We start from the raw sequence: 83,365 nt of genomic DNA, 5'->3' as shown, positions 1-83,365 counted from the left end.
AGCTAATTCTGTAATTTTATGACGTTGACAGCTGCTAATTTCATCATTCAACCCCCTTTATGTGGCCCTAGTGCTCTTTATTGAAGCACTGCTGCGTTTTTTTTGTGCAAAAAACCAATCACCCTAAGTCTAATTATCATTTTATAACTGAGGAGGCAACGAGCTCTTGCTGGTTTAAGTTATTGATTTTCATTAGCAGAGAATTGTCACCTCATTGAAATAAAACTGTCTTTAAGCTGTTACTTGTTGTTGGCATGGTTACTGCTCCATCTAGAGAGTGGGTCACTAAATTCAAGGAAGACAAGTATGGGGCTAGAGAAGTTACTGTATTTGCAAGGTGTCGGTGCCGAGTTTGTCAGTTGTAGTGGTGAGAATATCTATACTCCAGAACAAGATCGCATCGGGATTTTACGCTGCATGTTGGATGCTGGTATTACTGACAACCAACAACGCCTTAGCGATGATATGGTTGCGAGCAAAACCTTCGAGCTCGATGCACTGCCATGGACCCAACCATTGCCGAGTTTTCAGCACTGCAGTATCAATGCGCCTTTGCTCAGCCTTTATTTGCCAGAAAATACCAATGACTTGCTGAATATTCGTCTACAACTTGAAAGTGGTGACGTTTATCAATTCTCCCTTTATGCCGCTAAGCTGCACTGTCACATAGGCGGTTTGGTCAATGTAGTGGGTAATTATCAAATGGGTGCAGTGGCATACCTGCATTACCAATTGTCGATGACTCAAGCGCTGTTGCTGTCTGCTCTTGTGCGCACTGAGCCAATGTCCGGCGCTGAACTTCCTTATATTGGACTCGGTTATCATCGAGTAAGTATTGAGTTGGAAAACTCCACCATTAAAGGCGAGGCCGTTTCTGGTACTTGGTTAGTTGCGCCCGCAACGACCTATCAAGGCAGTCCTAGTCGCACAACGTTAAACGATAGATTGTGGGGCCTTAGCATTCAGTTGTTTAGCCTACGCAGTGATACCCAGTGGGGTATTGGTGATTTTGCTGATCTGTTATCTCTCATTGCCGTCGTCGCCAAAGAGGGCGCGAGTTTCATCCTACTTAACCCTTTGCATGCGCTTGATATTGCAAGCCCGCAAACTTGTAGTCCCTACAGTCCATCTGATCGACGCCGGTTAAACCCGCTCTACATTAATATTGAGATGGTGCCTGAATTTGAGTTGTTATTGCGACAAAAGGCTAAAGGGACAATTGACTCGGGTGATGTTGAATTTGAATCCGAGTTATTGGCAACTAAGGCGCTGGTTAACGCGACAGATTGGCTCGATTATCGTTTGGTCAGTAGCCACAAATACCGTATTTTTACTCAGTTATATCGGTTGTTTGTATCAGGTCATGTTGAGCCTATGAGTGCGCGGGCACGACGCTTTAACGCTTTTATCGCCGAAAAAGGCGAGGCGTTAATGCAGTTCTGTGATCAGCAGGTGGCTGACACACAAAGTTTAAACGAGTTTGAAGGCCTAGATAACCGCTTTTTTGCCTATCTACAGTTTGTTGCTGAGCAACAATTATCCCAATGCCAAGGACACGCTAAACAGCTTGGAATGTCGATTGGCTTAGTACGCGATCTCGCTGTTGGCGCCGCGGCAAACAGTGTTGAAGTCCAAGCGGGTAATAATCCCTTTTGCCAACAAGCCAGTATCGGCGCGCCGCCAGATCCATTTGCACCCCAAGGTCAAAACTGGGGGCTGACTCCGCTCGATCCTATTGCCCTTAAACACAGTGGCTATCAACATTTTATCTATCTGCTGCGCGCCAATATGCAGTCTTGTGGTGCGCTGCGGATCGATCATGTGATGTCGCTGTTGCGCCTATGGTGGTGGCCCGCATCTGCGGCACAGGGTAATGGCGCCTACGTTTATTATCCACTGGATGCGTTACTGGCCATTTTGTGCATTGAAAGTCAGCGAGCACGCTGCCGCGTCATTGGTGAAGATTTAGGGCTTATTCCGCCTGAGATAGTCAGCAAACTCTTTGATGCGGGTGTGCTGTCAAATGATCTGTTCTATTTCAGTAAGCAAGATGATGCTTTTACCTTGCCCGAAAACTATAAACCGCAAAGCTTGATGATGCTGGCTAATCACGATGTGCCGCCGTTATTGGCTTGGTGGCAAGCCGATGATCTTCATCTTAGACACAAGATTGGCCTTATCGACACTAACACTGATAAAGACAGTCATCTTCAACATGCGCTGTCACATCGTCAGCATGAAAAGCAGCAATTACTCACGCTGCTGTGTAATGCAGGCGCATTGAGCCATAGCGATATCAACACCACCGACTATTCAACATTATTGCCGGCTTGGATCTCCGTTTGCGCTGCGGGTACTGCCGCATTGTTTAGTGTGCAGTTGAGCGATCTAGTGCAAGACAATCAACCGGTAAATATCCCTGGTACTTGGCTTGAATACCCCAATTGGCAGCGACGTATGCCAGTTACGCTTGAAGTCTTAGCCGCTGCGACGAGTGTTAAGGCGCTGTTTAAACACCTTAGGCTGGCGCGAGCATCCGCGAGTGTAACCGATGCTCAAACTCCACCTTGCCCGACAACATTGTCACCACAATCTAATGGATTAAACCGCTATGACTAACAACGCTCCCGAATTTCAACATGGTTCCGCTGTCGCCTTGCTAAACGGTGAGTTTGTCGATGTGTTTTCGCTATTAGGGATGCATGCAAGTGACAACAGTAAATCACTTACGGTGCGTTGTTTTTTACGTGGTGCGGTGAGTGTTGAGGTGATTTGCATTAAAACGTCTCGCAAAGTGGCCAGTTTAACTAAAGAGAATGATGAAGGCCTGTTCAGCGGCAAAATGGGCCGCAGAGTTAAGCCATTTCTCTACAAATTGCGAGTTCAATATCCTTTATCAGAGGTTGATATTATCGACCCTTATCAATTTGACAGTTTACTCGCTGCTGATGACCTCTATCTTTTTGGCGCAGGAGCTCAGCAACAAGCTTATCGATTTATAGGGGCTAATTGGCGTGAATGCCAAGGCGTTGCTGGTGTGCTGTTTTGTGTTTGGGCACCTAACGCTAAACGGGTTTCTTTAATCGGTGATTTCAACCATTGGGACGGCGCTGTTAATGTGATGCGCCAGCATCTTGCTAACGGTGTTTGGGAGATTTTTGTGCCCAATGTGGCGGCTGGTGCTTACTACAAATTTGAGATCATCGATGCCAATGGCGCTTGCATCGAAAGAGCCGACCCATATGCCAAAGCGATGCAACCCGCCCCGGGTAATGCCTCGGTGGTGAGCAGTGCAAAGGCTCATGTTTGGCAAGATGAACAATGGCTTGCTGAGCGTAGCCAAAAGGTGTGGCATCAAGCGCCCATGTCCATCTATGAAGTGCACTTAGCCTCTTGGCGCAGGCAAGGTGATGATGGTGCTAAGTATCTTGATTATGCAGCACTAACGCTGCAGCTGATCCCCTACCTACTTGAGATGGGCTTTACGCATCTGCAGTTAATGCCAATCAGCGAGTATCCGTTCGACGGTTCTTGGGGCTATCAGCCCGTGGGGCTGTATGCGCCGACTTACCGTTTCGGAGATATGAATGGCTTAAAAGGCTTTATTGATGCTTGTCATCAAGCAGATATTGCGGTGCTGCTTGACTGGGTTCCGGCGCACTTTCCAAAAGATCCCCATGGATTATGTCAGTTTGATGGCACGAGCTTGTATGAGCATGCCGACCCGCGCCAAGGTGAACATCCTGATTGGGATACATTGATCTACAACTATGAACGCGGTGAGGTACAAAGTTATCTGTTGAGTAACGCTTGCTACTGGCTGGAAGAGTTTCACTTTGATGGGCTAAGGCTCGATGCCGTGTCTTCAATGCTGTATTTAGATTACAGCCGAGAAGCGGGGCAGTGGTTACCCAATGCTAATGGCGGGCGAGAAAATCTAGCCGCTATTAGCTTTCTACAAAATTTGAATCAACGCGTTTATAGCAGCTTTCCAGGGGTTTGCATGATAGCCGAGGAGTCGACAGCTTGGCCTGGGGTAAGCCATATTATCGACCAGCCGTTAGCAGAGTCGGCATCGATAGATAGCAACACGCAACATAATTTGGGCTTTGGCTTTAAGTGGAATATGGGCTGGATGAATGACAGCTTGGGTTATTTACAACGCGACCCTATCCATCGACAGCACCACCATCACGAGTTTAGCTTTAGCCTTGTGTACCAATATACCGAGCAGTTTATCTTAGCGTTAAGCCATGATGAAGTCGTCCATGGTAAAGGCTCATTACTGCATAAAATACCGGGAGATGATTGGCAGAAATTTGCCACGTTAAGGGCTTATTACGGTTTGATGTGGGGTCACCCGGGCAAGAAGTTGTTGTTTATGGGGGATGAGTTTGCTCAGCGAGATGAGTGGAACCACGATGTGAGTTTGGATTGGCACTTACTGCAGTACGCGCCTCATTCGGGAATGCAATCTTGGGTCAAAGATTTAAATCAGCTCTATAAAGCATCCTCTGCACTGTGGTTAAAAGATTGCGACCCCAGCGGTTTTAGCTGGTTAGATTGTGATAATGCTGAGTCGAGTATTTTCAGTTTTATCCGCTATGGGGCTGATGACACTGATCAAAGTGAGGGGAGTCATAATAGCCCGCTGGTGTTTATCGTTAATATGACGCCAGAGGTGCATTACGGATTTAGAATTGGGCTTGCTGACAATAGCGATGTTGTTGAGAAGCTTAACAGTGATAGCGCATTTTATGGTGGCAGTGACGTTGGTAATCAAGGTGTTATTAGCGCAGAAGCTAGCCCTTACCAAGGGATGTCTTATAGCGCGCTGGTGACGGTTCCGCCGCTGTCGTGCTTAGTCATAGGGAAGGCGTAAGTGATGCAAACCACAGTAGGGCGGCCTTACCCACTCGGTGCCACGGTAGATGAGCATGGCGTTAACTTTGCCCTGTTCTCAGCCCACGCCACAGCGGTAACCCTGTGTGTGTTTGATAGTGCAGGCGAGAATGAACTTGCACGTTATCCGTTGACGCAAAAAAGCCAGCAAGTGTGGCACCTGCATATTGAATGTTCGGACAAGGCGTTGGTTTATGGTTATCGAGTCGATGGTCCTTTCGAACCCCATTCTGGTCACCGCTTTAATGCCAATAAATTACTGCTCGACCCATACGCCAAACAATGGCTGGGTCAATTTATTGAACATCAAAGTCACTATGGATATTGCGCTGATCATGCCTTAGAAGATCTCTCTTTTGACGAGTGTGATAACGCGGCTTATATGCCTAAATGCAAAGTGGTTGATACCTCCTTGCTATCTGCTATCTCTCCTTTATGCGCGTCAGCAACGCCTATTACTAATGATCTCAACGGCCACATTATTTACGAGCTACATGTTAAGGGCTTTACCCAGCTTTGCGGTGAGATAGAGGAGTCAATTCGAGGCACATATTTGGGGTTGGCGGAGCCTAATGTGCTGCGTTACTTAACGGAATTAGGGGTTACCTGTGTTGAGCTATTGCCGGTACACAGTTTTATAAGTGAAGCATTTCTACAAGATAAACAACTGACTAACTATTGGGGCTATAACAGCTTAAGTTTTTTTGTGCCTCAGCATCAATATCAAAGTGACTCTCTCACTGCCCCAACATCTATTGAACAGTTCAGAAACATGGTGAGTGCACTGCATGGCGCTGGTATCGAAGTGATTTTAGATGTGGTTTATAACCACACCGCCGAGGGCAACCGTCTTGGACCTACCTTGTGTTTTAAAGGTATCGATAATCTGAGTTATTACGGGCTCCTCCCGAGTGATAAACGGTTTTATATCAACGATACCGGCTGTGGTAATACGCTCAACATTAGTCACCCCAAAGTCTTGCAGTTGGTCATGGACTCGCTGCGTTACTGGGTCGAGATTATGGGTGTTGATGGTTTTAGGTTTGATTTAGCCAGTTGCCTAGGTCGAGAAAGCCATGGTTTTGATAAAGGCGCCGGATTTTTCGATGCGATAGCGCAAGATCCTGTACTGAATAAAGTCAAACTGATCGCCGAGCCTTGGGACATTGGGCCTGGAGGTTATCAGTTAGGGGGGTATCCGCAGGGCTGGAGTGAATGGAACGATCGTTATCGCGATACCGTGCGCCGCTTTTGGCGCGGTGACTTTGGCATGCTACCTGAATTGGCTCGCAGGCTACACGGTTCGAGCGACTTGTTTGAACATGCTGATAGAGGGGCAAGTTCGAGTATCAACTTTATCACCAGTCATGACGGTTTTAGTCTGCACGATCTGGTGAGTTACTGCCAAAGGCATAATGATCCTAATGGTGAACAAAGCCGCGACGGACATCAAGAAAATCACAGCCATAATTATGGTGAAGAGGGAGAAAGTAACAGCGCTGATGTTAACGCACAGCGCCAGCGCCAGGTGAGAAACATGCTCACCACATTAGTCTTGTCGCAGGGCGTGCCGATGCTGCTAGCGGGAGATGAAATAGGCCACAGTTTAAACGGTAACAACAATGCTTATTGCCAAGATAACTCGACCAATTGGCGTGACTGGTCAAATACTGCCGAGCAGCGCAGTTTACTGCATTTTGTAAAACGTCTGATTGCGATTAGAAAGCGTTTCTGTGGTTTATACCCTCAGCATTTTATTCACCAAAACGTATCGACAGACGGCGGTGGGCTAGGTTGGTTCTGTCGGCAAGGCGAACCGATGAATAAGCTGCAGTGGGGCGATGCTCACACGCGCAGCTTAAGCTTGGTACTTTGCGGTGAGGTTGCCGCTGAACATTCAATAGCGCCAGAGCAGCAGGCGTTACTGTTAATGCTTAATGCTGATGATCAAAGCTTGGTATTTAATGCCCCGAGTATTGAAGGTTACAGCGAGTGGCACTGCTTATTACACACCCAAACCGATGATGACATCACGTCGAGTACCGTCGCCATGGAGGGGACTGCTCCCTTTGTGCACCAGGTCTTTTCTCAGCCAGAGCTGGGCTTAACCAACACTGAATCAAAAATAGACACTTCACCTTCAGCTTTCACTCAGAGCTATCAGCTCAAAGAGCGAAGTGTGATGTTGTTTTATGCCCAACTTAAAGGAGCAACCGCATGACTGCACCTGTAAAGACGACTACCACTAAAGCCAAATCAACAGCAAAACTCACAAAAGCCAAAAAGACGAAGGTCACTTTGGTGAATGATAAGCCGACTGAAAATAGCCCATGTGAGCCTTGCGATGCATTTCATCTGGTGATGGCGCGGCATATTAATAATGGTTTAACGCGTGATGAGTATGAAAAACAGGACTTGTTTCAAGCGCTGGCGACCACGGTAAAAGAGCAGATGTTAGCCCCTTGGCGACAAACTCGAATTGATGATGTTGCGCAACAACGTAAGCAGGTGGCTTATTTGTCACTGGAGTTTTTGATGGGGCGCGCGCTGGGCAATGCGTTGCTTAATCTCGATATTGAGCAAACCACTCGTGATGCATTAAAGGATTACGCAGTAACGCTTGAAGAGGTTGAGCAACAAGAGCATGACGCTGGGCTAGGTAATGGTGGTTTAGGGCGCTTAGCGGCCTGCTTTTTGGATAGCTGCGCCAGTATGAACTTGGCGGTGACAGGCTATGGCATTCGTTATGAATATGGCATGTTTGCCCAAAAGCTGGTGGACGGTTTTCAAGTAGAGCGTCCGGATCGCTGGCTTAGAGAGGGGAATCCTTGGGAAGTCAGAGCCGCACAACATAATGTTAAAGTGCCTTTCTTTGGCCGAACCAGCAGTTATATCGACCCCAATGGACGCTGTAATGTCACTTGGGTTGATAGGCAAGATGTGCTTGCTGTGGCTTTCGATATGCCTGTACCGGGTTATCAAAATGGTCGTATTAATACCTTAAGATTGTGGAAAGCGGAAGCGACCGATGATTTCGACCTCACTGAGTTTAACCAAGGGGATTACAGTGAAGCCGTGGCACGCAAAAACATGGCTGAGCAGATCACCATGGTGCTCTATCCAAATGATGCCAGTGAAAACGGCAAGGAGTTAAGGCTACGGCAGCAATATTTCCTGTCGTCTGCCAGCTTACAAGACATTCTTAACACTTGGGTTAGTCTGCATGGCAATGACTTTAGTGATTTTGCCACGTTCAATGTGATGCAACTTAATGATACGCATCCTGCTATCGCCATACCTGAGTTAATGCGTTTACTGGTTGATGAGTACTTCCTTGAATGGGATGACGCATGGCAGGTTACAACGCAGACCATGGCCTATACCAACCATACATTGTTACCTGAGGCGCTGGAGCGCTGGCCGGTAAAAATGATGCAGCATATGTTACCGCGGATCATGGAGATCATTTTTGAGATAAACGCGCGCTACTTAGAGGTTGTCGCTCATCAGTGGCCAGGCGATCCGGTAAAACTGGCTGATATGTCAATTATTGAAGAGGGCGATGAGCCGCATGTACGCATGGCGTATTTAGCCATTGTGGCCAGCTTCTCTATCAACGGTGTTGCCGGTTTACATACTCAGCTGCTGACCTCTGGTTTGTTCAGCAATTTTTATCAGCTTTGGCCTGAAAAGTTCAACAATCGAACCAATGGTGTGACCCCAAGGCGCTGGCTTGCACAGTGTAATCCTAAGTTAAGTAGATTGATCTGTAAGCGCTTAGGGGATGAATGGGTGACTGATTTAAGTCACCTAAATGCGCTTAACGCCTTTACCGATGATGTGGCGTTTATCAAAGAGTGGGCGGATGTTAAGCAAGCCAATAAAGTGGTGTTGCAACAGTTGATCCGCACCGAGTGCAATGTTGAATTTGATCCGGAGATGATGTTCGACGTGCAGGTTAAGCGTATTCATGAATATAAACGCCAACTGCTTAATATCTTGCACGTTATCCATCTCTATCAACAGATTAGGCTGGGTAATACTGACAACTTAGTGCCGCGTTGTGTGCTTATTGGGGGTAAAGCCGCGCCAGGTTATGCGATGGCTAAACTGCTGATTAAATTGGCCAACAACGTTGCACACATGGTTAATTCTGATGCGGTTGTTAGCCCATATCTGCGATTTGCCTTTTTGCCTAATTATAACGTCAGTGCAATGGAAAAAATTTGTCCGGCAACGGATCTGTCTGAACAGATCTCAACCGCAGGTAAGGAAGCTTCAGGTACTGGCAATATGAAATTTATGATGAACGGTGCGCTGACCATCGGCACCTTAGATGGCGCCAACGTTGAGATGTTGGAGGAGGTGGGCCATGACAACTTTTTCCTATTTGGGCTTGATGCCAGTGAAGTCACGCAATTGCGACAGGACGATCAATATCAACCACAGTCGTTTATCACCGCTTCTAGCGCCTTATCAGGGGTGATGGAGTTATTAGAAAGTGGTCACTTTAACCTGCAAGAACCCGATATTTTTACCTCTATTATCAATAGTATTAAAAACCCTGATGATCCCTGGATGACTGCGGCTGATTTTGAATCTTACCGTCTAGCGCAAGTCGAGGCGGCTAATAGCTATAAAGATCAATTGAGTTGGACACAAATGAGTATTAGAAATACCGCGGCCAGTGGTCGCTTCTCAAGTGATATGACTATCGCTGGATATCGCGATGAAATTTGGAGAGCGTGATGAGCATTCAGTTAATAAAGAATATCAATAACGTACGTTCAAGGAGTGAACCAGTATGAGCAATGATCCACGCTACATTAGTAATTTAACGCGCGATACCTATGCCATTATTCTTGCGGGTGGCAGGGGCTCTAGGCTACATGAACTCACCGAATGGCGTGCTAAGCCGTCACTGTATTTTGGAGGTAAGTTTAGGATCATTGATTTTCCATTATCGAACTGCGTTAACTCCGGGATCCGCCGTATTGGGGTGGTGACGCAATATAAGTCACACTCGCTTATCCGTCATGTTATGCGGGGCTGGGGTCATTTTAAGAAAGAGTTGGGCGAATCGGTTGAGATTTTACCGGCCTCACAGCGCTACTCTGAAAACTGGTATCAAGGCACTGCCGATGCTGTGTTTCAAAACATTGATATTATTCGCCACGAACTACCGAAATACGTGATGATTTTGTCGGGAGACCATGTTTACCGCATGGACTACGCGGGACTTTTAGCCACACATGCTGAGTCGGGGGCAGATATGACCGTCTCTTGCCTAGAAGTGCCCACGCCTGAAGCGGCTGGTGCATTCGGTGTTGTTGAGGTTGATGAGTCTGGACGGATCTTAGGATTTGAAGAGAAGCCTGAATTACCAAAACACCTACCTGAAGACCCTGAAAAGTGTTTAGCGTCCATGGGCAACTATGTATTTAACACCGAATTTTTATTCGAGCAGCTTAAACGTGATGCGCAAAACGAGAACTCTGAGCGCGACTTTGGTAAAGATATTATTCCGTCGATTATTGAAGATCACAAGGTCTTTGCCCATCGATTTAGAAGCGCATTTCCAAATGAAGAGGCTTATTGGCGCGATGTCGGTACGCTCGATTCATTCTGGTTATCGAATATGGAGCTATTGTCGCCCACGCCAGCGTTAAACTTATACGATGCTAAATGGCCTATTTGGACCTATCAAGAGCAGCTACCGCCAGCAAAATTTGTCTTTGATGATGACGACAGACGTGGCATGGCACTCGACTCGATTATTTCGGGTGGCTGCATTATCTCTGGCGCAACGGTGCGGCGCAGCGTGCTGTTTAATGAGGTGAGGGTTTGCTCATACTCATTGGTTGAAGACTCCGTGATCCTGCCTGACGTGGTGGTGCTTCGAAACTGCAAGATTAAAAATGCCATTATCGATCGCGGCTGCATCATTCCAGAAGGCAGTGTGATTGGTTATAACCTTGACCATGATCGCGCCAAAGGTTTTAGAGTTTCCGAGAAAGGTGTGGTGCTGGTCACGCGAGACATGTTGGGTCTGCCAGTGGGGTACGAGTAAACGATGGCAAATGAACAACCAGCAGTGAATGTTGCAAGCCATATCACTGGCAACAAAACACATCATCAATCTGAGCATAAGATCATGCCCAGAATATTGATGTTAGCGGCTGAAAACGCTGCTATCGAAGGCGGTAAAGTGGGCGGCATGGCGGACGTTATCAGGGATCTGCCACTCGCGCTAGCAAAGGTCAACGTTGCCGTTGATGTGGCTATGCCCAGTTATGGTTTTTTGGACCGTGCTGCTAATGCGCAGTGGCTTGCAGAGATCAAGGTTAATTTCTCTGGACGAGAAGAGCAGGTTACTGTCTATAAAGCGGCTCATCCGAGTCTGGATAATCGCTATTTCTATCTGTTCTCACATCCATTGTTTAACACTAATGGCGAGATCTATTCCCAAGGCGATGCAGCGCGTCCTTTTGCAGATGATGCGACTAAATTCGCCCTGTTTAGTTTATCTGTCGCCAAGGCATTGAATGATGATTTGTTAGCCATTGCAGCGGATAAGCCAAGTCAGGTGATATCGCCAGCGCCCGATGTGATTCATCTACATGATTGGCACTGTGGTGTTTTTGCACTGTTGCGGGCATTTGATAGCCATTTTCATTCACTTAAAACGCTACCTTGTGTGTTTACAATTCACAATTTGGCACTGCAAGGTATTCGACCACTTAGCAATGATAGCTCTTCACTTTCGGCTTGGTTGCCGACGCTAACGGATAGGCTAAGCGAGCAACAGTTTGCAGCGATTACCGACCCAAGGTATCCCAATTGTGTTAACCCGCTACGAGCCGCGATTGTCTTGAGCGATAAGGTGCATTTGGTGTCACCCAGTTATGCCGCAGAGGTGTTACAGCCTTCAGCACATAATCGAGGTTTTTTTGGGGGGGAAGGGCTGGAAGCTGACTTGCAAGCAAAGCTTGATCAGCAAAGCCTTATTGGTATTTTGAATGGTTGCATGTACCCCGCACTGCCGTTAAGTAAAGTCACAGACATGGGGGGCAACCTGTCTGCTCCGCGTGTATTCCCGCTTAACGATTGGCAAGCATTGTTAGCTCAAGCTGAATCAGCATTGCTGCGTTGGCAAATGGGGAGAGAGCATGTCAGCAGTCAGGATTTTATTGCGCTGTCTCGGTTGCATCAATGGCAGCAAGATTCAGCATTAACCAGTGAAGCTGATTTTCTAATGACCTCTGTTGGTCGACTCACCGACCAAAAAGTGATGATTTTACGCTATCGTTTTGCTGATGAGGTGGTTGAAGCGTGCTGGCGTGGCAAAACGGTGTTGCAAGTTTTACTTGAGCGCATGGCGTTGCTAGCGCCTGACGGCAAGTTTGTATTGCTGGGCAGCGGCGATCCTCAAATCGCACGTGAGTTTGCAGATGTTGCTGCTCGCAATGCTAATTTTATCTTTCTTGATGGTTATGATGAAGGGGTGTCTACGGCGCTTTACCAACACGGTTCACTGTTTCTGATGCCGAGCTCCTTTGAGCCTTGTGGCATTAGTCAAATGTTAGCCATGCGAGAAGGGCAGCTTTGTTTGGTCAATCACGTGGGTGGACTTAAAGATACGGTGCATCATTTAGAAACGGGATTTGTATTTGAAGGAAGCAATGTGTTTGAACAAGGCGCTGCGCTTGTTTCTACTTTTGAAGGTGCTATGGCGCTATATCAGAGTGACAAATGGTATTCGATGGAGCGATTAGCGAAACAGCAACGTTTTGATTGGCAAAGCCAAGCGCCTAAATATGTAGAACAGCTTTATCGAGTTTAAGAGGGGTTGCTCGGAATAGCCTTTAATGAAACCGTTAAAGGCTTTCTGCAGGTTTAGGTTTGCAGTAACGATGAAGCAGCATTGCGAGCGATATTCAACATCGGCTGTTCGCTACACTTTAGTCAGCTAACAAGATCGCAATTTAGAGTAACAAGCTATCATCAATTTCGTGGTATTGACCTGTAGAGTCGATCAAGGATTTTGCCGTTAAACCAGGGACGCCATACACTTGGGTTTCAACGCCATATTTTTGGTAGATTTTTAGCATCAACAGGTCGAAGTCGCCATCTCCTGACAGTAGAATCACACAATCAACGTCACTTGCGGCTTCCATAATGTCGATGGTGATCCCCACATCCCAGTCACCCTTAGCCGAACCGTCACTGCGTTGTATAAAAGGCTTGAGCTTGACCTCAAAACCTATGTGTTTCAGCGCATCTTGGAATTTTAACTGACCGTCATCGCCACGATGAATGGCGTAAGCTGTGGCATTGGTTATCTCGCCTTCATAGCCAAGGTGTTGCCAAAGTTTACGGTAATTGAATTGACGACCGTAGGCTTGTCGGCAGGTGTAGTAGATATTTTGTACATCAACAAACAGAGCAATTTTTTTCACGGGATGACCATTTTTAGAAAGTAGCGATCAAGACAATACATTAGGCTGGTAAAGGAGTGAAGCGTCGCGAGAGATTAAAAGCAGATAGTTAACGTTAGTGACAGCTGAGCATAAGCAGAGCTTATTCCCATCGCACCCAATATAGGGTTATTCGGTGGCAATACAAAGTGCAGTAAGTAAGTTGATATTAGACCCAAATGTCGATATTGGTGTATCTATGACTGCTATTTTTGCGTCTACGCTCATAGGCTTCGACTTGAGTATTGTCAGTCGTTTGCTCGCTGGATACAGCACGTCGGTCAGCAAAATACTTGCCATTAATATTAATAGTTTCAATTACTCGAGGGGGCACTTTAGACTTAATCATAAGCTTAACCGTCTTATCTGAGGTTAAAGACCACTTACTTTCAACCAGTTGAATATACTTTTAATTGTAGTAGGGTTTTACAAAACTGTGTATTAGAGGGGCTAAATTGTCCAACATTTGGTGTAGCTTTATGGGTAAGTTAATTTGTTCTATGGAGCGAAGGCATTTATTACAGCGTCTTCTAACATTACTCCATTTGTCCTAGCTTGAGATAGGCAGATTCTGCACCAGGTGACTGACACAGCAAAAGGGCTTGCGCTAGCAAGCCCTTTTAAGTGATGTAACCTTGATATTTATTGTAGTTTTAGCTCCTGCTCAGCAATGGCTTTATCGAGCTGAGCCTCTACATATCCTGGTGACTTAGTCGCCCCTGAGATCAATCGATACATGGCGGGGATCACCAGTAGTGTGACTAATGTGGCGAATGCCATGCCGAAGAACACGACTGTACCTACGGCAATACGACTTTCTGAGCCTGCACCCGTTGACATAATCAAAGGTATCGCACCAATCAGTGTGGTAAAAGCGGTCATTAGAATAGGGCGCAAACGCCTTGCCGATGCGTCAATAATTGCTTGTTCTATCTCCAAGCCTTTATCTCTAAGCTGGTTGGCAAATTCAACAATCAAAATGCCGTTTTTGGTCACCATACCGATAAGCATGATCATGCCAATTTGGCTATAAATGTTCAGCCCTTGACCCGTCAAATATAACCCTAAGAAGCCACCGAATATGCCCATAGGCACGGTAAACATCACCACTAACGGGTTGATAAAGCTTTCGAATTGCGCTGCAAGCACTAAATAGGCGACCAGTAGTGCTAAACCAAATACGATAAATATGCTGCTCTGGTTCTCTTTGAAGTCTTTTGACTCACCGGTATAAGCCACTGAAATATCGCTCGGCAGCATCTCAATCGCTTTTTGATCTAAAAAGTCTAACGCTTCACCTAAAGTGTAACCTTCGCCTAAGTTGGCTTTAAGGGTTATCGACTTCTGTTTATTATTGTGGCTTAGCTTTTGCGCTGAAGCGACCTCTTCAATATGGGTGATAGTGTCTAACGTAATGAGCTCTCCTTTTGCGGATCGCATATAAATCTGGCTGAGATCAGCAACGCTGTTAAAGCTATTTTCATCACCACGAAGATAGACGTCATACTCTTCACCACGCTCGACAAAGGTGGTTTCACTGCGGCCACCTAACATGACCTCTAGAGTTTCAGACACTTCTGCCACGCTAACGCCCAGTTCAGCTGCGCGTTCACGATCAACCGTGACCACCAGTTCCGGTGTGGTCTCTTTATAGTCAATTTCAGGACTTTCTAGGATTGGACTGTACAGAGCTTCCTCTTCCAGCGCGGACGCCCATTTAAATAATTCTTGGTAATCTGAGCCCCCTAAAACGAATTGTACTGGTTCGCTCGAACCGCCCCTATAGCCAGGCAACATTGGGCGCACCATTACATCGGGGATCCCTTTTAAAGCTTTGGCAATGACGCCTAGCGCTTGTTGGGCATTGATGTCACGTTCGTTCCAATCTTCTAGCTGAATAATCACAAAGCCAGTTTGATCACCAGCACGACCACCAAAAGCGGGAGCTTGAATGCTAAAGGACTTGACCACACCTTGGCCTAATAGCGGCATGAGTTTCTTTTCGGCTATCTCCATATTGGCGGCCATACGGTTGTAACTGGTACCTTCTGCACCCTTGATAAAGGCGAATATTACTCCTCTATCTTCCTGTGGGGAAAGCTGAGCGGGCACTTGATTCATCAAAAACCAACTGCCTAAAATACAAGCGATAATCACCAGTGGTGCCGCTAATCTTAATGACACCGCTTTGCTAACCATGCGTCGGTAGAACCGTTCTAGGCGCGCGAACATGGACTCTATCCAAATATTGAATCGATTCGGCTTAACATTTGCTTTTAGCAGTTTACTGGCCAGTACTGGCGTTAAAGTTAATGCGACAATCGAGGAAAAAATAACGGATACTGCCAACATCACCGAAAATTCGGTAAATAGCAGGCCAACCATGCCTTCCATAAATGAAATGGGTAGAAACACCATCACCAGTACAGCAGTGGTGGCGACAACCGCAAAACCAACCTCACGCGTGCCTTTGTAAGCAGCAAGGAGAGGGGGCTCCCCTTTTTCAATATGGTGGAAGATATTTTCAACCACCACAATGGCGTCATCGACCACTAAGCCAATGGATAAAATTAGCGCCATCAAGGTCAATAGGTTAATCGAAAAACCCAGAGTGTTAGCGGCGATAAAGGCTGAGATCAAAGACACTGGCACGGTAACGGCAGGAATAAGCGTTGCGCGTGCTTGGCCAATAAAAATGTACAGCACCAATATCACCAGTAAAGCCGTTACCGCTAAGGTATTAAACACTTCATCAATAGAGCGATCGATAAACACGGTGGAGTCATAGTCGACGATTAACTTTGTTCCTTCAGGAAGAAACTGCTGAATGCGGTCGACTTCTTTATGCACATCTTGAGCAACTTCAAGCGGGTTTGCATCGGATTGCGGTACCACGCCTAAACTGATATTGACGACGCCATCACTTTTAAACGTCGAGTTTTCGTTCTCTGCACCAATAAAGACATTAGCGACATCCTTTAAATAAACCGGTGTGCCATCACTCGATCTGCGCAGTACTAGGTAGTCAAAATCTTCAGGTTTTTGATATAGCCTTGCCGTTCTTACGGCCATCACAGTAGTGTCATTTCTGACTTCACCTCCTGGGGTTTCTACGTTTTCTTGATTGAGAACCTTAATAATGTCGCTGGCAGTCACTTGCCTGCCCGCCATGAGTTCTGGTTGGAGTTGAACGTACATGACTTTGTATAAGCCGCCAGAGATGTCGACACTACTCACGCCGCTGATGAGGCTGAATCGGTCTTCAAGTACGCGCTGGGCGTAGTCGGTAAGTTGAGTTCTATCCATTATTGAGGAACTCAAGTTAACGTATACCGAGGGCTCACCGGTGCCGTTATCTTTTGAAACGATAGGATCTTTTGCTTCATCTGGCAGCCGGCGTTGAGCGCGGGCGACAGCATCACGTACATCGCTGACCCCTTCAGTTAGGTTCCATCCTAAAAAGAAGGTCACTGTTATCCGACTCATGCCGTTACGGGTCACCGACTCAATTTGGTCTACGCCGCTAATACCGGTAAGTTCATCTTCTAATGCGGTGGTGATTTGACTCTCCATAATGGTCGCCGAGGCACCATCATAGGTGGTCATCACTGTGACGACTGGACTTTCAACGTCAGGCATTTCACGCACAGAGAGCTTACTAAACGAGACTGCGCCAAATACACACAGCAGTAAGCTTAAAACAATCGCCACCACAGGACGTTTGACGGATACATCTGATAACCACATTTAAATGCTACCTCGAGCTTGTTCTGTAAGCTGTTCAGCTTCTTTGGCGATCACTGAGGGAGTTGTTAAATCTTCGACACGTAAACCATCGCGCATATTGACCAGCCCTTGTACGACGACCTTATCGCCAATGGTTAAGCCATTAGTGATCAATACTTCATTATCGATGCGGGCACCCAAGGTCACTTTAGTGCGCTTAGCGATATTGTCTTCTCCAATGACATAAACAAATCGATTGGTACCGGAATACTCCAATGCTTGCACGGGAATAACCGGCTCAGAGACTGTCGGAAAAACCAGGGTGGCAGACATCATCATGCCAGGCTTTAGGTGATGATTAGGATTGGTGAATTGGACCCTAACGCGCAAATTTAAGGTGTCTTGGTTGACGCGAGAATCGATTGCAATGACTTCACCGGTAAAGTGGGTATCTGGCCAAGCACGGCTAGTAGCGACCACTGTCATTCCGGGACTTAGCAAGGCTAGGTAATGCTCTGGGACTTGAAGATCTAAGCGCATACTCGACAGGTCGTCGAGGGTGATGAGCTCCGTTCCGGCCGTCACCATCTTTCCTTGGCTAAAGTCGACTAAACCTGCAGTTCCCGAGAAGGGGGCGATTAAATAATGATAATCCAAGTCTGCTTGGGCAGCTGCGAGTCTGGCTGTTGCCATATCAACATTGGCTTTTTGTGCATCAATTTCAGTCTGGGTAATGGCATTGCGGCTAATCAGTTTTGAAAACTCTTTGAGTTTGCGCTTTTCATCCGCGAGGTATGAAGCGGTTTCTGCTAGTGCTGCTTGCGCTTTTGCATCATCAAGTTGAATGAGTAGTTGGCCTTTGCTTATCTCTTGGTCTGAGCTGATATTAATCGCACGTATTTTCCCCGCGATTTGCGGTGCAATAAACACTGACTGTTCAGCATCAAGTTTACCAACGAGCGATAGCGATTGTGCTAAATCATGTTGCTCAACAGTCCCGGTTATCACGGGGACTGTACGAACTGCTCGCTCTTTTGAAACCGGTTTTTTAGCCTCAGATAAACGGCTATACGTCAGCGTACCGGCCAGTATCAGCAAGATAGGAATGAGAAAATATGAGGTTTTCATGAGTGATTACTTAAGACAGCCGAAGTTGGGTGTATTTTAAGAAAAAAACAGCCTCAGTAGGGTAAAGCAATGTAAAGTAGAGAAAATTAGCGTTTAGTTATTTACAGTTTCAGTACAAAAAACCTGCTGGGTTAACATCTAGGTAGCATCTCTTGAGTTCGCGTATCATTTGTCGCGCTGTAAGTGGGATCTATTGAGTAATGAAGCGCAGATAAGCGTGTTGACTGACAGAGTGTGCTAAATGAATAATGGTTAGAGAGTCAACCAAAATGAATTAGGTGGCTGTCACTTATTGACCGCCACCATACTGCTTTGCTTACTATCTAGCTTAGAGGACTTTTTATTGATTACGGCTATTTGCCTGCAGTGTTTCACGTGTTCCGTCATATAACCCGCGTATAAGCTGGTTATTTTCCAGTAATAGCAGTTCACCAGATTTACCGACTTTTATGCTGCTATCAACGGCAATCACCTTGTTGTGAAATAGACCTAAAACCCGTTCTTGGGAGGTGTGTCCGACCACGATATGATTAACATTAAAGTGTTGCAAAATGGTATCTAGTTCAGCTTCGGTAAATGTTTCTGAAAAGTAGCCTCGATACCAAGTTGGCCCGTTTCCAAAAAAAAGGAAATTGAGTAAGTCATCTGCCTTTAGTGATTTTTTCGACGCATCCACATTAGCACGATACAGGGCATTCGCTTTGGCTAAGGTTAGCTCTCGACTGATCCATTCACTGCTGATCCCACCATGCATATACAGCACATCGTTGATCTTGATAATGGTGTTTTTACTTCTTAACCACTGACCTATTTCAGTATCTGCGCCGTAGAGCTTGTTATAGGGGCGATTAATGAGGGTTGCGGCTATATCATAACGCTGGTGTACATAGCGCAAGTCACCGCCGAGTACCATCTGTTCATGATTGCCCATTAATAGATGTACCATGCCGCCAGCATCTCTAGCTTGTTGGTCGAGCTGATACATAAACCACAGCACTTCATTGACTTGATGGCCGCGGTCAAAAATATCCCCCGTCATCACCATATGCCCCTCGCCGAAGGCCCAATTTCCCTCACTATCAATAATCTTTTGCTTTTTAAGCAGAGTCATCAGCACGTCATACTGGCCGTGTACATCACTTAACGCGACCACCTTTTTAATACCTACGTAAGTGTCAGGCATGAGCTGCTTAATCTCGCTTGAGATCTTAGCCTCGGGTAAATCCCCGCAATGCTCTGGTCGATTCACTTGCAGCTTGTCTATCGAGGTCGTTTTGAGTTTATTGTCACAGATCCAGTAAGCCGTGCTTTGGCCAGATATCGGGGTTATCACGTAAGGGCCATCAAACTCAGTTGCTGCATCGGCGCGTGCTAGTGGGCCCTGCAATGTCAGCCCCAGTAATGCAAGGCAATAAATTTTATTCATTTTCTACTTCTTATTATTTTGTACAAATGATTACCAACCAATAAGGTATCGGCTGCGTTTACTTAATAATTTTTTGATTAACACGGCGATCATATACGAGATGGCGACCACTATGAGCGTGACAATTAACGTAGTGAAGATGTTGCCTTTACCTGCGAGGCCGAATAAATCTGGGCTATCGTAGATCATCCACCAAGGCGTAGTAAGCCACGGGTGGATAAAGTAAATGGCAAAACTCACCTCCGCTAACTTTTGCAGTGGCGCGATTGAAATATGTTCAAACTTGTTCAAAATGGCCAAGATCACCAATGTCAGTAACAGTTTTTGCGGTAGCATCAGGTCTGGCACAGTCATTTCAAATGGCGCTTTATTAAGCACGCCAGCACCAAAAAATTGTGCTTGAATCAATGCCAATGCAATGGCTGAAATAAACATAGGGATCCAGTACTTATCAATAAATGGGAACAGCTTATCGCGATGTGCTGAGCCCCACACCCCCAGCAAATATACCGGGAGAAAGTAAACCAAGGATTGAATAGCATTAAGGTTGGAAATTGGCCGATGCACCATCACGGCAATAGCAAGCAGCGCAACAGCCCAATACATGACGTGTTGTTTTTTAATTAAGTACATTACCCACGGTGACAGGGCAAAAAGCATCATACCCATTGGGATATACCAGTAGGCGGTTAATGTACGGCCGGTGATGACATACCAACTGGCAGCCTCTGCAGGCGCTGTTATATCGGCATAAAGAACATGTAATGCAGGCTCGGTTCCAACGGTGAGATGCCAGACAATCCAAGGTAGCGACAGCAGTAAATAGGGCAGAAAAACAAACTTAGTTTTGCTCTTCATGTATTTTTTGTAATCCCAGCGGTTATAAAATACATGGTGAAACAGAAAGCCTGAAATAAACACAAAAAAGACCGTGCCATTCATCATTAAATTAAACCAAGCTTTGTCGGCAAAAGTTTCAATCTGCCACCCGGCAGGGCGGTAGCAGTGCGCCATAACAATAAAGATGATGGCGATGCCACGAAAATGATTAATGCTGTTTAAAAATTTCTTTGGTTTTATATCTTTAGGTGCACTAACAGTTTGAGGAGGCGTATTGTCTTGTGGCTGAGTAATTTTTTCATCCATGGTATTTACACTTATTGTTATTCCACTGATTTACAAACTAGCATCTCATAATTTGAGCTTATTTTGTTGTGAAATTGAAAATAAGCTGTGATGAGTTTTTGTTGTTGTTATTCAGCCTACTCGAACAGTGAGTGAGCTAAAGGCAAATGCGGTATTTGTATCGAGAAACTCTATGCCTTGCTTTTGGGATTAGAAGTTAGAAGATACACCAATGAAAAGTTGATAACTTTTACCTGCTTTCATATTTGAATAGCATCCGATGTCACCAGTATTTTTTGCGGCATTGAGGTGTATGCCTCTGAGATGTGGCAGAAAAATACGGAGTAGATTTAGATTGTAGAAATAAAAACAGAGACCTAGGTCTCTGTTTAACAGTGGATAATTGAAGTGTTACTTACTCATTCGTTTGTATTTTAAGCGATGAGGCTCAACAACGTCAGTGCCCATTTCTTCTTTTAACCAGGTTGAATACTCGGTGTAGTTACCTTCATAGAAGTTCACTTTACCTTCATCACGATAATCGAGAATATGCGTCGCGATACGGTCAAGGAACCAACGGTCATGCGAAATCACCATGGCGCAACCAGGAAACTCTAGTAGCGCTTCTTCAAGTGCTCGTAGTGTTTCAATATCGAGGTCGTTGGTAGGTTCATCGAGCAGTAGCACGTTGCCACCGGCTTGTAACAGTTTGGCTAAATGCACACGGTTACGTTCACCACCCGATAAGGTGCCAATGATCTTTTGCTGATCGCCACCACGGAAATTAAAGCGGCCAACATAGGCTCTGCTTGATATTTCAGTGTTGTTAATTCGCATAATATCTTGGCCGCCAGAGATCTCCTGCCAGACGGTGTTCTTGTCATTCATCGAATCACGGAACTGATCTACTGAAGCAATTTGTACCGACTCACCGACTTCAACGCTGCCGCTGTCTGGCTGTTCTTCGCCAGAGATCATTTTGAACAGTGTTGATTTACCTGCACCGTTGGCACCGATAATACCGACAATCGCCCCTTTAGGGACGGCAAAGCTCAAGTCATCAATTAACACCCGGTCGCCGTAGGATTTTGTCAGGTGATTGATTTCAATCACCTTGTCACCTAAGCGTGGTCCTGGTGGAATAAACAGCTCGTTGGTCTCGTTACGCTTTTGATAGTCATTGGTATTAAGCTCTTCAAAGCGAGCCATACGTGCTTTGCCTTTTGATTGACGTCCTTTAGCACCTTGGCGTACCCACTCCAATTCTTTAGCGATGGTCTTTTGACGAGCGCTTTGAGTTGCAGATTCTTGCTGTAAACGAGCATCCTTTTGCTCTAACCATGAAGAGTAGTTACCTTCCCATGGGATCCCTTCACCACGGTCGAGCTCTAAAATCCAACCCGCCGCATTGTCGAGGAAATATCTATCGTGGGTAATTGCCACGACAGTCCCCACATAGTCTTGCAGAAAACGCTCTAACCAAGCGACTGATTCAGCATCTAAGTGGTTGGTGGGTTCATCAAGCAGTAGCATGTCTGGTTTTTCAAGCAGCAGACGGCAAATAGCCACTCGGCGTCTTTCACCACCCGATAGCACTGCAATTTTTTCATCCCAATCAGGCAAGCGCAGTGCATTAGCAGCGCGCTCTAAAACGACATCAAGATTATGAGCATCTTGTGATTGGATGATGGCTTCGAGTTGGCCTTGCTCTTTAGCGAGTGCATCAAAGTCAGCATCTGGCTCTGCATAAAGCGCGTAAACCTCATCGAGTCTTACGAGGGCATTTTTGGCATCGGAAACCGCTTCTTCAACAGCTTCACGAACCGTCTGATTTAGATCAAGTTTTGGTTCTTGCGGTAAGTAACCAATCTTTAGGTCTTGCATTGGTCTTGCTTCGCCCTCAATTTCGGTATCGAGACCGGCCATGATGCGTAGCAGAGTTGATTTACCTGAACCATTGAGCCCTAACACACCAATTTTGGCACCAGGGAAAAAGCTTAAGGAGATATCTTTTAGAATTTGCTTTTTAGGCGGAACAATCTTGCCCACTCTAAGCATGCTGTATACAAACTGAGCCATTTTATTTCTCTTTGACTGGGAATGGCAGCAATTCTACTCGAATCACCGCCTAACTTAAATCTGATCTTTATCTTAGGCGCAGCTTAGTTAAATAAAAGTACTGTTCTACATTTGGGGATTGGCTAATATCTCCAAAAATAACCGTTACTGAGGGGCATACTAGATTGTATTTTATATATTGATACTGGACGGAGGAGTAATGAATAACAGAAAGACATCGCGTATCGGTGTTATTGCCATTATGGGCCATTAAATGATGTCAGGGCTGGAGTGTTTGCAGAACAGAGTTTTCTAGATTTACACCACAAAGTAATGAATCAATAGATTAAAGGCGTTTTTTCTATGTAATACAATCGTTGAGCAAGTTTACGGCGTCTATTTGCTATTGTTGAAATATCGCTCATGGGAAATTGCAAGTAATTTCATGTTTCTAATGCTGGGATTGTGATCAATTGCGCTGTATCATACCGCGCAACCCTACTATAAGAATTTACAGCTGGAGTAAATAATGCTGAAAAAAGACATGAATATCGCGGATTACGATCCACAATTGTTTGCAGCGATTGAAGATGAAACTCGCCGTCAAGAAGAGCACATCGAACTTATTGCTTCAGAAAACTATACGAGCCCACGCGTTTTTGAAGCTCAAGGTTCTCAGCTTACTAACAAGTATGCCGAAGGTTACCCTGGTAAGCGTTACTATGGTGGCTGTGAGCATGTTGATATTGTTGAAGAACTCGCAATATCTCGTGCTAAAGAGTTGTTCGGTGCAACGTATGCTAACGTTCAGCCGCATTCTGGTTCACAAGCTAACGCAGCCGTATTTATGGCCCTTCTTCAAGGTGGTGACACGGTTCTAGGTATGAGTCTTGCTCACGGTGGTCATTTGACTCACGGCTCACATGTCAGCTTCTCTGGTAAGCTCTATAATGCGGTTCAGTACGGCATTGACGAGTCAACGGGCAAGATTGATTACGCTGAAGTTGAGCGTCTAGCGGTTGAACATAATCCTAAGATGATTATTGCGGGTTTCAGTGCATACTCTGGCATTGTTGATTGGGGCAAGTTCCGCGAAATCGCCGATAAAGTAGGTGCTTACCTATTTGTTGATATGGCGCACGTTGCAGGTCTTGTTGCTGCGGGTATCTATCCAAACCCACTTCCACACGCACATGTTGTGACAACGACAACGCATAAGACATTAGCGGGCCCTCGTGGTGGTTTGATCCTTTCTGCTATCGATGATGAAGCTATTTATAAAAAGCTAAACTCAGCGGTCTTCCCTGGTGGTCAAGGCGGTCCTTTGATGCATGTTATCGCTGCTAAAGCAGTTGCATTCAAAGAAGCGCTCGAGCCAGAGTTCACGACATACCAAGAGCAAGTGGTGGTAAACGCAAAAGCAATGGCTCGCACGTTTATTGAACGTGGCTATGATGTTGTTTCTGGTGGTACTGATAACCACCTGTTCTTGCTTGATTTGATCAGCAAAGATATTACCGGTAAAGAAGCTGATGCAGCGCTCGGTAATGCCAACATTACTGTCAACAAAAACTCAGTACCTAATGACCCGCGCTCACCATTTGTGACATCTGGTCTGCGTATTGGCTCACCTGCGATTACTCGACGTGGTTTTGGTGAAGAAGAGTCTGTGCAGCTGACTCACTGGATGTGTGATGTACTTGATGATATTACAGATCTTGCTGTTAGCGAGCGTGTAAAAGCACAGGTTCTTGAATTGTGCGCTAAGTTCCCTGTTTACGGTTAACCTTAAGCGTTAAATCAGGTAAACTTTAATGGCCGCATTTATGCGGCCATTTTTGTTGGTAATTGATAATGATTTTTTATTAAATCGTTTATATAAGTCGTTTTAATACCTGACCGGAGGCTAGATGCATTGTCCATTTTGCAGCGCAACAGACACTAAAGTGATTGATTCGCGACTTGTCGCAGATGGCCATCAGGTACGTCGTCGTCGAGAGTGTGTGCAATGCCATGAGCGCTATACTACATTTGAAGGTGCTGAACTGGTGATGCCTCGTGTGGTTAAACAAGACGGTAGTCGTCAACCTTTCGATGAAGATAAACTGCGTGGTGGCATGCTTCGAGCGGTAGAGAAAAGACCGGTATCGATGGACCAAATCGAGCAGTCCTTAACTAAAATTAAGTCGATGCTGCGAGCGACAGGTGAGCGTGAAGTTAAATCAGAGATGATAGGTAACTTGATGATGGACCAATTGGTCAACTTAGACAAAGTGGCTTATATACGCTTTGCATCCGTTTACCGCGCGTTTGAAGACGTGTCGGAGTTCGGCGACGCTATCGCGAACTTACAGAAGTAGTTATACCCCCTTATTACCCAATTGATTAATCGGAACTCATTTCACTATGTGGTCAACTGAAGACAATCAAATGATGAGTCTTGCTATTGAATTAGCGCAAAAAGGACTCTATACCACCCGACCAAATCCTTGCGTTGGTAGTGTATTAGTTAAAGACGGCGTGATTGTGGGAGAAGGTTACCATATCCGTGCTGGTGGCCCCCATGCCGAAGTCTACGCACTTAACATGGCCGGTGATGATGCCATTGGTGCGACCGCGTACGTCACATTAGAACCGTGCAGCCATTATGGTCGAACTCCACCTTGTGCCAAGGCCTTGATCGAAAGCAAGGTTAGCCGCGTTGTTATTGCCGTTACGGACCCCAACCCACAAGTCTCTGGTCGTGGTATTACCATGCTCCGTGATGCAGGCATACAGGTTGACGTTGGTTTATTAACCGATGCAGCTAAACAGGTTAACCTCGGTTTTTTGAAGAGAATGGAGCAAGGGTTACCTTGGGTGACGGTAAAGCTTGCGGCGAGTCTTGATGGTAAAACGGCACTATCAAACGGTGAGTCTAAATGGATCACAGGGCCAGAAGCTCGCAGAGATGTGCAGCGGGTACGTGCAAGACATTGTGCACTCATTACTGGCGTTGAAACGGTTTTGGCCGATAACCCGAGTCTAAATGTACGACATAGTGAACTGGGTTCTTTATCAAATGAGATCGCGCCAGCAGAACTACATCAACCGATGCGTGTAGTATTAGACAGCCAAGCACGGCTAGGTACTGACCTTAAGATGTTTAGTATCAACAGCCCGATTTTACTTATTAGCACTTGTGACTACCCTGATAAGGTGAAGTCGGCATGGCCGGCCCATGTTAGTCACCAAATATTACCCGCCAAAGATAAGCGGGTAGACCTTAGTGCCTTGCTGGTATTTCTCGGTAAAAGCTGTAACTCGGTGTTAGTTGAGGCCGGTGCAACACTCGCTGGTGCATTTGTTAGCGCGCTATTAGCGGATGAAATTATTTTATACCAAGCAATGAAAATACTCGGTGCTCAGGGGCGAGACTTACTTGCTTTGCCTCCATTTGAGGCGATGTCCCAAATACCCAGTATTAATGTAATAGATGAACGAAAAGTGGGTAAAGATACTCGCTTGACGTTAAGAATGAGTAATTAACTTTATGTTTACCGGAATTATTGAATCTGTAGGTCATTTACGAAAAGTTGAACGTCGTGGCGATGATATTAGATTAACAGTTGCAAGCGCTAAGCTTGATTTGTCGGACGTTAAGCTCGGTGACAGCATTGCCACCAATGGTGTGTGCCTTACTGTTGTAGAGCGGCTAGCAGATGGTTATGTTGCGGACATTTCAGCCGAGACAGTCAGCCTTACCGGGTTTGCACATTACGCTGTCGGCACCTCGGTTAACTTAGAGAAAGCCGTGACGCCAACAACACGCTTGGGTGGCCATATGGTCAGTGGTCATGTAGATGGCATGGCGCGTATTGATGACCGTCAAGTTCGCGGTCAGGCAATTGAATTTTGGTTATCACCTCCCGTAGAGCTGGGTCGCTATATCGCCCATAAAGGGTCTATTACTATTGATGGTGTGAGTTTAACGGTTAATGAAGTGCAAGGGCATCGATTTAGACTGACCATAGTGCCGCATACAGCAGGTGAGACTACCTTAATAAATTTGAAGGCTGGCGATAGCGTTAATATTGAAGTTGACCTCATTGCTCGCCACTTAGAAAGATTGATGAACTATTCATCAGAGCATGAAAAACAGCAACCTAAGTCCGAAGTTACTATGGAACTGTTAGCTCGCTCAGGTTTTTTACGTTAAATACTGGCTTAAGGCTATTTTAAAGATAGAATTTATCTTTAGAAGCTCCAAAAAAATAATCATATAAATTTATATACTGTTTTGCCACGATAGGCATAAAGGTTAGCAACCTCACTTAATGCAGTAATACAAAATAAAGGTCTGAACATGTCGCTACATAGTATAGAAGAGATCATCGAAGATATTCGTCTAGGCAAGATGGTTATCTTGATGGATGATGAAGATAGAGAAAATGAAGGCGACCTTATTATGGCTGCTGACATGGTGACGCCAGAGGCGGTTAACTTTATGGCGATGTTCGGTCGCGGTCTTATTTGTCAAACCTTGACTAAAGAACGCTGCGAACAGCTAAACCTGCCTTTAATGGTCACCAACAATAATGCCCAGTTCTCAACCAACTTTACAATGTCTATTGAAGCGGCTGAAGGTGTCACAACGGGTATTTCAGCGCAAGATCGTGCCGTCACGGTAAAAGCTGCAGTTGCCAAAGATGCTAAGCCTAGTGATATTGTGCAACCTGGCCACATATTCCCATTGATGGCAAAAGAGGGTGGCGTGCTCATCCGTGCCGGTCATACTGAAGCGGGCTGTGACTTAGCAAGATTAGCAGGTTTTGAAGCTTCATCAGTCATCGTTGAAATTTTAAAGGACGATGGCACCATGGCGCGTCGTCCAGATCTTGAAATTTTTGCTGAAAAGCACGGATTAAAGATGGGCACTATTGCTGACCTAATTGAATACCGCAACACTAAAGAAACCAGTGTTGTACGTGAAGCGCAATGTAAGCTACCAACCCGTTTTGGTGAGTTTGATATGCTGACTTTCCGTGACACTATCGATAATCAATTACACTATGTATTAGTCAAAGGTCCGGTTACAGAGAACATACTTGTACGTGTTCACCTACAAAATACCTTTAACGACCTTTTACATTCCGAGCGCGATCAGCAACGCAGTTGGCCACTAGAAAAAGCAATGCAGCGCATTAGCGAAGACGGTGGCGTACTGGTACTGCTCGGTCATCAAGAGCATAGCAGTGATATTTTAGCCAAAGTTAAAGCATTTGAAGCTGAAGATAACGGCAGTGCACCTATTACAGCTAAGTGGCAAGGAACCTCACGTCAAGTGGGTGTTGGCTCGCAAATCCTAGCAAATGTAGGCGTGACATCAATGCGGTTACTTAGCTCACCAAAGCGTTATCATTCACTATCAGGCTTTGGTTTAGAAGTAACTGATTATATAGCAGAATAAAATACTATCTTGGGTTGGAAAATCATCCAAGGGGTAATTTAACACTTTTCTTATAAATTGCATGGGGATCAGCGTTAACGGCTGTGGTATCATACCGCCTCTTCCGCCCCCATGCTGGGTAATTAGCTAATTTTAGGTAAGATAAATGCACATAGTTCAAGGTAATATCGAATCGAAAAACGCAAAAATTGCGATCGTAGTTTCACGTTTTAATAGCTTTGTTGTAGATAGTTTACTTAGTGGTGCGGTAGACACTCTTAAGCGTTTTGGCCAAGTTTCAGATGATAATATCACTGTAATTAAAGTGCCTGGCGCTGTTGAACTGCCACTTGCTGCACGTCGTGTTGCGGCAAGCGGAAAATTTGACGGAATAATCTCACTTGGTGCGGTTATCCGTGGCGGTACACCTCATTTTGATTTTGTTGCAGGCGAATGTAATAAAGGTCTAGCTCAAGTTGCACTTGAATTTGATATTCCTGTTTCATTCGGCGTTTTAACCACTGATACTATTGAACAAGCAATTGAACGTTCAGGTACTAAAGCAGGCAACAAAGGCGGCGAAGCTGCTTTGGGTCTGTTAGAGATGGTTAACGTGCTGCAAGCACTTGAAGAACACCTGTAATCTAGGACAATTTAATGAAGCCTTCAGAGCGCCGAAAGGCACGTCGTTTAGCGGTTCAGGCCATTTACTCTTGGCAGCTAAGTGGCAACAATATTGCTGATGTTGAGCATGAGTTTCTAACTGAACAAAATGTTGATGGTGTCGATATAACTTACTTTCGTGAGTTATTAGCGGGCGTAGCAACTAAGAAAAGCCAATTGGATGAGCTAATCATTCCATTTTTGACTCGTCCTTTGAATGAAGTTGACCCTGTCGAAAAGGCGATTGTTCGTTTAGCAACTTATGAGCTGACTTTCCGCAAGGATGTTCCTTATAAAGTAGCAATTAACGAAGCTATCGAGCTTGCCAAAGCATTCGGCGCTGAAGATGGACATAAGTTCGTTAACGGTATTCTGGATAAGCTAGTCGCAAGAACGAAATAGTAAAAACGGCATCTTCGGATGCCGTTTTTGTATGCCTAAAAAGAGAATAACAGTTGCATGATCCGTGGCTGGCATTTAATAGCAGAACACATCTAACGTAACTAAAATCATAGCTAAGATCCTCTTACTATTAGCTCCTCTTTTTTCCTCAAACCACTTCTTAATTTGTGATTGGTATTGTGAAAGAATTTCAATTAATCGAAAGCTTTTTTACTGGGCGTGCCCAGTCTCGAAAAGACGTTGCACTTGGCATTGGTGATGATTGCGCCATTGTTGAACCCGCTGCAAATAAATCTGTTGTGATATCTTGTGACACCTTAGTGGAAAACGTGCATTTCTTTGCTGATATGCCTGCAAAAGATCTGGGGTATAAGTCGCTAGCGGTGAATTTATCCGATCTGGCTGCTATGGGCGCGGAGCCTGCATGGATGACATTGGCGCTAACCTTGCCAGAAGTCGACGAAAATTGGTTGGCAGATTATAGTGAAGGCTTGTTTGAAATTGCCGAATACTATGGCGTAGCACTTATTGGCGGTGATACTACTCGTGGTCCCCGCTCAATCACCATTACCATTAATGGCCAAGTGCCTAAGCATGCGGGTCTGACTCGTAGCGGCGCAAGAAATGGAGATTGGATCTACGCTACCGGCACATTAGGTGATTCAGCTTTAGGGCTAGATCTACTGCGTGGAAAAGCGGATTGTAATGAAGACGATAGAAACTATCTTATTAATCGTCATTACCGGCCAACTCCAAGGGTATTAGCGGGGCAAGCACTGCGCACGCTGGCATCGAGTGCCATTGATATTTCAGATGGTTTAGTCTCTGATATCCGACATGTACTGAAAGCCTCGAATATTGGCGCGACAATCAATGTCGATAAGCTGCCTTTATCTCCCCAGCTCAAAGCCAATGTCTCAGCTGAGATGGCGCTAAGCTATGCATTAACGGGTGGTGAGGATTATGAACTACTCTTTACTGTCTCTGAAGCCCAAAAAGGCGCACTAGAGATCGCATTGGCTGAGACGGGTGTGAAGTTTACTAAGATTGGTCAAATTTGCACGGGTGGCAAGTTGAAATTGTTGTTAGATAAACAGCCATTTGAGCCCATTAACCTCGGATTTGAGCACTTTAATTGATGAATTTACTTTCAAAAGATAAAGCACTAACCAAGCTGTCTCTTAAAAATCCTATTCATTTTTTGGCATTAGGATTTGGCTCAGGTTTAGCCGCAAAGGCGCCAGGTACATTTGGTACGCTTGCCGCCATACCGCTCTACTTATTAATGGCACCATTGAGCTTACCTTGGTATATCGGCTTGACGCTTTTTACCGTCTTAATCGGCTTTTATATATGTGATAAAGCCGCTAAAGATATGGGCGTGCATGATCACGGTGCTATTGTTTGGGATGAGATTGCCGGTTTACTTATCACCATGATAGCGGCGCCAGCGGGTTGGCAATGGTTACTGGCCGGTTTTGTGTTGTTTCGCTTTTTTGATATTTTGAAACCATGGCCGATTCGTTGGCTGGATGCAAAAGTGCAAGGTGGTTTTGGGATTATGATTGATGATGTACTTGCAGGGATATTTTCCTTGATTTGCTTACACACCGCAGCTCACTACTTGATTTAGGTCGTGAGTGTGGCATTAAAAAAGGAGCTATTGTTAGCTCCTTTTTTAATGGTTGTTTTACGCAAGTTCATTTAACTAAACAGCAGCTCTTTAGCATTGGCAATCGTATTACTGGTAATGGTGTCACCTCCCAGTAAGCGAGCTAACTCCTCAATTCGCTGGTCTTTATCTAGGGCGACCATGGATGTTTCTGTTTTACCAGATTTACTGGTCTTATTAACAAACATATGTTGATGGCCATTACCGGCAACTTGCGGTAAGTGGGTCACGCAAAATACTTGAGTCGATTCCCCTAAACTCCGCAGCATCCGGCCGACGACAGCCGCCGTTGGACCTGATATCCCCACATCTACTTCATCAAAAATGAGTGTTGGAGTCGCGACTTTTTTAGCGGTAATAACTTGTATGCCAAGGCCTATTCGAGAGAGTTCTCCGCCTGAGGCCACTTTAGCAATGGGCTGCAAAGGTTGACCTGGATTGGTGGTCACGAGAAACTCAATAGCATCGGAGCCTTGAGGGCTAATGACGGCTTGATTAAAGTTGACTGCGATACTGAATTTACCCTTAGGCATGCTCAGCTCATGAATCGATTGAGTCACTTTTTTATCGAGTTCTTTAGCGTAGCGGCCACGACTAAGGCTTAGTTTTCGTGCGTGATTCAAATATGCCTGTTGGCTATTTTGCAGTTGATTGCGGATCTCTTCAAGTTTGTCCCCGTCCGATCCAAGCTCATTGAGTTCATTCAACAGACCTTGATGGTGAGCAAACAATTCACTGGCATTGACATGGTGTTTGCGCGCCAGTTGCAGTGCTTTAGAGATCCGAAGCTCTAATTGTTCAAAGTATTCAGGGTCGAGTTCTAAACCTTCTAAATACCGTTCAAGCTCGCTACTACTCTCTTGTACTTGAATAAGTGCATCATTAAGCATGGCGACAACGCTGCCAAGTTCGGCATCATAACTTTCTAAATCTTGCCCCTGACTTATAGAGGTATTTAATAATGACTCAACACTCGCTTGATCATTGTCCTGCAAAATATTTAATTGGCTACGGCATAGCTCGATTAATGCCGTGCTGTTGGCGAGTTTTTTATGTTCAGCCTCTATGGTTTCAAACTCGCCTTTAGCAATGGCAAACTCATTGAGTTCTTCGACCTGGTATTGCAGTAACTGTTTACGAGCAAGCCTTTCATGCTGCGCTAACTCTAATTGATGTAACTGTTTTTCAACCGTTTTACATCTCTGATAACTCGCCGCTACAGTGTCGAGTAGCATCTTATGGTTGGCGTAACTATCGAGTAAAGTAAGCTGGTGCTCACTTTTTAGCATCGCATGGTGAGCGTGTTGGCCATGGATGCCAATCAGCAGTTGTCCGAGGCATTTTATCTGTGCAAGTGGGACTGGATTACCATTGATATATGCGCGTGAGCGGCCATCATTATTGATGGTTCGTCTTAAGATACACTCATTATCTAGTTCGAGATCATTGTCTTCTAACCAGCGCTTTGCGAGTGGAATATCAGATAATGAAAAGCGTGCACTTACCTCCGCTTTGGTGGCGCCAGGCCGAATGGCATTAGCGTCGGCTCGATTACCTAGGCACAAGCCTAATGCATCTATAGCAATAGATTTACCCGCGCCGGTTTCACCAGTGATACTGGTCATGCCGGCTTTAAAATCGAGTTCCAAAAAACGCACAATAGCAAAATTATTAATGCTGAGTTGGCAAAGCATAGTGATGTCCTATCCCAATACACTGTATTAATGAACAGTATATACTGTTTTTTTATACAGTAAACTATCAGTTGGAAAATTAATCGATATCGGCAACTTTTTTCATCTCTAATTACCGCGCCCTATAAGCTAAAAGCTAATCAATACAGTTAGATGGGAATTATTCATTAGCGGGTTAATAAATTTAGCTAGTGCACTCTCTCACTATGCAGAAGTAAAAGTTGCTAGAACCAAGGTTTAGCAAGGCGGGCATTTAAATTAAGCATCGAATGTTAACCCAATAGATAAGCTTCTAATAACGGTAAAGTAATAAAGGTGACAAGGGTACCCAATAGTATTCCCTGAGCACTGGTGATGACTTGAGTTTGGTACCGTTGTGCAAGTAGGTAGACACTGGCAGCAGTCGGCAGCGCCGCGAGTATGACGCCCATAGCAATCAATTGTGGATCAACATCTAGGCTAAACATGATCAAGTAAGTGACTAGAGGCTGAAAAATCAGTTTAATGGCATTGATAGCACTAATCTCTGTGAGCTGTTTCAGGCTAATAATATGTGTTGAAGTTTGGTGTTGAGCTGATTTAGCGAGCACCATACCGATGGCAAACAGTGCACAAGGGCTCGAGGTCATACCCAGTTGACGAATGATGAGGGCGATACTATCAGGCAAAGTAATTGTCATTGCGGATAGGACTATCCCAACCATACTACCCACTACAATAGGGTTGTGCATTAAGGCGAGGCTAATGATTTTTGCCGCTGAGCTGCTTTGCTTGCGGCCAATCATTTCCAATGACACGAGCGCGATGGCAAAAATTAACACCGATAATAGACTGGCAATAGCGGCTGCGGCGAGTGCCGTTTGATTATTGGGAAACAACATCGCCATTAAGGGAATACCGATAAAAGCAGTATTGCCAAAGGTGGCGTTGAGCGCTCGCATAGACGCGACTGCGTTTTGAGATGGATTGGTCCAACGCGAGACGAGAAAGGTGATCGCGTAGCTGGTTAGCATGGCGCCACTAAACCCAGCGATATAACCCCAGTGCAGTATGTCGTTGATCGGGGTTTGTGCCAATGTGATCAGCATAATGGCCGGAAACGCAATATAGTACACATATTGGTTTAAAACTTGATCGGTCTCAGCAGGCAGCAGTTTTGATTTTTGCACCAAAGTGCCAATCAACATGATGCCAAATACAGCGAGTAGTGGCGTTATAACAGCTGACATATTTTCTCTATTAACTTGTCTACAATATACGTAAAACACGCATAAAATTGAGTTAGAACATTATCATATTTACGTTTTGTTATACTATTAATCTTAGGTCGTAGCCGATCCCCTTTTTATGTTTTAAACGCTTGGGTTTATATTGATGAATAGTAATTTTGGTTTGGAATTACAGCTGATCTACCAATTTGTTCATTTAGTTAATGCAGGGAGCTTTTCCCAAGCCGCTAAAGAGCTGGAGATGCCAATTGCAACGGTGAGCCGTAAGTTGACTAAATTGGAAACACAGCTCGATAAGCAGTTGTTGATGAGGAACACTCGCAAGCTGCGTCTAACAGAGGAGGGCATAGCGCTGTTTCAGCAATATCAGGCCATAGTATCTCAGTTTGACAGTATCAGAGGCGCTGCGGTGGATAAGCCTGAAGGTACCCTTAGAATAGCGGCTCCGGTGTCAATTATTTCGATGATTTTCATCCATGCCATTAACGAGTTTTGTGAAAAATTCCCAGATATACAGCTGCATATAGTACAAAATAATAACGTAATCGATCTTATAGATGAGGGGGTTGATGTTGCTATTGTCGGTGGCACCCAACCAGATTCTTCTTGGGTGTCGAGCTCTCTTGGCGTGCTTAATTATGGTTTGTTTGCCTCGTCGCAGTATATGGATAAGGCACCTAGCTTGTGCCATCCAAGCGATTTAGAACAACACGCGTTGATTAAAGTATGGCCTTTGTTTAACTGGACTTTAAAGCACCCATCGGGAGAGAACTTTTATTATGATGGACCTGCAAAACTGACGTTAAGTGAGTTAAATGGCGCAGTGCAGGCCGCTGTAGATCATGGTGGGGTTTTATATGGCCCAGCACTTTTTGTGAAAAACCAGCTTAAGAGCGGCCAGTTGACAACGCTATTACCTGAATGGATTGGTGAGAAAAGGCGGATTTCAATCTTGTATCATCAACGCAGTCATCAACCTTTGAAGGTTAAGCTCTTTATCGAGTTTATGCAGTCCAAAGCGGAGCAATTGTTCTCGATGGACAGTTAAGGGAACAACTATCACCTTGAATTAAGCGTATTCTATACCCACGTGATCCTGATTTTACAAATGGCATGAGTATAAGAGTCGCTTTAATAAAGCGACTCTTTTGCGGTACTAATCTGCTGCGCTGACGCCAATATTTGATATGCTGACGGTGACAATTTCTCGGCGTAACTCTTTGATGAAATCGGCTTTGAGGTGTGGGTTCTTTTCGATGGTTTGCAGAAGATCTTCTTGCATCTCTTTTTCTTCAACCATGACTTCATGGTTAAAAATATAATCATCTAATTCTGATTCTTTATCAAAATCTTGCTCGCAGGTTGCTTCAATATAGTTGGCAACCGTAGCTGACGAGAGCTTACTGATATTAGTGATATCTTCTTCAACTTTACTTTCTAGTGCGCTTAGCAAAGAGGTTAAGGCTACCGCTGCATCTAGTGCTGGATATACACCGTAGACGTCAAAATCAGCAGGCTCTGGCGTATTTTCTTCTATACGTTCCATTTGTAGCTCTAAATTTAGTTTCAGTTTATTGTCGTACATTGACTGCCAAAGCAGGTTGAGCAGTGTATCGAGCACCTTCGGGTTGCCAAATTCACACACTTCAGAAAAAAGCTGATAATTGGGTAGCATGCGCTGGCATAATGCAATAGCAAAAAGTTTCTTTTGTGCTAGTGTTAGCCCTTTTAAGCGTTGAAAAAAGCCCGGTTTATTTGTCATCTTTTATTTCCACTGATAGCTGGGTGATCACTTGATTAGCGGCTGATTCTACCTTAGTTAACTCATCAAGTAACTCAAGGATTTCAGGTTCTACATCTTCTACAGTAACACCACGCTTTAACCCTGACTCTATCTCCTGACAAAGTTGTTGGGTGGTCGGCACGCCACAATAACAGCTTGCACCGTGTAATTTATGAATACAGGTAAGCATGTTTTGCTGATCAAAATTCGTGAGTGCACTATTGATATGCTCCACCGTCTCTGGCAGTGACTTTAACAACATCTTCAACATTTCAATTGCTAAGTTTGGCTTGTTATTTGCCTGCGTCAAACACAGTTCCCAATTTAAGGTGCGCTGATCAAAGTGGGTGAACTTGGGTTTGTTTTTCCATTTGCGGATCACCTCCTTCAGTGCTGCCTCATCGATAGGTTTGGGTAAGTAGCCATCCATACCACTCGATGATATACGCTCTCGCTCTTCAGCTATAGCGTGGGCGGTCACTGCTATAATGGGCGTATTGCGATTAGCTGAATTTTGTCTTATTAGTTTAGTGGCGCTAATGCCGTCAGTGCCTGGCATTTGAATATCCATAAAGATAAGGTCAAAACTGCGTTGTCTTGCAATTTCTACCGCGGCATCACCATTATCGACAATGAGCACTTGGGTCACTAGCTCTTTTAGTAATGTATCCATAAGCTTTAAATTAGCAGGGTTGTCGTCAACTGCCAGTACGGTTAAGTTTTCTCTCACCTCGGGGGCCGACATTATTGCAGGCATTGGCAATACTTCGGCTTCAAGTGTAGATTGTTGATCGATCAAGCTACTGGACAGTCGCTTCTCACCGATAGGCATCGTGAGTTGCTTGTCGATATAGGGACGAATTTGAGTGAAGATATCCTCACTTTCGACGCAATTGTTTATCAGCATTAAGTAACTTATTTTAGGTTTAGCCACTTTGAGCAGCTCAACACCGTTGCCGCCAGTCGCGAGCGGTTTACAACTAAAGAGCCCATAATCAAACAAGTGATTTGACTGAGTCACAATAAATTCGAGCTGTTTACTGCTGGTCACCTTAGTGACTTTAAGACCCCAGCGTAGCAGCATACGTTCAATGGCATGCTGTGATAACGGATTAGGTTCGAATAGTAAAATGCTTTTATTCTTAAGCGTACCAATTGGTAAGGTATCGCTGATGGGGAATTGGCTTAAGTTAAGAGGTAAGGAAAACCAGAAGGTTGAGCCTTGTTGTAGCTCTGAATTACAGCCTATTTGGCCACCCATTCGATTAACCAAACGCTTGGTGATCACCAGTCCAAGACCCGTACCACCAAAGCGCCTTGAGATAGAAGAATCTGCTTGGCCAAAAGCTTGGAATAATGCGGCCAGTTTTTCGGCATCAATACCGATACCTGTATCAATTATCTCAATACGGACACGCGCTTTACCGTCCGCAATCTCTTCAAGTTGCATCTTAAGCTGCACACTCCCCCTGTCGGTAAACTTAATTGCGTTGCCGACTAAATTCGTCAGGATTTGGCTAAAACGCATCGCATCGCCAGTAACATCCTCTGGAATACGTGGGTCAACATCGATCACCAACTCAATCTGTTTTTCTCGTGCACTGCTAGACAACATAGTGACGGTTTCTTCGACTATTTCACGCAGAGAAAATGGCATGTTTTCCAATACCATTTTACCGGCTTCTAGCTTAGAAAAATCCAAAATATCGTTGATGATACTGAGTAGGCTCGTGGCGCTGCGCTCAATGGTACGAATATAGTCTTGCTGACTGGAGTGTAATGGGGTCTTTAATAACTGTTTTGCAAAACCAATGACGCCATTAAGTGGGGTGCGTAACTCATGGGACATGTTGGCTAAAAATTCAGACTTAATCCGGCTGGCTTCTAGCGCCCGCTTTTTGGCCATATCAAGCTCAACGTTTTGGATCTCAATTTGTTCGAGTGTCTCTCGTAAATCAGATGTGGCTTGGTCAATATTTTGCTGCATCTCATCATGGTATTCCGACAAGGAGCCTGCCATGGCATTAATACCGCGTTTAAGCAGATCCAGCTCACCAATGAGGTTTCCGGTTAAACGGGTGTCGAGTTTACCTTCTCGAATTTTGGCAACCACTCGTACCATTTCAGTAATGGGTTGGGTTACGTTTTTAACCAGTCGGAAAGTAAAAAATAGATTCAGCTGCACCCCAATCAATACAATAATAAACGCCGCCACAGCGGCGCGATGTTGCTCAAGCAGCGCATTCTCTTTATTGATCAATATCGATATGTAGCCGAGTTTAACGGCCTCTATTGAGATCCTATTGTCATTCTCATCGAAGGTATCGACAGGTCGCACTGCACTGTTTTTGAAAATCGGGCTGCGTAAAATCATACTGTCACCGACTTGCTCAAGTTCAGTTCTTAGCATCGAACTTAGCGGTTTGTCGTAACGCATGACTTCATGATTTTTATAATGATGCGAGGTGACGACGACACGGTTGTCGACATCAAAAATAGCAATAAACTGTACTAAAGAGGCTTTGTTGAGCTGAGCGGCGGTGATTAAGCGCTTTGTGGTTTCAAAATCTTTACTGTCTAAACCGACCTCTGCCGCAATGGCTAAAGGCTCGATGATACTACTCGCTTGATCTATGAGCGTTTCTTCAAGTTCATAAAATCTATTTATGGTAAAATAGCTTCCCAATAAAATACCCACTAAAATAGTTGGAGCTAACGCCAATACCAGAACCCATGAACGCAGGCTGTACTTGGTCATATTGTTGGCTTCATTCATGAGACGATTGGGTTACCGATAAATATAGTGAGAGTATTCGATAGACTGCCAGTAACAGCCTGTGTTGGCCAGTTTTTTTTATCTATTTAGAGAGTAACATGGCACAATTTTTTAAAGCAAAACCAAATAGATCTAAACAATTATCCTCAAAGTTATCTTTGGCTGTAACCCAGCTGGATCATCTCGGTGCAGGCATTGCTCATGATCAAGGGAAGATTGTGTTTATAAGCGGTGCACTTCCTGGCGAAACGGTTCAAGTCCAGTTGACTGAGCAGAAAAAGAAGTTTTCTAGAGCAAAACTGTTAAAGGTTGAAAAACCATCAAGCGAGCGTGTCGAGCCTGCGTGCCCGCATTATGCTAGCTGTGGCGGTTGTGATTTACAGCATCTAGATATAGAGGCTCAACGAGCACACAAAGCTCGAGCATTGCAGGAATTGGTCGCTAAATTTGCTCAAACTCAGGCAAGTGAAGTCTGTGATACATTGAGTGATTCGCCTTGGCACTATCGTCGAAGAGCGCGCTTAGCGACTTGGTTTGATCGAAACACCAAACATATTAGTTTAGGGTTTCGGGCCAGTAGTAGCAGCGACGTCGTAGAGATCCAATCCTGTGCTGTAATGACAAAACCACTATCGGGGTTGATCCCTGATCTGGCTTACTTATTAAATCAGCTCAGCGGCAAAAAAGCGTTAGGGCATGTAGAATTGACCCAGGCTGACAACGGCATTTTTGTAGTATTACGTATTACCAAGGCGTTATCGGATAAAGACAGAGAACGTTTGGCTGTATTCGGTGAGAGCAAGGCGCTCAATCTGGTGTTGCAAGACGATAATGCCGAGACTGAACATCTTAGCGGCAATGGTGAACAACCATTCTATTGTTTGGGTGACAGCGATACTGAACTTAAGTTTTCAGCGGGTAACTTCATTCAAGTTAACGCAGCGGTTAACCAAGCAATGGTCAAGCAAGCGGTAGACTGGCTTAACCCTCAAGCAGATGAGCGGGTGCTTGATCTGTTTTGTGGTATCGGTAATTTTAGTTTGCCATTAGCTAAAAGTGGCGCTGAAGTTATTGGTGTTGAAGGGGTGCCAGCCATGGTGGTTCAGGCAGCGCTTAACGCGCAGCATAGTGGTTTAGATAAAGTGTCCTTTTTTCATGCCGATTTAAGTGCGGATTTGTCACAAGAACCATGGTTAGGCAAAGTGGATAAGATGCTGATTGATCCTGCAAGAGCGGGGGCTTATGAAAGCATGTTATCGCTAAAGAAGCTTAAACCTAAGGCATTGGTTTATGTCTCTTGTAATCCTGCAAGCTTAGCGCGTGATAGCGAAGTGATATTAAAGCAAGGTTATGCACTTAAAAAGATAGCCTTGGTGGATATGTTTCCACAAACACACCATTTAGAATCAATGGCATTATTTGAACTCGATAAATAGACAACTTTAGTTACGATTGTCAGCGTTTGTTTATTGACAATATACGCTCAATGCTGAAGATAGAAGGTCTGAATTTTAATGGTTTGGACTGATGTTTTTGGTTTAATCCACTTCGAGACGTAAAGGAATAATAGACGATGGTATCAGTTCGCGAAGCACATTTTAACGACCCTCACTTTCAACTAGAAGAGTGGGTAAAACGTTATATTAGTGATTCCAACGAAGCCAAAACTCTTTTGGAGTTGATAGAGCAGGTTGAGTTATTAGTGGGCCAAAATAAAGAGGCCAACCTTCCTGTACTGCAACGTGCTCGAGAGATGATTGAAATCCTTGCACCTTTGAATATGGATATTGAAACGCTGCAAGCTGCCATTTTGTTTGTTGTTTTTGATGCAGACTTAATCACTCAAGAAGACATTCAAGAGCGCTTTGGCCCAAAACTTGAAGTTTTGGTCTCCAGTGTGGAAACCATGAATGCCATTGGTGCGCTAAAAGTTAACAATCAAACCCGCCATGGTGAGCCGCAAATAGACAACATTCGTAAAATGTTGCTGGCGATGGTTGAAGATGTGCGTGCCGTGGTGATTAAGCTTGCTGAGCGTATTTGTTTGCTGCGGGAAATTAAGAATGCCGATGAAGACGTAAAGGTACTTATTGCGAGAGAGATTGCTGATGTGTATGCACCGTTGGCAAATCGTCTTGGTATTGGGCAGTTGAAATGGGAGCTTGAAGATATCTCTTTTCGCTACCTGCATCCGCAAACTTATAAAGATATCGCCAAGCAACTTGATGGTAAACGCCTCGATAGAGAAACCTTTATCGACGACTTTGTGAGCCAGCTGCAAGCGCGTTTAGATCAGGACGAGATCCGAGCCAAAGTGTATGGCCGTCCAAAACATATCTACAGCATCTGGAAAAAGATGAATGGCAAGCAACTCAAATTTGATGAGTTGTTTGATGTTCGAGCGGTAAGAATTGTTACCGACAGACTACAAGATTGCTATGGAGCATTGGGTGTTGTACATACTCTTTGGCATCATATTCCGCGTGAATTCGACGATTACGTCGCTAACCCTAAGCCGAATGGTTATCAGTCGATTCACACTATTGTGGTGGGGCCTGAAGGAAAAACAGTCGAGATTCAAATCCGTACTGAACAGATGCACGAAGATGCTGAATTAGGTGTCGCCGCCCACTGGAAATATAAAGAGGGCAGTGCAAGTAGCAGTGGCAAGCAAAGCGGCTATGAAGAAAAGATTAACTGGTTACGTAAAATCCTACAGTGGCAAGAAGATGTCGCTGAAAGCGGTAACCTCGTTGAAGAGGTACGTAGCCAAGTTTTTGAAGACCGTGTCTATGTATTTACCCCTAGTGGCGAAGTTGTTGATCTTCCGCTAGGTTCGACGGTGCTGGATTTTGCTTACTATATTCATTCGCATGTCGGACATAAGTGCATTGGCGCCAAGGTTGACGGCCGTATCGTCCAGTTTACTTACCAAGTTGAAACAGGGCAGCGGATTGAAATCATTACTTCTAAAAATCCAAATCCGAAAAGAGATTGGCTTAATCCTAATCTAGGCTATATCAAAACGTCACGGGCACGCTCTAAGATCCAACATTGGTTTAAGCAACAAGATAGAGACAAAAACATTGTTGCAGGCCGTGAAATGCTTGAAAACGAACTGGCGCGCACTAACTTAAAACTCAAAGACGCTCAATCCGCCGTGGAACGATTTAACATGGTCAGCATGGACGATCTCCTTGCCGGGATCGGTGGTGGTGATGTTCGTCTTAATCAAGTTGTTAACCATGTTCAAAGCAAGTTGCGTACTCACGAGCAGTCTGACGAAGAGGTACTAGAAGATCTTGTTAAAAAGAGTCACAGCAAACCGGCCAGAAAAGGCCAAGGACAGGTAGAGGTTAACGGCGTAGGCAATTTAATGAGCCACATTGCTAAATGTTGTCAGCCGGTCCCCGGTGATGAGATTTTCGGTTTCATTACTAAAGGCCGTGGTATCTCGGTGCATCGCGCCGATTGCGATCAAGTAAAAGAGCTTATTCGCGCCCAACCAGAACGTTCTGTTGATGTTGTCTGGGGAGAGAACTACTCCGGCGGCTACAAAATTCGTTTACGAGTGATTGCAAGTGATCGTTCGGGATTGCTTAGAGATCTGACATCTGTACTTGCTGCGGAAAAGTCTAATGTTCTTGCAATGAGCTCATCGTCAGATGTCAAAACGCAAACAGCAGCCATTGAACTTGAGCTTGAACTGTACAATTTGGATGGTTTATCTCGTGTGATGGCCAAGTTGTCACAAGTCGATGGCGTCAGCGAAGCTCGTAGAGTATAAGCCAACATAAAGTAGGAAAGCTTAATGACTAAGCCAGTGGGAAACATGCAGCCTTTGCTGACGATTATGCAAAAGCTGCGAGATCCTCAATCGGGTTGTGCTTGGGATAAAGCCCAAACGTTTCAATCAATCGTGCCTTTTACTTTAGAGGAAGCCTATGAAGTCGCCGATACCATCGAGCGTATTGCACTTGATGAACTGCCTGACGAGTTAGGTGACCTATTGTTTCAGGTGGTGTTCTACTGCCAACTGGGCAAAGAGCAGGGCATGTTTGATTTTGACACTGTCATTAATCGCATTTGCGATAAGTTGACTCGGCGTCACCCGCATGTATTTACCGACCTCAAAAGCAGTAGTACCGATCAGATAAAACAAAACTGGGAAAAAATTAAGGCATCTGAACGCGCAGAGCGTGAACAACATTCAGTACTAGATGATATTCCTCTTAACCTACCAGCACTTTCTCGTTCGATGAAAATTCAAAAAAGAGTCTCTCGTGTCGGTTTTGATTGGCCTGAATTGCCTCCAGTGGTTGCAAAAATCCACGAGGAGATTGATGAAGTACTGCATGAGGTCAATCAAGACGATATTGATCCTGCTAGAGTTAAAGATGAAATGGGTGATCTGCTATTTGCGGTGGTCAATCTAGCTCGGCACTTGGGAGTTGAGCCTGAAGCTGCATTAAGGCAAGCAAATCAAAAGTTTGAAAGGCGCTTTAGAGGGGTTGAAACTAGTGCCGAAGCTAACGGTAAGCCGATGAGTGAACACACATTAGCAGAATTGGATAGCTATTGGGATCAAGTGAAACGAGCTGAGTCGGACAAATAAACTGAATTTTAGGTTAATTCTAGTTTGTCGAATCCGCTATGCTTTGGTATAATATTTCCCCGTCCTCGTGCTTTCTTACAAGCACATATTTCCAACTCATTTTTCTCAGGTTCAGAATGACTACAAGGTATATCTTCGTTACTGGTGGCGTTGTTTCATCACTAGGTAAAGGCATTGCAGCAGCATCTTTGGCTGCAATTTTAGAGGCCCGTGGCCTAAACGTAACCATTATGAAGCTGGATCCATACATTAACGTTGATCCAGGTACCATGAGTCCAACACAGCACGGTGAAGTGTTTGTGACTGAAGACGGCGCGGAAACAGATCTTGATTTAGGTCACTATGAGCGTTTCATTCGTACCAAGATGAATCGCCGTAATAACTTTACTACCGGTCGAATTTACGAAGAAGTATTGCGTAAAGAACGTCGTGGCGATTATTTGGGAGCCACTATTCAGGTTATCCCACATATCACCAATGCAATTAAAGAAAAGGTACTCGCTGGTGGCGAAGGCCACGATGTTGCCATCGTTGAGATTGGCGGCACGGTAGGTGATATTGAATCACTGCCTTTCCTTGAGTCTATTCGTCAACTGGGTGTTGAACTCGGTCGCGAAAGAACACTCTTTATGCACCTTACGTTAGTGCCGTTCTTAGGCGCTGCAGGCGAAGTTAAAACCAAGCCTACCCAGCATTCAGTTAAAGAGCTCCGTTCAATCGGTATCGCTCCTGATGTGTTGGTTTGTCGTGGTGACCGTCCTGTACCTGCAAATGAGAAAGCGAAAATTTCGCTATTTTGTAATGTAGAAGAACGTGCCGTTATTTCACTTAAAGATGTTGATAGTATCTATAAGATCCCTGCTTTGCTTAAAGCGCAGAATCTTGATCAACTGGTCACTAAGCGTTTTGGCATTGATTGTCCTGAAGCTGATTTGCACGAGTGGGAACACGTTATCTACCAAGAAGCGAACCCAACGGGCGAAATCGTTATTGGTATGGTCGGTAAGTATATTGAATTACCTGATGCCTATAAATCAGTTAACGAAGCGTTGAAGCACGCGGGTCTGTTTAATCGTGTATCTGTGCATATTAAGTACATTGATTCACAAAACGTTGAAGCTAAAGGCGACGAAGTCCTTAAAGGTCTTGACGGTATCTTGGTTCCTGGCGGATTCGGTGAACGTGGTATCGAAGGTAAGATCATGGCGGCTAAATACGCTCGTGAGAATAACTTACCTTACTTTGGTATCTGTTTAGGTATGCAAGTTGCGCTGATTGAGTTTGCACGTAACGTTGCGGGCCTTGAGGGTGCGCATTCAACTGAATTCAATAAAGAGACACCACATCCTGTAGTTGGCTTGATCACTGAGTGGACTAACGAAGAAGGTCAGGTTGAAGAGCGTCATGAAACATCAGATCTAGGCGGTACTATGCGCTTAGGTGCGCAGTTATGCCATCTAGAAGAAGGCACAAAAGCGGCTGGAGCCTATAAAGAACTCAGTTGTGTTGAGCGTCATCGTCATCGTTATGAAGTGAACAACAACTACAAAGATCGTCTTGAAAATGCAGGCATGATTTTTAGTGGCCTTTCTTCAGATCGTCAATTGGTTGAAATGATTGAGCTACCAAATCACCCATGGTTTGTAGCGAGTCAATTCCACCCTGAATTTACATCGACACCTCGTGATGGTCAGCCATTATTTGAAGGGTTTATTGCAGCAGCTGCCGCGTATCAGAAACGCGATTTAGGCTAAACCAAAATATCAACCGCTTCCATGTAATGGGAGCGGTTTTTTTGTTTTTGGTGATGTGAGTTTAGATATTACAAATTCGTTTTACTTTTTACTTTAAATTTATCTTTCAAACTTAAATCGAGGGCATTATGGCTAAGATTATTAACATTATCGGTCGCGAAATCATGGATTCTCGCGGTAACCCAACTGTTGAAGCTGAAGTTCATTTAGAAGGCGGATTCATGGGTATGGCTGCAGCACCATCTGGCGCATCTACGGGTAGCCGTGAAGCACTAGAACTTCGTGATGGCGACAAGTCTCGCTACATGGGTAAAGGTGTATTAAAGGCAGTGGCAAACATTAACGGTCTTATTAAAGACGCGTTACTGGGCCAAGATGCAACGGCACAAGCGACAATCGATCAGATTATGATTGATGTTGACGGCACTGAGAACAAAGATAAGTTAGGCGCTAACGCGATCCTTGCTGTTTCTTTGGCTGCTGCAAAAGCGGCTGCTGCATTTAAAGGTATGCCTTTATATGCGCACATTGCTGAGCTGAACGGTACTCCAGGTCAGTACTCAATGCCTGTTCCTATGATGAACATCTTGAACGGTGGTGAGCACGCTGATAACAACGTTGATATCCAAGAGTTCATGGTTCAACCTGTTGGTGCTAAAAGCTTCCGTGAAGCATTACGCATGGGCGCAGAAATTTTCCATAGTCTCAAGAGCGTACTTAAGTCTAAAGGCTTAAACACTGCTGTTGGTGATGAAGGTGGTTTTGCTCCAAACCTTGCTTCTAACGCAGACGCACTTGCTATGATCAAGATTGCTGTTGAAAAAGCGGGTTACAAGCTAGGCACTGATGTCACGCTTGCACTTGACTGTGCTGCTTCTGAGTTCTACAAAGATGGTCAGTATAATCTTGCTGGCGAAGGCAAAATTTTCACTGCAAACGGTTTCTCTGACTTCCTTAAGTCATTAACTGAGCAGTATCCAATTGCATCAATCGAAGATGGCTTAGATGAGTCTGATTGGGATGGTTGGGCTTACCAAACTCAAATCATGGGCGACAAGATTCAATTAGTGGGTGACGATTTATTCGTGACTAACACTAAAATCTTAAAGCGTGGTATCGACAACAATATCGCTAACTCAATTCTTATTAAGTTCAACCAAATTGGTTCACTTACTGAGACTTTAGCTGCAATTCGCATGGCGAAAGAAGCGGGTTACACTGTTGTTATTTCACACCGTAGCGGCGAAACAGAAGATTCAACTATTGCTGATCTTGCTGTTGCGACTTCTGCTGGCCAAATTAAGACAGGTTCTCTATGTCGTAGTGACCGTGTTGCTAAATACAACCAATTACTGCGTATCGAAGAGCAACTTGGCGAAAAAGCACCTTATAACGGCTTAAGCGAGATTAAAGGCCAAGCATAATTTGCTATAAATTTTGAAAAGGCCACCACTCGGTGGCCTTTTTTGTTGTACTATCTGTTTACTATTCCTAGACTCTTTCTATTTAGCATCATGAAACGCCTTCTTCTTGCCTTAATAGTGTTACTTATCTTGCTGCAATATCGCCTTTGGTTAGGGGATAAAAGCCTTGCGGACTCTATTCACCTGCAAGAGCAGATTAAACTACAGCAAGAGAGCAATGCACAATTGGTGGCTAGAAACCAAGTATTAAGAGAAGAAATCAATGATCTACGTAGCGGAACTGAAGCGATTGAAGAGCGAGCCCGTAACGAATTAGGCATGGTTAAAGAGGGAGAGACATTCTTTCGAGTTGTTGGTGGTGACCGCCTCTCAAAACAGAATGATTGATGCTAGATATCAGCTGCTAAGTGGAATTCTTTAATGAGCCAATCAACTAAACAAATCATCGCTGTCGTACCAGCCGCAGGGATAGGCAGTCGCATGGGTGCTGAGGTGCCAAAACAGTATTTAGCCCTTAACGAGCAAACGATCCTCGGACACACTTTGGATTGCTTGTTGAGTCATGCTGGCATCTCAACGGTGATCATTGCGCTCCATCCACAAGATAAGTATTTTTCAACGCTGCCTCAGGCGACACATCCTAAATTATTAGCCGTAATTGGCGGAAATGAGCGAGCTGACTCAGTGCTTGCGGCTCTGCAACATGCTGATGAAGACAGTTGGGTGTTAGTACATGATGCGGCGCGCCCCTGTTTAAGTCATGCCGATATCGATAAACTCATAGCTTCAAGCTCGGTCTTTCCACAAGGGGCGATATTAGGCGCTCCAGTGCGTGACACCATGAAGCGCAGCAAGGATAATGGCGAGATATGTAATACTGTTTGCCGTGACAAACTTTGGCATGCCTTAACACCGCAGTATTTTCCTGTTAAGCCGTTAAGGGATAATCTAAAAGCTGCATTGGCTGCAGGAGCACTTATCACTGACGAAGCGTCAGCTATGGAGTGGGCAGGCATTATGCCGGGTATTATTAGCGGTCGCGCTGACAACATCAAAGTGACCCATCCTGATGATCTGCAGCTGGCTTCGCTATTTCTTAAAAATCTAAGCAGCATAGGCTAACGTTTAAACGCTGGTTAGTGTCATCACTAGGAATTGAAATGAAAATTAGAATTGGCCATGGGTTCGATGTGCATAAATTTGGCGGCGAACCACCATTGATCTTAGGCGGCGTTGTTGTCCCTTTCGATGTTGGTCTTATTGCGCACTCAGATGGTGATGTGGTGTTACATGCCATTTCTGATGCAATACTCGGTGCAATGGCATTGGGTGATATAGGTAAGCACTTTCCGGATACTGACGCCCAGTTTAAAGGCGCTGACAGCCGGGTCTTGCTGAGGCACTGTTATAAATTGGTGCTGGATTTAGGCTTTTCGTTATCAAATTTGGATGTGACCATTATTGCGCAAGCCCCAAAGATGGCACCACATATAGAAAGTATTCGTTGTTTGTTAGCTGCGGATCTGCAGTCTGATATTGGCGATATTAATGTTAAAGCGACAACGACAGAGAAGCTTGGTTTCACAGGCAGAAAAGAAGGTATTGCAGTTGAAGCTGTAGTGCTGCTGGCAAAGATATAAAGAGATTATAGAGATATGAGCGAACTTCATTATTTACACGGTAAGCCCGCAGCTACTGCTGATCTAAGAACACATAATAGTGATTTCTTAGTACAAGAAATTCTGCCTTTTGTGCCAACAGGCGAGGGCGAGCACCACCTGCTACACATTCGCAAAGATGGCCTTAATACACTCGAAGTCGCAAAAATGCTCTCAAGTTTTGCTCATGTTCATCCAAAAGAGGTGACTTACGCAGGGCAAAAAGATAAACATGCAGTGACCGAACAATGGTTTGGTGTTCGTATCCCAGGTAAAGAAACACCTAATTGGCAAGCACTTAACAGTGACAAAATCACAGTGATGACCGCTTCTCGTCATGGAAAAAAATTACGGATAGGGGCTTTGGCGGGAAACCGTTTCACCTTAGTATTGAGAAACGTCACTGAGATTGACGATGTTGTCGCTCGGCTGGAAAAGATAACTCAAATAGGTGTCCCCAATTATTTTGGTGAGCAACGTTTTGGTCATGAAGGCAAGAACCTTGTATTTGGTCGGCAGATGTTTGGCGGTCGCAATGTTAAAGACCGCAATAAACGCAGTATGTATCTTTCTGCTGTTCGCTCGAATGTGTTTAATGTGGCTACATCCGCGAGATTAGCCTCACATGGCATTGCGACGCTAAGCGGTGATTGTGTCATGCTGGCGGGTAGCAAGAGCTATTTCATTGCCGAGCAATGGGATGAAACCTTAACCGCACGTTTGGCCAAAAAAGATATCCAACTCTCGGCTCCTATGTGGGGGCGTGGTTTGCCATTAGCTCAAGCTGACGCCGCTGAAGTGGAAGCAAACGCGCTTGAAGACTTAGCGATTGATCGTGATGGATTAGAACATGCGGGGCTAAGTCAAGAGCGTCGTGCTCTGCTACTTGAACCACAGCATTTACAGTATCAAATTGAAGAAGATACCATTACGCTTAAATTTGCTTTACCATCAGGCTCTTATGCTACTTCTGTCTTACGAGAACTGTTTGAGTATCAAGATGTGCAAGAGGTGGCTAGAAAACAAATGCTAGCGGCACAACAGGAACTCGTTGCAACAGAATGAAAATTTTAATTAGTAACGATGATGGTGTAAATGCCGAAGGTATCGTTGCTTTGACAAACGCGTTAAAGCAGATAGCAGAAACCTTAACTGTTGGCCCAGATCGTAACTGCTCTGGTGCGAGTAACTCGCTGACCTTGACCAATCCACTGCGGCTGAATAAGTTAGACAATGGTTATATCTCGGTGAGCGGCACTCCAACTGATTGTGTACACCTTGCGATAAGAGAGTTGTATCAAGATGAACCAGACATGGTAGTGTCGGGGATCAACGCTGGTGCAAATATGGGCGATGATACTCTCTATTCTGGCACTGTTGCGGCAGCAATGGAGGGCCGCTTCTTAGGCTTTCCAGCGATAGCTATTTCGCTTGTGGGCTCTGAGTTAAAACATTATGAAACAGCAGCTTATTTTGCGTTGAAAATTGTTAAAGGCTTACAGAAACAACCTATTGCGCAAGATAAGATTTTGAATATCAATGTGCCTGACCTGCCTATTACTGATGTTAAAGGCATCAAGATCACTCGATTGGGTGCAAGGCATAGAGCTGAAGGGATGATCAGGACACAAGATCCCGCAGGCAAAGAGATATTTTGGTTAGGCCCGCCAGGTGATCAACAAGACGCAAGTGAAGGTACTGACTTTTATGCTGTTGCCAACGGCTATGTTTCTATAACGCCATTGACTGTCGACTTAACCGCCTTTGAGCAGTTAGCGGCAATGACGACTTGGTTAGCAACCGTAGAGTTGTAGACAAATAATTTTAATACTATTGGAACCGTTATTTATGAACCGGCTCGCGTCAACGTCAGCTTTGAATCTAGCAAAAAGTCTGTATGAAGCTGGCATCCGTCAAGAGTCAGTTTTAAAAGCGGTGGCTAATACGCCAAGAGAGCGTTTTTTAGATGCTGCGCTAGGGCATAAAGCCTATGAAAATACGGCACTGCCAATTGGTCAAGGACAGACCATATCGCAACCTTATATTGTTGCCAGGATGACCGAGATTTTATTGCAAAGTAAACCGAAAAAGGTGCTAGAAATAGGCACTGGTTCAGGTTATCAAGCGGCAATATTAGCTCAGTTAGTACCACAGCTATGTACTGTTGAACGGATTAAGAGCCTACAAATTCAAGCAAGACAACGTTTAAAAAAGCTTGATCTACATAATATTGCTTTTAAATATGGCGACGGTTGGCAAGGCTGGCCGAGTAAAGGGCCTTATGATGCGATTATGGTCACCGCTGCTGCTGCGAGTGTGCCTAGCGCGTTAATAGAACAGCTAGCAGAGGGTGGTGTGCTTGTTATCCCTGTAGGAGAAGCATCTCAGCAATTACTGAAAGTCACTCGTGTGGGTGATAAATGTGTGTCAGAGGCAATAGAGGTTGTGCGATTTGTGCCATTAGTGAGTGGTGAACTTGCTTAACTTTATTGTTACTCTTGTTGTAGTCCTTGTCCTAAATTTTAAGTCATGGTCGCAGATTTGCGATTTGGGGTAGCCGAGTCATATGAAGTTTATTGCGTACTTCTGTATCATTTTTACTTTTGCATTATCAGGTTGCAGCTTCCAAGCTGAGCGCCCCGCACCCGTGGAATCCTTGAACTCCCCGATAAAGCCGTCTTATGACAGAGGTTCGATTACCAGTAGCCGATATAAAGTTAAACAGGGCGATACCTTGTACTCTATCTCTTGGGGGGCAAATAAAGATTTTGCTGATGTTGCTAAGGTCAATAACCTGCGAAAGCCTTATACCATCTACCCTGGACAGGTATTGAGTTTTCGCTCTAAAAAATCTGTTACAAATACTAATACTGCCAAAAAAACGTCAAAAACAGCTGTTAAATCGACTGCAAAGAACACTAAAGTTATTAGTAAACAAAGTGTTAAACCTAATTCCGTTGATAAAAAAACGACTAAAACAGCGTCAAAAAAACAGCTTGATCAAGTTGCAAAGCCTGCGTACTCTGTAACAAGCAGTCAACAAGTTGTTAACCCTGTTATCCACAAGCGAGAGTCAACCTTACCTAAAAAGGTAAGTCGGTGGTTCTGGCCTGTGAAAGGTAAGGTGATTGGAACTTTCTCAGCCAAAGAGCAGGGAAATAAAGGAATAAAGATCGCGGGTAATCGTGGTGATGCAATTAAAGCTGCTGCTAGTGGTAGAGTGGTTTATGCAGGAAGTGCACTACGAGGTTATGGTAATTTAGTTATTATAAAGCATAGTGACGATTATCTAAGTGCATATGCACATGCTGATAAGATCTTAGTAAAAGAAAAGCAACTTGTTAATGTTGGACAGACAGTTGCTGAAATGGGTAATACCGGCACTAATCGGGTCATGCTACATTTTGAGATCCGTTATCATGGGAAGTCAGTAAACCCACTTAAATATTTGCCTAAGCAATAGTTGATTAGGCTGCCAGTTTGGCAAATCGGAGGACAGTACAGTGCAGTAGTTAAATATGAAATTTGGGAGATATATTATGGGCAGAACAAATAATGCCGTAGTGGCAGAAAAACCTACGAATACTTCTGTAAAAGGATTAACATCAGACGTCAATAAAAAGGAAGTTAAAGAAGCAGAGTTGGAGCAACAAGTACAAGACGATTTACAAAAAAACCTCGATGCGACACAACTGTATCTAGGTGAAATAGGATTTTCCCCCCTTCTCAGCGCAGAAGAAGAGGTGTTTTTTTCACGCAAGTCACTTAAAGGCTGTGAAAAATCCCGCAACCGCATGATCGAAAGTAACCTCAGATTAGTCGTAAAAATTGCACGTCGATATAATAATCGTGGCTTAGCGCTGCTCGATCTTATTGAAGAAGGTAATTTGGGCTTAATCCGTGCCGTAGAGAAGTTCGATCCTGAACGTGGTTTCAGATTCTCAACTTATGCGACGTGGTGGATCAGACAAACAATCGAACGAGCAATTATGAATCAGACTCGTACGATTCGATTACCCATCCATGTCGTAAAAGAGCTTAATGTTTACCTGCGTACTGCACGAGAGCTAGCTCAAAAATTAGACCATGAGCCTACCGCAGAAGAAATTGCAGATAAACTCGATCTATCAAGCAGCGATGTCAGTCGTATGCTCAAGTTAAACGAACGCATCACCTCAGTCGATACCCCGTTGGGTGGCGAAAGTGATAAGGCGTTACTGGATGTATTAGCTGATGACGACAATGTTGGACCTGATTATAAGGTTCAAGATGAAGATATGTCGAAATCAGTAGTGAAGTGGTTAGATGAACTTAATACCAAGCAAAGAGAAGTTCTAGCGCGCCGATTTGGTTTATTAGGCTATGAGCCATCAACACTTGAAAACGTCGGTAAAGAGATTGGCTTAACCCGTGAGCGTGTACGCCAAATTCAAGTTGAAGCATTAAAGCGCTTAAAAGATTTGTTAGGCGCCCAAGGTCTATCTGTTGAGGCTATTTTTAGAATTTAGCAACCGGTAGATAAAGAAAAGGCGCCGCTGGCGCCTTTTTTGTTTCTATTGCTTAAAGCAAAGAGACTTATATTATTACAGTGATAACTTTTTTAAGTGATAAAGATAATCGAGCGCTTGCCTTGGTGTCAGTTCATCGGGATTGAGCTTTTCAAGTGCCTCAATCACAGCTGATGATGCTTGTGTTGGCAAACTGATGGCTTGTTGAGCCAAAATCTGACCATTTTGCGACTGCTCCATTGCCTGATCGCGGCTTTCTAAATGGTGAAGCTTTTGTTTGGCAGCACTTATGACGCTGTTTGGCACACCTGCAAGTGCGGCAACCTGCAATCCGTAACTTCGACTGGCTGGGCCCTCTTGCACCGCATGCATAAACACGATTGAATCACCATGTTCAACGGCATCCAGATGCACATTTTCGACGTTATCCATCAGCTCCGGAAGCTGGGTTAACTCAAAGTAATGCGTTGCAAATAGCGTCATTGCGTTAAGGTTTTTGGCTAAATACTCTGCAGCCGACCATGCCAATGATAAGCCATCGTAGGTAGATGTACCGCGGCCAATCTCATCCATTAAGACCAGACTGTTTGGCGTTGCATTATGAAGGATATTCGCCGTTTCGGTCATCTCGACCATAAAAGTCGATCGTCCAGAAGCGAGATCGTCTGACGCGCCAATACGGGTAAATATTCTATCGACAGGGCCAATTACGGCATGCTCCGCAGGAACGTAACAACCAATATGTGCCATCAAGGTGATTAAGGCTATCTGCCTCATATAGGTGGACTTACCCCCCATGTTTGGACCGGTAACAATCAGCATTTTACGTTGGTCATCTAGCGTTACTGGGTTCGCTATAAAGGGACTTTGACTTACTTGCTCGACAACAGGATGGCGACCTGCTTCTATATGTATTCCTGAAGCTTCTGATAGTTCTGGGCAGGCGTAGTTAAGTGTTTCAGCGCGTTCAGCAAAGTTACACAAGACATCCAATTCAGCCGCGGCTTTGGCAAACTCTTGCAGCTCATGTATTTTCGGCAATAGGAGGTCAAATAACTGTTCCCATAACTGTTTTTCTAATGCGAGTGCTTTACCTTGGCTTGAAAGGACTTTTTCTTCGTGTTCTTTCAGTTCCGCAATGATATAACGCTCTGTGTTTTTTAGCGTTTGACGGCGTTGATAACTCAAGGGCACCAGATCTGATTCGCGGCGGCTGACTTCAATGTAGTATCCATGTACTCGGTTGTAGCCGACTTTTAGGGTAGATATCCCTGTTTGTTCTTTCTCTCGAGCTTCCAACTGGGCAAGGTAATCGGTAGCACCGGCGCTTAGTACACGCCATTCATCAAGCTCTGCATCATAACCGTCACGTATTACACCACCATCACGAATAAGCATTGGTGGATTATCGACAATGGCATTTGACAGCAAGACTAGTTCTTCAGGGAACTCGCCAATGACTTGAGACAGGTATTGAAGGTGAGGAACTGTTGTCGACTTAAGCGTTTGCTGTAGTTGCGGTAACAAGCCTAATGCTTGACGTAAGCGCGCAAAATCTCTTGGTCGGGCATTGCGAAGGGCGATACGAGCTGTTATTCGCTCAACGTCACCTAATGCTTTTAAGTCTTCAGCAAGGGTAAGGTAATGCTCACTGGTAATTAACTCGGCAATAGATGACTGTCGAGCATTTATGACTTGGTGATCACGCAGTGGCTGATGCAACCAGCGCTGTAGCATGCGGCTACCCATAGCTGTAACTGTATTATCTAATACAGAGGCTAAGGTGTTAGTTTGTCCGCCTTGCAGGTTTACTGTTAACTCTAAATTACGACGCGTCGCAGCATCAAGTATGATGCTATCAGCTTGGTTAAAACGTATGATCGAGTTTATATGTGGTAATGCTGTACGCTGAGTATCTTTCACATACTGCATTAGGCATCCTGCAGCTTGCAGTGACAGTCTGGCATCTTCAATACCGAAACCTTTAAGGTCTTTAGTGCCAAATTGACTTAGCAGCAAACGGTGGCAAGTCTCAAAATCAAATTCCCACTCCGGTCGACGGCGAGTGCCATTCATGCCTGCAATAAGACTCATTTGTGAAAAGTCTTCGCTATAAAGCAATTCTGCCGGATTGGTTCTTTGCAATTCAGCTTCCAGAGCCTCGGTATCTTTCAGCTCTGTGACCACAAAACGGCCGGATGCGATATCAAGAGTCGCGTAACCATATCCCGCTTTGCCTTGATAGAGTGCGGCAAGTAAATTATCTTGCTTCTCTTGTAGCAAGGCTTCATCAGTCAAAGTCCCTGGGGTGACGAGACGGACAACTTTGCGATCAACTGGCCCCTTTGAAGTGGCTGGATCGCCTACTTGCTCGCAGATCGCGACAGACACACGAAGTTGCACTAGCTTCGCTAAATACCCTTCAACAGCGTGGTAGGGTAGGCCAGCCATAGGGATCGGGTCGCCACCACTTTTTCCGCGTGCTGTTAATGAGATACCGAGCAACTCAGAAGCGAGTTTGGCATCTTCGTAAAAAAGCTCGTAGAAGTCCCCCATGCGATAAAATAGCAACATATCTGGATTTTCCGCTTTTAGCGTCAAATATTGACGCATCATCGGGGTGTGTTTTTCTAAGTTTTGCGGATCAATAGCAGTCATCAATTTGCTTTGCCTGTACTTTACTGCGGCGCGTAGTGGCCATTAAACATTTATGGTTGCCAATCTTAACAATTTTTTACTCATCTTAGTGGGGATTATTATGATGAAATACTGCTAACTAAGGGCGTTTTTTACGTACTATTGCTTATCTGTATGATTTTGTTGGTTTAATAAAAAAATCTTGCACAGTACTTGATACTGTATGATTGTACAGTATACTAGTTTCATATTGAGGCCCTAAAGTAGATATTAGAGTCGTCATCAAAATGATAATACAGTGCTGAAACTGTGTTAGCACTGTGATTTTAAGGAAATAATAATGAAGATAGATCCAAATAAAGAGAAAGCGTTAAACGCCGTTTTAGGTCAAATTGAAAAGCAATTTGGTAAAGGTTCAATTATGAAGTTGGGCGAAAATCGTTCAATGGATGTTGAAACAATCTCTACTGGCTCTCTATCTTTGGATGTGGCGTTGGGTGCTGGTGGCCTGCCTATGGGGCGTATTTGCGAAATCTACGGTCCAGAATCATCAGGTAAAACAACACTAACGTTGGAAGTGATTGCTGCAGCACAGAGGCAGGGCAAGATTTGTGCATTTATCGATGCCGAGCATGCTTTGGACCCCATCTATGCAAAGAATCTAGGTGTTGATATTGATAATTTACTTTGCTCACAACCTGATACTGGTGAGCAAGCGTTAGAGATTTGTGATGCATTGAGTCGTTCTGGCGCAGTTGACGTTATTGTTGTTGACTCCGTGGCGGCATTAACGCCAAAAGCTGAAATTGAAGGCGAAATTGGTGACTCTCACATGGGCCTAGCGGCGCGTATGATGAGCCAAGCAATGCGTAAACTTGCAGGTAACCTTAAGCAATCAAATACTTTGCTTATCTTCATTAACCAAATTCGTATGAAAATTGGTGTCATGTTTGGTAACCCTGAAACCACGACTGGTGGTAACGCACTTAAGTTCTACGCTTCTGTTCGTTTAGATATTCGCCGTACTGGTGCGATCAAAGACCGCGATGAAGTTATTGGTAACGAAACGCGCGTTAAAGTGGTTAAGAACAAAATTGCTGCGCCGTTTAAGCAAGCTGAATTCCAAATCCTTTATGGCAAAGGTATTAACAGTACTGGCGAGCTAGTTGACTTAGGCGTTATTCATAAGTTAATTGAAAAGTCAGGTGCTTGGTATGCATATAAAGGCAGTAAAATTGGTCAAGGCCGTGCAAACGCTGGTAAGTATTTAATTGAAAACCCAGAAGTGTCTGACGAAATTGAGGCTACTTTGCGTTCAATGTTATTAGGCAAAGGCGAAAAAGTAACAGCGGAAACTACTGACACTGCAGGTGACAATGTTGATTTAGAAACAGGCGAAGTTTTTTAAGTCCCTTTTTTGAGTTAGCTTTTTAATACTTATGCCCCAATCAGCATTACACGTCACGGCGCGCTTATAGCGCGCCGTGATCATTCCCGTAAAAAATCCAAACCAAACTAAACTAAACTAAACTTTCTGAGTTTGACGTACTAAAAATTAAAATGGTGCTAATAGCCGTGCTCTTACAGTCTATTTAGACGACAGTCGTTATCTAATAGGGCAAAGTCTTCATTCGAACAAATATCTTATGCTCTTGAGTGTGATCCTTACGATTAATTTGTCATTTGCTAGCAACCTCATTTTCACCACTCATATCTTAGAATGATCCCGCAATACCCATTTTTTTAGCTGTCTACGCAGTTTTGTCACTACAGGGCTGGTTGTTAGCCATGACACTGCTTATAATGCTTTTCATAAAAATTTATCATTAGGCTCTTTTTCGGGCTAGTTGCACAACCTAATTCAGGACGGTTTCATGTATCAAACTACTGCAGCACTGCGTAGTGCTTTCTTGGCATATTTCGGTACCAATGGTCATCAGGTCGTTGATAGTAGCTCTCTAGTGCCAACTAATGACCCTACGTTATTATTTACTAATGCGGGTATGAACCAGTTCAAAGACGTATTTCTTGGAGAAGACAAGCGCAATTATAGCCGTGCCACCTCATCTCAGCGATGTGTAAGAGCGGGCGGTAAGCATAATGATTTAGATAATGTTGGTTACACAGCGCGCCACCATACATTTTTTGAAATGCTCGGTAACTTTAGCTTTGGTGATTACTTCAAAGAAGAAGCGATAAACTTTGCTTGGAATTTTCTAACTAAAGAGCTAAAACTGCCCAAAGAGCGTTTATGCGTCACTATTTACGACACCGATAACGAAGCTTACGATATCTGGACGAAAAAAATCGGTATTGCACCTGAAAATGTTATTCGTATAGGCGATAACAAAGGCGCTGCTTATGCTTCCGATAATTTCTGGCAGATGGGCGACACAGGACCTTGTGGTCCTTGTTCTGAAATTTTCTATGATCACGGCGATCATATCTGGGGTGGCCGTCCCGGTACGCCAGAAGAAGACGGTGACAGATTTATTGAGATCTGGAACATCGTATTCATGCAGTATAACCGTCAATCAAATGGTGATATGAATCCGTTACCTCGACCTTCTGTTGATACAGGAATGGGGATTGAGCGAATTGCTGCGATTATGCAGGGCGTGCATTCAAACTATGAGATTGATATTTTCCAAGCGTTAATCAAAAAGACGGCTGAAATCCTCGGCGTTACTGATTTAGAAAATAAATCACTACGTGTTATCTCCGATCATATCCGCTCATGTGCATTTTTAATTGCTGACGGTGTGATGCCATCGAATGAAGGCCGCGGTTATGTATTACGTCGTATTATTCGCCGTGCCGTTCGTCACGGAAATAAATTAGGTGCTACTAGCAGCTTCTTTTATAAGCTGGTTCCGACTCTGATCGAAGTTATGGGTGATGCCGCTAAAGGTTTAGTGGCTACGCAACCAATAGTTGAAAAGTCACTTAAAGCTGAAGAAGAGCAGTTTGCTCGTACACTCGAGCGCGGTCTAGGTATTCTTGATAATGCGTTAACAAATCTTAAAGGTGATGTATTAGACGGTGAAACAGCCTTTAAATTGTATGACACATACGGATTCCCAGTTGATTTAACCGCAGATGTTTGTCGCGAGCGAGATATCACTGTCGATGAAGCTGGTTTTAAAACTGCCATGGCAGAGCAGCGAAGCCGTGCTCAAGCCGCTGGTCAGTTTGAAACTGATTACAATGATGGTCTAAAGATAGATGCACAAAGTGCTTTCGTTGGTTATGAGAGTCTTAATAACCAAGCGACGATTATTGCTATCTATAAAGCGGGTGAATCGGTCAATGAGCTTGCTGCAGGTGACGAAGCGGTAATTGTACTGGATAACACACCATTTTACGGTGAATCTGGTGGCCAGTGTGGCGACAAAGGTGTGCTTATTGCTGATGGTGTTGAGTATAACGTTACTGATACCCAAAAATACGGCCAAGCAATTGGCCATATTGGCAAGTTAGCGAGCGGCTCAATTAAAGTTGGTCTGTCTGTTTCTACTGATGTCGACAAAGACCGTCGTCATAGAACAGAGCTAAACCACTCCGTTACGCATTTACTTCATGCAGCGTTGCGCCAAGTGTTAGGTACGCACGTAACTCAGAAAGGCTCGTTAGTTGACCCTGAACGTTTACGTTTCGACTTCTCTCATTTTGAAGGCGTTAAAGCCTCTGAGGTCAAAGAAGTAGAAGAATTGGTTAATACTCAAATCCGCCATAACCACGCGTTAACTGCTGAAGTGATGGACATAGAGCAAGCCAAAGAGAAAGGCGCTATGGCGTTATTTGGCGAGAAGTATGACGATGAAGTTCGTGTTGTCTCTATGGGAGACTTCTCAATTGAGCTCTGTGGCGGAACACACGTAGGTCGTACTGGTGATATTGGCTTGTTTAAGATCACCTCTGAAGGTGGTATTGCCGCGGGTATACGTCGAATCGAAGCGGTAACAGGGGCAGCTGCAATGGCTTATATTGCTAAGCAGCAGGATCAGCTGGAAGAAGCTGCGTCGTTATTGAAAGGCGATAGTGCCTCTGTTGTGGTAAAGCTCAAGGCACAACTGGATAAGGCTAAGTTGCTTGAGAAAGAGCTTGCACAGTTAAAAGATAAACTTGCGGCAGCAACCAGTGCCGATCTCGTTGGTGAAGCTGTTGACGTCAATGGTATTAAAGTTTTAGTTAAGAAGCTTGATGGTGTCGATGCAGGTTCGCTTCGCGGTTTGCAAGATGAACTCAAGCAGAAGCTTAAGTCTGGTATTGTTGTATTAGGGATTGCTGGCGACGCCAAGGTGAACCTCATTGCGGGTGTCACTAAAGATCTCACTGGCAAAGTGAAAGCAGGTGAACTTATAGCTTCCATCGCTGTGCAAGTTGGTGGTAAAGGCGGTGGGCGTCCTGATATGGCACAAGCAGGTGGTAGCCAGCCTGAAAACCTTCAAAGTGCATTAGATAGCGTTATACCTTGGATTTCTGACAAGCTGGCTTAATCGAGATAGCTGTTGAATGAAAGTTTGAAAAACGCTCTTTATGAGCGTTTTTTGTTGTCTGAAGGCTAAAAGTTAGCATAAGTGCTAATGGTAGCGGCTATGTTTAGCAAACTAATTGCATAAATATCACTATTTACGAGAAAACTAGTAGATATAACAGTTAACTTTGGTATGGTGATTGTGACAATGTAATGTTGTTTGGCTAATGGATTTTAGAGGTGTTGCTGAAATGGTCTTCAAACTGTTTTCATGCCCGTTTAATCTCTATGTTTAATAATAGCCTTTTAGTGCAGAATTTTTTTAATATGGCTTGTAGGGTTTTGATGCTAGAACTGTATATAAAGGCAGTAAAGGTGCAATTAATTGGCGTATTTCAAATTGAATACTGTTAATTTGTACTAAGCTAACTCTATAATAAGTATATAGCGGAATAATGCCGTATAAAGCAAGTTTAGGAACTAAAGGAGCAACATAATGCTGATATTGACTCGTCGTGTTGGTGAAACACTGATGATTGGTGATGAAGTTACGGTCACTGTATTAGGCGTTAAAGGTAACCAAGTAAGAATTGGTGTTAATGCACCTAAAGAAATCTCTGTCCATCGTGAAGAGATATATCAACGCATTCAATCTGAAAAATCAGGGACTGCTCCAGAAGGCGGAAACTTCTGATTGTAGTTTGATGATTACTGAGAATTTTAGAAGCTAGTTTTTTAACTGGCTTTTTTATTTTTTAGGATATGAAAAGTCTTATTATGGGCGTTCTTAGGCGGATATACAGTCAACATGCTTAAAAACAGTCCAAACGGAAATAGTTTCTTCGAAATGGTTTGACTTATTTTCGGCAAACAGTAATATGTGCGCCAAGAAACGGAGAGGTGGCCGAGTGGCCGAAGGCGCTCCCCTGCTAAGGGAGTATGGGCGTTAAATCCCATCGAGGGTTCGAATCCCTCCCTCTCCGCCATTTCTTACAGTAAACGACGATGCGGATGTAGCTCAGCTGGATAGAGTACCTGGCTACGAACCAGGCGGTCGGAGGTTCGACTCCTCCCATCCGCACCATAATTTACTGTTGTGTTTAAATGTTTTAGTGAGCGGATGTAGCTCAGCTGGATAGAGTACCTGGCTACGAACCAGGCGGTCGGAGGTTCGACTCCTCCCATCCGCACCATTAAATCATTTGAAAGTTTTGCTTAATATTTGCGGATGTAGCTCAGCTGGATAGAGTACCTGGCTACGAACCAGGCGGTCGGAGGTTCGACTCCTCCCATCCGCACCATTAAGTTGTTTTAATTGCTTTACCTTTATATATGCGGATGTAGCTCAGCTGGATAGAGTACCTGGCTACGAACCAGGCGGTCGGAGGTTCGACTCCTCCCATCCGCACCATAAAGTTTTTAATTTTTTACCTTAATATATGCGGATGTAGCTCAGCTGGATAGAGTACCTGGCTACGAACCAGGCGGTCGGAGGTTCGACTCCTCCCATCCGCACCATTAAGTTTTCTAAATGTTTTATCTTTATATATGCGGATGTAGCTCAGCTGGATAGAGTACCTGGCTACGAACCAGGCGGTCGGAGGTTCGACTCCTCCCATCCGCACCATATAAGGCTTACAGATTTTGCGTTTTAGTTTTCATCGATAATGTCTTTGGAAACTAATTAAACGGATGGTGAATATAACTCCTTCCACGCGCACCATGTTTTGCGGAGAGGTGGCCGAGTGGCCGAAGGCGCTCCCCTGCTAAGGGAGTATGGGCGTTAAATCCCATCGAGGGTTCGAATCCCTCCCTCTCCGCCATTCTTAAAATACAAAAAAACCGCTTACTAAAGCGGTTTTTTTGTGCCTGAATTTTACCTATATGAATAGTGTCATTATTTTCATCAGTGTCAGTATCCATAATAATCTCCTTTCGTTTTATATTAATCCGTTACTTGCAACTTTCCTGATAGTTGCTTGCAGTATTAACAACAGATTGCATCAATAGTTTTAAATTCTAAGCAAAGCTTTGTTCATCTATTTACCTCACTAAAGGTAGACCTTAGTTTTACGACCGCCACGAAACATTGCAGCCCTACCTTACTTTTAGTCCATTAATCTATAGTTGGAGTCAAATAGTTGTAATTTTAGTTGATTACACTTTGGTAACGTGTGACTTTAAAGTTAGCAACTATATTTGTCGTAGTCATTCTGGAAGTCGCTTTGCGCAGAATGAGTTCAGGTTTGTATAAAAACAAGTTTGTATTAAAGAACGGAGATCTTTTATGACGCTACTTCGCAATAAGTTTACAAAAAAGTTAGCTCTACTATCGGTTACTGCTGGATTAATGTCCTTCGCGGCGACCGCAGCTGATAAACCTAATATTCTCGTTATCTGGGGAGATGATATTGGTCAATCTAATATCAGTGCCTATACCTTTGGCTTGATGGGTTACCAAACACCGAATATTGATAGCATCGCCAAAGAGGGGATGATGTTCACTGATTACTACGGTGAGCAGTCTTGTACCGCAGGTCGCTCTACTTTTATTACGGGGCAAAGCGTATTTCGTACTGGTTTGTCAAAAGTGGGAATGCCTGGAGCTGATGTCGGATTACAGGCCTCTGATGCAACCATCGCTGAAATCCTCAAACCGATGGGATATGCAACGGGGCAGTTCGGTAAAAATCATTTAGGCGATAAAGATGAGTTTTTACCAACAAACCATGGTTTTGATGAGTTTTTCGGTAACTTGTATCATCTTAATGCTGAAGAAGAACCTGAGAATATTGATTACCCTAAAAACCCTGAGTTCCGTAAAAAGTTTGGACCTCGTGGCGTTATTAAGTCTTCTGCCGATGGCAAAATCGAAGATACTGGACCGCTAACGAAAAAGCGTATGGAGACGGTGGACGATGAAACGGTCGCTGCGGCAATAGATTTTATGGAACGAAAGGTCAAAGCCAAGAAGCCATTCTTTGTTTGGTGGAGTGGTACTCGTATGCATTTTCGTACTCATGTTAAACCTGAGCTTCAAGGTTCAAGTGGCTTGAGTAATTATACCGACGGTATGATTGAACATGATAACCATGTAGGGCAATTACTCGATACCGTTGATAAGTTGGGCATAAAAGATAATACCATTGTTTTTTATTCAACCGACAATGGGCCACACATGAATACTTGGCCTGATGCGGGTACAACCCCATTTAGAGGTGAAAAGAATACAAACTGGGAAGGGGCTTACCGAGTTCCGGCCATGGTACGCTGGCCTGGAAAAATTGCAGCGGGTTCGGTTTCCAATGACATTATGCACCATATGGACTGGTTGCCGACTTTTGCCGCTGCCGCTGGCGATAGCAAGGTGAAAGAAAAGTTGTTAAAAGGCCATAAAGCGGGCAGTAAGAAGTTCAAGAACCATCTCGATGGTTATAACTTTTTGCCCTATTTAACCGGTAAAGATAAAACAGGTCCTCGTGAGGAGATTTTCTACTTTACTGATGATGGTGATTTAGCGGCGCTTCGCTTCAATAATTGGAAGCTGGTATTTATGGAGCAAAGAATGGCCGGTACATTAGCGTTATGGGCTGAGCCTTTTGTTGTTTTACGACTGCCAAAAATCTATAACTTAAGAACAGACCCGTATGAAAATGCAGATATCACTTCCAATACCTACTGGGATTGGATGTTAGACAGAGCGTTCATGTTAGTACCGGCGCAAGCTTATGTGGGTAAATTCCTAGAAACCTTTAAGGAATATCCACCTAGCCAAAAAGCAGCTAGCTTCAGTTTAGATCAAGTGATGGAGAAACTGCAGCAACCTGCGAGTAAATAGAAGTTGGTATCATTAAGGGCGCTTGCGCCCTTTTTCTATTTTTAAAGGGTACTGGTTTGGTGTCCTTTCAAAATGGGTAAAAAGGAAAAGCCATCATATGGAAAGCCAAGCGGTATATTCACAGCTGAGTGATTTACAAATAGCTTTAGAAAAGCAGGTTCTAGGCCAAGCACATGTAGTAAGAGGGTTGGTATTAGCGCTGTTGGCTGATGGGCATGTATTACTTGAGGGGCTTCCCGGTACCGCAAAAACCCGTTCGGTTAAAACGTTAGCTGATTTGCTGCATCTATCTCAAGGTCGAGTGCAATTTACCCCAGATTTGTTGCCATCGGACGTTATTGGTTATGAAGCGTTATCTTCCTCTGATAATAACCACATTGATTTTAATCCTGGCCCCATCTTTAATCATATTTTACTCGCGGATGAAATCAATAGAGCGCCGCCTAAAGTGCAGTCAGCTTTGCTTGAAGCAATGGAAGAGCGGCAGGTCACCATCGGTAATACTAGCCATCCGATGGAATCTGTTTTCTTGGTTCTAGCGACTCAGAACCCTATCGAACAAGAGGGAACTTACCCTTTACCCGAAGCGCAAATGGACCGGTTTTTATTTAAAATAGTGATTGATTACCCTGAGGATGAAACCGAACTAGCGATCATTCGTCTAACCAGAGGCCAAGAAGTTCGAACTGATAGTCCTCCAATAAAGATAGAAAATGCTGAAGTGTTAATTATGCAGGCACGTAGCTTAGTTCATGACGTATTTATGTCTGAGAGTATTGAGAAATATATCGTCGCTTTGGTGATGGGGACAAGAAAGCCGGAAAGATATCCTGATAGTGAGTTACAAAAATACATAAAAATTGGCGCCAGCCCAAGAGCTTCAATTGCACTCGATAAGGCGTCTCGCGCTCACGCAGTGCTAGAGGGGAGAGACTATGTTGATCCTGATGACGTGAGGGCGGTTGTAATGGCCGTACTTAGCCATAGGATCATGCTTTCGTATGCTGCAGTGGCAAACGGCAAGAGTGCTCAGGATGTGGTTAAAGAGCTTGTTAGTGTGACCCCCATCTTATGAAACAAGCTATGAGCAGTTTATGAGCAAGCAAGACTCGCGAATTTATACCAACTTAAGTGCATTATTAGCCCTTAGGGAAGATAGCCGTCATTTGTCATTGTCACCGCGTTTCCGGCCGGCTGGAATGCTCTCCGGTCGGCATGCGTCGCGTATAAAGGGTCGTGGGTTGAATTTTGAAGAGCTTAGGCAATATCAAGCGGGGGATAACATACGCCAAATAGACTCTAGAGTGTCAGCGCGCTTGGGCAAACCTTATGTGAGAGTCTATTCTGAAGAAACAGACAGACCAGTACATATTGTTGTTGATCAACGCTTACCGATGTTCTTTGGCAGTCAAGTCAATACCAAGTCGGTTACAGCAGCTCAGTTGGCGGCGCTGTTAGCATGGCAAGTCTTTGATGGAGGAGACCGCGTTGGCGGCGCGGTTATCGGTTGTCGAGGTACGGTGCAAATGTCGCCTAAACGCTCAAGCCACAATGTTATTCATCTGCTCGAAGCGATAGTGACGGCTAATAATCAATTGGATTTAGCATCACTTAAAAATGGTAAAGAATCCACAATCACCAGCTCGTTGCTGTCTCAAGTTAGACCATTAGTCACGACGTTAAACAGTCAAAGTGTGATGATATTGATCACTGATATTGAGGGGGTTGAAATTGAAGAATTAGCGGAGTTAGAAGTGTTGTCGCAAAAATCAAATGTATTGCTTTTTGTCATTCAAGATCCGCTAGAAGATGATTTAACTGCTGCCCATGGTTTGAGTGTTTCTCACGGGGAACAACAAATTAATATTCAAGCCAGTGCCCAAAATCAACAGAAATACGATGATCTTTATCAGCAACGCTTAGCGAGTTTGAAAAAGGCAACGCTAACAAGCGCATTGCCTGTGGGACTGGTTAATACATATGAGCCTGTTATCACCCAATTAAGTCGTTTATTAATGGGTGAGCCTGCATGAATCCGGTAACTCAACTCGTCGATATACCGCTACCGGAGTCAATCCCATGGTGGCCTCTAGCGCCGGGTTGGTACGGGGTAATACTTGCCATATTACTATTATTGATGCTACTTATTGTTCGAAAAAGGCAACGCTGGATGGCTAATGGCTATAGACGAACAGCACTGGCTCAGTTGCAATCAATGACGGTGCATGACGCGAGTGCCATGAACCAAGTCATACGGCGCACAGTCATGTTAGCCAAGCCCTGTGATGATAAATTAAGCCAAACAGGTGTGAGTTGGTATCGGGTCATCGTAAGCTGTAGCCCGCAAGCTATCTTTACCGAGGCGCAGTTAAAACAACTAGAAGCGTTAAATTATCAATCGGCTAAACACATTTCGCAGCACCTATCAGAAAGTGACTTCTCTAAGCTGAATCAATTATGTCAGCGTTGGGTAAAGGAGCATCGCTTTGAACATCAGTCTTGATTACCCATGGATGCTAGCGCTAATCATTTTACCGGTCTTTGTGTTTCGGATCTTTCCCGTCTATCTGCAGCCAGCAGCCTCTATCTATTTGCCCTTCTTTGCTCGATTAGTTGCTGCGACTGGACAAGCACCCACGTCGGGTAGCCAAGTTAAACAGCGAAAACGTATTCAAGCAATGGCGTTACTGCTTAGTTGGTTAGCGATCATCATTTGTTTAGCACGACCTGTATTGTTGGGTGAGCCTGTTGTCACACAAAAGACGGGGCGAGACTTAATGATAGCGGTCGATCTTTCTCAATCCATGGAGCAAGAGGATTATCAGCTCAATGAGTACGGTAAAGTGTCTCGCTTAGTTGCACTTAAATCGTTACTTAATACGTTTTCAGAGCAGCGTAGCGGCGATAGACTAGGGCTGATTGTTTTTGGTTCTGGCGCATATCTGCAAGTGCCCTTTACGGAGGATATTGTGCTTTGGCAGACATTACTGCAGCAAATGGATACTCAAATGGCAGGCCCTGCTACCGCAATTGGTGATGCCATAGGCTTAAGTATTCGTGCTTTTGATGGCTCCAATACCACAGAGCGAATACTGTTGTTAGTGACCGATGGCAGTGATACTAGCTCTAGATTAGATCCGGTGGATGCCGCCCGCGTGGCTGCAGCCGATGGTATCGAAGTTTTTACGTTAGGCATGGGCTCAATTGATACCGAAGGGGAAGATAAAGTCGATTTTAATACGCTCAACAAAATTGCCAAGATCACTGGAGGCCAAGCATTCGAAGGCAATAGCACTGGTGCTATTGAGCAGATTTTGCAACAGGTGCATCAGATTGCACCGGCAAAGTATCAGCAACAAAGTTACCTACCTAAGTTAGACCTTTACCCTTGGCTTATCGGGCCTATGCTCGTTATCTATATTTGTGTGTGGTTGGCGCTAACTATCTCAACGGTGATGGTCAATAAGGGGCAGGCTGATGTTAAGTAGTTTTCAGTTTGCTGAACCACTTTGGTTGTGGCTATTTTTGCCTATAGGTTTACTCATGTATGGTCTTTGGCGCAATCGAAAAATGGCGCAAGAACAAGCTGGAGAAGGCGTAATAGCAGCTCACCTAGCAAAAGTATTTTCAATGCAGAATAGTCACAGAGCGACAAAAGCACCTATAGGGTTAACGTTCCTCACCGCCAGCTTTATCATTTTTGCATTAGCGGGTCCAAGCTGGCTAAAGGCCAGTGACGATGATATTAAAGCGCCGCTGATTATAGCCCTAGACTTATCGCCTTCAATGTTGAAAAGCGAAGGCAGCATAAGCCACCTAGAGCGAGCTAAATTACTGGTATCAAAACTGCTAATGCAGGGTAGTTCTAGGCCTATTTCGCTGGTTGCATTTGCAGGCAGCAGTCACCAAGTATTACCGCCATCGGATCAATTTGCGCTGTTAACGCTATATTTGGGCTATATGTCGCCTCAAGTTATGCCCGTAGAAGGTGATGATATTGACAGTTTGATTGCCGTTATTGCCGCAATTCCCGACGCACAAGAGTTTGGTTTCGACTTACTTGTCTTATCGGATGGCTTTGCAGGCCAAGGCCAAGCATTGGCTAAGTTCACTCAAAAACAGCATGCACAAGTGTTATTCGCTGCATTAACGGCATCAGCCGAGTCTTCTGCGACGCAGCTTGGCTTTACGGTGATGACTGCGGATGGCCTTTTGTCTGGCAATGACAATTGGCTTGAGCAAGTATCAAAGCTAGAACAGGCTGCTCTCAGTCAATCGAGTCTGGTGGTTAATCAAGGCTACTGGTTGCTCTATCCGGCTGCGTTGCTATTATTACTGTTTTTTCGTCGAGGCTTTAGTCTGTATTGGGCGACCTCTATTGTGCTCTGCGTCAGTTTGATGCCAGTACCAGTCCATGCACAGTGGCTAGACTTATTCTTTAGTGCCGATCAGCAAGGTCAATACTATTACGACAAAGGTGATTATCAAGAAGCCGCATTACGCTTTGAAGATCCTAGCTGGAAAGCCCGCGCCTATTATCAAGCAAAAGAGTACAGCAAGGCCGCTAAGATATATCGTCAGCAGGATGATTTACAAAGCCTGTTTAACCTGGCAATGACCTACACTCGTGGGCGCAACTACAGTAAAGCAAAGACGCTTTATCAATTGTTACTCGACATTGAACCTGATTTCCCCGGCGCTAGCAAGAACTTACAAATAGTGACTCAGCTGATAAAAGACATTAAGCAGCTTGGGGATAGTCAACAAGAGGAAAACCCACCAGAGTCGATTAATCCTGACGATATGACCGATATGGATCTTGGTGCTGACAAACCGCAAATGGGCAAAATAGAAGTTGAACTGCAGCAGTTGTCAGTTGAAGAGTTATTAAACAGTGATACTAAAAAGCAACAGTGGTTAAGGGGTATCAGTAAAGATCCGCAAAAGTTTTTAGCTGCAAAATTCCAAGCTCAGTACAATGAGTCCCAGCAAGAAGATAGATCTCTACCGCCAAAGGCGAATAGCAACACTGACGCTAAGGAGGAGGGGAATGATTAGCAAGACGTTCAATTTAACTCTTCATTCAATAACTCTGCAATGTAAGCGGGTCGCTTTATTTTTATTTTGTATGGTTTGTATCAACGCTAGTGCGGCAGCCACTAATACTAATGCTGTAAACACCGTGGCTCCTTCGAGCCAGATTTTGACTCAAGTATCTAATGTTCATCCTGTGGTCGGTGAACAAACTGTATTGCGTTTTGAGCTACTTGTTAACGGTTTTTTTAACGGCGGCACCGAGTTTGATTTACCTTCGATGTCCAGTGCTCGATTGTCTCAAGCATCGTCATTTGCCATTAATGGCAACAGAACAATCGCTGGGACAGCGCTCTCCTCTCAGATCTGGGAAGTGTATCTTTACCCCGAACATAAAGGCGTTATAGAGGTGGCGAGTGTTCGATTCAAGGTCAAGTATATGGACAACATTAGCGGAGAGTCTAAGACTGCAATATTGATATCGGATGCTGTAGTGCTTTATGCGCATATCCCTGCAAGCCTTATACATGCTGAACAATACATCGTATCAGGATCAGTATTGATTGAGGATCAATGGTCAGTGTCACAGCCAAGTTACAATGTTGGTGACGTGATTAAGCGTGAAATCAAGATTTCTGTGACTAACCTCCCTGCAATGAATATCCCTCGAATATTCATGACAGCACCTGATGGCGTTAGTGTTATGCCGCTTGAAGCTGAACTGACTGACAATAATAATCGTGGTGAAAACAGCGCAATATTGAGCCAAGAGTTTAACTACATTATCGAAGCTGGTGGAGAATTTGTAGTCGGAGGAGAAGAGGTACTTTGGTGGGATCCTGACGTTGGTTTACATCGGTTAAATTTCTCTGAGATTAAACTTAACGTTACAGGGGCTAATATTGACCGTTATAGTGTATTGCTCAGTATCATCGTCTTGATGTTAGTTGTTTTGCTTATATTGGGGCTAAAAAAGCAAACGCTACCGATACGAGTAAAGCTGACCCAAGCATTGTTAGCAAAAAACTGGCGTGAATTTATCAACCTATTGTATCGGCGTGGTGATCTTATATCTGCACCAGCCACAATAAAACCTTCGTTATCGCTGCAAACGCCGCATGCTTCCACCAAGGTACTGCAAAAACACCAGCTTATATCGCAGCTATTTAGAGCATGCTTTAGCTCAACAGCTGAAAACGATGACCATGGGTTTAAGTTGAAAAAGGAAGAGAAGCTTTTCGTAAGAGAAGCCTTTAGGAACTTAATAAAATAATGGCTTTTGCAAAAGGGCTACCCAGTTAATTTGTACTCCTGAAAAAACTAAGTTTAACGAGACCAATAGTTTGATTGATTAGTGCATAAGATCTCATTCTAGCTACTGGGTTACTCTTTGTTCTTATATCTGAAATTACTTTCCTTTAACTTAAGATTCAAATTATAAATATTTTGGATTGCCATGGCTTACGCTGATGATTCACTGGTTATTTCAATAATAAATTATAGAATCATCATCAGTGTAGTAATATTTTTATGCTTATTGGTATGACCAATTTACAAAGGCCTCGCTATTTTGTTATAGATTGGTTATTGTTTTTGCCGATGATAGCAGTCTTCTAGCTGCTTTAAGCTTAGGCATTATCGAAATGAATGCATAACATGTGAACTGTTAGTGAATAAATATTTGTTTTATTCCAGTATATTTACATAATCCGTAAAATGGGCCGACAAAACTAACATACACTGATTTGGTTGCACCGTTTTGTCTTAGTGTATATAGGGCTGGAGAGAGGAAGAGATGGAAACAATATCAGAACAGTTAACCGATGCGCTTGGGATCATGATCCTCGGCATGTCGTTGGTTTTTGTATTTTTAGGTATATTGATTTTGGGAATGAAGCTAGTTGCTAAAAAATATGCGCCTGCACCCCAAGAGAAAATAACCGTTAATGCTCGCCAACCGGCGGTAACTAAACCCGCAGTGAGTCCTTTAATGGCAGCCGTTATCGCCTCTGCAATTCATCAGCACCGCCAAAAAGCATAAATAAGTAGGGAGTTACCATGAGCAAGCCACTGGCTTTAACCGACGTCGTCTTAAGAGATGCTCACCAATCCATTCTCGCTACTCGGTTGCGCACCGAAGATATGTTACCTATTGCGCCGTTACTCGATAAAGTCGGCTTTTGGTCGCTAGAATCTTGGGGCGGAGCAACGTTTGACGCTTGCATCCGTTATCTTGGTGAGGATCCATGGGAACGTATTAGAGAGCTTAAAAAAGCCATGCCTAATACACCTCAACAGATGCTGCTAAGAGGACAAAATCTTTTAGGCTACCGTCACTATGCTGATGATTTAGTTAACCGTTTTGTTGAACGTGCTCACACTAACGGGGTTGATGTATTCCGAATTTTCGATGCAATGAATGATGTGCGTAACCTTGAAACCGCTGTTAAGTCTGTTGTTGACGTCGGCGCTCATGCGCAAGGTACTATCTCCTACACAACGAGCCCAGTGCACACGATGGACACTTGGATTGACATGGCTAAGCGTCTTGAAGATATGGGCTGTCATTCTTTATGTATCAAAGATATGGCCGGGCTATTAAAGCCGTTCGATGCCTTTGACATGATTAGCCAAATCAAATCTCAAACAGATTTGGTTGTTTCTATGCAGTGCCATGCAACAACAGGTCTTAGCACCGCCACCTACCAAAAAGCGATAGAAGCGGGCATTGATGTACTTGATACCGCCATTTCGTCAATGAGTCAGACTTATGGTCACAGCGCGACAGAAACTCTGGTTGCAATGGTTGAAGATACTGACAGAGCGACCGGTTATGACATGGCGTTATTGGAAGAGATAGCAGCTTACTTTAGAGTGGTACGCAAAAAATATGCAGCTTTCGAAGGTGAACTTAAAGGCATTGATTCGCGCATTCTTCGTGCACAAGTCCCTGGTGGCATGCTGACCAATATGGAAAGCCAGCTAAAAGAGCAAGGCGCTGCAGACAAGTTAGATTTAGTGTTAGAAGAGATCCCACGCGTTCGTGAAGACTTAGGTTTCATAGCCTTAGTCACGCCAACTTCTCAAATTGTCGGCACCCAAGCGGTGATTAACGTGCTGACGGGTGAGCGTTATAAATCGCTTACCAAAGAGACTGAAGGCGTACTCAAGGGCGAATATGGCGCCACGCCAGCACCAGTGAATAGCGAGCTGCAGCAACGCGTTTTAGCGGGCGCTGAAGCCATAACTTGTCGCCCAGCTGACTTACTCGAAGCTGAGCTCGACAGGTTACGTCTTGAGTTAGCTGAAAAGGCTAAAGCTGAAGCTATTACCCTATCAACAGAGGTGGATGATGATGTATTAACCTACGCATTATTTCCGCAAATTGGACTCAAATTCCTTAAAAATCGCAATAATCCAGACGCATTTGAACCCAAACCTGAAGTGGCTGCAAAAGCGCTCGAACAAATAAAAAAAGCAGAGCTAGCAGCTGCCAATAAGCAAGGGCCAGCAACTTACACTGTAACAGTGCAGGGTCAGCGATTTGTCGTTGAAGTGGCCGAAGGGGGGGATATCAGTGAAATAAGCTCTGCCGAAAATGTGATTCCTTTTGCTGCACCCGCAACAACTGCCGCCGTTGAGTCGTTGGTGGTCAAGTTAGAACAAAATGCACCGCTATCAGGTAATATTTTTAAAGTGCATGTGTCTCCTGGTGACACGGTTAAAGAGGGTGATGTTGTCATTATTTTAGAAGCGATGAAGATGGAAACGGAAATAAGAGCCGAGGCTGATGGAGTGATCTCTCAGGTTTGGGTTAAAGAGGGTGATTCGGTATCAGTTGGTAGTCAGCTGTTAGCGTTAGCATAGGAGTCATCATGGAAGGATTAATCGCCTTTTGGTCTGAGTCCGGCATTGCCAACTTTACGCCAGGTCAATTGTTAATGATGGGTGTCGGCTGCTTATTACTCTTTTTAGCTATCGCAAAAGGTTTTGAGCCGTTACTGCTTTTACCTATAGGCTTTGGCGCTATTTTAGCCAATATTCCTAATGGTGGATTTACCGACGAAGGTGGACTGCTCTATTTTGCTTATCATGTGGGTATTGAAACGGGAATTTTCCCGCTATTGATCTTTATGGGTGTGGGGGCATTAACCGATTTTGGGGCATTGATTGCTAACCCTAAAATGTTATTACTTGGCGCCGCAGCACAATTTGGTATTTTTGCCACCTTGCTCGGGGCGATTGGTTTGAATTTAGTCCCTGGGTTTGAGTTTTCAATGCAAGATGCTGCCGCTATTGCGATTATTGGCGGTGCAGATGGGCCAACGGCTATCTTTTTAGCGTCCAAACTCGCCCCAGACTTACTCGGTGCTATTGCGGTTGCTGCATACTCTTATATGGCGTTAGTGCCACTTATACAGCCGCCTATTATGAGACTGCTAACAACAGAATCTGAGCGTAAGATCAAGATGGAGCAGCTGCGAGAAGTGAGTAAGAAGGAAAAAATAATCTTCCCACTCATGGTATTAGGATTAACTATTTTGTTCCTTCCTGCAGCAACGCCGTTAGTGGGTATGTTTTGTTTAGGTAACTTGATGCGCGAGTCGGGTGTGGTCGATAGATTGTCTAACACCGCCCAGAATGAGCTGATTAATATCGTTACTATTTTTCTCGGACTCGCTGTGGGTTCTAAATTATCAGCAGAGCAGTTTTTGCAAATTGAAACCTTAGGTATTTTGGTGTTGGGGGCTGTTGCATTTGGTATAGGTACCGCGACTGGAGTGTTAATGGCCAAGCTCATGAGTAAATTATCTGGCGGTAAGATTAATCCATTGTTAGGTGCCGCTGGTGTGTCCGCGGTGCCCATGGCGGCGAGGGTCGTCAATAAAGTGGGCCTTGAAGCAAATAATCAGAACTTTCTATTAATGCATGCAATGGGCCCTAACGTGGCGGGTGTGCTGGGTAGTGCGGTTGCTGCAGGTGTGTTACTTGCGGTACTGGGATAAGCATATCTGTAAAATTTAGAATAGTATTTTCAATTAAACCAATCCCGTACTTTTAAAGTACGGGATTTTTTTGCCTGCAGAAAATGATAGCGTGCGCTTGGCTATACTAAGAACAACTTAATCACCTATGCACCAGCATTCTCCATATACAACTGTTTGGCCGTGTCATTGCAAGCTTTAGTTATCACAGCCTTATCGTAAAATCCTCGCTTGTGGTGCAAGCGTCATTAGAGGTTACTTGCAACAAAGTAGTTTTAAATTTGAAATAGAAGTTGAGCTTACGACAGCGCTGGAGGGCGATGTGGTGATCTGGAGTGATACAGGTATTGGCGCTAGGTCATTAAACGATGAAGCGTTAGTTTGATGCCGTTAGCGCCTGGTCTTCGAGCTAGGCGCGTAAGCGATATTGGGTTATTTGTGGGTTACCAACTACGAATGTTTTGGTTTGCGGTCAGCCAAAGTAGAAAGCCTAAGGACAAAATAATCGTTATGCTAATGCCGACAATATAGATAAACCCGGTTCTTCCCTTCTTTAGAGGCACACCGTTGTAATTAAGAAATAGCGCCCATGCGAGAGATAGTAGCAGTGGAATAAAAAACAGCTTAGCCATACTTAAACACCCTCAATATGAATCACTTAGCAATATGATTTTAAAGTATAAAAGAAAAAGGCCACAATTGCGGCCTTTTTCTTTCACAGTAATCTTACTAACTTGTTACAGGTGCTGTTTTAGTGCTCTCATCGGCATAAAATTGCTCTTGATCAAGCTGTCCTTCAGATTTACCAATAACAACGGCTGTCATCATATCCCCGGTGACATTGGTTGCTGTGCGGATCATATCAATGATCCGGTCAATAGCGGCAATAAATGCAATCCCTTCTAGTGGTAGGCCAACAACACCTAAGGTTACCGTCAGCATCACCATGGCACTGCCTGGCACGCCAGCTGTTCCGACTGATGCAACTGTTGCCGTTACCGCAATCAGCATATAGTCAGTCATATCGAGTTGAATGCCATAAATTTGGGCAATAAAAATGGCGGCAATAGCGGGATAGATCCCACCGCAACCATCCATGTTCATGGTCGCGCCAAGGGGCAATACAAATGAGCTATAACGTTTTGATACACCCATTGATTCAGAACAACGCGTGCTTGCCGGCAATGTACCGAAACTTGATGCCGTCGTAAATGCCACAATTTGTGCTGGCATGGCTTTTCTGAAAAACTGTAAAGGGCTTAATTTTGCTGCGAATTTTACCAGTCCACCATAGACAAAAATAATGTGGATTAACGCAGCAAGGTAGATAGCACCGATGAACTTGGCAAGTGGTAATAACATGGATAAACCATACTCACCGACCACCCAGGCCATTAAACCAAACACGCCAATCGGAGTAAGTTGCAATACCATACGAGTCAGCTGGAACATCACTTCAGCCCCGGCCTCAAGGGTTCTTTTCAAGGGCGCAGCTTTTTCGCCAACCTTATTGATTGCGATACCAATTAATGCTGCAAATACGATTATTTGGAGAACATTCCCTTCTGCCAGAGAGGCAAATGGGTTAACAGGGATCATATTTAGCAGTACCTGTGCAAAACCAGGAACCTGACGTTCGCTCACTTCAGTAGCAACCAATTCCATTGAGCCGCCCATATCAATGAGCGAGCCAATGGTTAAGCCGATAAACGACGCTATAGTGCCGGTAAACATAAACATGCCTAACGTCTTAAAGCTCAACCGTTTTAGGTTAGCTTCTGAGCCTAAAGAGGTAATACTCACCACGATAGCGCAGAAAATAAGCGGTGCGACCAGCATTTTGATCGCGCTAATAAATAGATCACCTAAAGGCTTTAATACCGTTGCCGATTCACCAAAAATGACACCAACAGTAGCGCCAAGTACAAAGGCGGCTAATACCTTTTGCCAAAAAGGGATGTTTTTAATTACTTGCCACATTATCAATATTCCAAATATATTATTTTTATGTCATGCGTATAAGTGGCAGGGTTGCCACCTAATTTATTGCAATCATTTGCTAGGAGACTAACACTTCAATGCTGTGAAGGTTTACATTTAGTTACCCAATCGTTGGCATTCTATAGATAGAGCACCTTGCATCACAAACCGATTTAGTTATAACTTATTGTCATATAAAAGCTTGTTTTAATTATATTAACAGTTAACTTTCGCGCAACATCGTGATAGGGGTTGTAAAAACTATAGAAACCACAATAGATTCATGGGTGTAGGCTAGATGAGCTATGATTGCTGATTAAGGTGATGGAAATATTTTGTTAGCAGAAATCGCAAAACCTTTTTTACGTCGTAAGTGATTTAAACTGATTAACACCCACTGGTTGTTTCAAGCTGACTGGGTAATACTAGTGCCAAGCATAGCTTACTGATCAGATGATAAAACGATATCGCATTCTGGCGAAGGAGATAATAATTGAAAAAATGGATATTAGCCGCAGCAATTAGTGCTGCGTTATTTGGATGTGCCGGTCAACAACAGGCTGAAACGACTTTACCTGCAGGTGTGACTTTACTGGAGTCGGTAAGTTTTTCAGGACAGGATGTTGGTATTCCCTATCGTAAATATGAATTAGCCAATGGCTTGACCGTTATTTTACACGAAGATCACTCTGATCCGTTAGTCCATGTTGATGTCACTTATCATGTGGGTTCAGGACGTGAATTAGTCGGTCGTTCTGGCTTTGCACACTTGTTTGAACACATGATGTTCCAAGGGTCAGAGCATGTCGCTGATGAACAACATTTTAAAATGGTCACTGAAGCGGGTGGAAATCTTAACGGTACAACTAATACCGATAGAACCAATTATTTCGAAACGGTGCCCAATAATCAGTTAGAAAAAATGTTGTGGTTAGAATCTGACCGTATGGGCTTTTTCCTACCGGCTCTAACGGAAGAAAAGTTTGAAGTGCAACGTGAGACGGTCAAAAACGAACGTGCACAGCGTATTGATAACCGTCCTTATGGCCGTATGGGTGAGCGCTTTGATCAAGCCTTTTATCCGCAAGGTCATCCTTACTCATGGCCTGTTATCGGTTGGCCAGAAGATTTAGACCGAGCAGATGTTGAAGATGTTAAACACTTTTTTCAGCGCTGGTATGGTCCTAATAATGCCACATTGACTATTGGTGGCGATTTTGACGAGATGCAGGCCCTTGCATGGGTTAATCAGTATTTTGGTGAAATCCCTGCTGGTCCTGAAGTTAAGGCGCCCGTAAAAACGTTAGTGACACTGGATAAGACACTTTATCTGTCGATGGAAGATCGAGTGCATTTACCCTTGATTAAAATGGCAATGCCAACGGTATATGCTCGCCATGAAGATGAGCCCGCTTTGGATCTGTTGTCTAACATCTTAGGTGGTGGCAAGACATCAATCTTCTATAAAAATCTTGTTAAAGATGGCTATGCGGTCCAAGCAGGTGTGAGTCATCCATGTCAAGAATTGGCTTGCCAGTTTTCAATGTATGCATTAGCCAATCCAGCACAGGGTGGCACGTTAGCTGATTTAGAAAAAATCATGCGTGACTCGGTCACTGAATTTGAGCAACGCGGCGTGACGGATGACGACCTTGAAAAAGTTAAAGTCAACTTTGAAGCTGCCACCATTTTTGGTTTGCAAAGCGTACAGGTAAAAGTCTCAAGCCTTGCATTCAATGAAACGTTTTCTGGTAACCCTAATATGATTGGTACTGATTTGGCGCGTTATGCCAATGTCACCAAAGAAGACGTTATGCGGGTGTTTAACAAATATATTAAAGACAAGCCGATGGTGGTGATGAGCGTTGTGCCTCAAGGGCAAAAACAGCTTATTGCTAAAGCCGATAACTTTGTCGCGCCAACTGAAAAGATTGCAGCCGTTGCGGTTCAAGATCTTAATGCCGCGCCTCAAATTACTTCAGCGTTTGATCGCAACGTTGTGCCGCCAGTCGGTGCCGCCCCCGTATTAAAAATACCTACGCTTTGGCAAGGTAAACTGGCCAATGATATTGAGGTTATTGGCACTGAAACCAACGAGACACCGACCGTTGAAGTGGTTGTTTACCTCAATGGTGGCCACCGCGTTATTGACATAGAACAAGCAGGCTTAGCGTCGATAACAGCGTCAATGATGAATGAATCGAGCCTTAAGCGCAGTTCTGAAGAACTGACTCAAGCATTAGAGATGCTTGGCAGTAATGTCAGCTTTGGTGCCAGTGGCTATCAAAGTCGATTGCAGATTTCATCGTTAACAGAAAATCTTGATGCGACAATGAAAATTGTCCAAGAGAAGTTGTTTAAACCTGCATTCAATCAAGCTGATTTCGATCGTGTTAAACAACAGGTATTACAGAACCTACAACGGCAATTAACGGAGCCAAATTATTTGGCTTCAAGAGCATTTAGTACTCTGTTATACGGTGATAAGAGCCCGTTTGGTGTTAGTAGTGGTGGTTCAATTGCATCAGTAACAGCGATTAGCTTAGATGATGTTAAAGCTTTTTATAAACGTCAGTATACCGCGGGTAATGCGCAAATAGTGGCCGTTGGTAATCTAAACGAAGCGCAAATGCTATCCAAGCTTACAGGATTAAACGGTTGGACTGGGGTTAAAACTTCCTTTCCTGAATTAGCGGTTCTTCCTGAATTTACTGGCGGAAAAATTTATATTGTTGATAAGCCAGAAGCGGCGCAGTCAGTGATAAAAATTGGTAAACGCGCGTTGCCTTATGATGCTACGGGAACGTTTTTCAAATCCTACTTGATGAACTACCCACTGGGCGGCGCTTTTAATAGCCGTATTAACCTCAATCTTCGTGAAGACAAAGGTTACACTTATGGTGCGAGAAGCTTTTTCTCGGGAGGACCAGAGCAAGGTTTCTATCAAGCGACTGCTAGTGTACGTAGTGATGTGACGACCGAAGCGTTAGTGGAATTTATTAAAGAGATTAATGGATTCCAAGCAACGGGGATGACTGAGGATGAGCTTAGCTTTATGCAGAACTCTATCTCACAATCTAAAGCACTTAACTACGAAACTCCGTACCAAAAAGCGGGTTTAATGCGTAATATTCAACGTTATAATTTGGATGATAATTACAGTGAACAGCAAACTGAAATCACTAATAACATAACACTTGATGAGTTGAATTCATTGGCTAAAAGCCAGTTGAAAATCGACGATATGCTTATTCTTGTTGTAGGTGATCGTGCCAAGATAGAGTCTGAATTATCAACACTTGGTTATCCAATTGAGGTTTTACAGTTGTAAAGTAAGTGGGGAGACCCTATATACAAGAGGTAATCCTAGTTAATGGGGTTACCTCATCTATAATCGTCATGACAGTGACGTAAAGACTATTTTGATATGACTTGAAAGTTTAGCCAGTTAAAGCAGGTCTGACTGTCATGAGCTTTAGGTTAAAGTCACGTACTAGAGAATAAGATTTTGAAATCATTCAATGAATTAGTAGGGGATCTGTCGGATCCGACAAGTCGTCAAGCACTAAAATCAATGCAGCGAGGCATTGAACGTGAAGCGCTTAGAATTGAAAAGACAGGTCACTTAGCAACGGATAGTCACCCTGAAGCATTAGGCTCTGCCTTAATGCATTCGCGGATCACTACCGATTATAGTGAGTCCTTGCTTGAGTTTATTACTCCCGTGTTTGAAAACATTGATGAACTCGTTGAAGATTTAACATACACGCATGCGTATAGCGTGCGTAACTTAAATGGCCAGCAACTGTGGCCGGTTAGTATGCCTTGCTATGTGGGTGATGTTGCTGACATTCCTATTGCTGATTATGGCAGTTCAAATAATGGCAAAATGAAACGTTTGTATCGTAAAGGATTAACTTATCGATATGGCGCACTCATGCAGATTATCTCTGGAGTGCATTTTAACTTTTCGGTGTCTGACGATCTTTGGACACGGCTTTATGAACTATCCAATAAAGCGTTGAGTAAAGAAGAGTTTATCTCTGATTCTTACTTTGGCCTTATTCGTAATTATCGCCGTTTTGTATGGGTGTTACCTTATTTATTTGGTGCATCACCCGCGCTATGCGGATCGTTTATTAAAGACCAAAAAACGACGCTACCGTTCGAAAAAATTGGCAAGGGCACGCTTTATTTACCTTACGCCACATCGCTGCGCATGAGTGATTTAGGCTATACCAATCAAGAACAAGATAGCCTCGACATTAGTTACAACAATCTATCTTCTTACCTTGATGGTATGAACGCCGCTATCAATATGCCATCGGCAAACTTTGCCCAAATTGGTGTCAAAGTCGCAGGCGAATATCGTCAACTTAATGCTAACGTTTTACAAATTGAAAATGAATTTTATTCTCCTATACGAGCCAAAAGAGTCGCTAAAGGAAATGAGAAACCTTCTGAGTCTTTAGCGCGTGCAGGCGTTGAGTATATTGAAGTCAGGGCGCTTGATGTTAACCCCTATAGCGCGGTTGGTATTGAAAAGTCACAAATTCGTTTTTTGGATATGTTTCTGCTTAATTGTTTATTACAGCCTTCGAGCAACAGCGACGAAACGGAAGAAGCTGAAATTTCAGCTAACTTACAAGCCGTTGTGTTAGAAGGGCGTAAACCAGGCTTAGTCTTGAGTCAGAATGGTGCAGACATTTCGTTGACACAGTGGCTCGAAACGTTATTTGATAACTTAGGCTCGATTGCAGAACTGCTTGATGACGGTGCTGAGGGTGAGTATCAAAAGGCTCTGGCGCACTGGCATAAAGCGGTCGTGAATCCTGATGAGACTTTATCGGGTCGGATCATGACTAAGCTTCAAAAGGAGCAAGTTGATCACGGTCATTGGGTGAAAGAGCTTGCACAGCAATACCATCAGCAACTTATAGACTTGCCTATTAGCGACTCTGTGTTGGCTCGGTATGAGCAAGATGCAAGATCGTCACTCGACAAGCAAGCGGCGAGTGAAGCGCTTGATGAAGTGAGTTTTGATCAATTTCTCGCTGATTACTTCGAGCAATAACGGTGAAACAGCTTAACGCCTCTATGTTGGTATTGGTATTACTGCTATCTGGCTGCGCATCGCAACTTGATAGCAGTCATCAGTGTGGCACCGTCTCAAGCTTTTTGGCTCCTGAACCAGAGCTTGGGATCTATCGCGCAGTCGTTACCCACCTCGATGGCAAACCTGTGATTTCTCAGCCTAATTATCGTCTTAGCGTTGGCGAACACCGTTTTACGCTGGCGGAGTTGATTGATTCACCCACTTTAAAAGTATCGCTGGCATCTCGTACCCCAAAAGATTTGATCGTGGTAGTAGAAGCCAATACGCGCTATCACTTAGCCGCTAAGTTTAATAGCGACAAAGTCTATAGAGGTAAGGATAGTGGCTTTTGGCAACCAGAAGTATGGCAACAAGAGTCCTACAATTGTGAGCTTCCTGCGTCGCGATAATGGTCGCAATAATGTATTTCACGGTCTGATTTTTAACACAATTTAATTAAACCCCAATTGCATATTTAAGCTATCAATGTGACACTAGCACTTTGCTATTATTGTCCGTTGGTATCAATTTTTATGAAATGGCCTGCATTACTTGCGACTGTTATCTTGGCAACATTTTTAACTGGTTGCGCAACTCCTCCTCCCAAAGATCCCGAAAATCTATGTTCGATATTTCAAGAGAATCGTTCATGGTATAGCGCCGCCAAAAATACCAGAGAAAAGTGGGGCGTACCTGTGCACGTTCCACTGGCAATGATGTATCAAGAAAGCTCATTTAAACATAATGCCGCGCCGCCAATGGAGTATTTTTTAGGTTTCATACCGACAGGTAGAGCGAGTGACGCCTATGGTTATGCTCAGGCTAAAACCATGACTTGGGATGACTATGTGAGAGAGACAGGTAACTCTTGGTCAAGCCGCAGTGATTTTGATGATGCCATGGATTTCATGGGTTGGTTTATTTATAAGACCAATAAAATTAACGGGGTGTCTAAGTGGGACGCGCGTAATCAATATCTAAATTATCATGAAGGCTGGGGCGGTTATAAGCGTAAAACTTATAACCAAAAAGCCTGGTTAATTAAAGTCGCTAAAAAAGTCGACGATCGCTCTAAGCGTTATGCGGGTCAGTATAGACAATGCGAAGAGGATCTTGATTCATCTTGGTTGTGGCGATTGTTTTTTGGGTAGATAAACAGGTTCCAAATTAATTGATGTTGTCTAGTCCTAAAATAGGTTGACACCCTTACCGGTAATATTAACGACAGTATTGAGGGACAACAAACTTCAACTTCGAGTATTAACGATCGAGCATGTGAAATGTCCAGACTTAGCCAAGATGTTCATAGCAGTTTAAAGACGATTACTGAGTAAGCAAGAGAGCAAGAAGCGACCTCAGTAACGTTAGAGACAATACTAAAACGGATTTGCGTGTCGCTATTTTTTGCCCCGTTTATTACGGTACATCGCCTCATCTGCGGCCTTTAAGGTTTTATTCCACTGGCCGTTATATTGCTCAACCCCATAACTAAACGAGACAGCGCCTTGTTCACTGAGGTCATCCTCTATTGCAATGATCTCGCTTTCTATACGTTCTAATGGACCATGGCAAAGGGCGATAAACTCATCTCCACCGTAACGGGCGACTAACTGCTTTTGGTGCCACTGAGCTTTCAGTACACGGCTTACCTTCTGCAGTGCGGCATCGCCGGCTTGATGTCCGTGGTGATCATTAATTGTCTTTAGATTATCGATATCGATTAATACTAAATAACTGCCAAAATGGGCCTTTAAGGTCCATTCTTTAGCGAGGGCTTCAAAGCGCTGACGATTATATAAACCGGTTAAACTATCAAAGTTAGCTAGCGTATTGATTTTGTGTGTTTTTTGGTAAAGAGATATCGCGTTCGCCGCCTCATGAGTCAATATAGCGACCAGATTTCGGTCATAATGACTAAAGGCTTTTACTTTACCGCTGTCTAAATTTAGCATTGCGTAAAGCTTACCATCGATATGAATTGGGCTTGATAGTGTTGAGCGTATTGGTATTGAGGGGGCCTCAAGCAAGACATCTTGATCTGAAGAGCTTAGCGAACTGTGAGCATTAATGGCTTCCATGTCGTCAATGACCACCACTCGGTCACATTTACCTTTTGTTATCCGATATTCGAAAGATTGTTCCAAATGGATATTGAGCTTTCTCAGCTTGTTAATATCAATGCCCACAGCAGACTCAAATGATAAGGAACCAGAATCAGGTTCAACCCGAATGATTGTTCCCATTTCGGCACCGTCAATACAGCTAACGGCCTTATTGAGTAACGCGTTCAGAAAGGCGGTTTCATCTTGATATTGGTTAGCAATATTAACTAACTCAAAGGTGGTCTCATTGACATGAACTACCTGCTGTAGGTGCTCCCATAGTCGACTGAGTCGTCCTTGATGGAAATAGTAATTCAGGCTGTAACCGAATAAATAGATAATACTTATCAGGAGTAAATTTGCGACAGAACTTTGATTTGCGCTAATACTAAAGAAAATAATCCAACAGATAAAAAGCAAGAGTAAAGGCACGCCGAGTAAAGCTAGATGTGTCTTAAAATCCAGCGCATCAATTTTCTTCTTTTTTAAACTATCCTTGATGGGCAACATGAATATCCTATTCTATTTGTTCAAACCATTTGTTTGTTGCATCCAAAACATGAAAAGACTCTAACCAAAGGCACTCAGATTAAAAATACTGTTACTAAAAGTTACTTTAGCTAAATCAATCATAACTAACTTAAATAATAGGCAAAAAAAACATCTCAAACAAGCGAATTTAGTGAAAGAAATGATCTTGCATAATAAAAATTGGTGGACAGCGTATTAAGTCAGTTTAACAAAACGGTTCGATTGAAGAACCGTCATA

The 83,365-nt window shown here is 44.1% G+C and carries 62 protein-coding genes and 8 tRNA genes; 55 read left to right on the top strand and 15 right to left on the bottom strand.

All coding sequences use genetic code 11. The annotated features are described in order from the left end of the window. Positions 1-306 precede the first annotated feature (306 nt). The 6 genes from malQ (at position 307) to CXF82_RS19540 (ending at position 12,745) form a co-directional block, all read left to right on the top strand. Positions 307-2,619 carry a 4-alpha-glucanotransferase gene (gene malQ / locus CXF82_RS19565; RefSeq protein WP_102044789.1) on the top strand — a complete coding sequence of 771 codons (2,313 nt, stop codon included), beginning with the start codon at positions 307-309 and terminating at the stop codon, positions 2,617-2,619. Beyond that, positions 2,612-4,882, top strand: a complete 2,271-nt coding sequence (glgB, locus tag CXF82_RS19560) for a 1,4-alpha-glucan branching protein GlgB (RefSeq protein WP_102044788.1) — start codon at positions 2,612-2,614, stop codon at positions 4,880-4,882. The genes malQ and glgB overlap by 8 nt, the downstream gene beginning before the upstream one ends. Before the next feature lie 3 nt (positions 4,883-4,885). Continuing rightward, on the top strand, positions 4,886-7,123 hold the full coding sequence (gene glgX, locus CXF82_RS19555; RefSeq protein ID WP_102044787.1) for a glycogen debranching protein GlgX: 2,238 nt from the start codon (positions 4,886-4,888) through the stop codon (positions 7,121-7,123). Further along, a complete protein-coding gene (locus tag CXF82_RS19550; protein WP_102044786.1) occupies positions 7,120-9,651 on the top strand; it encodes a glycogen/starch/alpha-glucan phosphorylase in 2,532 nt (843 codons plus the stop codon). The genes glgX and CXF82_RS19550 overlap by 4 nt, the downstream gene beginning before the upstream one ends. 55 nt (positions 9,652-9,706) lie before the next feature. Continuing rightward, a complete protein-coding gene (gene glgC / locus CXF82_RS19545; protein WP_101090581.1) occupies positions 9,707-10,972 on the top strand; it encodes a glucose-1-phosphate adenylyltransferase in 1,266 nt (421 codons plus the stop codon). 99 nt (positions 10,973-11,071) lie between these two features. Further along, positions 11,072-12,745 (top strand): glycogen synthase, encoded by a 1,674-nt coding sequence (locus CXF82_RS19540; RefSeq protein WP_374702380.1) that lies wholly within the window; start codon positions 11,072-11,074, stop codon positions 12,743-12,745. Between the two features lie 142 nt (positions 12,746-12,887). On the opposite strand, the gene CXF82_RS19535 is transcribed toward CXF82_RS19540, so the two are convergent. The 7 genes from CXF82_RS19535 to ettA all read right to left on the bottom strand — a co-directional run bounded on the left by CXF82_RS19535 (position 12,888) and on the right by ettA (position 22,863). After that, complete coding sequence (locus tag CXF82_RS19535) at positions 12,888-13,361, bottom strand: LabA-like NYN domain-containing protein (RefSeq protein ID WP_101090582.1); 474 nt, start codon at positions 13,359-13,361, stop codon at positions 12,888-12,890. 187 nt (positions 13,362-13,548) lie between these two features. Then, complete coding sequence (locus tag CXF82_RS19530) at positions 13,549-13,728, bottom strand: hypothetical protein (protein WP_101090583.1); 180 nt, start codon at positions 13,726-13,728, stop codon at positions 13,549-13,551. Between the two features lie 293 nt (positions 13,729-14,021). Next, positions 14,022-17,126: a multidrug efflux RND transporter permease subunit gene (locus CXF82_RS19525; RefSeq protein ID WP_102044785.1), complete on the bottom strand. Its 3,105-nt coding sequence runs from the start codon at positions 17,124-17,126 to the stop codon at positions 14,022-14,024. Next, complete coding sequence (locus tag CXF82_RS19520) at positions 17,127-18,233, bottom strand: efflux RND transporter periplasmic adaptor subunit (RefSeq protein WP_102044784.1); 1,107 nt, start codon at positions 18,231-18,233, stop codon at positions 17,127-17,129. A 340-nt stretch (positions 18,234-18,573) separates the two neighbouring features. Next, the gene (locus CXF82_RS19515) at positions 18,574-19,659 is read right to left on the bottom strand and encodes a shewanella-like protein phosphatase (protein WP_102044783.1); all 1,086 of its coding nucleotides are present in this window, start codon (positions 19,657-19,659) and stop codon (positions 18,574-18,576) included. Positions 19,660-19,689: 30 nt separating this feature from the next. Continuing rightward, positions 19,690-20,805 (bottom strand): acyltransferase family protein, encoded by a 1,116-nt coding sequence (locus tag CXF82_RS19510; RefSeq protein WP_232775138.1) that lies wholly within the window; start codon positions 20,803-20,805, stop codon positions 19,690-19,692. A gap of 390 nt (positions 20,806-21,195) precedes the next feature. Beyond that, positions 21,196-22,863 carry an energy-dependent translational throttle protein EttA gene (ettA, locus tag CXF82_RS19505; RefSeq protein ID WP_101090587.1) on the bottom strand — a complete coding sequence of 556 codons (1,668 nt, stop codon included), beginning with the start codon at positions 22,861-22,863 and terminating at the stop codon, positions 21,196-21,198. A gap of 508 nt (positions 22,864-23,371) precedes the next feature. On the opposite strand from ettA, the gene glyA reads away from it, so the two are divergent. The 9 genes from glyA (at position 23,372) to CXF82_RS19460 (ending at position 30,968) form a co-directional block, all read left to right on the top strand. Then, positions 23,372-24,628, top strand: coding sequence for a serine hydroxymethyltransferase (gene glyA, locus CXF82_RS19500; RefSeq protein ID WP_101090588.1), 1,257 nt, complete (start codon positions 23,372-23,374; stop codon positions 24,626-24,628). Between the two features lie 124 nt (positions 24,629-24,752). Beyond that, on the top strand, positions 24,753-25,202 hold the full coding sequence (gene nrdR / locus CXF82_RS19495; RefSeq protein ID WP_101090589.1) for a transcriptional regulator NrdR: 450 nt from the start codon (positions 24,753-24,755) through the stop codon (positions 25,200-25,202). 46 nt (positions 25,203-25,248) lie between these two features. Further along, positions 25,249-26,370, top strand: a complete 1,122-nt coding sequence (ribD, locus tag CXF82_RS19490) for a bifunctional diaminohydroxyphosphoribosylaminopyrimidine deaminase/5-amino-6-(5-phosphoribosylamino)uracil reductase RibD (protein ID WP_102038262.1) — start codon at positions 25,249-25,251, stop codon at positions 26,368-26,370. 4 nt (positions 26,371-26,374) lie between these two features. Further along, positions 26,375-27,040: a riboflavin synthase gene (locus CXF82_RS19485; RefSeq protein ID WP_102038261.1), complete on the top strand. Its 666-nt coding sequence runs from the start codon at positions 26,375-26,377 to the stop codon at positions 27,038-27,040. 147 nt (positions 27,041-27,187) lie between these two features. Then, positions 27,188-28,291, top strand: a complete 1,104-nt coding sequence (gene ribBA / locus CXF82_RS19480; protein WP_101090592.1) for a bifunctional 3,4-dihydroxy-2-butanone-4-phosphate synthase/GTP cyclohydrolase II — start codon at positions 27,188-27,190, stop codon at positions 28,289-28,291. Between the two features lie 145 nt (positions 28,292-28,436). Next, positions 28,437-28,913, top strand: coding sequence for a 6,7-dimethyl-8-ribityllumazine synthase (ribE, locus tag CXF82_RS19475; protein WP_101090593.1), 477 nt, complete (start codon positions 28,437-28,439; stop codon positions 28,911-28,913). Positions 28,914-28,927: 14 nt separating this feature from the next. Beyond that, positions 28,928-29,335 (top strand): transcription antitermination factor NusB, encoded by a 408-nt coding sequence (nusB, locus tag CXF82_RS19470; protein WP_101090594.1) that lies wholly within the window; start codon positions 28,928-28,930, stop codon positions 29,333-29,335. Positions 29,336-29,514: 179 nt separating this feature from the next. Beyond that, positions 29,515-30,474, top strand: a complete 960-nt coding sequence (thiL, locus tag CXF82_RS19465) for a thiamine-phosphate kinase (RefSeq protein ID WP_102044792.1) — start codon at positions 29,515-29,517, stop codon at positions 30,472-30,474. Continuing rightward, the gene (locus tag CXF82_RS19460) at positions 30,474-30,968 is read left to right on the top strand and encodes a phosphatidylglycerophosphatase A family protein (RefSeq protein ID WP_102038260.1); all 495 of its coding nucleotides are present in this window, start codon (positions 30,474-30,476) and stop codon (positions 30,966-30,968) included. The genes thiL and CXF82_RS19460 overlap by 1 nt, the downstream gene beginning before the upstream one ends. A 71-nt stretch (positions 30,969-31,039) precedes the next feature. Here the strand turns inward: CXF82_RS19460 and recN are convergent, their stop codons facing one another. Both recN and CXF82_RS19450 read right to left on the bottom strand, forming a co-directional pair. Then, on the bottom strand, positions 31,040-32,701 hold the full coding sequence (gene recN / locus CXF82_RS19455; RefSeq protein WP_101090596.1) for a DNA repair protein RecN: 1,662 nt from the start codon (positions 32,699-32,701) through the stop codon (positions 31,040-31,042). A gap of 272 nt (positions 32,702-32,973) precedes the next feature. Next, positions 32,974-33,930, bottom strand: coding sequence for an AEC family transporter (locus tag CXF82_RS19450; RefSeq protein WP_102038258.1), 957 nt, complete (start codon positions 33,928-33,930; stop codon positions 32,974-32,976). 145 nt (positions 33,931-34,075) lie between these two features. On the opposite strand from CXF82_RS19450, the gene CXF82_RS19445 reads away from it, so the two are divergent. Further along, positions 34,076-34,978, top strand: a complete 903-nt coding sequence (locus tag CXF82_RS19445; protein WP_101090598.1) for a LysR family transcriptional regulator — start codon at positions 34,076-34,078, stop codon at positions 34,976-34,978. A gap of 108 nt (positions 34,979-35,086) precedes the next feature. Here the strand turns inward: CXF82_RS19445 and CXF82_RS19440 are convergent, their stop codons facing one another. Then, positions 35,087-35,692, bottom strand: a complete 606-nt coding sequence (locus CXF82_RS19440) for a YjaG family protein (RefSeq protein WP_102044782.1) — start codon at positions 35,690-35,692, stop codon at positions 35,087-35,089. Next, on the bottom strand, positions 35,682-38,489 hold the full coding sequence (gene barA / locus CXF82_RS19435; protein WP_102044781.1) for a two-component sensor histidine kinase BarA: 2,808 nt from the start codon (positions 38,487-38,489) through the stop codon (positions 35,682-35,684). Before barA ends, CXF82_RS19440 begins: the two co-directional genes overlap by 11 nt. 98 nt (positions 38,490-38,587) lie before the next feature. Between barA and rlmD the strand changes: the two genes are divergently transcribed. The 13 genes from rlmD (at position 38,588) to rpoS (ending at position 52,448) form a co-directional block, all read left to right on the top strand. After that, positions 38,588-39,925: a 23S rRNA (uracil(1939)-C(5))-methyltransferase RlmD gene (rlmD, locus tag CXF82_RS19430; protein WP_102044780.1), complete on the top strand. Its 1,338-nt coding sequence runs from the start codon at positions 38,588-38,590 to the stop codon at positions 39,923-39,925. 137 nt (positions 39,926-40,062) lie between these two features. Then, positions 40,063-42,276 (top strand): GTP diphosphokinase, encoded by a 2,214-nt coding sequence (gene relA / locus CXF82_RS19425; protein WP_101090602.1) that lies wholly within the window; start codon positions 40,063-40,065, stop codon positions 42,274-42,276. A gap of 24 nt (positions 42,277-42,300) precedes the next feature. Continuing rightward, positions 42,301-43,104 (top strand): nucleoside triphosphate pyrophosphohydrolase, encoded by an 804-nt coding sequence (mazG, locus tag CXF82_RS19420; protein ID WP_101090603.1) that lies wholly within the window; start codon positions 42,301-42,303, stop codon positions 43,102-43,104. A gap of 116 nt (positions 43,105-43,220) precedes the next feature. After that, on the top strand, positions 43,221-44,858 hold the full coding sequence (locus CXF82_RS19415) for a CTP synthase (protein WP_101090604.1): 1,638 nt from the start codon (positions 43,221-43,223) through the stop codon (positions 44,856-44,858). Between the two features lie 128 nt (positions 44,859-44,986). After that, on the top strand, positions 44,987-46,282 hold the full coding sequence (gene eno, locus CXF82_RS19410) for a phosphopyruvate hydratase (RefSeq protein ID WP_102044779.1): 1,296 nt from the start codon (positions 44,987-44,989) through the stop codon (positions 46,280-46,282). Between the two features lie 90 nt (positions 46,283-46,372). Continuing rightward, positions 46,373-46,669 carry a cell division protein FtsB gene (gene ftsB, locus CXF82_RS19405; protein ID WP_101090606.1) on the top strand — a complete coding sequence of 99 codons (297 nt, stop codon included), beginning with the start codon at positions 46,373-46,375 and terminating at the stop codon, positions 46,667-46,669. A 33-nt stretch (positions 46,670-46,702) separates the two neighbouring features. Then, on the top strand, positions 46,703-47,404 hold the full coding sequence (gene ispD, locus CXF82_RS19400; protein ID WP_101090607.1) for a 2-C-methyl-D-erythritol 4-phosphate cytidylyltransferase: 702 nt from the start codon (positions 46,703-46,705) through the stop codon (positions 47,402-47,404). Between the two features lie 38 nt (positions 47,405-47,442). Next, entirely contained in the window at positions 47,443-47,922 is a 480-nt protein-coding gene (gene ispF / locus CXF82_RS19395; protein WP_101090608.1) for a 2-C-methyl-D-erythritol 2,4-cyclodiphosphate synthase, read from the top strand. Positions 47,923-47,937: 15 nt separating this feature from the next. Further along, positions 47,938-49,005, top strand: coding sequence for a tRNA pseudouridine(13) synthase TruD (gene truD / locus CXF82_RS19390; protein WP_101090609.1), 1,068 nt, complete (start codon positions 47,938-47,940; stop codon positions 49,003-49,005). Then, positions 49,002-49,754: a 5'/3'-nucleotidase SurE gene (surE, locus tag CXF82_RS19385; protein ID WP_101090610.1), complete on the top strand. Its 753-nt coding sequence runs from the start codon at positions 49,002-49,004 to the stop codon at positions 49,752-49,754. The genes truD and surE overlap by 4 nt, the downstream gene beginning before the upstream one ends. Positions 49,755-49,788: 34 nt before the next feature. Next, positions 49,789-50,424: a protein-L-isoaspartate(D-aspartate) O-methyltransferase gene (locus CXF82_RS19380; RefSeq protein WP_101090611.1), complete on the top strand. Its 636-nt coding sequence runs from the start codon at positions 49,789-49,791 to the stop codon at positions 50,422-50,424. 82 nt (positions 50,425-50,506) lie between these two features. Continuing rightward, complete coding sequence (locus CXF82_RS19375; RefSeq protein ID WP_102038251.1) at positions 50,507-51,403, top strand: peptidoglycan DD-metalloendopeptidase family protein; 897 nt, start codon at positions 50,507-50,509, stop codon at positions 51,401-51,403. 76 nt (positions 51,404-51,479) lie between these two features. After that, positions 51,480-52,448, top strand: a complete 969-nt coding sequence (rpoS, locus tag CXF82_RS19370; protein ID WP_101090613.1) for an RNA polymerase sigma factor RpoS — start codon at positions 51,480-51,482, stop codon at positions 52,446-52,448. Positions 52,449-52,523: 75 nt separating this feature from the next. Here rpoS and mutS read toward each other — a convergent pair whose 3' ends face one another. Then, on the bottom strand, positions 52,524-55,106 hold the full coding sequence (gene mutS, locus CXF82_RS19365; RefSeq protein ID WP_102038250.1) for a DNA mismatch repair protein MutS: 2,583 nt from the start codon (positions 55,104-55,106) through the stop codon (positions 52,524-52,526). A gap of 319 nt (positions 55,107-55,425) precedes the next feature. On the opposite strand from mutS, the gene recA reads away from it, so the two are divergent. From recA to CXF82_RS22670, 22 genes are all read left to right on the top strand, one after another. After that, on the top strand, positions 55,426-56,493 hold the full coding sequence (gene recA / locus CXF82_RS19360) for a recombinase RecA (RefSeq protein ID WP_101090615.1): 1,068 nt from the start codon (positions 55,426-55,428) through the stop codon (positions 56,491-56,493). A 466-nt stretch (positions 56,494-56,959) separates the two neighbouring features. Further along, complete coding sequence (gene alaS, locus CXF82_RS19355; RefSeq protein WP_102044778.1) at positions 56,960-59,584, top strand: alanine--tRNA ligase; 2,625 nt, start codon at positions 56,960-56,962, stop codon at positions 59,582-59,584. A gap of 474 nt (positions 59,585-60,058) precedes the next feature. Continuing rightward, a complete protein-coding gene (csrA, locus tag CXF82_RS19350) occupies positions 60,059-60,256 on the top strand; it encodes a carbon storage regulator CsrA (RefSeq protein ID WP_101090617.1) in 198 nt (65 codons plus the stop codon). A gap of 200 nt (positions 60,257-60,456) precedes the next feature. Further along, positions 60,457-60,548, top strand: a tRNA-Ser gene (locus CXF82_RS19345). Between the two features lie 21 nt (positions 60,549-60,569). After that, positions 60,570-60,646: transfer RNA gene (locus CXF82_RS19340), tRNA-Arg, on the top strand. Positions 60,647-60,678: 32 nt separating this feature from the next. Then, positions 60,679-60,755, top strand: a tRNA-Arg gene (locus CXF82_RS19335). Positions 60,756-60,786: 31 nt separating this feature from the next. Beyond that, positions 60,787-60,863, top strand: a tRNA-Arg gene (locus CXF82_RS19330). A gap of 33 nt (positions 60,864-60,896) precedes the next feature. Then, positions 60,897-60,973, top strand: a tRNA-Arg gene (locus CXF82_RS19325). Positions 60,974-61,003: 30 nt separating this feature from the next. Then, positions 61,004-61,080, top strand: a tRNA-Arg gene (locus CXF82_RS19320). Positions 61,081-61,112: 32 nt separating this feature from the next. After that, a tRNA-Arg gene (locus tag CXF82_RS19315) sits at positions 61,113-61,189 on the top strand. 104 nt (positions 61,190-61,293) lie between these two features. Beyond that, a tRNA-Ser gene (locus tag CXF82_RS19310) sits at positions 61,294-61,385 on the top strand. A gap of 464 nt (positions 61,386-61,849) precedes the next feature. Then, positions 61,850-63,400 (top strand): arylsulfatase, encoded by a 1,551-nt coding sequence (locus CXF82_RS19305; protein ID WP_180960995.1) that lies wholly within the window; start codon positions 61,850-61,852, stop codon positions 63,398-63,400. Between the two features lie 97 nt (positions 63,401-63,497). Beyond that, complete coding sequence (locus tag CXF82_RS19300) at positions 63,498-64,475, top strand: AAA family ATPase (protein ID WP_101090618.1); 978 nt, start codon at positions 63,498-63,500, stop codon at positions 64,473-64,475. Positions 64,476-64,494: 19 nt separating this feature from the next. After that, positions 64,495-65,433 carry a DUF58 domain-containing protein gene (locus CXF82_RS19295; protein WP_101090619.1) on the top strand — a complete coding sequence of 313 codons (939 nt, stop codon included), beginning with the start codon at positions 64,495-64,497 and terminating at the stop codon, positions 65,431-65,433. Next, positions 65,430-65,903 (top strand): DUF4381 domain-containing protein, encoded by a 474-nt coding sequence (locus CXF82_RS19290; RefSeq protein WP_102038248.1) that lies wholly within the window; start codon positions 65,430-65,432, stop codon positions 65,901-65,903. Before CXF82_RS19295 ends, CXF82_RS19290 begins: the two co-directional genes overlap by 4 nt. After that, positions 65,887-66,888 carry a VWA domain-containing protein gene (locus CXF82_RS19285; protein ID WP_102044777.1) on the top strand — a complete coding sequence of 334 codons (1,002 nt, stop codon included), beginning with the start codon at positions 65,887-65,889 and terminating at the stop codon, positions 66,886-66,888. Before CXF82_RS19290 ends, CXF82_RS19285 begins: the two co-directional genes overlap by 17 nt. Then, positions 66,878-68,458, top strand: coding sequence for a vWA domain-containing protein (locus tag CXF82_RS19280; protein ID WP_102044776.1), 1,581 nt, complete (start codon positions 66,878-66,880; stop codon positions 68,456-68,458). Before CXF82_RS19285 ends, CXF82_RS19280 begins: the two co-directional genes overlap by 11 nt. Next, positions 68,451-69,707: a BatD family protein gene (locus CXF82_RS19275; protein ID WP_180961234.1), complete on the top strand. Its 1,257-nt coding sequence runs from the start codon at positions 68,451-68,453 to the stop codon at positions 69,705-69,707. Before CXF82_RS19280 ends, CXF82_RS19275 begins: the two co-directional genes overlap by 8 nt. A gap of 522 nt (positions 69,708-70,229) precedes the next feature. Next, positions 70,230-70,475 carry an OadG family protein gene (locus CXF82_RS19270; protein WP_101090624.1) on the top strand — a complete coding sequence of 82 codons (246 nt, stop codon included), beginning with the start codon at positions 70,230-70,232 and terminating at the stop codon, positions 70,473-70,475. A 17-nt stretch (positions 70,476-70,492) separates the two neighbouring features. Continuing rightward, positions 70,493-72,301, top strand: a complete 1,809-nt coding sequence (gene oadA / locus CXF82_RS19265; protein WP_101090625.1) for a sodium-extruding oxaloacetate decarboxylase subunit alpha — start codon at positions 70,493-70,495, stop codon at positions 72,299-72,301. Positions 72,302-72,309: 8 nt separating this feature from the next. Next, a complete protein-coding gene (locus CXF82_RS19260; protein ID WP_101090626.1) occupies positions 72,310-73,440 on the top strand; it encodes a sodium ion-translocating decarboxylase subunit beta in 1,131 nt (376 codons plus the stop codon). A gap of 238 nt (positions 73,441-73,678) precedes the next feature. Continuing rightward, positions 73,679-73,804, top strand: a complete 126-nt coding sequence (locus tag CXF82_RS22670) for a hypothetical protein (RefSeq protein WP_257982827.1) — start codon at positions 73,679-73,681, stop codon at positions 73,802-73,804. A 58-nt stretch (positions 73,805-73,862) separates the two neighbouring features. Here CXF82_RS22670 and CXF82_RS19255 read toward each other — a convergent pair whose 3' ends face one another. Further along, positions 73,863-74,051, bottom strand: a complete 189-nt coding sequence (locus CXF82_RS19255; protein WP_101090627.1) for a hypothetical protein — start codon at positions 74,049-74,051, stop codon at positions 73,863-73,865. Between the two features lie 97 nt (positions 74,052-74,148). Continuing rightward, positions 74,149-75,399, bottom strand: a complete 1,251-nt coding sequence (locus CXF82_RS19250; RefSeq protein ID WP_374702313.1) for a dicarboxylate/amino acid:cation symporter — start codon at positions 75,397-75,399, stop codon at positions 74,149-74,151. Between the two features lie 493 nt (positions 75,400-75,892). Here CXF82_RS19250 and CXF82_RS19245 point away from each other — a divergent pair, with 493 nt between their 5' ends. The 4 genes from CXF82_RS19245 (at position 75,893) to CXF82_RS19230 (ending at position 81,645) form a co-directional block, all read left to right on the top strand. Beyond that, on the top strand, positions 75,893-78,730 hold the full coding sequence (locus tag CXF82_RS19245; protein ID WP_102044774.1) for a M16 family metallopeptidase: 2,838 nt from the start codon (positions 75,893-75,895) through the stop codon (positions 78,728-78,730). Between the two features lie 177 nt (positions 78,731-78,907). After that, positions 78,908-80,473 carry a glutamate--cysteine ligase gene (gene gshA, locus CXF82_RS19240; RefSeq protein ID WP_102044773.1) on the top strand — a complete coding sequence of 522 codons (1,566 nt, stop codon included), beginning with the start codon at positions 78,908-78,910 and terminating at the stop codon, positions 80,471-80,473. A 23-nt stretch (positions 80,474-80,496) separates the two neighbouring features. Further along, entirely contained in the window at positions 80,497-80,904 is a 408-nt protein-coding gene (locus CXF82_RS19235; protein WP_102044791.1) for a hypothetical protein, read from the top strand. Between the two features lie 123 nt (positions 80,905-81,027). After that, positions 81,028-81,645, top strand: coding sequence for a transglycosylase SLT domain-containing protein (locus tag CXF82_RS19230; protein ID WP_101090630.1), 618 nt, complete (start codon positions 81,028-81,030; stop codon positions 81,643-81,645). A gap of 246 nt (positions 81,646-81,891) precedes the next feature. Here CXF82_RS19230 and CXF82_RS19225 read toward each other — a convergent pair whose 3' ends face one another. Next, on the bottom strand, positions 81,892-83,103 hold the full coding sequence (locus tag CXF82_RS19225; RefSeq protein ID WP_102044790.1) for a sensor domain-containing diguanylate cyclase: 1,212 nt from the start codon (positions 83,101-83,103) through the stop codon (positions 81,892-81,894). Positions 83,104-83,365 lie beyond the last annotated feature (262 nt).

It is taken from the genome of Shewanella sp. GutDb-MelDb, from assembly GCF_002836075.1.
Taxonomy (GTDB): domain Bacteria; phylum Pseudomonadota; class Gammaproteobacteria; order Enterobacterales; family Shewanellaceae; genus Shewanella.
This window is presented reverse-complemented; position numbering and strand designations above follow the sequence as displayed.

What these genes read in the sequence shown, in the direction of transcription:
- ispF (WP_101090608.1), top strand. Translation starts at nt 47,443, where the DNA reads ATGAAAATTAGAATTGGCCATGGGTTCGATGTGCATAAATTTGGCGGC.
- CXF82_RS19235 (WP_102044791.1), top strand. Translation starts at nt 80,497, where the DNA reads ATGTTGGTATTGGTATTACTGCTATCTGGCTGCGCATCGCAACTTGAT.
- malQ (WP_102044789.1), top strand. Translation starts at nt 307, where the DNA reads ATGGGGCTAGAGAAGTTACTGTATTTGCAAGGTGTCGGTGCCGAGTTT.
- glgC (WP_101090581.1), top strand. Translation starts at nt 9,707, where the DNA reads ATGAGCAATGATCCACGCTACATTAGTAATTTAACGCGCGATACCTAT.
- rlmD (WP_102044780.1), top strand. Translation starts at nt 38,588, where the DNA reads ATGGCACAATTTTTTAAAGCAAAACCAAATAGATCTAAACAATTATCC.
- rpoS (WP_101090613.1), top strand. Translation starts at nt 51,480, where the DNA reads ATGGGCAGAACAAATAATGCCGTAGTGGCAGAAAAACCTACGAATACT.
- relA (WP_101090602.1), top strand. Translation starts at nt 40,063, where the DNA reads ATGGTATCAGTTCGCGAAGCACATTTTAACGACCCTCACTTTCAACTA.
- ettA (WP_101090587.1), bottom strand. Translation starts at nt 22,863, where the DNA reads ATGGCTCAGTTTGTATACAGCATGCTTAGAGTGGGCAAGATTGTTCCG.
- barA (WP_102044781.1), bottom strand. Translation starts at nt 38,489, where the DNA reads ATGAATGAAGCCAACAATATGACCAAGTACAGCCTGCGTTCATGGGTT.
- CXF82_RS19305 (WP_180960995.1), top strand. Translation starts at nt 61,850, where the DNA reads ATGACGCTACTTCGCAATAAGTTTACAAAAAAGTTAGCTCTACTATCG.
- CXF82_RS19525 (WP_102044785.1), bottom strand. Translation starts at nt 17,126, where the DNA reads ATGTGGTTATCAGATGTATCCGTCAAACGTCCTGTGGTGGCGATTGTT.
- ribE (WP_101090593.1), top strand. Translation starts at nt 28,437, where the DNA reads ATGCACATAGTTCAAGGTAATATCGAATCGAAAAACGCAAAAATTGCG.
- eno (WP_102044779.1), top strand. Translation starts at nt 44,987, where the DNA reads ATGGCTAAGATTATTAACATTATCGGTCGCGAAATCATGGATTCTCGC.
- CXF82_RS19380 (WP_101090611.1), top strand. Translation starts at nt 49,789, where the DNA reads ATGAACCGGCTCGCGTCAACGTCAGCTTTGAATCTAGCAAAAAGTCTG.
- CXF82_RS19540 (WP_374702380.1), top strand. Translation starts at nt 11,072, where the DNA reads ATGTTAGCGGCTGAAAACGCTGCTATCGAAGGCGGTAAAGTGGGCGGC.
- surE (WP_101090610.1), top strand. Translation starts at nt 49,002, where the DNA reads ATGAAAATTTTAATTAGTAACGATGATGGTGTAAATGCCGAAGGTATC.
- nusB (WP_101090594.1), top strand. Translation starts at nt 28,928, where the DNA reads ATGAAGCCTTCAGAGCGCCGAAAGGCACGTCGTTTAGCGGTTCAGGCC.
- oadA (WP_101090625.1), top strand. Translation starts at nt 70,493, where the DNA reads ATGAGCAAGCCACTGGCTTTAACCGACGTCGTCTTAAGAGATGCTCAC.
- CXF82_RS19415 (WP_101090604.1), top strand. Translation starts at nt 43,221, where the DNA reads ATGACTACAAGGTATATCTTCGTTACTGGTGGCGTTGTTTCATCACTA.
- CXF82_RS19515 (WP_102044783.1), bottom strand. Translation starts at nt 19,659, where the DNA reads ATGAATAAAATTTATTGCCTTGCATTACTGGGGCTGACATTGCAGGGC.
- recA (WP_101090615.1), top strand. Translation starts at nt 55,426, where the DNA reads ATGAAGATAGATCCAAATAAAGAGAAAGCGTTAAACGCCGTTTTAGGT.
- alaS (WP_102044778.1), top strand. Translation starts at nt 56,960, where the DNA reads ATGTATCAAACTACTGCAGCACTGCGTAGTGCTTTCTTGGCATATTTC.
- truD (WP_101090609.1), top strand. Translation starts at nt 47,938, where the DNA reads ATGAGCGAACTTCATTATTTACACGGTAAGCCCGCAGCTACTGCTGAT.
- CXF82_RS19230 (WP_101090630.1), top strand. Translation starts at nt 81,028, where the DNA reads ATGAAATGGCCTGCATTACTTGCGACTGTTATCTTGGCAACATTTTTA.
- CXF82_RS19280 (WP_102044776.1), top strand. Translation starts at nt 66,878, where the DNA reads ATGTTAAGTAGTTTTCAGTTTGCTGAACCACTTTGGTTGTGGCTATTT.
- recN (WP_101090596.1), bottom strand. Translation starts at nt 32,701, where the DNA reads ATGCTTTGCCAACTCAGCATTAATAATTTTGCTATTGTGCGTTTTTTG.
- csrA (WP_101090617.1), top strand. Translation starts at nt 60,059, where the DNA reads ATGCTGATATTGACTCGTCGTGTTGGTGAAACACTGATGATTGGTGAT.
- CXF82_RS19290 (WP_102038248.1), top strand. Translation starts at nt 65,430, where the DNA reads ATGAATCCGGTAACTCAACTCGTCGATATACCGCTACCGGAGTCAATC.
- CXF82_RS19485 (WP_102038261.1), top strand. Translation starts at nt 26,375, where the DNA reads ATGTTTACCGGAATTATTGAATCTGTAGGTCATTTACGAAAAGTTGAA.
- CXF82_RS19440 (WP_102044782.1), bottom strand. Translation starts at nt 35,692, where the DNA reads ATGACAAATAAACCGGGCTTTTTTCAACGCTTAAAAGGGCTAACACTA.
- CXF82_RS19275 (WP_180961234.1), top strand. Translation starts at nt 68,451, where the DNA reads ATGATTAGCAAGACGTTCAATTTAACTCTTCATTCAATAACTCTGCAA.
- ftsB (WP_101090606.1), top strand. Translation starts at nt 46,373, where the DNA reads ATGAAACGCCTTCTTCTTGCCTTAATAGTGTTACTTATCTTGCTGCAA.
- mazG (WP_101090603.1), top strand. Translation starts at nt 42,301, where the DNA reads ATGACTAAGCCAGTGGGAAACATGCAGCCTTTGCTGACGATTATGCAA.
- glyA (WP_101090588.1), top strand. Translation starts at nt 23,372, where the DNA reads ATGCTGAAAAAAGACATGAATATCGCGGATTACGATCCACAATTGTTT.
- CXF82_RS19450 (WP_102038258.1), bottom strand. Translation starts at nt 33,930, where the DNA reads ATGTCAGCTGTTATAACGCCACTACTCGCTGTATTTGGCATCATGTTG.
- ispD (WP_101090607.1), top strand. Translation starts at nt 46,703, where the DNA reads ATGAGCCAATCAACTAAACAAATCATCGCTGTCGTACCAGCCGCAGGG.
- glgX (WP_102044787.1), top strand. Translation starts at nt 4,886, where the DNA reads ATGCAAACCACAGTAGGGCGGCCTTACCCACTCGGTGCCACGGTAGAT.
- CXF82_RS19520 (WP_102044784.1), bottom strand. Translation starts at nt 18,233, where the DNA reads ATGAAAACCTCATATTTTCTCATTCCTATCTTGCTGATACTGGCCGGT.
- nrdR (WP_101090589.1), top strand. Translation starts at nt 24,753, where the DNA reads ATGCATTGTCCATTTTGCAGCGCAACAGACACTAAAGTGATTGATTCG.
- glgB (WP_102044788.1), top strand. Translation starts at nt 2,612, where the DNA reads ATGACTAACAACGCTCCCGAATTTCAACATGGTTCCGCTGTCGCCTTG.
- CXF82_RS19510 (WP_232775138.1), bottom strand. Translation starts at nt 20,805, where the DNA reads ATGGATGAAAAAATTACTCAGCCACAAGACAATACGCCTCCTCAAACT.
- CXF82_RS19300 (WP_101090618.1), top strand. Translation starts at nt 63,498, where the DNA reads ATGGAAAGCCAAGCGGTATATTCACAGCTGAGTGATTTACAAATAGCT.
- CXF82_RS19295 (WP_101090619.1), top strand. Translation starts at nt 64,495, where the DNA reads ATGAGCAAGCAAGACTCGCGAATTTATACCAACTTAAGTGCATTATTA.
- CXF82_RS19460 (WP_102038260.1), top strand. Translation starts at nt 30,474, where the DNA reads ATGAATTTACTTTCAAAAGATAAAGCACTAACCAAGCTGTCTCTTAAA.
- ribD (WP_102038262.1), top strand. Translation starts at nt 25,249, where the DNA reads ATGTGGTCAACTGAAGACAATCAAATGATGAGTCTTGCTATTGAATTA.
- CXF82_RS19530 (WP_101090583.1), bottom strand. Translation starts at nt 13,728, where the DNA reads ATGATTAAGTCTAAAGTGCCCCCTCGAGTAATTGAAACTATTAATATT.
- CXF82_RS19260 (WP_101090626.1), top strand. Translation starts at nt 72,310, where the DNA reads ATGGAAGGATTAATCGCCTTTTGGTCTGAGTCCGGCATTGCCAACTTT.
- ribBA (WP_101090592.1), top strand. Translation starts at nt 27,188, where the DNA reads ATGTCGCTACATAGTATAGAAGAGATCATCGAAGATATTCGTCTAGGC.
- mutS (WP_102038250.1), bottom strand. Translation starts at nt 55,106, where the DNA reads ATGACTGCTATTGATCCGCAAAACTTAGAAAAACACACCCCGATGATG.
- CXF82_RS19375 (WP_102038251.1), top strand. Translation starts at nt 50,507, where the DNA reads ATGAAGTTTATTGCGTACTTCTGTATCATTTTTACTTTTGCATTATCA.
- CXF82_RS19255 (WP_101090627.1), bottom strand. Translation starts at nt 74,051, where the DNA reads ATGGCTAAGCTGTTTTTTATTCCACTGCTACTATCTCTCGCATGGGCG.
- CXF82_RS19270 (WP_101090624.1), top strand. Translation starts at nt 70,230, where the DNA reads ATGGAAACAATATCAGAACAGTTAACCGATGCGCTTGGGATCATGATC.
- CXF82_RS19445 (WP_101090598.1), top strand. Translation starts at nt 34,076, where the DNA reads ATGAATAGTAATTTTGGTTTGGAATTACAGCTGATCTACCAATTTGTT.
- CXF82_RS19250 (WP_374702313.1), bottom strand. Translation starts at nt 75,399, where the DNA reads ATGTGGCAAGTAATTAAAAACATCCCTTTTTGGCAAAAGGTATTAGCC.
- CXF82_RS19550 (WP_102044786.1), top strand. Translation starts at nt 7,120, where the DNA reads ATGACTGCACCTGTAAAGACGACTACCACTAAAGCCAAATCAACAGCA.